This is a genomic window from Methylobacterium sp. AC690 (genome assembly GCF_979256535.1).
Genome location: NZ_CEEDOX010000004.1, coordinates 1 through 114,230 on the forward strand (window position 1 = coordinate 1; position 114,230 = coordinate 114,230).

Annotated in this window: 98 protein-coding genes, 1 tRNA gene and 1 pseudogene; 51 read left to right on the forward strand and 49 right to left on the reverse strand. The window is 67.6% G+C overall.

The features are described from left to right. Together AC0IY1_RS05500 and AC0IY1_RS05505 are read right to left on the reverse strand one after the other, a co-directional pair. The coding region (locus tag AC0IY1_RS05500) for a CsbD family protein (RefSeq protein WP_471768269.1) at positions 1-276 on the reverse strand (276 nt) is incomplete at its 3' end. 279 nt (positions 277-555) lie between these two features. Next, complete coding sequence (locus tag AC0IY1_RS05505) at positions 556-2,013, reverse strand: helix-turn-helix transcriptional regulator (protein ID WP_471768271.1); 1,458 nt, start codon at positions 2,011-2,013, stop codon at positions 556-558. A gap of 628 nt (positions 2,014-2,641) precedes the next feature. Between AC0IY1_RS05505 and exbB the strand changes: the two genes are divergently transcribed. Continuing rightward, on the forward strand, positions 2,642-3,628 hold the full coding sequence (exbB, locus tag AC0IY1_RS05510; RefSeq protein ID WP_471768273.1) for a tonB-system energizer ExbB: 987 nt from the start codon (positions 2,642-2,644) through the stop codon (positions 3,626-3,628). 327 nt (positions 3,629-3,955) lie between these two features. Here the strand turns inward: exbB and AC0IY1_RS05515 are convergent, their stop codons facing one another. From AC0IY1_RS05515 to AC0IY1_RS05525, 3 genes are all read right to left on the reverse strand, one after another. Continuing rightward, positions 3,956-4,885 (reverse strand): Hint domain-containing protein, encoded by a 930-nt coding sequence (locus AC0IY1_RS05515; RefSeq protein ID WP_471768276.1) that lies wholly within the window; start codon positions 4,883-4,885, stop codon positions 3,956-3,958. An 861-nt stretch (positions 4,886-5,746) separates the two neighbouring features. Continuing rightward, a complete protein-coding gene (locus tag AC0IY1_RS05520) occupies positions 5,747-5,980 on the reverse strand; it encodes a Flp family type IVb pilin (protein WP_471768279.1) in 234 nt (77 codons plus the stop codon). Positions 5,981-6,177: 197 nt separating this feature from the next. After that, entirely contained in the window at positions 6,178-6,468 is a 291-nt protein-coding gene (locus tag AC0IY1_RS05525; RefSeq protein ID WP_055952726.1) for a DUF3072 domain-containing protein, read from the reverse strand. A 293-nt stretch (positions 6,469-6,761) separates the two neighbouring features. On the opposite strand from AC0IY1_RS05525, the gene AC0IY1_RS05530 reads away from it, so the two are divergent. The 4 genes from AC0IY1_RS05530 to AC0IY1_RS05545 all read left to right on the forward strand — a co-directional run bounded on the left by AC0IY1_RS05530 (position 6,762) and on the right by AC0IY1_RS05545 (position 9,716). Further along, positions 6,762-7,271: a MarR family winged helix-turn-helix transcriptional regulator gene (locus AC0IY1_RS05530; protein WP_103709085.1), complete on the forward strand. Its 510-nt coding sequence runs from the start codon at positions 6,762-6,764 to the stop codon at positions 7,269-7,271. After that, positions 7,271-7,993, forward strand: coding sequence for a response regulator (locus AC0IY1_RS05535; RefSeq protein ID WP_055952719.1), 723 nt, complete (start codon positions 7,271-7,273; stop codon positions 7,991-7,993). The genes AC0IY1_RS05530 and AC0IY1_RS05535 overlap by 1 nt, the downstream gene beginning before the upstream one ends. A 4-nt stretch (positions 7,994-7,997) precedes the next feature. Beyond that, positions 7,998-9,389 carry an ATP-binding protein gene (locus AC0IY1_RS05540; RefSeq protein WP_055952716.1) on the forward strand — a complete coding sequence of 464 codons (1,392 nt, stop codon included), beginning with the start codon at positions 7,998-8,000 and terminating at the stop codon, positions 9,387-9,389. Between the two features lie 132 nt (positions 9,390-9,521). Then, complete coding sequence (locus AC0IY1_RS05545; protein ID WP_103709087.1) at positions 9,522-9,716, forward strand: hypothetical protein; 195 nt, start codon at positions 9,522-9,524, stop codon at positions 9,714-9,716. Positions 9,717-9,800: 84 nt separating this feature from the next. On the opposite strand, the gene AC0IY1_RS05550 is transcribed toward AC0IY1_RS05545, so the two are convergent. Together AC0IY1_RS05550 and AC0IY1_RS05555 are read right to left on the reverse strand one after the other, a co-directional pair. Next, positions 9,801-12,944 carry an efflux RND transporter permease subunit gene (locus AC0IY1_RS05550; RefSeq protein ID WP_471768281.1) on the reverse strand — a complete coding sequence of 1,048 codons (3,144 nt, stop codon included), beginning with the start codon at positions 12,942-12,944 and terminating at the stop codon, positions 9,801-9,803. A gap of 12 nt (positions 12,945-12,956) precedes the next feature. After that, entirely contained in the window at positions 12,957-14,204 is a 1,248-nt protein-coding gene (locus AC0IY1_RS05555; RefSeq protein ID WP_471768666.1) for an efflux RND transporter periplasmic adaptor subunit, read from the reverse strand. Positions 14,205-14,392: 188 nt separating this feature from the next. On the opposite strand from AC0IY1_RS05555, the gene AC0IY1_RS05560 reads away from it, so the two are divergent. Further along, complete coding sequence (locus tag AC0IY1_RS05560; protein ID WP_181017273.1) at positions 14,393-14,566, forward strand: hypothetical protein; 174 nt, start codon at positions 14,393-14,395, stop codon at positions 14,564-14,566. Between the two features lie 338 nt (positions 14,567-14,904). Here the strand turns inward: AC0IY1_RS05560 and AC0IY1_RS05565 are convergent, their stop codons facing one another. After that, positions 14,905-15,627 (reverse strand): Crp/Fnr family transcriptional regulator, encoded by a 723-nt coding sequence (locus AC0IY1_RS05565; protein WP_471768284.1) that lies wholly within the window; start codon positions 15,625-15,627, stop codon positions 14,905-14,907. A gap of 489 nt (positions 15,628-16,116) precedes the next feature. Here AC0IY1_RS05565 and AC0IY1_RS05570 point away from each other — a divergent pair, with 489 nt between their 5' ends. Both AC0IY1_RS05570 and AC0IY1_RS05575 read left to right on the forward strand, forming a co-directional pair. Beyond that, on the forward strand, positions 16,117-16,827 hold the full coding sequence (locus tag AC0IY1_RS05570) for a Crp/Fnr family transcriptional regulator (RefSeq protein ID WP_055952706.1): 711 nt from the start codon (positions 16,117-16,119) through the stop codon (positions 16,825-16,827). Positions 16,828-17,238: 411 nt separating this feature from the next. Further along, positions 17,239-17,985 (forward strand): sigma-70 family RNA polymerase sigma factor, encoded by a 747-nt coding sequence (locus AC0IY1_RS05575; RefSeq protein WP_055952703.1) that lies wholly within the window; start codon positions 17,239-17,241, stop codon positions 17,983-17,985. A gap of 6 nt (positions 17,986-17,991) precedes the next feature. Here AC0IY1_RS05575 and mgtE read toward each other — a convergent pair whose 3' ends face one another. Further along, positions 17,992-19,362, reverse strand: a complete 1,371-nt coding sequence (gene mgtE, locus AC0IY1_RS05580; RefSeq protein WP_055952700.1) for a magnesium transporter — start codon at positions 19,360-19,362, stop codon at positions 17,992-17,994. A 521-nt stretch (positions 19,363-19,883) separates the two neighbouring features. Between mgtE and pqqA (AC0IY1_RS05585) the strand changes: the two genes are divergently transcribed. Together pqqA (AC0IY1_RS05585) and pqqA (AC0IY1_RS05590) are read left to right on the forward strand one after the other, a co-directional pair. Further along, entirely contained in the window at positions 19,884-19,973 is a 90-nt protein-coding gene (gene pqqA, locus AC0IY1_RS05585) for a pyrroloquinoline quinone precursor peptide PqqA (protein ID WP_055952695.1), read from the forward strand. A gap of 94 nt (positions 19,974-20,067) precedes the next feature. After that, positions 20,068-20,157, forward strand: a complete 90-nt coding sequence (pqqA, locus tag AC0IY1_RS05590) for a pyrroloquinoline quinone precursor peptide PqqA (RefSeq protein ID WP_055952690.1) — start codon at positions 20,068-20,070, stop codon at positions 20,155-20,157. Here the strand turns inward: pqqA (AC0IY1_RS05590) and AC0IY1_RS05595 are convergent. Further along, the gene (locus AC0IY1_RS05595; protein WP_471768288.1) at positions 20,150-21,166 is read right to left on the reverse strand and encodes a LysR family transcriptional regulator; all 1,017 of its coding nucleotides are present in this window, start codon (positions 21,164-21,166) and stop codon (positions 20,150-20,152) included. The two genes, pqqA (AC0IY1_RS05590) and AC0IY1_RS05595, sit on opposite strands and share 8 nt — an antisense overlap. A 102-nt stretch (positions 21,167-21,268) precedes the next feature. Between AC0IY1_RS05595 and AC0IY1_RS05600 the strand changes: the two genes are divergently transcribed. Beyond that, positions 21,269-22,438: an MFS transporter gene (locus tag AC0IY1_RS05600; protein ID WP_471768291.1), complete on the forward strand. Its 1,170-nt coding sequence runs from the start codon at positions 21,269-21,271 to the stop codon at positions 22,436-22,438. 22 nt (positions 22,439-22,460) lie between these two features. Here the strand turns inward: AC0IY1_RS05600 and dinB are convergent, their stop codons facing one another. Continuing rightward, positions 22,461-23,549, reverse strand: coding sequence for a DNA polymerase IV (dinB, locus tag AC0IY1_RS05605; RefSeq protein WP_103709093.1), 1,089 nt, complete (start codon positions 23,547-23,549; stop codon positions 22,461-22,463). Between the two features lie 238 nt (positions 23,550-23,787). Here dinB and AC0IY1_RS05610 point away from each other — a divergent pair, with 238 nt between their 5' ends. From AC0IY1_RS05610 to AC0IY1_RS05625, 4 genes are all read left to right on the forward strand, one after another. Next, positions 23,788-24,942 (forward strand): dimethylmenaquinone methyltransferase, encoded by a 1,155-nt coding sequence (locus AC0IY1_RS05610; RefSeq protein WP_471768294.1) that lies wholly within the window; start codon positions 23,788-23,790, stop codon positions 24,940-24,942. 232 nt (positions 24,943-25,174) lie between these two features. Continuing rightward, positions 25,175-26,098: an alpha/beta fold hydrolase gene (locus AC0IY1_RS05615; protein WP_471768667.1), complete on the forward strand. Its 924-nt coding sequence runs from the start codon at positions 25,175-25,177 to the stop codon at positions 26,096-26,098. 107 nt (positions 26,099-26,205) lie between these two features. Then, positions 26,206-28,485, forward strand: a complete 2,280-nt coding sequence (locus AC0IY1_RS05620; protein ID WP_471768297.1) for a xanthine dehydrogenase family protein molybdopterin-binding subunit — start codon at positions 26,206-26,208, stop codon at positions 28,483-28,485. Positions 28,486-28,647: 162 nt separating this feature from the next. Then, on the forward strand, positions 28,648-29,178 hold the full coding sequence (locus tag AC0IY1_RS05625; RefSeq protein WP_055952674.1) for a phosphate-starvation-inducible PsiE family protein: 531 nt from the start codon (positions 28,648-28,650) through the stop codon (positions 29,176-29,178). An 88-nt stretch (positions 29,179-29,266) separates the two neighbouring features. On the opposite strand, the gene ldtR is transcribed toward AC0IY1_RS05625, so the two are convergent. The 3 genes from ldtR to AC0IY1_RS05640 all read right to left on the reverse strand — a co-directional run bounded on the left by ldtR (position 29,267) and on the right by AC0IY1_RS05640 (position 31,516). Continuing rightward, on the reverse strand, positions 29,267-29,779 hold the full coding sequence (ldtR, locus tag AC0IY1_RS05630) for a transcriptional regulator LdtR (protein WP_055953756.1): 513 nt from the start codon (positions 29,777-29,779) through the stop codon (positions 29,267-29,269). 164 nt (positions 29,780-29,943) lie between these two features. Then, positions 29,944-30,411, reverse strand: coding sequence for a DUF6163 family protein (locus tag AC0IY1_RS05635; RefSeq protein ID WP_055952671.1), 468 nt, complete (start codon positions 30,409-30,411; stop codon positions 29,944-29,946). Positions 30,412-30,436: 25 nt separating this feature from the next. Then, positions 30,437-31,516, reverse strand: coding sequence for an enoyl-CoA hydratase/isomerase family protein (locus AC0IY1_RS05640; RefSeq protein WP_471768299.1), 1,080 nt, complete (start codon positions 31,514-31,516; stop codon positions 30,437-30,439). A 351-nt stretch (positions 31,517-31,867) separates the two neighbouring features. Here AC0IY1_RS05640 and hemB point away from each other — a divergent pair, with 351 nt between their 5' ends. The 4 genes from hemB (at position 31,868) to AC0IY1_RS05660 (ending at position 34,927) form a co-directional block, all read left to right on the forward strand. Beyond that, positions 31,868-32,926 (forward strand): porphobilinogen synthase, encoded by a 1,059-nt coding sequence (gene hemB, locus AC0IY1_RS05645; RefSeq protein ID WP_471768302.1) that lies wholly within the window; start codon positions 31,868-31,870, stop codon positions 32,924-32,926. Next, on the forward strand, positions 32,923-33,354 hold the full coding sequence (locus AC0IY1_RS05650) for a hypothetical protein (RefSeq protein ID WP_471768305.1): 432 nt from the start codon (positions 32,923-32,925) through the stop codon (positions 33,352-33,354). Before hemB ends, AC0IY1_RS05650 begins: the two co-directional genes overlap by 4 nt. 113 nt (positions 33,355-33,467) lie before the next feature. Continuing rightward, a complete protein-coding gene (locus AC0IY1_RS05655; RefSeq protein WP_055952659.1) occupies positions 33,468-33,956 on the forward strand; it encodes an RDD family protein in 489 nt (162 codons plus the stop codon). A gap of 224 nt (positions 33,957-34,180) precedes the next feature. Next, positions 34,181-34,927: an arginyltransferase gene (locus AC0IY1_RS05660; protein ID WP_055952656.1), complete on the forward strand. Its 747-nt coding sequence runs from the start codon at positions 34,181-34,183 to the stop codon at positions 34,925-34,927. A gap of 80 nt (positions 34,928-35,007) precedes the next feature. Here AC0IY1_RS05660 and AC0IY1_RS05665 read toward each other — a convergent pair whose 3' ends face one another. Next, positions 35,008-37,149, reverse strand: a complete 2,142-nt coding sequence (locus tag AC0IY1_RS05665; RefSeq protein ID WP_471768308.1) for a TonB-dependent receptor — start codon at positions 37,147-37,149, stop codon at positions 35,008-35,010. A 321-nt stretch (positions 37,150-37,470) separates the two neighbouring features. Next, positions 37,471-39,627, reverse strand: coding sequence for a TonB-dependent receptor (locus AC0IY1_RS05670; RefSeq protein WP_471768311.1), 2,157 nt, complete (start codon positions 39,625-39,627; stop codon positions 37,471-37,473). Between the two features lie 385 nt (positions 39,628-40,012). Between AC0IY1_RS05670 and purB the strand changes: the two genes are divergently transcribed. From purB to AC0IY1_RS05695, 5 genes are all read left to right on the forward strand, one after another. Beyond that, entirely contained in the window at positions 40,013-41,320 is a 1,308-nt protein-coding gene (purB, locus tag AC0IY1_RS05675) for an adenylosuccinate lyase (RefSeq protein WP_055952650.1), read from the forward strand. A 58-nt stretch (positions 41,321-41,378) separates the two neighbouring features. After that, entirely contained in the window at positions 41,379-42,239 is an 861-nt protein-coding gene (locus tag AC0IY1_RS05680; protein WP_471768314.1) for a D-amino-acid transaminase, read from the forward strand. Positions 42,240-42,517: 278 nt separating this feature from the next. Beyond that, positions 42,518-42,868: a hypothetical protein gene (locus AC0IY1_RS05685; protein ID WP_471768317.1), complete on the forward strand. Its 351-nt coding sequence runs from the start codon at positions 42,518-42,520 to the stop codon at positions 42,866-42,868. A gap of 186 nt (positions 42,869-43,054) precedes the next feature. Beyond that, positions 43,055-44,347, forward strand: a complete 1,293-nt coding sequence (locus AC0IY1_RS05690; RefSeq protein ID WP_055952641.1) for an adenylosuccinate synthase — start codon at positions 43,055-43,057, stop codon at positions 44,345-44,347. 146 nt (positions 44,348-44,493) lie between these two features. Next, positions 44,494-46,125 carry a histidine kinase gene (locus AC0IY1_RS05695; RefSeq protein ID WP_471768320.1) on the forward strand — a complete coding sequence of 544 codons (1,632 nt, stop codon included), beginning with the start codon at positions 44,494-44,496 and terminating at the stop codon, positions 46,123-46,125. Positions 46,126-46,353: 228 nt separating this feature from the next. On the opposite strand, the gene rpoH is transcribed toward AC0IY1_RS05695, so the two are convergent. Together rpoH and AC0IY1_RS05705 are read right to left on the reverse strand one after the other, a co-directional pair. Beyond that, entirely contained in the window at positions 46,354-47,244 is an 891-nt protein-coding gene (rpoH, locus tag AC0IY1_RS05700) for an RNA polymerase sigma factor RpoH (protein ID WP_055952636.1), read from the reverse strand. 235 nt (positions 47,245-47,479) lie between these two features. Beyond that, complete coding sequence (locus AC0IY1_RS05705) at positions 47,480-48,529, reverse strand: RluA family pseudouridine synthase (RefSeq protein ID WP_471768323.1); 1,050 nt, start codon at positions 48,527-48,529, stop codon at positions 47,480-47,482. A gap of 148 nt (positions 48,530-48,677) precedes the next feature. Between AC0IY1_RS05705 and AC0IY1_RS05710 the strand changes: the two genes are divergently transcribed. From AC0IY1_RS05710 to AC0IY1_RS05730, 5 genes are all read left to right on the forward strand, one after another. Further along, positions 48,678-48,752 (forward strand) — tRNA-Glu (locus tag AC0IY1_RS05710). A 463-nt stretch (positions 48,753-49,215) separates the two neighbouring features. Continuing rightward, positions 49,216-50,790, forward strand: a complete 1,575-nt coding sequence (locus AC0IY1_RS05715; protein ID WP_471768326.1) for a type I restriction-modification system subunit M — start codon at positions 49,216-49,218, stop codon at positions 50,788-50,790. Continuing rightward, positions 50,787-51,992, forward strand: coding sequence for a restriction endonuclease subunit S (locus AC0IY1_RS05720; protein ID WP_471768329.1), 1,206 nt, complete (start codon positions 50,787-50,789; stop codon positions 51,990-51,992). Before AC0IY1_RS05715 ends, AC0IY1_RS05720 begins: the two co-directional genes overlap by 4 nt. Positions 51,993-52,101: 109 nt before the next feature. Then, the gene (locus AC0IY1_RS05725; RefSeq protein ID WP_471768332.1) at positions 52,102-52,395 is read left to right on the forward strand and encodes a hypothetical protein; all 294 of its coding nucleotides are present in this window, start codon (positions 52,102-52,104) and stop codon (positions 52,393-52,395) included. A gap of 89 nt (positions 52,396-52,484) precedes the next feature. Next, a complete protein-coding gene (locus AC0IY1_RS05730) occupies positions 52,485-55,910 on the forward strand; it encodes a DEAD/DEAH box helicase family protein (protein ID WP_471768335.1) in 3,426 nt (1,141 codons plus the stop codon). Positions 55,911-55,952: 42 nt separating this feature from the next. On the opposite strand, the gene AC0IY1_RS05735 is transcribed toward AC0IY1_RS05730, so the two are convergent. The 7 genes from AC0IY1_RS05735 to AC0IY1_RS05765 all read right to left on the reverse strand — a co-directional run bounded on the left by AC0IY1_RS05735 (position 55,953) and on the right by AC0IY1_RS05765 (position 62,592). Next, positions 55,953-56,453: a hypothetical protein gene (locus AC0IY1_RS05735; RefSeq protein ID WP_471768337.1), complete on the reverse strand. Its 501-nt coding sequence runs from the start codon at positions 56,451-56,453 to the stop codon at positions 55,953-55,955. Continuing rightward, a complete protein-coding gene (locus AC0IY1_RS05740) occupies positions 56,450-57,625 on the reverse strand; it encodes a helix-turn-helix domain-containing protein (protein ID WP_471768340.1) in 1,176 nt (391 codons plus the stop codon). The genes AC0IY1_RS05735 and AC0IY1_RS05740 overlap by 4 nt, the downstream gene beginning before the upstream one ends. Before the next feature lie 275 nt (positions 57,626-57,900). Then, positions 57,901-58,152 carry a hypothetical protein gene (locus AC0IY1_RS05745; protein ID WP_471768343.1) on the reverse strand — a complete coding sequence of 84 codons (252 nt, stop codon included), beginning with the start codon at positions 58,150-58,152 and terminating at the stop codon, positions 57,901-57,903. Beyond that, positions 58,149-59,978: a hypothetical protein gene (locus AC0IY1_RS05750; protein WP_471768345.1), complete on the reverse strand. Its 1,830-nt coding sequence runs from the start codon at positions 59,976-59,978 to the stop codon at positions 58,149-58,151. The genes AC0IY1_RS05745 and AC0IY1_RS05750 overlap by 4 nt, the downstream gene beginning before the upstream one ends. Positions 59,979-60,241: 263 nt before the next feature. Beyond that, positions 60,242-61,537 carry a hypothetical protein gene (locus AC0IY1_RS05755; RefSeq protein WP_471768348.1) on the reverse strand — a complete coding sequence of 432 codons (1,296 nt, stop codon included), beginning with the start codon at positions 61,535-61,537 and terminating at the stop codon, positions 60,242-60,244. Positions 61,538-61,549: 12 nt separating this feature from the next. Then, the gene (locus AC0IY1_RS05760; protein WP_471768351.1) at positions 61,550-62,017 is read right to left on the reverse strand and encodes a hypothetical protein; all 468 of its coding nucleotides are present in this window, start codon (positions 62,015-62,017) and stop codon (positions 61,550-61,552) included. Next, positions 62,017-62,592 carry a hypothetical protein gene (locus tag AC0IY1_RS05765; protein WP_471768353.1) on the reverse strand — a complete coding sequence of 192 codons (576 nt, stop codon included), beginning with the start codon at positions 62,590-62,592 and terminating at the stop codon, positions 62,017-62,019. Before AC0IY1_RS05765 ends, AC0IY1_RS05760 begins: the two co-directional genes overlap by 1 nt. Positions 62,593-62,955: 363 nt before the next feature. Between AC0IY1_RS05765 and AC0IY1_RS05770 the strand changes: the two genes are divergently transcribed. Continuing rightward, the gene (locus AC0IY1_RS05770; protein WP_471768356.1) at positions 62,956-63,213 is read left to right on the forward strand and encodes a hypothetical protein; all 258 of its coding nucleotides are present in this window, start codon (positions 62,956-62,958) and stop codon (positions 63,211-63,213) included. Positions 63,214-63,219: 6 nt separating this feature from the next. Here AC0IY1_RS05770 and AC0IY1_RS05775 read toward each other — a convergent pair whose 3' ends face one another. The 9 genes from AC0IY1_RS05775 to AC0IY1_RS05815 form a co-directional block, all read right to left on the reverse strand. Next, complete coding sequence (locus AC0IY1_RS05775) at positions 63,220-63,918, reverse strand: recombinase family protein (protein ID WP_471768358.1); 699 nt, start codon at positions 63,916-63,918, stop codon at positions 63,220-63,222. Positions 63,919-64,087: 169 nt separating this feature from the next. Further along, positions 64,088-64,459: a hypothetical protein gene (locus AC0IY1_RS05780; RefSeq protein WP_471768361.1), complete on the reverse strand. Its 372-nt coding sequence runs from the start codon at positions 64,457-64,459 to the stop codon at positions 64,088-64,090. Between the two features lie 202 nt (positions 64,460-64,661). Next, entirely contained in the window at positions 64,662-64,973 is a 312-nt protein-coding gene (locus AC0IY1_RS05785; protein WP_471768363.1) for a hypothetical protein, read from the reverse strand. After that, the gene (locus AC0IY1_RS05790; protein WP_471768669.1) at positions 64,970-65,491 is read right to left on the reverse strand and encodes an HGGxSTG domain-containing protein; all 522 of its coding nucleotides are present in this window, start codon (positions 65,489-65,491) and stop codon (positions 64,970-64,972) included. The genes AC0IY1_RS05785 and AC0IY1_RS05790 overlap by 4 nt, the downstream gene beginning before the upstream one ends. A 379-nt stretch (positions 65,492-65,870) precedes the next feature. Continuing rightward, positions 65,871-68,075: an AAA family ATPase gene (locus AC0IY1_RS05795; RefSeq protein ID WP_471768365.1), complete on the reverse strand. Its 2,205-nt coding sequence runs from the start codon at positions 68,073-68,075 to the stop codon at positions 65,871-65,873. Between the two features lie 157 nt (positions 68,076-68,232). Continuing rightward, on the reverse strand, positions 68,233-68,589 hold the full coding sequence (locus tag AC0IY1_RS05800) for a hypothetical protein (protein WP_471768368.1): 357 nt from the start codon (positions 68,587-68,589) through the stop codon (positions 68,233-68,235). Between the two features lie 95 nt (positions 68,590-68,684). After that, positions 68,685-69,158 (reverse strand): hypothetical protein, encoded by a 474-nt coding sequence (locus tag AC0IY1_RS05805; RefSeq protein WP_471768369.1) that lies wholly within the window; start codon positions 69,156-69,158, stop codon positions 68,685-68,687. Next, positions 69,155-70,468 carry a tyrosine-type recombinase/integrase gene (locus tag AC0IY1_RS05810; RefSeq protein ID WP_471768371.1) on the reverse strand — a complete coding sequence of 438 codons (1,314 nt, stop codon included), beginning with the start codon at positions 70,466-70,468 and terminating at the stop codon, positions 69,155-69,157. Before AC0IY1_RS05810 ends, AC0IY1_RS05805 begins: the two co-directional genes overlap by 4 nt. A 249-nt stretch (positions 70,469-70,717) precedes the next feature. Further along, the gene (locus AC0IY1_RS05815) at positions 70,718-71,551 is read right to left on the reverse strand and encodes a Crp/Fnr family transcriptional regulator (RefSeq protein ID WP_471768373.1); all 834 of its coding nucleotides are present in this window, start codon (positions 71,549-71,551) and stop codon (positions 70,718-70,720) included. 362 nt (positions 71,552-71,913) lie between these two features. On the opposite strand from AC0IY1_RS05815, the gene AC0IY1_RS05820 reads away from it, so the two are divergent. From AC0IY1_RS05820 to AC0IY1_RS05840, 5 genes are all read left to right on the forward strand, one after another. Beyond that, positions 71,914-72,192 (forward strand): hypothetical protein, encoded by a 279-nt coding sequence (locus tag AC0IY1_RS05820; protein WP_471768375.1) that lies wholly within the window; start codon positions 71,914-71,916, stop codon positions 72,190-72,192. 507 nt (positions 72,193-72,699) lie between these two features. Beyond that, complete coding sequence (locus AC0IY1_RS05825) at positions 72,700-74,001, forward strand: chromosome partitioning protein ParA (protein ID WP_471768671.1); 1,302 nt, start codon at positions 72,700-72,702, stop codon at positions 73,999-74,001. A gap of 144 nt (positions 74,002-74,145) precedes the next feature. Then, positions 74,146-74,538: a hypothetical protein gene (locus AC0IY1_RS05830; RefSeq protein WP_471768377.1), complete on the forward strand. Its 393-nt coding sequence runs from the start codon at positions 74,146-74,148 to the stop codon at positions 74,536-74,538. A 148-nt stretch (positions 74,539-74,686) separates the two neighbouring features. Next, on the forward strand, positions 74,687-75,262 hold the full coding sequence (locus AC0IY1_RS05835; protein ID WP_103709108.1) for a hypothetical protein: 576 nt from the start codon (positions 74,687-74,689) through the stop codon (positions 75,260-75,262). A gap of 340 nt (positions 75,263-75,602) precedes the next feature. Next, positions 75,603-75,755, forward strand: coding sequence for a hypothetical protein (locus AC0IY1_RS05840; protein WP_181017274.1), 153 nt, complete (start codon positions 75,603-75,605; stop codon positions 75,753-75,755). Positions 75,756-75,792: 37 nt separating this feature from the next. Here AC0IY1_RS05840 and AC0IY1_RS05845 read toward each other — a convergent pair whose 3' ends face one another. After that, positions 75,793-76,692, reverse strand: coding sequence for a metallophosphoesterase family protein (locus AC0IY1_RS05845; RefSeq protein ID WP_471768673.1), 900 nt, complete (start codon positions 76,690-76,692; stop codon positions 75,793-75,795). Positions 76,693-76,792: 100 nt separating this feature from the next. Continuing rightward, positions 76,793-77,308: pseudogene (locus tag AC0IY1_RS05850) on the reverse strand (VIT1/CCC1 transporter family protein); the annotation flags it as partial. A gap of 312 nt (positions 77,309-77,620) precedes the next feature. Between AC0IY1_RS05850 and AC0IY1_RS05855 the strand changes: the two are divergent. The 5 genes from AC0IY1_RS05855 to AC0IY1_RS05875 all read left to right on the forward strand — a co-directional run bounded on the left by AC0IY1_RS05855 (position 77,621) and on the right by AC0IY1_RS05875 (position 85,004). Then, a complete protein-coding gene (locus AC0IY1_RS05855) occupies positions 77,621-78,397 on the forward strand; it encodes a lysophospholipid acyltransferase family protein (RefSeq protein WP_055952618.1) in 777 nt (258 codons plus the stop codon). Further along, entirely contained in the window at positions 78,394-79,710 is a 1,317-nt protein-coding gene (locus AC0IY1_RS05860; RefSeq protein WP_245436017.1) for a 3-deoxy-D-manno-octulosonic acid transferase, read from the forward strand. Before AC0IY1_RS05855 ends, AC0IY1_RS05860 begins: the two co-directional genes overlap by 4 nt. A 10-nt stretch (positions 79,711-79,720) precedes the next feature. Next, positions 79,721-80,725 carry a tetraacyldisaccharide 4'-kinase gene (gene lpxK / locus AC0IY1_RS05865; RefSeq protein WP_471768381.1) on the forward strand — a complete coding sequence of 335 codons (1,005 nt, stop codon included), beginning with the start codon at positions 79,721-79,723 and terminating at the stop codon, positions 80,723-80,725. Between the two features lie 155 nt (positions 80,726-80,880). After that, complete coding sequence (locus tag AC0IY1_RS05870) at positions 80,881-84,375, forward strand: PAS domain-containing protein (protein ID WP_471768384.1); 3,495 nt, start codon at positions 80,881-80,883, stop codon at positions 84,373-84,375. A 107-nt stretch (positions 84,376-84,482) separates the two neighbouring features. Then, a complete protein-coding gene (locus AC0IY1_RS05875) occupies positions 84,483-85,004 on the forward strand; it encodes a tetraacyldisaccharide 4'-kinase (RefSeq protein WP_471768385.1) in 522 nt (173 codons plus the stop codon). A gap of 221 nt (positions 85,005-85,225) precedes the next feature. Here AC0IY1_RS05875 and AC0IY1_RS05880 read toward each other — a convergent pair whose 3' ends face one another. Both AC0IY1_RS05880 and AC0IY1_RS05885 read right to left on the reverse strand, forming a co-directional pair. Continuing rightward, entirely contained in the window at positions 85,226-87,340 is a 2,115-nt protein-coding gene (locus AC0IY1_RS05880; RefSeq protein WP_471768386.1) for a PAS domain S-box protein, read from the reverse strand. Positions 87,341-87,780: 440 nt separating this feature from the next. Continuing rightward, a complete protein-coding gene (locus AC0IY1_RS05885) occupies positions 87,781-88,002 on the reverse strand; it encodes a DUF2093 domain-containing protein (RefSeq protein WP_055952609.1) in 222 nt (73 codons plus the stop codon). Between the two features lie 149 nt (positions 88,003-88,151). Here AC0IY1_RS05885 and AC0IY1_RS05890 point away from each other — a divergent pair, with 149 nt between their 5' ends. Genes AC0IY1_RS05890 through deoA form a run of 4 tightly spaced genes read left to right on the forward strand, consistent with a single transcriptional unit; the run spans position 88,152 to position 91,483 of the window. Further along, positions 88,152-88,607, forward strand: a complete 456-nt coding sequence (locus tag AC0IY1_RS05890; protein ID WP_471768388.1) for a cytidine deaminase — start codon at positions 88,152-88,154, stop codon at positions 88,605-88,607. After that, positions 88,600-89,433, forward strand: coding sequence for a purine-nucleoside phosphorylase (locus AC0IY1_RS05895; RefSeq protein ID WP_471768389.1), 834 nt, complete (start codon positions 88,600-88,602; stop codon positions 89,431-89,433). Before AC0IY1_RS05890 ends, AC0IY1_RS05895 begins: the two co-directional genes overlap by 8 nt. Further along, positions 89,430-90,173, forward strand: a complete 744-nt coding sequence (gene deoC / locus AC0IY1_RS05900; protein ID WP_471768392.1) for a deoxyribose-phosphate aldolase — start codon at positions 89,430-89,432, stop codon at positions 90,171-90,173. The genes AC0IY1_RS05895 and deoC overlap by 4 nt, the downstream gene beginning before the upstream one ends. Continuing rightward, complete coding sequence (gene deoA / locus AC0IY1_RS05905) at positions 90,170-91,483, forward strand: thymidine phosphorylase (protein WP_471768395.1); 1,314 nt, start codon at positions 90,170-90,172, stop codon at positions 91,481-91,483. Before deoC ends, deoA begins: the two co-directional genes overlap by 4 nt. Before the next feature lie 473 nt (positions 91,484-91,956). Here deoA and AC0IY1_RS05910 read toward each other — a convergent pair whose 3' ends face one another. From AC0IY1_RS05910 to dnaK, 3 genes are all read right to left on the reverse strand, one after another. After that, positions 91,957-92,592, reverse strand: a complete 636-nt coding sequence (locus AC0IY1_RS05910; protein WP_471768396.1) for a class I SAM-dependent methyltransferase — start codon at positions 92,590-92,592, stop codon at positions 91,957-91,959. A gap of 178 nt (positions 92,593-92,770) precedes the next feature. Further along, entirely contained in the window at positions 92,771-93,937 is a 1,167-nt protein-coding gene (gene dnaJ, locus AC0IY1_RS05915) for a molecular chaperone DnaJ (RefSeq protein ID WP_055952591.1), read from the reverse strand. A gap of 155 nt (positions 93,938-94,092) precedes the next feature. Then, positions 94,093-96,006 (reverse strand): molecular chaperone DnaK, encoded by a 1,914-nt coding sequence (gene dnaK / locus AC0IY1_RS05920; protein WP_471768397.1) that lies wholly within the window; start codon positions 96,004-96,006, stop codon positions 94,093-94,095. Positions 96,007-96,444: 438 nt separating this feature from the next. Here dnaK and AC0IY1_RS05925 point away from each other — a divergent pair, with 438 nt between their 5' ends. Beyond that, the gene (locus AC0IY1_RS05925) at positions 96,445-97,416 is read left to right on the forward strand and encodes a hypothetical protein (RefSeq protein WP_471768400.1); all 972 of its coding nucleotides are present in this window, start codon (positions 96,445-96,447) and stop codon (positions 97,414-97,416) included. Positions 97,417-97,425: 9 nt separating this feature from the next. Here AC0IY1_RS05925 and AC0IY1_RS05930 read toward each other — a convergent pair whose 3' ends face one another. Continuing rightward, on the reverse strand, positions 97,426-98,034 hold the full coding sequence (locus AC0IY1_RS05930) for a YqgE/AlgH family protein (RefSeq protein ID WP_471768402.1): 609 nt from the start codon (positions 98,032-98,034) through the stop codon (positions 97,426-97,428). Between the two features lie 218 nt (positions 98,035-98,252). On the opposite strand from AC0IY1_RS05930, the gene AC0IY1_RS05935 reads away from it, so the two are divergent. Further along, positions 98,253-98,735: a peroxiredoxin gene (locus tag AC0IY1_RS05935; protein ID WP_103709121.1), complete on the forward strand. Its 483-nt coding sequence runs from the start codon at positions 98,253-98,255 to the stop codon at positions 98,733-98,735. A 102-nt stretch (positions 98,736-98,837) separates the two neighbouring features. Here AC0IY1_RS05935 and thrB read toward each other — a convergent pair whose 3' ends face one another. The 3 genes from thrB to AC0IY1_RS05950 all read right to left on the reverse strand — a co-directional run bounded on the left by thrB (position 98,838) and on the right by AC0IY1_RS05950 (position 102,472). Continuing rightward, positions 98,838-99,818 carry a homoserine kinase gene (gene thrB / locus AC0IY1_RS05940; protein ID WP_471768403.1) on the reverse strand — a complete coding sequence of 327 codons (981 nt, stop codon included), beginning with the start codon at positions 99,816-99,818 and terminating at the stop codon, positions 98,838-98,840. A 90-nt stretch (positions 99,819-99,908) separates the two neighbouring features. Then, positions 99,909-100,910 carry a 4-hydroxy-3-methylbut-2-enyl diphosphate reductase gene (gene ispH / locus AC0IY1_RS05945; RefSeq protein ID WP_055952574.1) on the reverse strand — a complete coding sequence of 334 codons (1,002 nt, stop codon included), beginning with the start codon at positions 100,908-100,910 and terminating at the stop codon, positions 99,909-99,911. A 137-nt stretch (positions 100,911-101,047) separates the two neighbouring features. Beyond that, the gene (locus tag AC0IY1_RS05950) at positions 101,048-102,472 is read right to left on the reverse strand and encodes an aminotransferase-like domain-containing protein (protein ID WP_471768406.1); all 1,425 of its coding nucleotides are present in this window, start codon (positions 102,470-102,472) and stop codon (positions 101,048-101,050) included. A 119-nt stretch (positions 102,473-102,591) separates the two neighbouring features. Between AC0IY1_RS05950 and AC0IY1_RS05955 the strand changes: the two genes are divergently transcribed. From AC0IY1_RS05955 to AC0IY1_RS05965, 3 genes are all read left to right on the forward strand, one after another. Next, positions 102,592-102,921 (forward strand): DUF1127 domain-containing protein, encoded by a 330-nt coding sequence (locus tag AC0IY1_RS05955; RefSeq protein ID WP_103709124.1) that lies wholly within the window; start codon positions 102,592-102,594, stop codon positions 102,919-102,921. A 189-nt stretch (positions 102,922-103,110) separates the two neighbouring features. After that, positions 103,111-105,024, forward strand: coding sequence for a monovalent cation:proton antiporter-2 (CPA2) family protein (locus AC0IY1_RS05960; protein WP_471768409.1), 1,914 nt, complete (start codon positions 103,111-103,113; stop codon positions 105,022-105,024). Then, positions 105,017-106,453 (forward strand): MATE family efflux transporter, encoded by a 1,437-nt coding sequence (locus AC0IY1_RS05965; protein ID WP_103709126.1) that lies wholly within the window; start codon positions 105,017-105,019, stop codon positions 106,451-106,453. Before AC0IY1_RS05960 ends, AC0IY1_RS05965 begins: the two co-directional genes overlap by 8 nt. 22 nt (positions 106,454-106,475) lie before the next feature. On the opposite strand, the gene AC0IY1_RS05970 is transcribed toward AC0IY1_RS05965, so the two are convergent. Further along, positions 106,476-107,072, reverse strand: a complete 597-nt coding sequence (locus AC0IY1_RS05970; RefSeq protein WP_103709127.1) for a DUF1003 domain-containing protein — start codon at positions 107,070-107,072, stop codon at positions 106,476-106,478. A 685-nt stretch (positions 107,073-107,757) separates the two neighbouring features. On the opposite strand from AC0IY1_RS05970, the gene AC0IY1_RS05975 reads away from it, so the two are divergent. Beyond that, on the forward strand, positions 107,758-108,477 hold the full coding sequence (locus AC0IY1_RS05975) for a spermidine synthase (RefSeq protein WP_471768412.1): 720 nt from the start codon (positions 107,758-107,760) through the stop codon (positions 108,475-108,477). Between the two features lie 29 nt (positions 108,478-108,506). On the opposite strand, the gene AC0IY1_RS05980 is transcribed toward AC0IY1_RS05975, so the two are convergent. After that, complete coding sequence (locus AC0IY1_RS05980) at positions 108,507-108,794, reverse strand: hypothetical protein (protein ID WP_471768675.1); 288 nt, start codon at positions 108,792-108,794, stop codon at positions 108,507-108,509. Between the two features lie 260 nt (positions 108,795-109,054). Here AC0IY1_RS05980 and AC0IY1_RS05985 point away from each other — a divergent pair, with 260 nt between their 5' ends. Then, entirely contained in the window at positions 109,055-110,128 is a 1,074-nt protein-coding gene (locus AC0IY1_RS05985) for a hypothetical protein (protein WP_471768415.1), read from the forward strand. Positions 110,129-110,153: 25 nt separating this feature from the next. On the opposite strand, the gene AC0IY1_RS05990 is transcribed toward AC0IY1_RS05985, so the two are convergent. After that, positions 110,154-110,984 (reverse strand): oxidoreductase, encoded by an 831-nt coding sequence (locus AC0IY1_RS05990; RefSeq protein ID WP_471768416.1) that lies wholly within the window; start codon positions 110,982-110,984, stop codon positions 110,154-110,156. 108 nt (positions 110,985-111,092) lie between these two features. Continuing rightward, on the reverse strand, positions 111,093-114,107 hold the full coding sequence (locus AC0IY1_RS05995; RefSeq protein WP_471768419.1) for an FAD-binding and (Fe-S)-binding domain-containing protein: 3,015 nt from the start codon (positions 114,105-114,107) through the stop codon (positions 111,093-111,095). Positions 114,108-114,230: the final 123 nt, after the last annotated feature.

The window sequence follows — 114,230 nt, forward strand, 5'->3', positions numbered from 1 at the left end:
CCGGCGGGCCCGGTCCTCGACATCGTCCGACCCGATCAGGTTGCCGACGGTGTCGCGGACCTTGCCGCCGATCTCGCGGGCGGTGTCGGCCACGTGCTCGGCGGCGTCGCGCACGCCGTCCTTGGCCTGGCCGTACAGGTTCTCCGCAGCGCCCTGCGCCTCGCGGGCACGGCCCTCGAGCGCGTCCCGCTTCGAGCCGGTGAGGTCGCCCACCGTGCCCTGAACCTTGCCGCCGAGCTCCTTGGCGGTCCCCGTGATGCGATCCGTGTCGACCATGATCATTGATCCTTGTTGTGCGCGCTTCGTGACGCGTGGGTGTGTGTCGGTGCGAGCGACGGGGAACGCCGCCGCCAATCTCCCTGGCCCCAGAACCGGATCGCTGGTGGCCCATCGCGAGCCCGGGCCGGGCGCCCGGTCTACCTGTCGCCGATCCGCTGCGGATTGGTGAGGGCTGAGGTCTCGGCGGTGGAGCCCTCAGCCCCCTTGCCTGATCGGGGAGATGGCCCTTCTCACCGACGTATCAATAGTCAGAAAATACCAGTAAATTGGGTTTTTCTACCCGGACGATGCAGTCGGGAATCCGTTGTTGCGCCCCCAGACGATGGCCTCGGACCGCTTGTGCACGTCGAGCTTCCGATAGAGGGCCGCCGCGTGGTTGCGCACCGTGTTCTTGGACAGGTTCAGCCGTTTGGCGATGACCTCGTCCGAGAGCCCGGCACAGATCAGGTCCAGGATCTGGCGCTCGCGCACCGTCATGTTGGGTGAGACCGCATCCTGATGGCCGGCACCGGGTTGGCGCAGATGAGCCAGCTTCTCGATCAGTCCCCGGCTGAACCAGGAGGTGTCGGCCATCACGGCCTCGATCGCCTCGAACAATTCGCGCTCGGTTCGCTTGCGCTCGGTGATGTCCTGCAGAACCAGGAGGACGAAGACCTCCGCGCCGATCTCGACCCGCTCCGCCGAGACCAGGCAATCGAGGCTGCTCCCATCCTCATGGTGCAGACAGACCTCCAGGCCGAGGACGTAGCCGGTGCGCGCCAGGGCTGTCTCGAACCGGTCCCGCTGGGGCTCCGAGACCCAGAGGTCGAGGTCGCCCGGCGTGCGGCCGGTGACCGTCTCTGGGCCGAAGCCGAAGACGCGGGTGAAGGCCTCGTTCACGCCGGTGATCGTCAGACTCTCGGCGCGGGCCAGAAGGGTCGGCACAGGGGTCAGGCGGAACGCCTTGGCGAAGCGCTCCTCGCTCTGACGCAGCGCAGTCTCGGCCTTCCGGCGCAGTTCGAGGTCGGCGAAGGTGAAGAGCATGCAGGGCTCGTCGCCGAGTTCCATCGGTTGCCCGGCCACGATGACGAAGCGGGTGCCGCCATCGGGCAGGTCGAGGCAGGCCTCCATCTGCGGAATGGTGCCGCCCTCGTTGAGCCGGGAGATCGCCAGATCTCGGTTGCGGGCGTTGGCCAGCACGTCGACCTCGTAGACGCTGCGGCCGATGACGGCGTCGCGGGTGTACCCGGTCATCTCCAGGAAGCCGAGGTTGACCTTGACGAAGCGCAGGTCGGCGAGCCGGCAGATCACGGCGGGTGCGGGATTGGCGTTGAAGGTGGCCTCGAAGCGCGCTTCGGCTTCGAACTGGTCGGAGACGTCCTTCAGGATGAGGGCGAGGCAACTCGGCTGGCCCTCGCGATCGGTCGCAACCAAGCTGCGCAACGAGTGCACGTAGTCGGCATCGGGACGGTCGGTGCGCGTGACCTCGACGATGACGTCGTGGAAGCGCTCGCCGGAGACGACCCGCTCCATCGGATACTGGTTCGGCGCATGGTTGTTGCGGTAACGCAGCGCGAAGCGCTCACGGTAGGCATCGACCGTTCCGCCGAGTTCCTCCAGGCTCTCGGCCCCGTGCATGGCCAGCGCCGCCGCGTTGGCGTAGGCGATGGTCTGGTCGGGCTCGACCAGGATCACGCCTTCGCTCAGTCCGGCAACGATCTGCTGGAGTTCATGCCTGTCGACGCCAAGTGTCACCGGAACTTCCATCCACTCCGATCAAGTCCGGCCGTAACCTGCCTGCGCGAAGGCCGGTTCCGATTGGGTAAGGCGAATGTCTGGTATATCCGGATCATTGACGTGAACGTGATCGATCATCTGCTGCGAGCGTGGCCGCGATCCAACTCGAGAAGCGGGTCGGGACGGTGCCGGTCAGGGACCGCGAACGGAACGCGAGGCTGTAGCGGACCGAGAACTGCGATGGTCTCGAGATGTGGCGCCGGAAGATCGTAATCGGCGGATGCCCCATCGCGATCGTTGAATCCGGATCACCACCATCGGCCGCGCATAGGCGGTCGTCGAGTTCCGGCCCCACCGAATCGTCGTGATCGCGAACCGCACTTTCCCCGACAGGGTGGGCTGCAGCCTCCAGGGAGCCCGCGGACCATACCCCAGGGTTCTTCCGCGATCCGGGACGCGCACCCGCCATAAAGTCACCGCGCTCTGGGACGTGCTCCACCGGGGGCCTCGGGTCGTCGGCGCTCCCGCGGAAGACCACGGGAAACCTTCAGCAATCCGAAAATTGCGGGAGGGCCGTGGCAGATCGAGCGTCTCGTCCCACAGAGCCTTCGAAGCACTACGGTGACTGCAACGAAGGTTCAGCGCGATGACGGTGACGACGGCCTTTCAGGAACCCGGTTCGGCGAACGGTCCGCGGCATGGGAACGCCCTGACCATCACAGGCCTGATCCTGATGGGGGCGCTCGCGATCGCTACGACGGCAGCGGCGCAGGACGTCGGGTCACCAGCGGCCGCTGTGTCGACCGGCGTCGCGCCCGCCGAGGGCCTGGCGGGCGCCCCCGCGGTTCCCACGGCGTCCCCGCCCGCGTCCGTTGCGGCAGAGCCCGGCGCGACGAGCGCGCAGCTGCCGACCTCGAACAAGGCGGCCGGGGTCGCCCACGACTTTTCGCCCATAGGCATGTTCCGCACTGCGGACGTCGAGGTGCAGGCGGTGATGGTCACCCTTCTCCTGGCGTCGGTGGTCACCTGGGCCATCTTCCTGGTGAAGACGCTGAGCCTGGCCCTCGCCAAGCGGCAGATCCGGTCGAGCCTCACGGCGTTGCGGTCGGTTACCAACCTGCCGGAGGCGAACGAGCAGGTTCGCCGCGGCGTCGGAGCGCTTCTACTGGTCGAGGTCGAGGGTGAGGTCGTGCTCTCCCAGGGGCTCCCGAGCGAGGGCATCAAGGAGCGGGCCGCCATCGCACTCACCCGGATCGAGGCCAGGGTCGGCAAGCGGATGGCCTCCGGAACCGGAATTCTGGCGACGGTCGGTTCGATCGGACCCTTCGTCGGCCTGTTCGGCACCGTGTGGGGCATCATGGGCAGCTTCATCGGCATCGCCAACTCGAACACCACCTCCCTCGCCGTGGTGGCGCCCGGTATCGCCGAAGCGCTACTTGCCACCGGGATCGGCCTCGTTGCGGCGATCCCCGCCGTGGTGATCTACAACGCGCTGACGCGCTCCATCACCGGCTATCGGGCCCTGGTCGGCGACGCCGTCGCGCTGGTCATGTGCCACCTGTCGCGTGACCTCGACACGCGCGAGGCGGTCACCTACGGCCGCCCGTCCAATCTGCGCCTGGCCGCGGAGTAGGCGCATGGCCGTCAAGTTGGGATCCAGTAGAGGCGGGAAAACGTCTGCGTCGCTGCCATGGTGCGGACCTTTCTGGGATTGCGGTTGGGGGATGTCGTCCACTCGATGCGCCGGTGACGTGACCGTCTCGTCCGCGTCGCGCCGGGCACTTGCCGTGGTCGCGACCGCAACGGCGATGAGGGTGGGTCGCCCCTCCTGTGCGCGGCCGACGCGCCATGTCGGCTGACGCAGAAGGACAGATCCCGACGTTTTCGTCGGGCGCAGAGGCCGGAGATTCGCTCTGCATTTGGGAAAGGGGCCGGATCGCGAACGACCCGGCGGTGCCTGTCAGACCGCCGAAGCGAAGCGGTGGGCGTCCTCGTCCCAGGCGCAGTCCTCGGTGAGGGTTTGGGCGAAGACCGCGGCGAGGCGGGCCCGCTCGGCCTCGACGAGGGGCCCATCGAGCGCCACGGGTCGGCAGCGGGCCGCCAGCCCCGGCGGCACGAAGTCGGGATTGTGCAGGCTGTGATCCGAGGCTTCCTCGAAGAAGGGGCGGCAGCCGAAATCCAGGAAGCTCTCGGCGGGCAGGCCCTCGGCGAGGAGGATGTCGTGGGCGTCGAGCTCGACATGCCAGTAGGTGACGCTCTCCAGTCTGGTGCGGGCGATGGTGGTTCCATTGACCAGGTGCATGACCGGCACGAGTGCACCGCCCTGGGCGTCGGCATCGGCGCCGACGAGAACGGGATGCCCGGGGGAGAGGAGGAGGTCGCGCTTGGGCAGGCCGTGGCCGAAGGCACCGGCCCGGACGCGGACGGGCGCCTGATCGGCGGGCAGCGGCCGCTCCGCTCCGAGGTGGCGATGGCCGGTCCAGGTAATGGTACGGTGCTGGCCGGAGGCGGTGATGGCGCGGTCGCCGACCCGCAGGTCCTCGACGGTGACTTCGCCCCGCGTCGTCAGGATGTGCGTGCCCGAACCGAAGCAGAGGACGAGGGCCGTCTGGCTCACAGACGCGTTCGGGACGACATCGTTGTACTGGTAGTTTTGGTCGGTGAAGAGGATGTAGACGTAGCTGCCGGCTTTGTCGCCCGTCGTGGGAAAGCGCACGACGCTGCCATTGGTGTCGGTCTTGCCATAGTAGGCGAGGCCTGATCCGAAGGGTGACCCGTCGGGCGACGTCACGGAGATGGGTTCATTCGGCGTATCGCCGAACACCCCGAGATTGTCGCCTGCTCCTGTGCTGGCGGTTTCCTTCAGCGTGTAGCCCGGCGGATCGGACATGACGTTGCCGACCAAAAATCCGTCCGGAGAAGGCCGCAGCTCGACGAAGCTTTTGTAGGTAATCGACGGAGTGGGACCAGAGGACATTTTCAGGCTCCATGTAGGACTTGGACTGTGGCGGCGTCTGTATATCTTGCAGCGTTTGACTTAACGTTGTGACATCACAAATTTGATATTCATTTTAATATAAGATTGTAAGCCTGAAGAAAAATATCTGTTCTGACTATCGCGAAATCTAGAAACTCGCAGAACGAGCAAGGCTGAGGCCGGAGGCGGTAACCGGCGGAAAGTTTGTTTTCTTGAAGTCCGCTGCTTTCGACGAGTCTGTGGGACAGCATGCGAAACTTCACACGCGGTCGCGGAACTTTTTTCCGTGAACGGGTTCGCGGCCACGGAGTGGTTCGGTCGCGGCTGTACCAAGGGCAGGAACGCGGCTGCGGATGGCAGAGCCAAGGCACCGGCGCTCGTCCGTGGCCAGACTCGAGACGGAGAGTTGGACAGAGAATCTGCGTGCCCGGATGTCACCCGGTGGCTGGACCGACCGGAGCCGCCGGTCGTCGCATGGCGTGTCGGCACAGTTCGATGACGGAGAGGGCGCGATGGCGGTCCCGGGAAAGTGGGCCCGGTACGGCATGCTGCTCACCCGAAGGTCGTGCAGCGCGGGCGGCGTTCGCTCTCCTGACCTGTGGAGCGCTCGCGCCCGCGATTTTTACAGCGGTGGGGTTCCGGTCCTGCGTCCGACTTTGGGGCCGCGATTGGGGTCGCTTGGCGCGCGAAGGGCTCGCCCGTCCGACTTACGACGGACTAAGTCGAATCCGCTGGATGGTTCCTCAGATGCGCGGTCTGCTCGCAGATCCGATCTCAGGATGACCGGGTCAGGGCGGCACCGATGTAATTGTACATGGCATTCGTCTGATCGGCGAAGAACCGCATCGCGGTCACGATCGCCAGGAAGACCAGGGCCATGATCAAGCCGTATTCGAGGGCCGTTGAGCCGGACGTATCCTTGCAGAAGCGGCGGATCAGGATCTGAAGATCGTGCCGCGCCGGAAATTTCTGCCGACCCCTGGCATGTTCGAGATCCAGTTCGGTCATGGCCCCAGGATATCTTTCGCGGACGTCGATCGTCGGGAACGCTACGCGAGTTTCCTTGCGGAGGACTTAAACGGATCGTCGAAGTCCAAGGCACGTCGAAACCGTCAGGCTGGGCGTAGCAGACCCCGGCCCGACGGTTCCCTTCGTTCCAATTCTTGGAAGCCGCCAGACTACCTTGGCGGCTTCCGACGCGGCGGTCAGGCCTTGCCTGATTCCTTGCGCAGGGCGTCGATCCGCTGGGATGCCTCGGCCTTATCGAGCTCGGGATCGAACGCCTCGGGATCCTTCGCCTCTTCGGACAAGGTCTTGAGGTAGGAAGCCTGCGCGCCGGTCATCGGCTCGCCGCCGGTGGTCCATTCGCTCGGATCCTTGATCTGGTTCGAGACGTCCTTCGGATCGGTCTTGGGGTTCTCGTCCGCCTTGGAGGTTTGGGACTTGGAAGTCTCCGACTTGGAGGTCTGGGACTTGCTCGCCTGGGTACCAGCCATGTTGGGATCCTTTGGTTCACGAAATGTTCTAGTGAACGCGGAGCCTGGGAGCCGGTTCCTGTGCCTGCGCCGGCAAAAGCCGGTCATCCCGTGGTCAAATGTCTCAAGGGTCGGCGCGGCCTGGAGACGAAGGCGAAGGCGATCCCGGTGATCGCCCGAGTCGGGCGGGAAACAGGGCTCGCGATGCCGTCACCCGTCAGCGAAGTCGCAGGCTTGACGGGTCGCGTCGGGGCTGGAACATGTCAACATCGCTGACGTAAATCGAGGTCTCCCGAGACGTGACTGCCCACGCGATGCGAGATGCCGACGCCGAGGCGCCGCGGCCGTCCTCCGGCTCCGGCGATGACCTCATCGAGCTCCTGTTCTTCGCCTACCGGGATTTCGTCGGGGACCCCGACCGTATCCTGGCCCAGTACGGGTTCGGCCGGGCCCACCACCGGGTGCTGCACTTCGTCGACCGCTATCCGGGTCTCACGATCGCCGAACTCCTGGATATCCTGCGCATCACCAAGCAGAGCCTCAACCGGGTGCTGAAAGATTTGATCGAGCAGGGCTACATTGCGCAGAAGACCGGCACCAGCGACCGGCGCCAGCGGCTGTTGTTCTGCACCGCGGCCGGGGCGGACCTCGCCGGCGACCTCATGCGGGTCCAGAGCCGGAGGGTGGCCCGCGCTCTCGCGGCGTCGGAGCGCGGCGGCGAGGCTCCCCTCTCCGCCGAGAGCTTTCTCTTCGGCATGATCGAGCCGGATGCGCGCGCGGCCGTGCAGCGCCTGATGTCCCGGCGCGCCCGGAAGGCCGCCTGATGGCCACGCCCGGGACGCGCCCGACCGCCGAGCTTCCCGATCACGCGCCGCACATCCTGGTGGTCGATGACGATCGGCGGGTGCGGGAGCTGTTGTCCCGCTTCCTCTACGAGCAGGGCTTTCGCGTCACCGCCGCCGGAAACGTGCCGGAGGCCCGCACCAAGGCGCAGTGCTTCGTCTTCGATGCCCTCGTGCTCGACGTGATGATGCCGGGCGAGAGCGGCTTCGATTATGCCCGCGAGGTCCGCCAGAGCTCGCGCGTGCCGATCCTGATGCTGACCGCCCGCTCGAACCCCAACGACCGGGTCATGGGCCTGGAGATCGGCGCCGACGACTACCTGCCGAAGCCCTTCGAGCCGCGCGAGCTGATCCTGCGCCTGTCGAACATCATCAAGCGCCGCGACGAGGCCGGCGGGCGCGCCCAGAGCCACGACACCGTGACCTTCGGCCCCTTCGCCTACCGGATCGACCGGGGTGAATTGCGCCGCGAGGACGAGCTGATCCGGATCACCGAGCGCGAGCGCGAGATTCTCACCATCCTGGCCCAGGCCGCCGGCGGCAACGTGGAGCGCGAGGCCCTGGCCGGGAGCGGCGGCCTCGCCGCCGAGCGCAGCATCGACGTGCAGATCAACCGCCTGCGCCGCAAGACCGAGGTCGATCCGGCCAATCCCCTGTTCCTGCAGACGGTGCGGGGCGTCGGTTACCGCCTCGCGGTCGATTGAGCCCATGGCCGCCACCGGCCTCCTCCAGCGCACGGCGACCCGCCTCGCCGCCCTGCCCCGGCCCGGGCGGATGTGGCGGATCGTCAGCCGCGCCATCGGCGACGTCCTGCCGAAGGGCCTCTATGCGCGATCGCTGATCATCATCATCGCGCCGGTGGTGCTGCTCCAGTCGGTGATCGCCTACACCTTCATGGAGCGCCACTGGCAGCTCGTGACGCGCCGCCTGTCCTCCGCCGTCACCGCCGACGTCGCCGCGCTGATCGACATCTACGAGAGCTACCCGCAGGACAAGGATTCCGAGACCCTGACCCGGATCGCCAACGACCGGCTCAACCTCGACGTCGACATCCTGAAGGGGGCCAAGCTCCCCCCGGCCGGTCCGCGGCCGTTCTTCTCGATCCTGGACGAGGCCCTGTCCGAGGAGATCCGACGCCAGATCCGCCGGCCCTATTGGATCGACACCGTCGGCCGCTCCAGCCTGATCGAGATCCGGGTCGCGATTCCCGATGGCGTCATGCGCGTCACCGCGCGGCGCAGCATGGCCTACGCCTCGAACTCGCACATCTTCCTGCTCTGGATGAGCGGCTCGTCCCTGGTGCTGCTCGGCGTCGCGATCCTGTTCCTGCGCAACCAGATCAAGCCGATCCTGCGGCTGGCCGCCGTGGCCGAGAGCTTCGGCAAGGGCCGAGAGATCGAGTTCCGGCCCCGCGGGGCTCGCGAGGTGCGCCAGGCCGGCCATGCCTTCATCGAGATGAAGCGGCGCATCGAGCGGGCGATGGAGCAGCGCACGACGATGCTCAACGGGGTCAGCCACGACCTGCGCACCATCATCACGCGATTCAAGCTCTCCCTCGCCCTGGTCGAGCAGACGCCCGAGGTCGAGGACCTGCAGCGCGACGTCGACGAGATGAGCCGGATGCTGGAGGCCTACCTCGCCTTCGCCCGCGGTGATTCGGGCGAGGTGGCGGTGCCCACCGACATGCGCGCGCTCCTGGAGGACCTGCGCACCGACGTCGAGCGCCTCGGGGCGCACGTGGAGGCGGTGGAGCTCGAGGACCGTCCGCAGCTGACCCTGCGGCCCGACGCCATGCGGCGCTGCCTCTTCAACCTCGCGGCGAATGCGGCCCGCTACGGCGAGACCGTCGCGATCACGGGCCGGCGCGAGGCCAGGGCCTTCCTGGTCTCCATCGACGACGACGGCCCGGGCATCCCGCTCGACCAGCGCGAGGAGGTGTTCAAGCCCTTCGTACGCCTCGACGATGCGCGCCAGGATGCGGGCGGGTCCGGCCTCGGGCTCTCCATCGCCCGCGACATCGCCCGCGCCCATGGTGGCGATGTCAGCCTGCACGACAGCCCGCTCGGGGGTCTGCGCGCCACGGTGCGGATCCCCGCCTGATCCGGGCTCATCGACCGCAGCAAAGCGTAGCCGATCCAGCTTGGCGCCGGGTGCGGGGCGATGCTATGAGGAGCGCAGCAAACGCCACAGGGACCGGTGAGCCGGGTCCGACAGAGGTTGAGAGACCCGCCCATGAACAGCCCGCTGACCCCCCTCCTGATCCTGCTGCTGCTGCCGATCACCGCCATCTGCGCCGTGCTCTACACGGATGCGGGCATCGAGCCGACGCTGTTCTACGCCACCGTCAAGACCTTCGCGGTGCTCTTCATCGTCGCCGGCGGGCTCTGCTTCGCCGCGAGCCGCCTGGCCGCCCGCAGCGAGGGCTGAGCTTCCCCGCGAGTGCGAGAGCGCTGACGAAAAGGCCCGGACTGAAAGGTCCGGGCCTTTTCGTTTCGCACCCCCGCCGCCGGACTACTCGGCGGCGATGCGCGGGGGCAGGATCGGCTTCGCGTCGTTGGCCGAATGGGTCGGCGGCAGCGCGAACGCCCCCTCCGTCGGCTCGTCCACGCGTCCGACGAAGCGACCGAAGACCCGCACGAAGAGGCGCGACAGGTCGTCGACCAGGACGAAGATCGCCGGCACGAAGACCAGCGACAGGCCGGTGGAGACGATCAGGCCGCCGATCACCGCGATGGCCATGGGCGCGCGGAACTCGCCGCCGATGCCGAGCGCCATGGCGGAGGGCACCATGCCGGCCGCCATGGCGATGGTGGTCATCACGATGGGGCGGGCGCGCTTGCGGCCCGCATCCACGATGGCGGTGACCCGGTCGACGCCGCGGGCCATCTCCTCCACCGCGAAATCCACCAGCATGATGGCGTTCTTGGTCACCACGCCCATCAGCATCAGGATGCCGATCACCACCGGCATCGAGATCGGCTTGTTGAAGATCAGGAGGCCGAGGATCGCGCCGCCGATGGAGAGCGGCAGCGAGAACAGGATGGTCAGCGGCTGCAGGAAATTCCCGAACAGCAGCACCAGCACGCCGAACACCATCATCAGGCCGGCACCCATGGCGAGGGCGAAGCCCTCGAAGACCTCCCCCATCACCTCGGCGTCGCCCGTCTGGCGGATGGTGACCCCGGGCGGAAGGTCCTTGGCGGTGGGCAGGGCGAGGACGGCGCTGATCAGGGCACCCAGCGCGTCCGAGCCCTCCATGTCGGCCTCCAGGGCGACGCGGATGGCCCGGTCGTAGCGGTCGATGGCGGTCGGGCCGCGGCCGAGGGTGAGATCGGCCACCGTGGAGAGCGGCACCGCCGCGCCGCCCTTGACCGGAACCTTGAGGGTCTCGATCTGCGAGAGGTCGCCGCGCAGGCGCTCGGGCAGCTGCACCCGGATCGGCACCTGTCGATCGATGGTGTTGAACTTGGCCAGATTCGCCCCGATGTCGCCGATCGTACCGACCCGGACGGTCTCGGCGATGAGGTCGGTCGTGACACCGAGATCGGCCGCGACCCCGGCCTTCGGGCGGATGCGGATCTCGGTGCGGTCCAGGGGGGCCGTCGAGAGCACGTTGACGAGGTGCGGCACGCCCGCGGCTTCGCGCTGGAGCTTGGCCGCGGTCTCCGCCACCACGGTCTTGTCGGGGCCGGACACGATCAGCGTCACGTCGCGCTGGCCGCCTTCGCGCAGGGCCCAGAAGCGGATGTCGGGCACGTCGTGCAGGAGGGCCCGGATGGCGATGTCCACCTGCTTCTGGCTGCGATGGCGGGTGTTCTTCGGCGTCAGATTGATGGTGAAGGTCGCGAGCCGGACCTCCTTCTTCGCGGGCAGCTGGCGGCCGCCGTCGACGAAGACGCTGCGCACCTCCGGGAGGGCGCGGATGCGCTCCACCAGAGCGTCCGTCACCTGCGTCGTGTCGGCGAGGCGGGCCCCCGGCGGCAATTCGACCACGAAGATCGTGCGGGCGGCGTCCTCCGCGGGGAGAAAGCCCGCCGGCAGCAGGCCCGTGGACAGGATCGACCCGGCGAAGCAGACGAGCCCGAGCACCAGGGTGATGAACTTGTGGCGCACCGACCAGGCGACCACGCGGGTGTAGCCCCGCATCACAGGGCCCTCGCGGGTGTGATCGGGCCCGTGATCGCGCAGGAAATAGGCCGCGAGCAGGGGCGTGATCAGGCGCGCCACCAGGAGCGACATGAACACCGCCGCCGCGATGGTGAGACCGAACTGCTTGAAGTACTGCCCGGCGATGCCGCTCATGAAGGAGACGGGGGCGAAGATCGCCATGATCGTCGCCGTGATGGCGATGACGGCGAGGCCGATCTCGTCGGCGGCCTCCAGGGCGGCGCGGTAGGGGGATTTCCCCATGCGCATGTGCCGGACGATGTTCTCGATCTCCACGATGGCATCGTCGACGAGGATGCCGGTGACCAGCGTGATCGCCAGCAGGCTGACGGCGTTCAGGGAGAAGCCGAGGCTGCTCATCACCCAGAAGGTCGGCAGCACCGAGAGCGGCAGGGCGATCGAGGCGATCAGCGTCGCACGCCAGTCGCGCAGGAACAGGAAGACCACGATTACCGCCAGGGTCGCGCCCTCGACCAGGCTCAGCATCGCCGAGTGGTAGTTGCCCACCGTGTTGGTGACCGAGGTGTCGATGAGGTCGAAGCGGACGCCGGGATGGCGGGCGCCGAGTTCCGCGATGCGCTTGGCGACGCCGACGGCGACCTCCGCGTCGCTGGCACCCGTGGAGCGCGAGATCGCGAAGGCCACCACGGGTTCGCCGTTGAAGCGCGCGAAGGTGCGCGGCTCCTCCGAGCCGTCCACCAGCGTGGCGAGCTCGTCGAGGCGGACCTTTCTCCCGCCCGGCACGACGATCGAGGTCTCTGCCAGGGTGTCGAGGCTCGCCGCCCCGGCCAGGGTCCGGATGGATTGCTCCTGCCCGCCGAGCTCGCCGCGTCCGCCCGCCATGTCGGCGGCGGTCAGGCGCAGCTGCCGGTTCACGTCGGCGGCCGTGATCCCGAGTGCCAGCAGGCGGTCGGGCTTCAGGGTCACGCGAACCTCGCGGGCGACGCCGCCGAGGCGCTCGACCCCCCCGACGCCCTTCACGCTCTGCACCTGCCGGGCAATGACGTCGTCGATGAGCCAGGACAGGTCCTCCGGCGTCATCGCGGGCGCCGAGGCGCCGTAGATCATGATCGGCAGGCCCGCGATCTCGACGCGGTTGATGATCGGTTCCTCGATGGTGCGGGGCAGGTTCACCCGGACCTTCGAGATGGCATCCTTGACGTCGTTGACCGCCCGGTCGCTGTTCACCTCCAGGCGGAACTCGATCGTGGTGCTGGAGACGCCTTCGGAGATCGTCGAGATGACGTGCTTGACGCCCTTCACCCCCGCCACCGCATCCTCGACGACCTTGGTCACCTGGGTCTGCAACTCCGAGGGCGCGGCCCCGGATTGCAGGACCTGGACGGAGACGATGGGGATGTCGATGTTCGGAAAACGCGTGATCGGCAGCGCGCGGAAGCTGACCAGTCCGAGGACCACCAGCACCAGGAAGAGGACGAGGGAGGGGATCGGCTTCCGGATCGCCCAGGCCGAGATGTTCAGGCGCATGGGATCGTCCGATCAGCGGGGGGCGGCATCGGCCGCTGAAGGCGTCGCGGCATCGGCCGCCTTGATGGGCGGAACCACGGGTCGGACGCGATCGCCGTCGCGCAGGAAGCTGCTGGCACGGGCCACCACCACCTCGTCCGCCTTGACGCCGGCACGCACCTCCAGGACGCCGTCGGCGGCGAGGCCGGGTACGATCCGGCGAGCCTCGACGCGGTCGCCGGCGACGATGAAGACGCTCGCGCCGCCATCGGCGCCGTAGAGCACCGCGGACAGGGGCACGGCGACGCCGGTGCGGCGTGCGACTTCGACCTTGCCGCGGGCGAAGGCGCCGATGCGCAGGCCCGGATCGGGGTCGAGGCCGATGCGGATGCGCCCGAGGCGCGTCGTGCGGTCGATCTCCGGATCGATGCGCCGCACCCGTCCCTTCAGGGTCCGTCCTTCGTCCCACTCCAGGCGGGCCGGATCGCCGACGTGCAGTCGCGGCATCCAGACTTCCGGCACCTCACCCTCGAGTTCGATCTCGCCGCGGGCGATCATGCGGAACATCGGCTCGCCGATTGCGGTCGCGGTGGCGCCCACGCGGGCGGTCCGCCGGCTGACGATCCCGGCTTCGGGAGCACGGATCTCGGTTCGGGCGCGCCGCAACGCGATTTCCGCGCCCTGAGCCCGCGCGGTGGCGAGATCGGCCTCGGCGAGCTGCAATCCGCCGCGCGCGGCCGCGAGCCGGCCCTCGTTGCCCTGAGCGGCGGAGACGCGCTGCTCCAGGATCACGGCCGTGGCGTTGCCCGTGCGGATCAGGCTGCGGGTGCGCTCGAGGGCAAGGTTCGCCTCGACCTGGGCCGCCTCGGCCTGCACGATCTGGCTTCGGGCCTGGATGATGGCCGCCTGCGCCTTGGCGATGGTGGCGGCGTTGGCCGCTTCCTGGGTCAGGATCATCTCGAGGGAGAGCCGCGCCAGGGGCTGGCCGCGCGTAACCTGGGCCCCCTCCTCCACGAGAAGCTCGGTGATGCGCAGGCCCTCGATCTCGGGCGCGACCAGGATCTCGTCGCGGGGGACGAGTGTGCCGGTCACCACGGCGAATTCCACGACTTCGCGAGCGACTGCCGAGGCCACCGTCACGGCCGGTGCCAGGGCGGCCGGATCCGGAACCGCCGCCGGCTCCGCCGCGCGCGCGACCGGGCCGAGCGCGGCGGCGCCGGCCAGCACCGCGAGGGCGAAACGGAACCGTTGTCCGGACGGCGCAGGCCGAGGGGGTCGCATGACAGGGCGCTCGACGAGGACGGAAAGCATGCCCATGCGGAGCGAGACCGGCGATTTCATGGCGCACCTCCGCGGCGACGTGGCAGTCGCGGTCAAATCGCCCCCAGTGGGTCCGAGACGTTGCAACTTTTTGCCGGTCGTCACGTTGGAGCAACTATAGACCTTTCCCGGTTGAGGGTTAACGAACCATGAGCATTTTCGAGGTCCGTCAGCAGTCGAACGGCGCCGTCCTTTGGACTGGCAGCGCGCTCGATGAAGTCTCCGCCCTCGATGCAATGGCGCGCGAGGCCGGCTACATCGACTTCCAGGCTCTTCCCGAGGAGATCCGCGCGGCCCACCCGGTGGCCCGTCCGATCGTCTAGAGCTTGCCTATGCCCCTCCGCGGAGGGGTCGGAAAAAGCAAAGAACCCACCCGTCCGACCGGACAGGTGGGTTTTTTGTTGGCGCGTTCTCCGGACTGCGCGGTGAAGCGTCGTCACCCATGGGAGGTCGGCTAACTTCGGATGCCGACCGGCTGCACCGGTCGCGGCTTCCGGCGCGCGGCGATCGGCACGGCACGGGCTCGGCTTGGCAATCCTGGGGGCCGCAGGCCCCGGGTGAACCGTTCGGAGGGCGCGTCGCTCGGCGGCAGGGTCGAGACGACACCCCCTGGTGCTCCAGCTGGGAGGATTGTGGCTGCGATCCGTGGCCGGACCGGACCCTAGCGGAGCGTCGTGGAACTCAGCGACAGGTAGCGGGGATCGAAGCCGGCGAGGCTCGTCAGACGCTGGACGTTCCGGATCATCAGAATCCGCGAGCGCAGCTCGATCAGGCCCTGCCGCTTCAGTTCCTGAAGCGTGCGGTTGACGTGTACGGTCGAGAGGCCGGTCGTATCGGCCAGGTCGAGCTGGGACACCGGAAGGTCGTAGCCGTCGCCCCGGGCCAGTCCGACGGCGCGCAGGCGCATCAGCAGTTCCAGGAACAGGTGGGCGATCCGCTCGATCGCGGAGCGGGAGCCGAGGTTTACGAGCCACTCGCGCAGAGTCGCGTCGTCCACCAGGTTCGCCCGCCGCAGGGTCGTGACCAGACGGGGCTGCTGGCTGACGAGGTCCCCGAGGGGCGCAGGATCGATGCGCGCGATGCGGCAGGCCGAGAGGCTGGCGATCGCGTGGTCCCGGCGGTCGAGCAGGCCGATATCGAGGTCGCAGAAATCGCCCGGAACAAGATAGGCGAGGATCTGTCGGGTTCCGTCGGCGCGCAGCTTGTAGCGGCAGGCCATGCCTTCGACGAGGACGAAGACGCCGTCGGGACGCTCACCCTCGCGCGCGATCTCCGTGCGCGGTCCGACGGGATCGACGGGGACGCAGAGGCGCGTCAGGATCGCCCGATCCTCGGCCGACACGGCCCCGAAGCGCTCCAGCTTCCGGATCAGAGGGGCCGTCACAGCGTCGTCATCGCGCGAGGCTAAGCGGCGGGGCAGCCCCGGACCCGCGCCCGACGCACTCATTGCCGATGTTCCGGCGCTCGTCGACGCGCCCGATCCCGAGGCTCAGCGTTCACCCAACCCGTCACGGCGTCCTGCCCCTCCTCCAACCGATTCCGGGCTGCTCCGCCTGCGCGTGGTCCTGCCGAGATGCGACCGCAGGGGCATCGATGGCGAGCCGTCGACCCGCGTACCGCCACCGCAAGACACGCGGCCGGTCGTGATATTCCCCGATCCGCAGCGTTAATAAATCCTAAAAAGCCAGCTCGGACAGGGCTCTGCGCTCTTGGTGTGGTGGCCGACATTCGAGGAATGTCGACTACCCGACAGATCTCCTGCCGGGCTTGCCTTTGTCTCGCATCGTACAGATAGTCGAGAAATCGCTTGTATATATTCCTGAGTATGGGTCCGTGAGAGACTATTTGTGCTCTTGCCCCAAGGGACAGGGCCGTGTCGCTGCTAGAGCAATCTGCCGTTCGTAACCGCTTGCTCAGGCGGCTCTCGCCAAGCGATTACCTTTTGCTTCAACCGCATCTGCGCTCGATGCCGACGGAGTTGCGTCAGGGTCTGATCTATCCACATCGCCCGATCCAGGATCTTTACTTCCCGGAGGCCGGCTACGCGTCGATCACGACGTCCGGAACGAGCAAGGTCGAGGTCGGTATCATCGGGCCCGAAGGGGTCGTGGGGGCCGCACCGGTGCTCCTGGGGAGTGACCGCACGCCCTACGACCACTTCGTCCAGAACGCGGGCGAGATGCTGGCCATCGACGCCGCTGCGCTGCTGGCTGCCACCGAGGAGAGCCTCGCGCTGCGCAACCTGCTGCTGCGGTTCGTCCAGACCCTACTGGTTCAGACGGCGCAGACCGCCTTCGCCAATGCGAGCTACAACATCGAGGTCCGGCTCGCACGCTGGCTGCTCATGTGCCACGACCGGGTCATCGGCGACGAACTGACGGTCACGCATGACTTCCTGTCATTTATGCTGGGCGTTCAGCGCACGACCGTGACCCTCGCCCTGCAGCTCCTGGAGGGCAACCGCCTGATCAAGGCGCGTCGCGGGCGGATCGGGGTTCTCGACCGCACCGGACTTCTGGGCGTCGCGGGGGACAGCTACGGTGTGCCCGAAGCCGAGTACCTCCGCCTGATCGAAGGCGCCTGACCCCAGAGGTCAATCCCAGCCGACCCTCGCTGCGACGGCATCGCCCGGACGGCGGTGCCGCGTCAGGCCACGGTCGATGGCGCTGTGACGTCGCCATCTCGCGCTCACGCGCCAGTGAACACTCTCTCTCCTGCCGGGTTGAAGGTGTACGCATCATGCGTTCCTCCCTGGACTCGGCCCGCCCGGCAATAGCCGTGGCGGGCTCTTTGCGTATTCCTATAATGTATCTCGACAGAAAAACTTTGCGGTTTTGCGGCTGAATCTAAGCTTGAGCGTACGATTTCGTGCAGAAACCTTTGAATGTCTTCCCATTAACCTGTGTTGATGCGAGTGAGTTCCTCGTTTTGCACACTCTCTCGGACCCACGGGGATGGGGCCCATGCCCCTCCCGGCCGAATGAGAAGATACTGGATGACATCGCAATCTGGATCCGATGCACCGACCCGCCTCGTTCCCGAGAACGCCCCGCCCCTGACGGCGTCGATCCGTCGGACCCTCGGGCAGCACCTGCGCGAGACCTACGCCTCCCTCGATGATGACCAGCCCGACCGCTTCGCCGTCCTGCTCGCACGCCTCGAGGCGGTGCTGGCCGCTCGCGGCGAGACCCTCACGGCGGAGGTCCGGCAAGGGCTCCAGGACCATGCGGCGGGCCTGCGCAAGTACGCGCTCTCCCTGACCCGCGACGCCGCCCGGGCCGACGATCTGGTTCAGGACACGATGCTGCGGGCCTGGATGTACCGCGAGAGCTTCACGCCCGGCACCAACGTGTGCGGCTGGCTGACCATCATCATGCGCAACACATTCTATTCCGGCCAGCGCAAGCGCGTGCACGAGGTCGAGGACAGCGACGGCAGCTATGCGGCCCAGCTGGTGACCCTGCCGGCCCAGGGCGCCGTCCTCGACCTGGAGGACGTCAACGCCGCCATCGGGCGGCTCTCCACGACCCTGCGCCAGGCCCTGACGCTGGTGGCCATCGACAACATGACCTACGACGAGGCCGCCACGGTGATGGGCTGCAAGATCGGCACGGTGAAGAGCCGGGTCTGGCGGGCCCGCGAAAGTCTCGCCGCCCTCGTCGGCTACTCCGCCAACGAGATCGGGCCGGACCGCCTCGCCACCTCCGTGCTGAGCGACCTCAGCCTCCGGCCCCGGGCCTGAGGCCGCCTACAGCAGCGTCCCGCGCAGGATCAGCATCGCCACCGAGAAGTAGATCACGAGGCCCGTGACGTCGACGAGGGTGGCGACGAACGGGGCCGAGGCCGTGGCGGGGTCGAAGCCGAGGCGCTGCAGCAGGAAGGGCAGCATCGATCCCGTGAGCGAGCCGAAGGTGACGATACCGACGAGGGCCGCTCCCACGGTGGCCGCCACCAGCATCCAGTGCTCGCCGTAATCGTACAGGCCGGTCTTCTGCCAGACCACGATGCGGACGATGCCGATCACCCCGAGGATCATGCCGAGGACGAGCCCTGTGGGCAACTCGCGCAGGGCTACCCGCCACCAGTCGCGCAGGCGCACCTCGTGCAGGGCCAGGGCGCGGATGAGCAGTGAGGTGGCCTGGCTGCCGGAATTGCCGCCCGAGCTCATGATCAGCGGGATGAACAGGGTCAGCACGATGGCCTTCTCGAGCTCGCCCTCGAAGCCCTGCATGGCGGTGGCCGTCATCATCTCGCCGAGGAACAGGGCGCAGAGCCAGCCGGCCCGCTTCCGGATCATGGTGCCGAAGCCGATGTCCATGTAGGGCTCGGGCAGGGCCTCCATGCCGCCGAAGCGCTGCACGTCCTGGGTCTGCTTCTCCACCATCGCGTCGATCATGTCGTCGACTGTGACGATGCCGATCACGTGGCCGACCGCGTCGATGACGGGGAGTGCCAGGAGGTCGTAGCGCGAGATCAGGCGGGCGGCTTCCTCGCGGCTGGCCGTGGGCGAGACCGCCAGCGGCCGGCGGTTCGGCGCCACCGAGAGCACGTTGTCGCCCGGATTGCCCGAGATCAGCCGGCGCAGGGGCACCGCCTTGGTCAGGGCCCGGGTGCGCGGGTCGAGGACGAAGATCGCATAGATGGTCTCGCGGGTCTTCTCGACCTGGCGGACGTGATCGAGGGTCTGCTGCACCGTCCAGTTACCCGGCACGGCCACGAACTCCGTCGTCATCAGCGAGCCGACGGTCTCCTCGCCGTAGGTGCTGAGCCGGTCGACGGCGCCCCGGGTCTCCGCGTCGAGACGGGCGCGCAGATCCGAGCGGCCCGGCTCCTCGATCTCCCGGAAGAGGTCGGTGATACGATCGGCGGACATGCCGGAAAGGTAGGAGGCGACCCGATCGCGCGGCAGCATCTCGATGATGTCGGCGGCGCAGTCGAGTTCGGGCTGGTCGAGCACCTCGATCGCCCGCTCCACGGGCAGGCCGAGCAGGATGGCGGCCGCGACCTCCGGGGCCTCGTCGTTGAGCGCCTCGACGATGTCGGGCGCGCGTTCGTCCGACAGGCGGGCGGCGAGCACCGCCGGATCGATGCCGGTCGGGAAGGAAGCGATCTCGTTCATGGGCTCACCTCGCAGGGCGCGCGATCCGGCCGTGACGGGCCGTCCCGCGCCGAGCCGCCCGAGCCCGGTCAGCGGGGCGTCAGGCGAGGGAAGCGGAGGCGGCCGCGCACGGCGCGGGCGATCGGTCTGGATTGTCGCTGGGCATCGGTATCGTCGAGAGGGAGCCGAAGCGCGCACCACGTGGTGAGTCGGGACTCCCGCGCAGGCCCGTTCGGCGGCGCGTCAGTGCGCCTCCCCTCCCCGGGGCGTCAAGCCGAAACCGGCATCGGCCGGATCTTTCCCCCGTGGCCGTGGCGCTGCTGCCGCCCCGCCCGGTCGCGAGCCCTCGCGGTCCGCCGCGCATGCGAGAGGCTACGGCATCATATCTCTGCTTTCCGCGGCCCGGCCCGGCATACCCAGGGCCCTCCGGCGCGGGACCGGAAATTTCTCCCAGATCCTATGAGAAATATAAGTGTAGCGCCCGCTTGTATTGTGCCCAACACAACGGCATATCCAGGGTGTCGAACACGAAGGAGTTTCCCATGAAGTGGTCCGCCCCCGTCGTCCAGGAAATCTGCGTCGGCATGGAAGTCACCAGCTACGAGTCCGCCGAGATCGATCCCTTCAACTAAGCCGCTGCCCATCGAGGCACGCGTTTAGTCGGAAGGCGGATCGAACCCATTCGGGTTCGGCTTTCACAATCCCAAACCAACCAGGAGAGACGTCATGAAATGGTCTGCCCCCATCGTCCAGGAAATCTGCGTCGGCATGGAAGTGACGAGCTACGAGTCCGCCGAGATCGATCCCTTCAACTAAGGGAGATCGCGGGTCCCGCCCGCGGGACCGGCTGATCCGAGGGGGCGCTATCCGAAAGGGTGGCGCCCCTTTCGTTTGGGCTGAGAGTGTCGGGCGGCGGTGATTCCCTCGGCGAGCGCAGCGCTTCCGCCAGGAAGTCGATCAGCACCCGGACGCGCGTCGGCATCGACGGGCCGCCGATGAAGACCGCATGGATGGCCTCGCGGTCCTGCGGATTGTAGCGCTCCAGCAGCGGCACGAGGCGCCCGCTGGCCAGTTCGTCGGCGATGTGGAAGCGCCCGACACGGGTGATGCCCATGCCGGCCAGGGCGAGTTGGACCAGCGTCTCGCCGTTGTTGGCGGACATGGAGCCAGAGACCGCCAGGAGGTAATCGCGTCCCTCCTCCCGGAACGGCCACCCGGGCTCGGCGCGGCGGAAGTTGAAGTCGAGGCAGTTGTGTCGGGCGAGGTCCGCGGGGATGTCCGGTGTTCCGACCCGCGCCAGATAGGCGGGCGAGGCCACGACCGTCCGGCCCGTGTCGCCGAGGCGGCGCGCGGTGAGCGGGCTGTCCGGTAAAGTCCCGAAGCGGATCGCCACATCGGCGCGTCCGCCGAGGATGTCGGCGACTTGGTCGCTGAGGTCGATGTCGACGCTGATGCCGGGATGGCGCGTCACGAATTCCGCCAGCAACGGTACGATCACCAGTCGTCCATGGGCGGAGGCGGTGCTGATCCGGACCCGACCGCGGGGGGAGGCCTGATCGGCGATTGCGCTCTCGCTCTCGGTGATATCGGCGAGGATGCGGCGCGCGGCACGGGCATAGCTCTCGCCCTCGGCGGTAAGGCGCAGCGTCCGGGTGGTTCGCACGATCAGCTGCACGCCAAGGCGTGCCTCCAGGCGAGCAACGATGCGGCTGACGGCGGAGGCGGTCAGCCCGAGCCCGCGGGCCGCCGCGGACAGGCTGCCGTCTCGCGCAATGGCGAGGAAGGCCGCCATCTCCCCCGTCCGGTCGATTCGGTCCCGCGGCATTCGTGCTCCTGACGCACAGATGTCGGTCCGGAGATGGGGCTACCGCCCGGTGTCGCGCTGCATCATGTGCCTGTCGGGAACAATGACCGAGAGGCAACCCCCATGACAATCCATCCTGCGCTGCTGGCGCTGAGCATCGGCGCCTTCGGGATCGGCGTCACCGAATTCTCGCCGATGGGCATGCTGCCGCTGATCGCGAACGATCTCGGCGTCTCGATCCCGGCCGCCGGCCTGCTGGTCAGCGCCTATGCGCTCGGCGTCCTGATCGGCGCCCCGCTGATGACCCTCGCCTTCGCGCGGGTGCCGCGCCGGGCGCTTCTCGTGGGCCTGATGGGCATCTTCACGGTGGGCAGCGTGATTTCGGCCCTCGCCGACGGTTACGCGATGCTGCTCGCGGCACGGATCGTCACGGCCTTCAACCACGGCGCCTTCTTCGGGATTGGATCGGTGGTGGCCGCCAGCCTCGTACGGCCTGAGCGGCGTGCAGCCGCCGTGGCCGCGATGTTCTCCGGCCTGACCATCGCGACGATCGGCGGCGTGCCCCTCGCCGCCTGGGTCGGGGAGGCGCTGGGCTGGCGCGCGGCCTTCTGGGGCATCGCCGGCATCGGCGCCGTCGCGATGCTCTCGCTGCGGCTGGCCTTGCCGCCCCTGCCCGTGGAGCGCGCCCCCGATATCCGCGCGGAGCTGCGCGTCGTGGCGCGGCCGGCCGTTCTCGGCGCCCTCGCGCTCACGGTCCTCGGGTCGAGCGCCATGTTCACAGTCTTCACCTACATCGTCCCGATCCTGCGTATCGAGACGGGGGCGGACGCCTCCTTCGTCACGGCGATGCTGGTGGTCTACGGCGTCGGCCTGACCCTCGGGAACTGGGCCGGCGGACGCCTCGCCGACCGCACGGTGGACGGAACCATCATTGCCTCCCTGGGAGCCCTGGTCCTGCTGCTCGGGGTGTTCGCCGTCGGGATGGACTCGCGCTGGGTCGCCGCCCCGCTCATCCTGCTCTGGGGCGTCGCGAGCTTCGCCCTGGTGCCGCCCCTACAGATGCGGGTAATGGCGGAGGCCAGCGAGGCGCCCAACTTGGCCTCGGCCCTCAATATCGGTGCGTTCAACCTCGGCAACGCCATCGGTGCGGCCCTCGGCGGCCTCGTGATCGACCTCGGCGGAGGCTATCCGGCGGTCTCGGTGGCGGGGTCAGCGATGGCGGCGGTCGGCCTCGCTTTCCTCCTCGTTCTGCGGCGCGGCCGGCGCGTCGCCGGCGCGGTGGCGTGTCCCTGACTTCGGGGAACCGGGCGCGCCTCTACAATCCGAGGCCGAGCTGGCGCGGTTCCGGGGCGGGGCCGTGTTCCAGGGCGGAGAGGGAGACCCCGAGGAGGCGCACGCTGCGCCGGAGCGGGAACAGGTCGCGCAGGAGGAGCAGAACGGTCTCTTCCAGGGCGGCGCGATCCGGGACGAAGCCGGGCACCGAGCGGGCCCGGGTGATCTGCTCGAAATCCGCGAACTTGACCTTCAGCGTCACCGTGCGGGCCCGGACTTCCTTGGCGGTGGCGGCACCCCAGACCTTGTCGAGGATCGGCGCCAGCCGTTCCGCGAGCACCGCGAACTCGGACGAATCGTCCGAGAAGGTGTTCTCGGCGCCGATGGATTTCCGGATCCGGTTGACCCGGACCGGACGCGGGTCGATGCCCCGCGACACCCCGTAATAGTAGGGCGCCGAGGCGCCGAACCGCTTCGTCAGGGCCTCGAGGCTGAGGGCGCGCAGGTCGCGCCCGGTCAGGATGCCGAGGGCCTTCATCCGCCCCTCGGTGACCGGGCCGATGCCGTGGAAACGCCCGATCGGCAATGCCTCGACGAAGGCCGGCCCCATGGCGGGGGTGATCACGAAGAGGGCGTCGGGCTTGCGGAAGTCGGAGGCGACCTTGGCCAGGAACTTGTTGTACGAGACGCCGGCCGAGGCCACGAGACCGGTCTGCGCGCGGATCGTGGCCCGGATCGCGCGGGCCACCGCCGTGGCGGTCGGCAGTCCCTGACGGTTCTCCGTCACGTCGAGATAGGCCTCGTCGAGGGCCACGGGCTCGATCAGGTCGGTGTGCTCGGCGAAGACCGCCCGGATCTGCTCGGAGATCGAGCGGTAGACCTCGAAGCGCGGCTTGACGAAGACGAGGTCCGGGCAGAGCCGGCGCGCGGTGACGGAGGGCATGGCCGAGCGTACGCCGAAGGCCCGCGCCTCGTAGCTCGCCGCCGCCACCACGCCGCGCTCGCGCGATCCGCCCACCGCCACCGGCCGGCCCCGCAACGCCGGGTCGTCGCGCTGCTCCACCGAGGCGTAGAACGCGTCCATGTCGATATGGATGATCTTGCGGATCGCGCCCGCGCCGTCCGGGTCCATCGCGGACGCTCCTCCGATCGTTCTATCGCTGGTGTTCGTGGTCTGTTCGCAGCATCCCGGTCCCGGCCCGGGAATCAACCCCTGCCGGCTCCCGATCCCCCGCGAAACCGACGCAGCCGAGCAGGGACGAACCAGGGGGCTCACCGCGCGGGGGGCTCGCCGCGAACCGGGGCGTGCCGCATAAGGGCGCCCAGGTCACACGAAGCCCGTGCTTCGCGATTCGCCCGAGGACAGGTTCTTGAACATCACCCAGATCACCCACCACGACCTCGACGGCTACGGCGCCTCCACGGTGGTCGGCCAGTTCGCCGAGGTCGCCCGCATCGTGCACGTGCCGCGCTATTCCGATGTCGGGCCGGTGGTCGAGACCGAGCTGAAGCGCCTCGGCAAGGCGTCCGCCCCGGAAATGATCTTGATGACCGATCTCGGCCTGGAGGCGGTGGCCGTCACCTTCCTGCGCAACTTCGCCGCCCTGAACCGCCGCCGCGAGCCCGAGGCACGCCACCGGCTCGTCGTCCTCGACCACCACGCCTCCTCGGTCGACCAGCTGCGCGAGCAGGGCCTCGCACCGCTGGCCGATCCCGCAACGCCGAGCCTGCAGCGCTTCGACCTGGAAGATCCGAACCTCGTCGTGCTCATCGACGAGGCCTGCTGCGCCACCCGGATGGCCTACGAGCACCGGGCCCTCTACGCGACCCGCGAGAGCGGCGAGGATCCGATCCTCGGCGCCCTGGTGACGGCGGTCGATGCCGTGGATCTGTGGCGCAAGGACCGGCCGGCCTTCCGCAGCGGCCTGAGCCTCGACGAGATGTTCTGGGACAACGTCTCGAACCTCGTGCCGATCGGCCATCCCTGGCACGACCGGTTCGTCGGCGACCTCCTCCTCGGCGCGGCCCGCCTCCTCGGCGACGGCGCCTCCCCGGCCGTGATCGAGGGCCAGGTGCCGGCCCTGCGCAAGGCGATCCTCGACGGCTACCTCGCCGAGGATGCCGAGGACGACCGCACCCTCACCACCCGCATGCGCATCGCCCGGGTGCTCGCCCGCTCGGACCTGTTCCATCCCCTCTCGGACGGCACGCTGATGTCCTTCGGGCTCGATTCCGGCACCTTCCAGCGGGTCTCGGACCTCATCATGGAGAGCGGCCGGGCCAAGCGCGTCCTCAACGTGCAGCGGGCCGGCACGATGTCCTTCCGCTCCAACAACGAGACCGCCCTCGACGGCGCGCGGCGCTTCCGCGGCGGCGGCCACAAGGATGCCGCGGGCGGCAAGCTGACCAGCGGCTCGGCCTTCTCCCTGGCGGACGCCATCGCGCAGGTCGAGCCCGTGCTGAACCCGCCGGCGGCCGATCCGGCGCTGAGCCCGTTCGGGGCCCTGAAGAACTGGAAGGGCTGAGGCGCGCGATCGCGCCGACCCGGCCGCGCCCGATTGCCGAGCGGGCCCAATTGCCGGCCGGGCCAGAGCGCGGCAGACTCGTCGGCGCACGCAGCCCGCGGCATCCGCGCCTCGGGACGTCCCGCTGCCTGGCACCGCGGCGTCGCGCGCGGTGCCGGACACCCGCCGGCGCTTCGGAACCGGTTCCATGCCGGGGCGGGCCCACCTTCTCAGCGACGTTTCCGGGGACACCATGCCGCCGATCGACCTCCTCAGCCGTGGGCCATGTCCGTTCCTGCCGGGCTTCGACCTCGCGGACGCGACGCTGCCCGACCTGCGCCTTCGGGTCGCCCTGTCGCCGGGCGGGCACCGTCTCCCGGTCCTGCTGCTCCATGGTCATCCCCAGACCCACGCCACCTGGCACGCGGTCGCGCCCCGGCTGCGTGACTTGGGCCATCCCGTCGTGGCCCCCGACCTGCGGGGCTACGGCGATTCCGAGCGCCCGGACTCGGCGGCCGATCATGCCCCCTACGCCAAGCGGGCCATGGCGGCCGATGCGATCGCGCTGATGCGGGCCTGCGGCTACGCGCGCTTCGCGGTCGTCGGACATGACCGCGGCGGCCGGGTCGCGCATCGCCTGGCCCTCGACCACCCCGCCGCGGTGGACCGCCTCGCCGTCCTCGACATCGCACCGACGCAGACGATGTACGCCCGGACCGACCGCGCCTTCGCGACCCGCTATTTCTGGTGGTTCTTCCTGATCCAGCCCGCTCCCCTGCCGGAGCGCATGATCGGCGCCGATCCGGAGGCCTATCTGCGTCACCACCTCGCCGGCCAGAGCCGGACGCCCGGGATTCCGAGCGAGGCGATGATCCGGGAATACCTGCGCTGCTACCAGGCGCCCGGCAGCATCCATGCGATCTGCGAGGATTACCGCGCCGCGGCAGGCATCGACCTCGACCACGATGCCGCGGACGACGCGGCCGGACGCCGGGTCACGGCGCCGCTCCTCGCCCTCTGGGGCGCGCGGGGCACGGTCGGCGAACTCTACGACGTCGCCGCCACCTGGCGCGAGAAGGCCGACCGGGTGGAGGGGCACGCCCTCCCCTGCGGGCATCTGCTGCAGGAGGAAGCCCCCGAGCTGGTGCTGAACCACCTGCGTCCCTTTCTGGCCTGAGGGCCGGCCGTCGCACCGCACCGCGGGCGCTTGAGCGACTCGCGGTCGCGCCCGGATCGCCCGGCCCGGCCCTGCGGTTACTCCTGCCGTGAGGCGAGGAGAGCCCGATGGCGAGACCGACCGACCTGCCCGATCGCCCGATCTGGCTGGGGCATCCGCATCCGCGTGTCGAGGGTGGCGCCAAGGTCACGGGCACGGCCGTCTACGCTTCGGACACCCGCCTGCCGGGCCTCGCTCACGCCGCTCTGGTCACCAGCCCCATTCCGCGCGGACGGATCACCGGCTTCGACCTCGCGGCGGCGCAGGCGGTCCCGGGCTGCCTGCGCATCTTCACCCATCGGGATTTCGCCGGCGCGATCCGGCCGGTGAAGCACCTCATGGCCGGGGGCTACGCCAATAGCGGTCACCTGCCCCTGGGCTCGGACGCGGTGGCGTATGCCGGTCAGATCGTCGCTCTGGTGGTGGCGGAGACTGTCGAGGCGGCGAGCGCCGCGGCGGCCTGCACCCGGGTTCACTACGCGGCCGAGGCCTTCGCCGACGGATTCGATGCGCCGCGGGCGGAGGTCGTGCGCCTGGCCGACCTGAAGCCGGAGCACCACGACCCTCGGATCGGCGACGCCGACGCGGCCCTGGCGCGGGCGGACGTCACCGTGGCCGCGCGCTACGCCACGCCGATCCAGCACCACAACCCGATCGAACTGTTCACGACCACCTGCGCCTGGGACGGCCCGCGCCTCACCGTCCACGAGCCGTCGCGCTACATCGGCGCGGTCCGGCACGGCCTCGCCGCGCAGCTCGGCCTCGACCCGGCCGACATCCGGGTGGTCTCGGGCCTGATCGGCGGCCATTTCGGCGCCAAGCTCGCCCTGGCGCAGTACACGGCGCCGGTCGCCCTGGCGGCCCGCGCCCTCGGTCGGCCGGTCTCCCTGGTCGCGAGCCGGCGGGACGGTTTCACCATCGCCAATTATCGGCCCGAGACCCGGCACGACATCCGCCTCGGCGCGCGCGCGGACGGGCGCTTCACCGCCCTCGTGCACGAGGCCGCGGTCATCGCCTCGCGCTTCGATCCCTTCGCCATGGAGGGCACCGACGTCACCGCGAGCCTCTATGCCTGCCCGGCCGTCCGGACCGATGAGCGTGCCGTGCGGGTCGACCGCAACACCCCGGGGCCGATGCGGGCGCCGCCCGAGGTGCCCTACCTCTTCGCCCTGGAGAGCGCCGTCGACGAGATGGCGGTCGCCCTCGGGATCGACCCCATCGCCCTGCGCCGGCGCAACGACACGGCCACCGATCCGATCTCCGACAAGCCGTTCTCCTCGCGTCCGCTGATGGCCTGCTTCGACGCCGGGGCGGAAGCCTTCGGCTGGGCGACCCGCGATCCGGAACCGGGGCGGATGCGCGACGGCCCGTGGCGGATCGGATTCGGCTGCGCCGCCTCGGCCCGGCCGGTGAAGATCTCCCCCGCCACCCTGCGGATCCACCTCACGGCCGATGGCCGCGTCACCGTCGCCACCGCCCACCACGAGATCGGTAACGGGATCACGACGCTGCTCGCCCTCGGGGCCGCCGAGTGGCTCGGCACCGCGCCCGAGGCCGTCACGGTCCGCCTGGGCGATACGGCGCTGCCAGCGGCGGGGCTCTCGGGCGGCTCCTCCACCACGACCAGCCTGCTCCACACCCTGGCCCAGGGCTGCGAGACCCTTCGAGCGCGCCTGGCCTCCGCCGCCATCGCATCCGGTGCCCTGGCCGAGGCGGATCCCGCGACGGTGCGACTGCAGGCGGGCAGTCTCGTCGCGCCGGACGGGCGGACCTGTCCGCTGCGGGCGCTCGTCGCGAGCCTCGATCCGAACGGGATCGAGACCGTGGCGGCCTTCACCCCCGAGGGGTCGGGGCCGGAAGCCCTGGAGGCGATCGAGGCGGGCAAGATGGCCCTCGGCACGGGGGCCGGCAGCAAGGCCCTGTCCTGGGCCTTCGGGGCGCAATTCGCACGGGTGCGGGTTCACGACGAAACCGGCGAGATCCGGGTGCCGCGGCTCCTCGGCGCCTTCGCGGCCGGCCGGGTCCTCAATCCGCTGACCGCCCGGAGCCAGCTCACCGGCGGGATGATCTGGGGCCTCGGCTCGGCGCTTCTCGAGGAGACGATCCTCGACCGCGGCCACTACCGGAACGCGGACCTGGCCGAGTACCTCGTCGCCACCGCGGCCGATGCGCCGGAGGTCGAGGCGCTTCTCGTGCCGGACCCGGACGACGCCGTGAATCCCCTCGGCCTGAAGGGTCTCGGCGAGCTCGGAATCATCGGCGTCAACGCCGCCATCGCCAATGCGGTGTTCCACGCCACGGGCCGCCGGATCCGGTCGCTGCCGATCCGGGTCGAGGACATGCTGTGAGCCGGCCTGCGCCGCTGCGACCGTCGATGCTGCGGCGCTGACGCGGTCGTGAACGCCCCGGCCGTCGCGGGCGCTCCGCCCGGGCCGGTCCCGGAGCGTGGCCGCGCTGGACGCCCGCCCGTCGATCCTGTCTGATCGACCCGACAGAGGGGGGAGCGCGTCATGTCCGACGACCGGGACGATCAGGGCCGGCTCACGCGTGCGGCGAGCTTCGTCTTCCTGCACACCGAGCACGCGATCTACGCGGCCCTCGGCGTGCTCCTCGCCCTCACGGCCCTCGTCGCCCTGGTCGACGCCACCGCGCTGACCTGGGAAGCCCTGCGCCACCTGGGCGGGGCCGACCAGATCCTCGAGGTGGTGGACCGGCTGCTGTTCCTGCTGATGCTGATCGAGATCCTGCACACGGTGCGGGTGTCGATGCGCTCGGGCAAGCTCACCTGCGAGCCGTTCCTCATCGTCGGCCTGATCGCCTCGATCCGACGGGTTCTGGTCATCACCCTGCAATCGTCGGAGATCACCCACGCCAAGGACTGGTCGCCGGAGAAGCAGGCGTTGTTCCAGGCCTCGATGATCGAGCTCGGCGTCCTCGCCGGCCTGATCCTCACGATGGTGTTCGCGATCTTCATGCTCCACCGTGCCCGGGACGACGGCAAGCCGGCGGGCGAGGAATCGGCCGAGCACGCGGGCTCCTGACGGAGCGGGACGCCCTCACGGGGACCCCGGAACGCGAACAAGCCCGGCGAGCCGGGCTTGTGCGATGCTGCGATCGCGCGATCCGGTCCTAGAGGCGGTAGCGGATCTGGTCGGTCCAGAAGCGCTCCAGGCGGCTGAGCGCGGTGTTGAGGCGACCGAAATCGTCGTCCGAGATCCCGCCGATCGGCTGGATGGTGCGGGCGTGCTTGTCGTACAGGCTCTGGATGATGTCGTGGACCTGACGGCCCTTGTCGGTGAGGCTGATGCGGACCGAGCGGCGGTCGGTCTTCGACCGGGCGTGGTGGAGGTAGCCTGCCTCGACGAGCTTCTTGACGTTGTAGGAGACGTTCGAGCCGAGATAGTAGCCCTTGGTGCGCAGCTCGCTCGCGGTGAGCTCCTTGTCGCCGATGTTGTAGAGCAGCAGGGCCTGGACGCTGTTGACGTCCTCGCGGTCGCGGCGCTCGAATTCGTCCTTGATCACGTCGAGGAGGCGGCGGTGCAGGCGCTCGACGAGGTGCAGGGCCTCAAGATACGAGCCATGTGCCGGAGCGGCCTCGGGAGCGGTTTCGGTCTTGCTAACCTTTGCAGCCTGGGACTTCATCATGGGCCTCTTCAGGTTTCTGTGTTTCAGGGCCGGTGTTCTTCGCCACCGCTTATGAAGCCAACCTAGAAGTCCCAGATGAAAGACGGTTTAAGCGATAGGATGAATTTGCGATTTACCTCTCTCGGTAAATGCAAGATGAAGCGAACGTCGTAACCCGGCGTTTACCGGATTTCCCGCGCGGCCAGGAAAGACAAGATAAAATACAACGCAATAATTCCAGCCTGTATTGCCAGGTATACGGGGGCTATTGGCAGCAGCTGCGGGGTCAGGACCGCGAGGGTGAGCGCGCTGGTGGCGGCCAGCAGCCAGACCACGCCGCCCCAGGCGCTGGTAAGCCAGAGACCGACCGCCGCCATCGGGTCGATCACCGCGAAGTAGACGATCACGCTCTGGCGCCCGAGCGTCTCCGACTCGAAGGGGCGCCCGCCGGGCAGGATGTCGAGGATGCCGGCCCAGGTGGCGACGGCCTTCGCCAGCCAGAACAGGGCGGTGAGGCGCATGAACCAGACCAGCACCACGTCCCAGCCGGTCTGTGGCACCTGGGGCGCACGCTCGATCCGGTCGGCACCGGCGTCCTGATTGCGTCCGCGGATCTCGCGGGAGCCAGGGACCTTCGTCAATCCGCGCACGCCGGACCTCTTCTCATGACTGGGATCACGACATGGATCCTGACTTGGGCGATCCGCCGAAGGTCGGCTCCGGCCCGCCCGTGGGCGCGAAGGCCGCGGTGATCGACGACGGGTCGACGGCGTCCAGGCTGGCGGGCTTCCAGGCCGGCGCGCCGTCCTTGTCGATCACGGCCGCGCGCACGCCCTCGAAGAAGTCGTGGCCGCGCATCAGGGCGCTGACCATCCGGTATTCCGTCAGCATCGCCTCGGGGAAGCTCGAAGCGGCGCCGCGGCGCATCTGCTCGCGCACCAGAACCAGGCTGGTGGGCGAGCGCGTGCGCATCAGGGCGGCCGTCTCGGTGGCGAAGGCAGAGCCGTCCGCCTCGAGGCGCGCCAGGATCTCCGCGACCGTAGCGGCCGAGAAGCAGGCATCGATCACGGCCCGGGCCGCGACCAGAGTCTCCGGATCCGGCACCGGTCGGCCTCGGTCGGCGAGCAGCGCCTCGATCGGCCCGCCGGAGGCGAGGCCGTCGACGATTGCGTCGAAATCCGCCGCCGCGGCGTGGTGGGTGGCCAGACCCACCGCGTGGGCATCGCCCGGTCCGATGCGGGCGCCGGTCAGGGCGAGGTAGGTTCCCGTGCATCCGGGCAGGCGCGGCAGCACGTAGGTCATGCCGACATCGGGAAACAGGCCGATCCCGACCTCCGGCATGGCGAAGCTGTAGTGCTCCGACGAGACCCGGTGGCTGCCATGGACCGAGATGCCGTTGCCGCCACCCATGACCAGGCCCTCGATCAGGCTGATTACGGGCTTCGGGTACCGCTGCACCGTGGCGTCGAGGCCGTACTCGGCGCGCCAGAAGGCATCGACGGCAGCATGCGCGCCGGCCCTGGCGAGGGCGTAGATCTGGCGGATGTCGCCGCCGGCGCAGAAGGCTCGTCCGCCCCGGCCGCGCAGCACCACCCGCGTCACCGCGGCGTCACCGGCCCAGGCGTCGAGCTGGGCCTGCATCGCCCCGAGCATCGCCAGGGACAGGGCGTTCAGGGCGCGCGGCCGGTTCAACGTCACGAGGCCCACCGCCCCGCGCCGCTCGAACAGGATCTCCGCTTCGCCCGAATCTGCCATGGGTTCTCCCGCCTCCGGCCGGGGTCTCCAGCCTGGATCGGCTGCTTAGACGAGGTTTTGGCGCTGGGCGTCAATCGGAGGGGCGTCGCCGGAGGCGGTTCGTCTGTGCGCACGGCGCGGGTCTACGGTGCAGGTCTAAGGGGAAGGTCTACGGTGCAGGCTGACGGTGCAGGCTGACGGTGCAGGTCGACCCGCCATCCCTGCGTCGGCATCACGGGTTTCGGAGGCTTTTCCGGATGTGTTAGGCCCGTGCTCGCACGCCCCGGCCAGGGCCCCTCCCGGCCAGGGGCTCTCCCCGCTAGGGTCTCTCCCGGCCACGGCCCGGGCCGAAAACGATCGAGTGCGCCCACGATGACCAACGAACCCGCGACCCCGCGTCCCCTGGCGGTCGAGACGGCCCAGGAAGCCGCTCGCCCCGTGGCCCTCGGCATCACGCAGCGCCCGCGCCGCAACCGCAAGGCCGAGTGGTCGCGCCGCCTGGTGCGCGAGAATACCCTCACGGTCGACGACCTGATCTGGCCGCTCTTCGTGATCGAGGGGTCGGGCCGGCGCGAGCCCATCGCCTCGATGCCCGGTGTCGAGCGCCTCAGCGTCGACGAGATCGTCCGGGACGCCGAGAAGGCTGCCCGCGTGGGCATCCCGGCGATCTCGTTCTTCCCCTACACCGAGCCGAGCCTGCGCGATCCCACCGGCTCGGAATCGCTCAACCCGGACAACCTCGTCTGCCGGGCGGTCCGGGCGGTGAAGACGGCGGTGCCCGAGCTCGGCATCATGACCGACGTCGCCCTCGATCCCTATACCAGCCACGGCCATGACGGCCTGCTGGAGGACGGCGCGATCCTCAACGACGAGACCGTGGCCCTCCTGGTCGAGCAGAGCCTGATCCAGGCGGAGGCCGGCACCGACATCATCGCGCCCTCCGACATGATGGACGGGCGCGTCGGCGCGATCCGGGCCGGCCTCGACCGGGCGGGCTTCCGCGACGTGCAGATCATGGCCTACGCGGCCAAGTACGCGAGTGCCTTCTACGGCCCGTTCCGGGATGCCATCGGGACCCAGGCGGCCCTGGTCGGCGACAAGCGCACCTACCAGATGGACCCGGGCAATTCCGACGAGGCCATCCGGGAGGTCGCCCTCGACCTCGCGGAGGGCGCGGATTCAGTCATGGTGAAGCCCGGCCTGCCCTACCTCGACATCATCCGCCGGGTGAAGGACGAGTTCGCCGTGCCGACCTTCGCCTACCAGGTCTCGGGCGAGTACGCGATGATCGAGGCCGCTGCCCGCAACGGCTGGCTCGACGGCGAGCGGGCCATGGTCGAGAGCCTGCTGGCCTTCAAGCGCGCGGGCGCCGACGGCGTGCTCACCTACTACGCGCTGCGGGTCGCCGAGCGGCTGCGCGCCGGCGCGTGAGCCTCAGGTCCACCGCGCGCGGCCTCCGCGCGGCGCTCGCCGGCGGGGTCGCCCTCCTTGGCCTCTTCGCCCTCGGCGGCTGCGAGAGCTCGGTCGATCGACAGCGCGCCCTGATCTGCCGACGGGTCGTGCCCGCGCTCGCACCGCCCGAGACCGCGGTGAAGCTCCTGCGCATCGGCGCGGGCGCGACGCCGGACGAACTCCGCGTCGACTACGCGGTGGCGGGGCGGCCCGGCCAGGCCGCGCGCCAGCGCTGGGTCACCTGCAGCTTCGGTCCCGGCGCGGAACTCCTCGGCCTCGCCACCGAGGGCGGGCCGGTCAACGGGGCGCGCCTGTTCCTGCTGCGCCACTACTACCTCGAGACCCCGGAGGCCGCCGCCGCGGACCCGGGCGTCCAGCCGGTGCCGGCCGACCGCCTGACGCACTGAGCCGGGCGGAAGCGTCGATCTCGCGGTGCCGGCTTGAGTCTCGTCGGGCGCACGCCCATCTCTCCGCTCAGAACGTCGCCGCTCCGTCCGCGAGCGCGATCCAGGAGCGCCCCATGCGCGAGACGCAAAGCCCCTACGCCGATCGCTTCCAGACCGGCTACGCCCCCCAGTTCCCGGTACCCCATGTCCGGGGCAGCCTGGGCGCGCGCTTCATGGCCTACCTCCTCGACATCCTGTTCATCTTCGGGTTCACCGCCCTGCTCACCCTGGTGATCACGGTGATCGGCGCCCTCACCTTCGGGCTGGGCTGGACCCTGTTCGCGATCCTGCCGGCCAGCGGCATCCTCTACAGCGCGATCACGGTCGGCGGCCGGGGCCAGAGCACCTGGGGCATGCGGATGATGGGCCTGCGCGTGGTCGCGCCGGAGAGCGGCGCCCGCGTCGACTACCTCACCGCCGCGATCCACGCGCTGCTGTTCTACGTGGCCGTGGCCTCGGCCTTCCTGCTCTGGATGCTCGATGTCGGCATCGGCCTGGTGCGGGCCGACCGCCGCCTCGGCCACGACCTGCTCCTCGGCCTCGCGGTGGTGCGGGCCGGCTGACGCGATCGCCTTCGCCAGAAGTCACCGTCGACGCGGCCGTTCGCGGCTGAACAAGACGAGGGAAGTTTCCGGCGCCACGTTCGAGGCGCCAAAATTCAGACGCACGGTTTCGCACGAAATTGTCGCGGAACCCCGGGAGGGTGTTGAGCCCGCCCGCGTTGCGGATACACTCAAGTCTCGGGGTGCGCTGTGCGCACCCGGCGCGCGGCGAGCGACAGACAAGCGTGACGAGCCATTCCCGGGACACCCCGCAATTCTACCTCACGGCGCCCTCCCCGTGCCCCTACCTTCCGGGGCAGGAGGAGCGGAAGGTCTTCACACACCTGGTCGGGCGCCGCGCCCGCGACCTCAACGAGATCCTGACGCAGGGCGGCTTCCGCCGCTCGCAGACCATCGCCTACCGGCCGGCCTGCGAATCCTGCCGGGCCTGCATCTCGGTGCGGGTGGTGGTGTCCGATTTCCGGCCCTCGGCCAGCCAGCGCCGCATCCTCCAGCGCAACGCCGACCTCGTGGGCGCTCCGGAGCCCAACCGCCCGGCCTCCGAGCAGTACGCCCTGTTCCGGCGCTACCTCGACGCCCGCCACGGCGACGGCGGCATGGTCGACATGACCGTGCTCGACTACGCCATGATGATCGAGGACAGCCACGTCGACACCCACCTGGTGAGCTATCGCCGGCGCGGACCCGACACCGCGATCAACGGGCGCGGCACCGGGCCGACCGTTGCCCTCTGCCTGACCGACGTCCTCGCGGACGGCCTGTCGATGGTCTACTCGTTCTACGATCCGGCCGAGGCGCACCGCTCGCTCGGCACCTACATGATCCTCGACCACATCCGCCGTGCCGCCGATCTCGGCCTGCCCTACCTCTATCTCGGCTACTGGGTCGAGGGCTCGCGGAAGATGGATTACAAGGCCCGCTTCACCCCGCAGGAACGCCTGATGGGCCCCGGCTGGCAGCGGGTGGAGTAACCCACCCGCCCGCACCGCCGCGGCCCGCTTCTCCGATCTGAGCCGCGTCGGACTTGGCCGGGATCAGAACGTGGTGCGGATCAGAACTTCGCGATGATCTGCGCCCGGATCGTGCGCGGCGCGCCCGGCGTGATGTTCTGGTTGTTGTCGGCGGTGTAGATGTAGCGCCGGTCGAACAGGTTCTCGATGTTCACCTGCGCCCGGACCGACTCGCTGACCTGATAGAACAGCCCCAGGTCGAAGCGCGTGTAGCTGGGCAGCCGCACGGTGTCGTCGGAGGTGGCGAAGGTGTGGGTCTGGTGGATCACCCCGATGCCGAGGCCGAATTCGGGCGTGATGTCGAACTTGTTCCAGAGCGAGACGCTGTTGAACGGCACCAGCCCGACGGTGTTGCCCTTCACGATGGTCGTCGACACGGCGCTGTCGATCCGCGCATCGGTGAAGGCGTAGCCGCCGGCGATCTGCCACCAGTCGGTGAGGTAGCCGTTGGCACCGATCTCGGCGCCCTGCGTGTTGGTCCGGCCCGACAGGATGAAGAAGCCCGCATTGTTCGGGTCGGCCAGGCGCTGGTTGGTGCGGTCGAGATTGTACAGGGCGCCGGTGACCTGGAAGGTCGGGGTGACGTCGACCTTCACGCCCACTTCGAGGTTCTGGAAGCCCTCCGGCTTGGCGATGGCGAGGCCCGGCGTGAAGCTGCCGATCTGGTCGCCCGAGGACGGCAGGTAGGAGACGCTGTAGCTGCCGTAGAAGGCGAGGTTCGCCAGCGGCTTGATCACGATGCCGGCGCGCGGCGAGACGAGGTTGTCGACCCGTTCGTTGGTCAGGCCGGTGACGCGGCCCTGCGAGGAGAAGTCGAAGTAGTCGTAGCGCAGGCCGCCGACGATCTGCACGTACTCGTTCAGGTCGATCTGGTCCTGGGCATAGGCCGCGGCCAGGCCGAGGTCGTAGCGGAAGTTGGCGTCCGTCGTGCCGTTGTTGCGGAAGGTCACCGGCGCGCGGGTGATCGGCGCCATCGGATTCACCACCACGCTGGTGACGAGGCTGCTGCCGGTGTTGAAGAACGCTGTCTGGCGGAAGGCGAGGCCCTCTTGGTAGCCGAGCTCGAAGCCGGCCAGCAGGGTGTGCTTCACGTCGCCGGTTAGGAACTTGTAGGTGAAGTCGTTCTGGCTGAAGTAGTTGGTCCGGTCGGTCTCGTTGCGGTAGCCGGTGATCGGCACCTGGGTCCCGGCGGCGTTGACCGGCGCGCCCGGCAGGGTGTTGGCGTAGAAGCGATTGTAGTCGGCGAAGCGCAGCTGGTTGCGCATCTGGACGCCGGACTCGAACGTGTGGTCGAGGGTCGCCGTGGCGATGTTGGCATCGACCCGGGTGGTGTTCACGTCCGGGTTGCCGAAGAAGGTGCGGATGTTGTTGCGGTAGTTGTACGGCCGGCCGTTCTGCGAGGGGATGCCGCGATCGGGGAAGCGGTCGTCGTGGAAGAACTCGTAGGAGAGCTTCAGCGTGGTCGCCGGGCCGAGCAGGAAGGTCATCGTCGGGTTGATGCCGTAGCGCTGCAATTCGCCGAACTGGCGGTAGGTCTGGCTGTCCTCGAACACGCCGTTGAGGCGGAAGAACACGCTGTCGCTGATCCGGTCGCCCACATCGAGGGCCACGCGCTTCTGGTTGAACTGGCCGACGCCCGCCACGACCTGGCGCACGCGCAGGCCGTCGGCCTCCTTAAGCACGCGGTTGATCACGCCGCCGCCGCCGCCGCGGCCGAAGATCAGCGAATCCGGGCCCTTGAGCACTTCGATCCGCTCGATGTTGTACAGGTCGCGGAAGTACTGGACGTCGTCGCGCACGCCGTTGACGAAGAAGTCCGCATTGGTCTTCTGCCCGCGGATGACGACCTCGTCGCGGTTGCTCTCGCCCTGGGCCGGGATCACGCCGGGCACGTAGCGCAACTGGTCGGTGAGGTTCTGGAAGTTCTGGTCTCGGATCTGCTCCCGGCTGACGATGGTCACCGATTGCGGGGTGTCGAGGAGCGGGGTGTCGGTCTTCGTCGCGCTGCGCGTGGCGCGGGTCAGGTACCCCACCGTGTTCCCGCGCACGCCCTCGACGCTGAGCTGGTCGAGGGTGACGGCCGTGCCCTCGGGCAGGAGCGCCGGCTGCGCCCGGGCCGTCGTCGCCAGCGCCGTCCCGCACAGGAGGGTGGCGAGGAAACGCGATGCTGCTCCAATGTTCATGATCGTACCGTCCGCTCGACTGACCGTGTCTTGTTGATTTTGCGTCCCCGAATTCAGTCACGGGGCGTGGTGCCCCCCTTGAAGGTCGGCTAAGACAGGATCAAGCGAGCGCGGCGGCGTTTCCTGACCTTTGTTTTAAAGGGCTTCTAAGAAGCGCTCGAAACAGTGAGCCAACATCCTCGCAACATTCGGCAAAACTGTATCGGCTTTTAATCCTGGAAATATTCCAGGGTGGGATGATCCGGCAAGGCATGTTGCGGCGATGCCACACGTCGCAGGCCGTCCCGGAAGCTGCGACCGCGCGCCGGGGCGGCGACCGCCTCAGAAGCGGGCCACCACCTGCGCGCGGATCATGCGCGGGGCGCCGGGGCTGATGTTGTTGTTGCCGTCGGCGGTGGCGATGTAGCCGCGGTCGAACAGGTTCTCGACGTTGAGCTGGGCCCGGACGCCATCGGTGACCTGGCAGAACAAGCCGAGGTCGACGCGGCTGTAGCCCGGCAGCCGCACGGTGTTGTCGGAGGCCGCGAAGCTGTGCGTCTGGTGGACGAAGCCGATGCCGAGCGCGAACGCCTCGGTCACGTCGAACTTGTTCCACAGGGTCACGGCGTTGAAGGGGACGAGGCCGACCTGGTTGCCGGGTCGGACGGAGGTACCGCCGATGTTGAAGCCCTTGACGATGCGGGCATCGGTGAAGGCGTAGCCGCCGGCGATCTGCCACCCGTCGGTGACGTAGCCGTTGGCACCGATCTCGGCGCCCCGCGTGTTGGTCTGTCCGCTGGTGATGAAGAAGCCGGCATTGTTCGGGTCGGCGAGGCGCTGGTTGCTGCGGTCGAGGTTGTACAGGGCGCCGGTGAGCTGCAGCGTCGGGGCGACGTCGACCTTCACGCCGATCTCGGTGTTCTCGAACCGCTCCGGCTTGGCGATGGCGAGGCCCGGGGTCAGGGCATTGAACTGGTCGCCGGAGGACGGCAGGTAGGACACGCTGTAGCTGGCGTAGACGGCCAGCGCCTCGACCGGCTTCAGCACTAGGCCGAGGCGGGGCGAGAGCAGGTCGTCGACGCGGGCCTGAGTGACGGTGCTGCGCCGGTCCGTGGCGGCGAAATCGAAGCGGTCGTAGCGCAGGCCGCCGATGAGCTGAAGGTGCGGCCCGATCTCGACCTGGTCCTGCGCGTAGAGGGCCGCGAGGCCGAGGTCGTAGCGGGTGTTGGCGCCGCTCGCGACGTTGCGGAAGCTGACGGGGACGCGGCTCACCGGCGAGAGTGGGTTGACCACCAGGGCCTGGGTGCCGGTGGTGGCGAAGACGCCGTCCTGGCGGAGGGTCAGGCCCTCCTGGTATCCGAGCTCGAACCCGCCGAGCAGCGTGTGCTTCAGGAGGCCGGTCTCGAACCGGTCGGTGACATCGTTCTGGCTGAAGATGTTCGTCCGCGGCGACTCGGTGTTGTAGGCCGCCAGGGTAAGGGCGGTGCCGGCGGCGTTCACCGAGCCGGCCGCGCCGATGTTCGGATAGACGTTCTGATAGAATTTCGCGTAGTCGGCGAAGCGCAGCTGGCTGCGCAGCGCGATCCCGGATTCGAAGGCATGGTCCAGGGTCGCCGTGGCGATCTGGGCATCGATCCGGGCGTAGCTGAGGTCCGGATTGCCGAAGAAGGTCGCGATGTTCTGCCGGTAGCGATAGGGTCGCCCGAACTGCGAGGGAATGCCCCGGTCCGCCGTGCGGTCGTCGTGGAAAGACTCGTAGGAGAGCTTCAGCGTCGTGACCGGGCCGAGCAGGAAGGTCAGGGTCGGATTGACGCCGTAGCGGCGCAGATCGACGAAGTTCCGGAAGCTGCCGCTGTCCTCGAACATCCCGTTGAGGCGGAAGAACGCGCTGTCGCCGATCCGGTCGCCGACATCGACGGCCACGCGCTTCACGCCATAGGCGCCGCCGAGCCCCACCACCTCGCGGACCGGCACGCCGTCCGCCTCCTTCAGCACCCGGTTGATCACGCCGCCACCGCCGCTCCGCCCGAAGATCATCGCGTTGGGACCTTTCAGCACCTCGATGCGCTGGACGTTGTAGAGGTCGCGAAAGTACTGAACGTCGTCGCGGATGCCGTTGACGAAGAAGTCGGCGTTCGAGCGCTGGCCCCGGATCACCACGTCGTCCCGGTTGCCCTCGCCCTGGTGGGCCACCACGCCCGGCACGTAGCGGATCGCGTCCGCGATGCTCTGGATGCCCTGGTCGCGGATCTGCTGCTGGGTGACGACCGTCACCGATTGCGGCGTGTCGATCAGGGCTGTGTCGGTCCTGGTGGCGCCGCGCGTCCGGGTGGTCAGGTAGCCGACGCTTTCGCCCGGGCTTCCGACGACGTGGAGCTGGTCGAGGGTGATGGCGGCGTCCTCGGCCGAGGCCGTATCCGCGAGGCCGAGGCTCCCCGTCCCCAGGAAGGTCGCGCCCAGGAGGAGGGCGCGGTGGAATCCGGCGGGGGCAGGCAGCATGGACGGTCTCGTCGGCAGGAGAATGCGTAACTCAGATGCAGCACATCCCCGTGGGAGATCGGGACTGTTCTGATACGCTCTGCGCCGTTATTGGAGGAGTTCCGTATAGTCCAGTGGATCGAGGCTGGTTTTCTCTGGACCTATTCCAGCTTAGTCAAGGAGCATGTGGCCAACCAGCTGCAACACAACAGAAATCGCCCTAGGAACGCTTTCCTGGAATGTTTCCAGTCGTGGCTCAATGGCCGGCACTGAGGCGAAAATGCCGCGCTGCAGCGTCCGGGCGCCCGGCTGCGCTGCGCCGTCCGCGTTGAGCGCCAACGCCACCCATGCTAGGCGCGCCTGATCCCGTTGCCCCCTTTCCCGACGCGTTGACCGAGGCGCCCGCATGATCCCCCGCTACAGCCGCCCCGAGATGACCGCGATCTGGTCCCCCGAATCGCGTTTCCGGATCTGGTTCGAGATCGAGGCCCACGCCACCACGGCCCTGGCCGAGATCGGCGTCGTCCCGAAGCAGGCGGCCGACGCGATCTGGGAGAAGGGCCGCGACGCGGTCTTCGACGTGGCCCGCATCGACGCCATCGAGGCGGTGACCAAGCACGACGTCATCGCGTTCCTGACGCATCTGGCCGAGATCGTCGGGCCCGAGGCCCGCTTCGTCCACCAGGGCATGACGTCGTCGGACGTGCTCGACACCTGCCTCAACGTCCAGCTCGTCCGCGCCGCCGACCTGCTGATCAAGGACGTCGATGCCCTGCTCGCCGCCCTCAAGCGCCGCGCCTTCGAGCACAAGATGACGCCGACCATCGGCCGCTCGCACGGCATCCATGCCGAACCGGTCACCTTCGGCCTCAAGCTCGCCGGGGCCTATGCGGAATTCGAGCGGGCGCGCGCCCGCCTCGTGGCGGCCCGCGCGGAGATCGCCACCTGCGCGATCTCGGGGGCCGTCGGCACCTTCGCCAACATCGACCCGCGGGTGGAAGAGTACGTCGCCGAGGCCATGGGCCTGACGCCCGAGCCGGTCTCGACCCAGGTCATCCCGCGCGACCGCCATGCCATGTTCTTCGCGGTGCTGGGCGTGGTCGCCTCCTCGGTGGAGCGCCTCTCCATCGAGGTCCGCCACCTCCAGCGCACGGAAGTGCTGGAAGCGGAAGAATTCTTCTCCGAGGGCCAGAAAGGCTCCTCGGCCATGCCGCACAAGCGCAACCCGGTGCTCACCGAGAACCTGACGGGCCTCGCCCGCATGGTGCGCGCCTACGCGCTACCCGCCATGGAGAACGTCGCCCTCTGGCACGAGCGCGACATCTCGCACTCCTCGGTGGAGCGCATGATCGGGCCGGACGCCACCGTCACCCTCGACTTCGCCCTGGGCCGCCTCACCGGCGTCATCGACAAGCTGCTGATCTATCCGGAGAACATGCAGCGCAACCTCGACAAGCTCGGCGGCCTCGTCCACTCGCAGCGGGTGCTGCTGGCCCTGACCCAGGCCGGCGTGTCCCGCGAGGACGCCTACCGTCTGGTCCAGCGCAACGCGATGCCGGTCTGGCGCGGCGAGGGCGACTTCCTGGCCCTGCTGAAGGCCGATGCCGACGTCACCGCGGCGCTGACCCCGGAGCAGATCGAGGAGTGCTTCGATCTCGGCTACCACTTCAAGCACGTGGACACGATCTTCGCCCGGGTGTTCGGCGCAAGCTGAACATCGCACGAATCCTGCCTGTCTCGAACAGCCCCACCCGGACCGAAGAGGTAACCCCGTGTCCCAGGCCCGCATCGTCTACCTGAACGGCGATTTCCTGCCCTTCGCCGAGGCGCGCGTGCCGATCATGGATCGGGGCTTCCTCTTCGCCGACGGGATCTACGAGGTCTCAGCGGTGCTCGACGGGCGCCTCGTGGACAACGAGGCCCACCTCGCCCGCCTCGACCGCTCGCTGGGCGAGATCGACATCGCCAACCCGCACAGCCTGGCCGAGTGGATCGGCCTGCAGGCCGACCTCATCGCCCGCAACGGGCTGACCGAGGGGCTGGTCTACATGCAGGTGACGCGCGGCGTGTACGAGCGCGACTTCGCCTATCCGCCTGCCGGCACCACGCCCACGGTGATGATGTTCACCCAGGCCAAGACCGTGGCGGCCAACCCGCTCGCGGAGACCGGTGCCAAGATCATCACCGTGCCGGACCTGCGCTGGAAGCGCCGGGACATCAAGTCGGTGGCCCTCCTCGCCCAGGTGCTGGCCAAGCAGCAGGCCGCCGCCGCCGGCGTCGCCGAGGCCTGGATGGTCGAGGACGACGCGGTCACCGAGGGCTCGTCCTCGACGGCCTTCATCGTCACGACGGACGGCGCCCTGGTGACGCGGCCCCTGTCCACGGCGCTCCTGCCGGGCATCACCCGCAAGGCGGTGCTGCGCCTCGCCGAGGAAGCGGGCCTCGCCCTGGAGGAGCGCCTGTTCAGCGTCGCCGAGGCCCTGGCGGCGGCCGAGGCCTTCTACACCAGCGCCTCGGCCTTCGTGATGCCGGTGGTCTCCATCGACGGCCACGCCGTCGGCGAGGGCCGCCCCGGCCCCCACACCCGGCGCCTGCGCGAGCTCTATCTCGCCATGGCGCGCGAGAGCGCGTGAACCTTCGGACGATGGCGCGCGAGAGCGCGTGAACCTTCGGACGACGGCGCGCGGGAGCGCGTGAACCTTCGCACGATGGCGCGCGGGAGCAGGTAGGTCGAGGACGGCCCTGCGCGCGGCTTCTGCTCTCCCGCGGGAGGGGGATAAAACCGCGGGACCCGTTCCTCTGCAGAGCCCCTCCCCAGGACCATCGTCCCATCACAGGACCGATGGGACAGGAACGCTTCGGTCCCCGGCCTGTTCTCCCTGAAACCTCGCAACCGAGACAGGGAGACCCTATGCGCTCGATCCTCACCCTCGCGGTCGGCCTTGGCCTGATCGCCGGCCCGGCCTTCGCGCAGTCCCCCGACGCGCCTCTGAAGGGCCGGGACACCGATCCGGCCCTGCCGCCGCCGAACCAGACCATCCCCGACAAGATCCGTCCCTCCGACGGGACCGCCGACAAGGGCACCTCCGCCGACAAGGGCACGCTCAGCGACAAGCTCGAGAAGAGCGACGGCGTCATCAAGCCGCCCGGCAACGCGGCCCCCGGCATGGTGGTGACCCCGCCCGACCCGAATCCCGGCGCGATGCCGGTGATCAAGCCCGGCGACCTGCCCGGCCGCCAGCCCGGAACCGAGGCCCGCTAGGCGCCAGGGCCGGTGACGGGACCGCAGTATCGTCCCGACCCCTCGGCATACCCGCCCATCCGGGCGCGGACGGGCCCCTTGCTTGATTTCCGCGCACGGATCGCGGAAAGACCCGAGGACAGCGAAAGCGGTCCGCCCGTCAGGTCGGGCGGCTTTCGCGCGGGTTACGGCACAGGTCTTGAGTGAATGGCAAACGTCGTCGTCGTAGGCGCCCAGTGGGGTGACGAAGGCAAGGGCAAGATCGTCGACTGGCTCTCCGAGCAGGCCGACGTCGTCGTCCGCTTCCAGGGCGGCCACAATGCCGGCCACACGCTCGTGGTCGACGGGGTGACGTACAAGCTCGCGCTGCTGCCGTCGGGCGTGGTGCGGGGCGGCAAGCTGTCGGTGATCGGCAACGGCGTCGTGGTCGATCCGTGGCACCTCGTCGACGAGATCGCCCGGCTCCAGGCCCAGGGCGTCGAGATCTCGCCCCAGACCCTGCGCATCGCCGACAACGCCACCCTGATCCTGCCGCTGCACCGCGAGCTCGACCATTTCCGCGAGACCTCGAACGCCGGGCTCAAGATCGGCACCACGAAGCGCGGCATCGGCCCGGCCTACGAGGACAAGGTCGGCCGCCGGGCCATCCGGGTCGTCGACCTCGCCGACGCGTCGACCCTCGAATCGAAGATCGAGCGGGTGCTCACCCACCACAACGCCCTGCGCCGGGGCCTCGGCATCGCCGAGGTGGATGCGGGCGCCCTGCTGGCCGAGCTGAAGGCGATCGCGCCGACGATCCTGCCCTACGCCGACACGGTCTGGAAGCTCCTCGACGACGAGCGCCGGGCCGGCAAGCGCATCCTGTTCGAGGGCGCGCAGGGCGCCCTGCTCGACGTCGACCACGGCACCTATCCGTTCGTGACCTCCTCGAACATCGTGGCCGCGCAGGCCGCCACCGGCTCCGGCATGGGCCCCTCGGCCATCGGCTACGTGCTCGGCATCGCCAAGGCCTACACCACCCGGGTCGGCGAGGGGCCGTTCCCCACCGAGCTGTTCGACGAGATCGGCGAGACCATCGGGGCGCGCGGCCGCGAGTTCGGCGTCAACACCGGGCGCAAGCGTCGCTGCGGCTGGTTCGACGCGGTGCTGGTGCGCCAGACCGTCCGGACCTCGGGCATCGACGGCATCGCCCTGACCAAGCTCGACATCCTCGACGGTTTCGAGTCGATCAAGGTCTGCACCGGCTACCGCCTCGACGGACAGGTGGTGGACCACCTCCCCGCCAACCAGGCGGCGCAGGCCAAGGTCGAGCCGATCTACGAGACCATCGAGGGCTGGTCGGGCACGACGGCCGGCGCCCGCTCCTGGGCCGACCTGCCGGCCCAGGCGATCAAGTACGTGCGCCGGATCGAGGAGCTGATCGGCGCGCCGGTGGCGCTGCTCTCGACTTCCCCGGAGCGCAACGACACCATCCTCATGCACAACCCCTTTGAGGACTAGGGCGGTTTCCGCTTGATGGGCGCGCGGCCGCGTGGGGAAGATACGCCCATGACGGCCCCGCGGCGGTCGGCCGGCTCCGCCCGTCCGCGGGACTGCGGGACGAGGCGGCCGGCCAGTCGCCGGTGAGAAGGCGGATCTGAGGCACGATGGCCGACTATTATCCCCTGCTGGCACGGGCGCTCGACGCGATGCCCGACCGCTCCCCGGCCCTGCGCCAGGCCGTCTACGAGCGCGCGCGCGGCGCGCTGATCGGTCAGCTCCGCTCCCTCGATCCGCCCCTGTCCGAGGACGACATCGACCTCGAGCGCAACGCCCTCGAGGCGGCGATCCTGCGCCTGGAGCGCGACCACGGCGGTGCCGCGGCGGCGGCGCCCGAGCCGGCCCCGGTGCCGGTGCCGCCCGCGCCCGAGCCGGAACCCCTGCGGCCGCCACCCCCGGCCAACGATCCCATCGACCTGCCCGAGCCGGCACCGCCCGAGGCGCTCTCGACCGAGTCGCTTCCCCCAGAGCCGTCCCCGCCGGAGCCGACGCCGCCGGGGGCGACCCTGCCGCCCGCGCCGCCGCTGAATCTCGGTGTGCCCGCCGCACGGCCGCCCGAAGTCGCGCGGCCCCCAGAAGTCGCACGGCCCGAAAGCGTCTCGCCCGAGCCCGCCCGTGACGAGGCGGTTCCGCCGGCACCTGAGCCGGCGCCCGCGATCACCGTCGCGCCGCCGGGGCCACGCGACAGCGCCGGCCCGTCGTCCGAGAACGGCGCCGACACCATCCCGCCGCCGGTCCGCATCCAGGCCCGCAAGGCGAAGAACCCGCCCTTCATGGCCGCCGACGGGGCGGACGAAGCGGCCGTGCCGACCCCGTCGGTCGCGGATGACGGCAGCGAAGTGCCGCCCCCGGATGGCGGCCAGCGCCAGCGACCGCGCATCGAGGTGGTCGGGCCGCGGGACGGACGCTCGCGCCTCCTGCGCAACGTGCTCGTGGGCAGCATCCTGATCGCGGTGATCGGCCTGATCGCCGTGGCCGCCTTCCTCCTGCGCGACAAGCCGGCCGATCTTCAGCCGATCGCCACCGAGCAGCAGGACGCGGCTCCGGACGGCGCCGATTCGAAGTTCGCCGATCGGGTCGGCGGCGACGCCGCACCGGCCGAGCGCGCGGCGCCGGCCCGGCGTCCCGCCCCGGCGCCGGCGGCGTCCCCGACGCCGGCCGCGCCGACCCAGGCGCAGCCGGACCTCGCGGTCACCCAGCGCGCGATGCTCTACGAGGAGAACATGGGCGGCGGCGCGAACGCCACGCCCACCACCACCCAGGGCCGGGTGGTCTGGCGCCTCGACACCGTTCCGGGTGAGCAGGGCCAGCAGCTGGAGACCGTCGTGCGGGCCACGGCCGAGTTCCCGGATGCCGGGCTGTCTCTCGTGATGACCGTGCGCCGCAACCTCGACGCGACCCTGCCGGCCTCGCACACCATCGAGCTCGCCTTCACGCCGAGCGGTCCCACGGCCGCCCGCCACAACGTTCAGGATATCGGCCTGCTCCAGGGCAAGGACGAGGAGGGTGCCCGCGGCTCCCCCGTGTCCGGCCTGCCGGTGCGGGTGCGCGAGAACCTGTTCCTCATCGGGCTGTCCTCGCTGCCGAACGACATCGAGCGCAACACCGACATCCTGCTGCATAAGAACTGGTTCGACATCACGCTGAAGTTCGCCGCCGGGCCCCGTGGGATCATCGCCTTCGAGAAGGGTACCGCCGGGACCCAGGTCCTGCAGAGCGCCTTCGACCAGTGGCGCTGAGGCGTCGCGCGCCGCGGCCTCGGTCAAGGAGCGGTGAGGCCGCGCCCTGAATTGCGGGCGCGGGTGCGCGCACGTTCGGCGAGCGAGGTTCGACCGGACACGCGGCCCCAAACGACAACAGCCCCCCGGCACGATGGCCGGGGGGCTGTTGTCGTTTCGCTGATGATCGCTTTGACCGAAGACCGCTTCGACCGAAGACCCGCTTTGACTGAAGACCCGCTCGGACGATCAGGCGTGGGCCTCGGCGCGCGGGGCTTCGCGGGTGGCCAGGTTGCGCTTGACCGCCTCCTGGATCTTCTCGAAGGCGCGGACCTCGATCTGGCGGACGCGCTCGCGGGAGACGCCGAATTCGCCCGAGAGGTCCTCCAGGGTGATCGGGTCGTCGGCGAGGCGACGGGCCTCGAAGATGCGCCGCTCGCGCGGGTTGAGCACGGAGAGCGCGTCACGCAGGGCCGAGAGGCGGTTCTGCCCCTCCTCCTCGCGGGCGAGCACGGTCTCCTGGCTCGGGCTGTTGTCCACGAGCCAATCCTGCCACTCGCCCTCGCCTTCCTCGCGCAGGGGCGCGTTGAGGGAGGTGTCGCCCGAGAGGCGGCGGTTCATGTCGATCACCTCCTGCTCGGGCACGCCGAGCTTGGTGGCGATCTGCGCGACCTGATCCGGCTTCAGGTCGCCCTCGTCGAGGGCCGAGATCCGCCCCTTGGCCTTGCGCAGGTTGAAGAACAACTTCTTCTGGTTGGCGGTGGTGCCCATCTTCACGAGGGACCACGAGCGCAGGATGTACTCCTGGATCGCCGCCTTGATCCACCACATGGCATAGGTGGCCAGCCGGAAGCCCTTGTCCGGCTCGAAGCGCTTGACCGCCTGCATCAGGCCGACATTGCCCTCGGACACGACCTCGCCGATCGGCAGGCCGTAGCCGCGATAGCCCATGGCGATCTTGGCGACGAGGCGCAGGTGGGACGTGACGAGCCGATGTGCGGCGTTGCGATCGCCCTTCTCGCGCCAGTCCTTCGCGAGCGTGAACTCCTCGTTCGGCTCCAGCATCGGGAACTTGCGGATCTCGTCGAGGTAGCGTGAGAGGCCACCTTCGGTGGCGAGCACTGGCAATGCGCCGGCCATGATCTTACCTCCTTGAAAGGACCCCCTGAGGGCGGTCCGGAGCGAACCGCCGCTCCCTTGAGCCGACCGTTCGATTCTCGCACTCTAGCGGGAAACCGGCGGGGACGGAAAGGCGACGCGTGGGCCGCGTCTGGCATCAACGCGCGGGATCTCGCTTGGGTCGGTCATGTCACGAATGGCCGCAGCCCGCCGTGTCCTGGCGCACGCCCACGCGGTCTTGACTGTGTCAGCGGCGCTACGCCCCGGCCCGGAGCGCGCCGACCAGGGCCTGAAGGTCCGGCGGCAGCGGACTCTCGAAATGCAGGGTGTCGCCCGTGCGCGGATGGGCGAAGCCCAGCACGCTGGCGTGAAGGGCCTGTCGCCCCAGGGTGTCGAGGGCGGCGCGCGCCTCCGGGCCGAGGCGGCCCGCCTTGGTCTTGAAGGCGCCGCCATAGACCGTGTCCCCCAGCAGCGGATGGCCCCGATGGCTGAGATGCACGCGGATCTGATGCGTGCGTCCCGTCTCCAGCGTGCAGCGCACCAGCGCCACCGGCGCCTCGGTCCCGAGCACCGCCTCGACGCGGTAATGGGTGATCGCGTGGCGGCCGCCCTCCCCGCGTACCACCGCGATCTTCTCCCGGTTGCGCACGCTGCGGGCGAGGTTCGCCTCGATGGTGCCGGCGCGGGGCTCGGGGACGCCCCAGGCCAGGGCGAGATAGGCCCGCTCCAGGGGCCCGGTGCGGCCATGGTCGGCGAACTGCGCCGTGAGCCCCGCATGGGCCAGATCGTTCTTGGCCACCACCAGCAGGCCGCTGGTGTCCTTGTCGATGCGGTGGACGATCCCCGGCCGGCGCACGCCGCCGATCCCCGACAGGCTCTCGCCGCAATGGGCGATGAGGCCGTTCACCAGGGTGCCCGATTCGTGGCCAGGCGCCGGGTGGACGACGAGGCCGGCGGGCTTGTCGATGACGATGAGGTCGTCGTCCTCGTACACGATGGCGAGGTCGAGGGCCTGGGCCACGGGTTCCGCCGCCACCGCCTCCGGCATCACCACGGCGAGTTCGGCCCCGGGGCCGACCTTCGCGGAGGGGTCGAGGCTGACGGTGCCGTCCCGGCACACCTGTCCGGCCCGGATGAGATCCTGCAGCCGCGAGCGCGAGACGTCGGGAAAGGCCCGGGCCAGGGCCCGGTCCAGGCGCTCCGTCACGGCGTCCTCGGGGAGCGTCGCGCGGCGGTCCGTGGACCCCTGCCCATGGTCGCGTCCCGGCAGATGTTCGAGTCCCGGCAGATCTTGGAGTCCCGGCAAGGGGCGATCCTTCGCTCTAAAAATGTCGCGTCTGCGCCGACCGGGCCATTTCAGCCCTTGTCGTGCCGCGCGACCCTCGCTATACGATCGCCCATCGGCCGGGAAGCACGGATCGCCAGAGCGATTACCAACGGCTTCCCGCCGGTCCGCGCCCATCGTCTAGCGGTTAGGACAGGTCCCTCTCACGGATCAGACCGGGGTTCGATTCCCCGTGGGCGCGCCAACAAAATCAGTGACTTAGATTTAAGCTGCCTTCTGTCTCACACCGCAGGCTCACATAGCGGTTCGAGACCGATGCATCGTGTGTGAAACGCGCCCCCTCCCCCGTGACCTGCAAGAGCGTGTCACAGAGCGTGGAGGACCGATTATCAGCTGTCCTTTGAGCTACGGCCCTCCTACAGAGGCAGGCAGCCGCCCGGGTGAAAAGTTCCCTTTCGGTAAGGCAAGCTGTCCGGCTGACGGCCGTAGCGGTGCCATGCGATCAGCGGGCATGCTCCGGGTCATCGAACACATCATTGTCGAGTCGATGCCAGACCAGCTCGAAGGCTCCGCTGCATCGTATTTTGTCGCCGTGAACTCCGGTGTCGCCAGCGTGCAACCGCCCAGTGAAATCGCGGGATAGGTTGGAAGTTGCGTTGCCGCTCAAGCTCTGTGCGTGACACAACGGCGCTCTAGGGAGGGCCGGAATGCTCACGGGCGAACTCAAGAACAAAGTCGATACGGTCTGGAACGCCTTCTGGACGGGCGGCATCGCCAACCCGCTCGAGGTAATCGAGCAGATCACCTATCTACTGTTCATCCGCGGCCTCGACGACGCCCACACTCGCGAGGAGAACAGGGCCAATCGGCTGAGAAAGCCGATGGAGCGGCGGATCTTCCCGGAAGGTAAAGACGGCCTCGGTAAGGACGGTGGCCTACCATACGAGGCAATGCGCTGGTCGCGCTTCCGCAACACGGCGCCGGCCGAGATGTTCGGCATCGTCTCCGAGCACATCTTCCCCTTCCTTCGCTCGATGGCAGAGGCCGACACGGCGCATGCTGTGCACATGAAGGGCGCGCGCTTCACGATTCCAACGCCTGCGCTCCTCGCTAAGGTGGTTGATCTCCTCGCCGAGATCCCGATGGAGGATCGCGACACCAAGGGCGATCTCTACGAATACATGCTCGGCAAGATCGCGAGCGCGGGTCAGAACGGCCAGTTCCGCACACCACGTCACATCATCGGACTGATGGTCGAGATGATGGCGCCTGGGCCAAAGGATGTAATCTGCGATCCGGCAGCTGGCACGTGCGGCTTCCTCGTCGCCGCCGGCGAATATCTTCGCGAGAACCGCCCCGAGATCTTTCGCGACGAGGAAGCGCGAAAGCATTTCCAGATGGGAATGTTCCACGGCTTCGATTTCGACGGCACAATGTTGCGGATCGGCTCGATGAACATGATCCTGCACGGTATTGAGAACCCCGACGTCCGCTACAAGGATTCACTCGCCGAGGAGCATGGCGGCGACGCAGACCGCTACTCCCTCATCCTCGCCAACCCGCCCTTCGCGGGCTCGCTCGATTACGAGACCACGGCCAAGGACCTGCAGAGGATCGTCAAGACCAAGAAGACAGAGCTGCTGTTCCTTGCCCTGTTCCTGCGCCTAATGAAGCCCGGCGGGCGCGCTGCCGTCATCGTGCCAGACGGAGTGCTGTTCGGGTCCTCCGCCGCCCACAAGGCCGTCCGAAAAATGCTGGTGGAGGACCACAAGCTTGACGGCATCGTGAAGCTGCCCTCGGGCGTTTTCCGCCCTTATGCAGGCGTCTCAACCGCGATCCTGCTGTTCACCAAGACGAATTCCGGCGGCACGGACAAAGTGTGGTTCTACGATCTAAAGGCCGATGGTTTTTCCCTGGATGACAAGCGCAACGCCCTGCTGCCGGCTGAGAAGCTTGGGGTGAACCCGGGCCATCGCGAAGGCTCGACCTTCGTCAGCCTCAACCTGACTGTGAATGAGGCCGTGAAGAACGACTTGCCGGACGCGGCGGCGCGTTGGGTGGAGCGGGCTGGGACAGAGCGCGGGCGTGCCCGCACTGAGCAGAGCTTCTGCGTGCCAAAGGGTGAGATCGCGGCCGCCGATTACGATCTCTCGCTGAATCGCTACAAGGAGGCGGTGCACGCGGCCGCGGAACACCGAGCGCCTAAGGACATCATCGCCGAGCTGCGAGCATTGGAGCAGGAGATTTCTGAAGGGCTGGATACGTTGGAAGCGACGCTATGATGATTAAATCAGTGTCTCTGGGCGAGCTTGCTGAGTCGTTCGTCGACGGCCCCTTCGGTTCTGACCTTCAAGCGAATGAGTATGTTCCTGCGGGGGTCCCAATCGTCCGGATCCAGAACGTCCGACGCAATCTATTCAACAGCGAGAATTTAAGGTTCATCACGGAGGCGAAAGCCAAGCAGCTACAGCGACATGATTACCAAGTGGGGGACTTGCTGATTACAAAGCTGGGCGAACCATGTGGTTTGGCATGCATAGTTCCAGATGGAGCTGCTGGTGGTGTAGTAGTTGCTGACGTCACGAGATTTCGTGGTGACAAGAAGCGGTTGCACTTGAACTATCTGTCTCATTTTCTGAATTCTATTGCGGGTCAGAGAGAGGTTTCTAAGCGTGCCAAAGGATCGACTAGGCAGCGCATAAATTTGACCTCGTTGAGGGAAATCCAGGTTCCCCTCCCTCCGCTTAACGAACAGCGGCGGATCGCGGCGATCATGGACAAGGCGGACGCGCTGCGCCGGAAGCGTAAGCGCGCGCTTGAGTTGCTCGATAAGCTGGAGCAGTCAATCTTTTCAGACTGTTTTGGAGACGCCAAGACAAATTCGCTAGGTTTCCCAACTTCCACTCTGGGAGAGGTCGCCGATTTCTGTTCAGGAAACACATTGCCGGATGGAGAAAAGTTTAAGAACCAGTCGGATGGATTTCTGCTCCTAAAGGTTTCCGACCTCAGCCATGCCGACAACGATACGGTTATAAGGTCCGCTGCGAGTTGGCGGACGGAGCCCGGCGCGAGAGCAGGAACCTGCTTTTCGAATGCAGTTGTTTTTCCCAAACGAGGCGGTGCGATAGCGACAAATAGGAAGAGAAAGCTCCTGCGGCCCGCGATACTCGATCCAAATCTTATGGCAGTTGCGCCCCGCGCGAATATCATTAACCTGAGTTATCTGTTTGGGTGGTTCCAGCAATTCAAGTTGGAAGAAATTTCCTCAGGAAGCTCCATCCCACAGTTGAACAAGCAAGATCTTTACCCCCTGTCTATTGTGGTACCTCCCGTTGAACGTCAGAAAAAATATAGTGAACTCTGCGCCATAATTCACAAGCACAGAGATCGTCTCTTAAAGGCGCAGACGGAAGGATCAATCCTCTTCTCATCTCTTGAGCATCGCGTTTTCTGTGGCCAGTTTGAGCCATGCCTAACGACCTAGTGGTCAAAATTTAACGCTTGAGTCCGCTCAATGCGTGCTAAGTGATTGAATTTGCTAGCCGTAGAGCGGATTCAAGCGTTGGTTCGTACCACTAGCCGGCAACGATCAGATGGACCGCGAGGTCAAACTGATCGTTGCCGACTGCTTCGGCATGCTCGCCGTGGAGTTGCACGGCGAGCCCGTCGTTAAAGATCGGCGCAACGCCGCGCTTCAGGAACTCAGGCCGCGAGAAGCTGATCGAGGTCAAGATACGGAAGGGGTGAGCAAGGCGCCGTTCTTTTTTTCCGAAAACGAGCGAGCTTTCGCGAAGGAGCGGCTCGACGCCTTCCGTCTCACACGCCTCTACGACTTCGCGCCGGCCGCAGGCCTTCGCGCTCGCGGCTGGCGCTGGACAAATGCGTGATTTAAGGCCGGCGACCTGGCGCGCTGAGTTCTAACACAACGCAATCTGCACCTTGCGATTTCGCGCTGCCCCGGTCAGCTTAGCGCTGCATGTCCAACTTCGCCTTCCTCCTCCCCGAATTCCCACAGATCCACGAAGCGGCGGCGGAGGCGGAACGACAGGCGAGTGCGTCCCCCACCGCTGCGGCGTTCTTCGCCGGCAAGGCGGTGGAGGTCGCAGTAAAGTGGGCGTTCGAGAACGATCCAGGCCTGAGTCTGACATATCAGGACAATATCGCTTCTCTGCTGCACGAGCCGAGCTTCAAGCGGCTTGCGGGCGAGGCGGTGTTCGTCAAGGCCAAGCTCATCAACCGCCTGCGCAACAGGGCGGTGCACGAGGAGAAGGCTGTTTCCGCCGCAGAAGCCGGCGGCACGGTGAAGGAACTGTTCCACGTCTGCTTCTGGTTCGCGCGCACTTATGCGCGCCACGGCCGGCCGCCGGACGGGCTCGCCTTCGACGCGAGCCATCTCACTCGGCGCGACGACGCAGTCAGGAATGCCTTCGTTCACATCAAGCGTCAGCAAGCGGCATTGGAGGCTAGGGACGGAGAGCTGACCAAGCTCCTTGCGAGCAAGTCGGAGCTCGACGAGGAGCTGAAGCGCCTGCGCGCTGAAGTGGCTGCCGCCCGCAAAGCCAACGAAGCGGTGCCCGACCGACACGATTACGGAGAGGCCGAGACCCGAGACCGCTTCATCGACTTGCTGCTGCGAGAAGCCGGCTGGGCGCTGGACCGTCCGGAGGATGTCGAGTTCGAGGTCTCTGGAATGCCGAGCACCAGCGGCATTGGCTTCGTCGATTATGTGCTGTGGGGGCTGGATGGTAAGCCGCTCGGCCTCGTCGAGGCCAAAGCGACAAAGTACGGCGCCCAGAAGGGCCGACAACAAGCCAAGCTCTACGCCGATGCGCTTGAGGCGCGGTTCGGCCAGCGCCCTGTTATCTTCCTCTCAAATGGTTACGAGCACTGGATTTGGGACGATTCTGCAGCGCCGCCTCGCGCTCTTGGTGGGTTCTACAAGCGTGCGGAGTTGGAACTCCTAATACAGCGCCGGACGAGTCGCAAAAAGTTGTCAGACACAAAGCTGGACCTGAAGATTCCTGGCGCAGGTCGGCAGCTCTATCCGTTCCAGCAGCGGGCGATCCGCGCCATTGCGAAGAACTTCGAAGAGCACCAGGAGCGCAAGGCGCTGCTGGTGATGGCGACCGGGTCGGGAAAAACCATCACCACTATCGCGCTGGTGGATCTACTCATGCGAGCGGGCTGGGTGAAGCGCGTGCTGTTCCTCGCCGATCGTAGGGCGCTGGTGAAGCAGGCCAGTGACGCGTTCAAGAGGCACCTCCCGGATTCCGCGCCCGTGAACCTTGTTACCGAGCGCACCGTAGATGGCCGGGTGTTTCTCTCCACCTACCCGACGATGATGAATCTCATCGACGGGAAACAGCAGGGCCAACGCGCCTTCAGTCCCGGCCACTTCGATCTTGTCGTCATCGACGAGGCGCATCGCTCGGTCTACCAGCGCTACCGGGCCATCTTTGATTATTTCGACAGCTTCCTCGTCGGCCTCACGGCGACGCCTAAGGAAGATGTCGATCACAACACCTACGCGCTGTTCGACCTCGAGGACGGTGTGCCCACCGATGCCTACACCCTCGACGAGGCGGTGGCCGACGAGCACCTCGTGCCGCCCCAGGCGATCTCAGTGCCCTTGAAGATCGTTCGCGAGGGCCTGCGCTACGCCGAACTCAGCGAGGCAGACAAGGAGCAATGGGACCTTATCGAATGGGGCGAAGACGAGGTTCCCGACAGCATCGAGGCGGCCGCGATAAACCAGCGTCTTTTCAACAAAGACACGGTCGACCGGGTTATCGCCCACTTCATGGAGCGTGGTGTGAAGGTCGAGGGCGGCGATCGGCTGGGCAAGACCATTGTCTTTGCAAAAAATCAGGCCCATGCCGACTTCATCCAGGAGCGGTTCGATGAGGCATATCCAGATTTAAAGGGCCATTTTGCACGCATCATCACTCACGAGACTGATTACGCACAGACTTTGATCGAAGAATTTTCAAAAAAGGACAAGCCGCCGCACGTCGCGATCTCGGTGGACATGCTCGACACCGGCATCGATGTGCCGGAGGTGGTCAACCTTGTCTTCTTCAAGCTCGTGCGCTCCAAGACCAAGTTTTGGCAGATGATGGGCCGCGGAACGCGGCTGTGCCCGGACCTGTTCGGGCCCGGGCAGGACAAGGAGTTCTTCCGCGTCTTTGACTATTGCCAGAACCTCGAGTTCTTCGGCGCCAACCCCGAACTGAATGACCCCGGGCATGTCAGATCGCTGTCTGAGCGTCTGTTCGCAGCGCGGCTCGATCTCGTGCGCGCCCTTGATGCAAAGCGGGAGATCGCAGGTGGGTTCGCCGAAGAGCCGGTGGCTTATAACGCCCGCGAGGGGGACCCTCCAACGGAGACGGTCATACGCTCCGATGCGGTGAAGCAGCTGCGCGAGACGGTCGCTGGCATGCATCTCGACAACTTCGTCGTGCGTCAGCAGCGCAAAGCGGTAGAGAAATACCTGCGCCCCGAGGCCTGGACGGTCCTCGACGACGCTGCGCGCGAGGAGCTCGTCGAACAGGTGGCGCCTCTGCCGACTGCCAAGCGCCACGGCACCGAGGAGGCCAAGCGCTTCGACCTCCTGATGTTCTCCCTCGAACTCGCGCTGCTGAAGGGGTCAAAGCGTTTCACCGGACTGCGCAAGCAGCTGCTCGAGATCGTCTCGACCCTTGAAGAGCAGACCGCCATACCGGGCATCGCTGCACAAGCTGAGCTCATCGAAGCAGTCCAGGCAGACGGCTGGTGGGAAGGGGTGACGGTCCCGCTCCTTGAGCTCGTTCGCCTGCGCCTACGCGATCTCGTGCACCACATCGAGAAGCGCTCCCGAGCGGTCATCTATTCCGACTTCGCCGACGAGATCGGCGAGGAGACAGAGCACCCACTTCCCCAAGCGGGAGAGATCGATTTCGTGCGCTTCAAGCAGAAGGCCCGCGCCTTCCTGCGCAGCCACGAGAACCACATCGCTCTCCATAGACTGCGGCAGGGCAAGCCGCTGACCGCGACGGATCTCCGTCAGCTCGAGGCGATGCTGCTCGACGCCGGCATTGGCGACGCCGAGACCATAGAACGGGCACGCGAGACCAGCGCCGGCTTCGGTCGGTTCGTGCGGGCGCTGGTGGGTCTTGATCGGCAGGCCGTCAGTACGGCCTTTGGCGAGTTTATCGGCGACGGGACTGCCACCCGCGAGCAGATCGAATTCATTGGCCTCGTTGTCGATCACCTCACGCACCAGGGCGTCATGGAGCCGGGCTTGCTCTACGAGTCTCCCTTCACCGACGTCGCGCCGCAGGGACCGGACCAGGTCTTCGACGAGCCGCGCACGATCCGGCTGTTCGAGGTCATTGAGGAAATCAACCAAAGCGCGGTAGCATAAGAGGCATTGCGAGGAGCTGAGAGCAGAACGTGACGCAAATTCTCATACAATCCCGAGAATGAAATTGCTCCGGACCTTCTCAAGCCAGCGCTGCTTGAAGTGGTCGGGGATGTAAGGCGCTGAAGGATGTCGAAGTTGGTCCAAGAGACCCCCGAGTGAAATCAGCTGCTGCCCTTTATTGAGTTGGCAGCCGAACTTCATGCTGCCTCGGTCCGGACCACACAGGACCCATGCATCAGTACGTTCTAACGCGTGGCCCCAGAGGTCCCTCTCGCCGTCGTGAAGCCCTCCACCATCGTTCAGCGCGATAGTGATCCGCTGAATTTCGGTTGGTGCGTGAACCTGCTTAAACGCCCCACGCAATGTTAGTTCGTCGACATATTCTTCGGTTGTTTGGCAGAATCCGCCGGTCTGGAACTCAGTGATGCACGTTTCCACCGTCTCTAGTGAAAAAGCACGCGAAATCGCATGCCAGCATCCGTATTCGTGACAAGCTGAGATTGCGTTTGTATCCAGCAGTATCGGCGTGTCGCGTGTAATCACGCCGGCTGCGGCTCTGGAGGCATCGGACCGCCAAGCTCAACGGGCCGGGTGATCCCGTAAGCGTCACACAGTTCGCTGAGGCCGCCCTTGTCCAGATCCAGCAAGGCGGCGGCGCGCCGTGCGGTCAGATTACCTTGCTCGATTGCACTGATGATCGTGTTCACAAAGGGCGCACTAAACAAGCTGGGCAGCGTTGCGTTGCGCGCGGTCTCGTTTCGACCGCGACCAGCTGCCACCAGATCCGCCTCAGAGACAGAGCCGAGTTCAGGGCATCGACCCAAATTGACTAAGCGCCACTTCAAGGCACGACTGGAGACTCCAAGCACGGCTGCCGCTTCAGTGAGCCACTGCGCATGATCACCGCGAGGAGCGCCAATTTTGGCAAGTGCGCGTTCTGGCATCAGCAGCGCCGACGCGAAATTGTCAGCCAGATGCTCGATACGCTGATTGCGATCGCGCTTCTGCGACCGTGTTTGCAGGGCCGGTGCATCCCAGACATCGACAGAGGATTCGATGCGGACCGGCTGCATCTCGTTCCACGTCAGGATGTGAAAGAACTCGTGCGCGAGGTCGGAATTCCGCCGCGCGAAGCTTTCGGACCGATTGATCAGCACCGCGTTTAGCTGCGGCAGGTGACAGGCCGCTCCAGAGATCCCAGGCGTGGCATCCACCATCAACACGAGGATATCGAGCTTCGCCTCCATGACGTCAGCGAGCCTGAACGCCGGGGTCTCACCGAGCCCGAGATGTTCGGCCACAGCTTCGCCCGCGAGCGCAGCCTCCTCGAACGAACTCATATAGGTAAGGCGAAGATTGGGCAGCAGCTTGTGCAGGCGGCTCTGTCCGACCGTGCTGAGTTCGCGGTATGCACCAATCCACTCGCCTGCGCGCTCCTCGAACGCATCAAGAATGTCGGCAGGCACATCCTTCTGACGCCAGGAGAACGCGCTCTTCCCCATCAACAGGAACGGGTTTGTGATACGCTCGAGGGTCTCACCGAAATGCTTGAGAATCGTCATGAGTTCGGCAGCCGTGAGACGACGCGTCCCGGCTTCGATCTGTGAAACGATTTGTCGGCTGTTGAGGTCAAGGAGGGTAGCAAGTTCAGCTTGCTGCATGCCCTTGCCCTCACGCAACGCTTTGATGCGCTGGCCGATATGGGTGTGATTCATGGTGGGCATCCCGGCAGTGTGTATCCTTGCGGAGATAAGAGCGCAAGGAAACGTTGCGTTCCTGTTTGCGCGGAGAAGGGTGAACAGGCAATGACCCTGCGTAGCGATTGCTCGGGATTGTCACCGGTGTGACCTCGGATCATACGCTCCTGCCCTTAGGGTTAAGGCGCTGGGCGTTGGCCGCGAAAATCGTCGCCTGCTCCTCCCGCTGCAAGTTCTAGCGGTCGCCTCCCGGATCTACGTTCCAACTGACCCGCCGTCGGCCGGGAGAGGGTTTAGGCTGCCTCGCCGAACAGGATCTGCGCGTCACCGAGCCACGCCGCGGCCGCCTCCAGCGTCGGGAATCGATGCTCGACGCAATCGAAGGGGCGGGGCCGGGTCGCCGCCGGCAGGTCTTCCAGCAGCTCGGCGCACCATCCGGTCGGAGCGCCTCCGGCCGTGGTCTCGCGAACAACGCCGCCGACGATGACCCCGTCCAGGGCCAAGTCGTAGCTGCCGGGCGCCAAGTGGTGCAGCGTGTATGTCATCGGTTGATCAGAGCTCCAGGCGCCTGGATCGCCGCCCGGAGCGCCGCATCACTGTACGGCGTCTCGGCCCGGCGCATGATGATTTGTTTCAGCCTTTCCACGCTATCCGGAGCCGCAAACGTCTCGGCCAGCCGCTCATTGTTGCGCCCGAGATAGGCCCGTCGGCCCGCGTCGCGCGCATTCGCCAGAAGCGAGAGGCCACCGGTCTTCAACGCCGTGAGACCCTGCTGCGGTAGGGTCTCGCCACCGATCTCGGCTCGGTACTGAGCGTTGAAGTCGGTCGGGCTGCCCTGCGGCTTGCGCTGACCGGTGGCGCGCAGGGTCTGCAGAAGATCCTCCATCGCCGCGCGGGCGCCCGGGCTGTTCGGCAGGGCGCCGAGCACCGCTTCCAGGTTGGTCTCCTGCTGATCCGTGCCGGCGAAGTCCTTCGCGTAGCGGGCACCACCCCCTTGGGCCTCGCCGCCGACCAGCCGTGTCATGCTGGTATCGGCCTGGTTCGCGAGACGCTGGCGGATCAGCTGCGCCGTCAGCTCCGGATCGCGCGCGGCGAGGCGCGTTACGGCGTCCGTGAGCTCGCCCTGGCCGCCGACGTTCAGGTGCGGACTGCCCGCGCCGGGGAGCACCGCCTGCCCGGCCGCGTCGGTGCTGGTCGCCTCGGCCACGCGCCCAAGCGGGCCTTGCTCCAGCGGGGCCAGGTTCTGCTGCCGCGCCTGCGCCTGCGCCGTCAGCGCATCGTCGTAGGCCTGGACGCCACCCCGGGCCGGATCGCGGGCGATGGCGCGGGCCTCGGTTGCGCCGGTGCCGTACAGGCCTGCCGTCTGCGAGCTGAAGCCCGGGTTGTTGCTGTTCCCGAGCGCCACGCCGCGGTCGCGCATGTCCTTCGTCACGGCGTCGATGACCGAGACGGCGTTGTCGGGCTGATCCCGGTATGTCGGCCCGAGCACTTCGTCGCCCCGCAGCCGACGGAGTGAGGCCTGGAACGCGGGATCGCGGGCGATGGGGTCGAAGTCGGCCGGGTCGAGCACGTGCCGCCCGGCGGCGTCGTAGGCCGGGCGCGTCGCGGTGTTGATGCCCTGGCGGACGTCATCGATTGCCGCAGTCGCCGTCTCGGCCGCGCGTGGCCCGAGCGTTGAGGGAAGCGCGCTCTGCGGCCCGACGGCGTCGAGGGAGTTACCCACGGCTGCCCGCATCTGATCGGGACGGGCCGCCATCATCCCGGTCAAGGGGGCGCTCTGTGGCGAGCCCTCCACAAAGCGCTGAACGTCGGCCAGCTTGGTGGCCCCATTGGTGCCCTGCTGAACGGCCTCCGGGCCTGTCAGATCGACGCCGATGCGGCGGCCTGTGTCAGCCACCCCCTGGGAGGCCTGCCACTGCGCTTCCGTCATGTCGCGAGGGATCGCGGAGCGGATGGTGCGGTCGTGCGCGTCGGCCCGGGCGCGCACCGCCGCGGTGCCGGCGCCCCCCATGATGGCCCCTATCAACCGGGCCACAGGTTCGGCGGCCGTGCCCTTCGTGGCCTGGCCGGCCGTCTCGGATGCGACGGCGGGCACCGCCGTTTCCATGATCTTGCGCACGAGACCGCCGGGGCCGATGGCGGCGCTCGGCGCAAACTCGCCGATGGTCTGCGCGTAGGCGCCGGCGGTCGTCTGCGGCTTGTAGAACGGCCCGGTCGCGGTCTCGACGCCGCGCTGGATCGCGCCCGAGGTCGGCAGGCCGCCGCCCGAGCCGATTCCGGTGTACATGCGGTCAAAGTCCGCGCGCTCGGGCGTGCCGGCCTGGGGGCCGTAGCCGGTCCAGTCCATGACTTTGTGCCCGACGCCGAGCATGATCCGGTCTACCAAGCTGCCGCCCATCTCCTGAACGTCACCGGGCAGTCCAGCGAGGCCGATGGTCCCCTTCGCCACCCCGACCGGGGCGGCCTTAGCGACGTCGAGGGCGACGGACGGAGCCGCCGGCGGGGGCGAGGCCAACGGACCCTCTCCCGCTGTTGGGGAGGGTGGCGAGGCCACCCGGAAAGCCGCCCATGGATCTGCGGTGCTGCCGGATTGTGGCGTCGGCTGGCGGAAATCCGCCCACGGATCTTCGGCCATTACGGGACTACTCCGGTGCTGCCATCAGGCAGGAGGATTGGGGTGCCCTTCGGCAGGGCACGGGCCTCCTCGGGCGTCGCAACACGCACAGGGGCAGGCGGTGTGCCGGGCGCCGCAGCAGGCCGAACGCCCGCCGGACCGGCCAAGCGTTTGACGGCCTCGGCATAGGTCGCGAACTGGCGCCGCTTGGCCGCCGTGACGCCTGGCGCCTCACCGGGGACCGGCACCAGCTCGGCCATCTTGCGTTCGTATTCGCGCTCGGTGACGCCCTGGCCCGATTGCGTCAGAAGCTGCATCGGCAGGGCCGTGCGCACGTTCTGGAAGAACACCTGGCCGTCCGGGCTCATGTTCGTCGTCAGCTCGGGCGACAGGATGCTCGGAAGGGTCTCGGCCGCGCTGCGCAGCGCCGTGTCGGTGCGGGTCGGCAGCTTGCCGGTGTCGAAGGCCGTCAGAATGTCCCGCGTCGCGCCTTCGACCATGTCGGCCGCGTAGCCGGCCCGACCCTGCGCCTCGGTCGCCTTGCTGAACTCGCCGGGCGTACCGGTGGCCTGCCCGCTGTAGACCGTCGACTGCGCCGGCAGCTCGGCCCCGGTCTGCGTATCGAACAGCTTCCCGCCCACGCCCGGCACCGCCGTGCCCTTGGCCCCGTTCGGCCCGGTGTAGTTCGTAACCTTGCCGGTGACATCGGGCAGCACGGGAGCCTCGCCGACCGCATCAGCCCGGAAGGCTATGCGCGGTCCGGCGGACGTCTGGACCTGCTCCACCGGCACGTCGTGGAGCGCCGAGGCTCGCTGTTCGTTCTCCGGCAGGCGGCCGAGGATCGCCGCCTTGAGCTGGTCGCTGCTCAGGACCGGGGCGTTGCCCTGCGCCGCGGCCATCGAGGGCAGGCCGATGGTGCTCGCCACCTCATCCGGTACCATTGGCCGAACCTGTCCCGGGCTCAACGATCCATAGAGCGACGCTATCGTGGTGCCGCGGGTCGTGTTCGCGTTGGTGGCGATGGCCCTGACATTGTCGGCGGCGTTCGTGGTCCGCGCGGTGGCATTGTTCATGCCGACAGCTTCAAGGCTTTGTGACCCCGTCTGGAGCCCGGCCGCCGTGGCGCGCCGGTCGAAGCTCGGGTCGTTCGGATTGTCGAAGAGCTGCGCGATCCGCCCGGCCTTCTCCTTGATCTCAAGGGCTTTCTGGCCGGCGAGCTGGTCGTCGGCGCTCGGCGGCGCCAACGCGCCGGCGATGTTCTGGAAGCCCCGGCCAATGCCCTCGTCGTTGTAGAAGCGGCTCAATCGAACAGCCATCGCGGATCCTCGTCAGTGAAGGGTATGCGGCGCGGCCGCGGGGGCGTCGAAATCATGGCCAAGCCCGGCCGCAAGGCGCCGGTAGCGCGTCACCGCATCGGCCTCGGCCACCAGGATCGAGGCCCAATCGGTCCAGATCGGCAGTAGGTCCCGGTGCGTCTGCGGGAGGTCGGCCAGGTCCATGCCGAAGGTGTGGAGGATGTTGCTGGCGCAGCTCAGGCCCATGTTGACGGTCTCGGGCTGCGGCCACGTGCCGAAGTGCTCCGTCGCAACCGGGGTCACGACGGCGAGGGCGATGGCCGCCTGACGGATGGCCTCCGGAGAGGCGCGCGTCATGTCGAAATCCTTCGCCGCGGTGATGATCGTCCGCAGCGCCAGGTCGAGGTTGCCGGGAATGTCGTTCCCCTCGGCGGCCAAGCCGAGCCGGACCGTCACGACGGCCAGCACGATTTCAGCGGGTACGGTGGCCTCGTCTTCCATCACGCCACCTTGGCGCCGACGGCTTCGAGGATCTCGGTTTCCAGGATCTCACGGAAGACCGGGTGGAACCCTGCAATCGAGTCGTCCCGACGCTGTTCGGCCCGCTCCTTTACCGCCCGGCGCAGGAGAATGTTGCGCAGGTCATTCCGGAAGATCGCGGCCAAGTCGGCCAAGTCGGCAATGATGTGTGGCGTACGGGCGGCACGCTGTTCGGGTGTCTCGCTCCAATGGAATTCGAGACCAAGCAAGGCGTCCAGGCCGAGCTGCATCCTGTCGTACGGATACTCCGCTTCCAGCGCCTCGCGGATCGGATTGCGAGCCTTGTTGCCCGCAGCCATCAGCCGGTCGGTCTGGTCGTGCGTAGGCCTCGGCCCGTCGAACTTCGATCCGGTGACGAGAAGGCAATCCAGCATCCGAATCAGCGCCGCGGGGGCCTCGTCGCCTCGGGCCTCGTCGTAACACCGGCACACCAGGGCGACCTGCGCCTCTGTTTCGAGCTCCTCCGGAGACGGCGCTGCGGCCCCTGCGATGAGGCTGAGGGCGTTCTTAGAAGCGTGCGGCTCTGAGGTAGCCATTCGATGCGCGGCCCCGTGTCGGAAGATCTAGCGCATTGTACACCTCACAGCTCAGCGTAACAAAGAGAAAAATCCACCTTCCATAAATAAATACGCCGCATAATCTGGCTGATTAGTGACATACAACTGATATACAGCCCGGTCGAAGCTGTTTTTACTTACCAGGTTTCCGACCTGGGATTTCTGGAGAGGCGCATTTTTCTCGGCGACTGTGGTGCCGGTTTCGCGAAGGTGGGGGGAGTGCCCGGCAGGGGGCGGCCCGGCCCCGGGGCAGGGTGCCTGACCGTCGAGCGGCGGAGATGACCCTTGGCGCGTCGAGGTCGTCAGGCGCACAATGCCCGCCCGCCACAGGAGATCGACCCCATGTGCCTTCCGGCCGACATGCGCGCCCGCGTCCTGCGCTCCACCCTCGACACGGTCGCGGATGAGATCCGCCAAGCCGGTCTCACGCCCGCGCTGGCCGTGCGCCTCGCTGCCATGATGGCCGATGCCCGCCGGCACGCCTTGGACCTGGAGGAGACGCTACGGCCTGTCCCGGCCACGATCCCGCCGAGGCCGTCACGGCGCTTCGTGGGTCACAGCGAACCCGGATCGAACGTCATCGCCCTCCGGGCCGGCTAGGCCCGCTCAGGCCGCCCGGTCGAGGATGCGAGACACCTGAACGGCGGTCCACGTGCCGCCGCGCGCCGTCTTCACGTTCCGGTCGTTCAGCTCGGTCGCCACGGTCCGCATCGAGGCGCCCTTGGCCTGCATCTCCCGGATGACCGGGAGGACGTTCGCGGCGAAGTCGTCGGCCTTGGCGGCCAGGATCTCGCGGCCCTTGGCCGATGCCTCGGCAAGGTTCGTCCGGTTGCCGAGCACGCCGCGGCCAACCATCGGCGCCAGCGCGGCCCGGGTGCGGGCCGAGATCAGCGCGCGCTCCTTCTCGGCCAGGGCGGCATAGATGTGGAGCATGAAGGGGTCGGCGTCGGCGCCGAGCTCGGCCACGATGAAGGGGACCCGCTGCGCCATCAGGCCGGCGATGAAGGCCACATCGCGGGACAGGCGGTCGAGCTTGGCGACCACGACGGGGCACTTCAGCTTCTTTGCCCGGGCGAGCGCCTTGGCGAGCTGCGGCCGGCGCTCCAGGGCGTCCTCGCCCTTGCCCGAGGCGACGTCCGTGAACTCTTCCACGATCTCGAACCCGTGAGCCGTGGCGAAGGCTGCCAGGGCCGCCCGCTGCGCATCGAGGCCAAGGCCCGACTTGCCTTGCCGATCCGTCGAAACGCGGACGTAGGCGACGACCGGCTTGGTCAGGGGCAGTCCGGGATGGTTCGTGCCGGTCATGGGGGTCTCGATCTCGTCTATAACAACCTTATGCGACCGTTTTAGAATGTTACGCAATCGATTTCTGGACGTTCGGCGCCGATTTCTGGCCCCTCGCGCTAGGCCGACCCGGAACGCAAAAGGGCGCCGGTCAGGGCGCCCCTCTGGTCTCGATGCGGGATGGCCTCGGCTACGCCCAAGGGCGACGCTCACACCCAAGACGCTGCGCCACGAGCGCCAGTTCGAGGATCATCCCGCGGGGGCCGACGATGTCAGCGGCACGCCAAGTGCTGCCCCCGAAGTCGGATGCAGGCTCGCACCTCGGACCGGAGAGACCCGCAGCCCCTACGGCGGCCTCCACTTCGACCGCGAAGGCCGCCATCGTGTCATGATCGGCCAGAAGTTCGAGGCAGGCGTTTGGGCACGGTTCCTCGGCGCCCGGGTCATAGTGGCCGGTCATCCGGTAGCGCAGGTGCAAGCCGTCCGCTGCGAGGGGATGCGTGAAAAGGTCGAGCGTCTCCGGCTGCGTCGCCAGAGGCGACACGGTGCTGCATTCCGACATGATTGGGGGTCCTAGCCGTAGTTCAACGGCGGGTGTTCGTCCGGAGGCCCCGGACGCGATCAAGAAGCCGCCTCGCGACAGATACGTCAAGCCTCATTTTCAAACGATACCCTGACATTCTGTCATTCATAAAGCGATTGCAAGTATTGTATGTCGCTGTCGATAGACAAAATGGACAATGACAGGCAACACATTCAATAACTTAGTCGAAGATGTCTGCCGCGGTGTCCTGCGCCCGAGCGACATGCCCCCGCTTCAGATCCGCGATCATCGCCTCAACCTCGTCTCGGGTGATCTCGGAAAGGGGCTTGTCGCGGTCAGGTGCCGGCTTCCCATCGTGGCCGGCGACATAGAACAGCGCCTTGAGCGCCGATGCTTTGGCCGTCGCCGATGCCTTCGGGTCGCGGCAGATCCCAACGGCGGTCTCGTACGCGAGCACCGCGCCTTCCGTTTCCATACGTTCCTGAAGGTATCGGCGCGCCTCGGCGGGGGTCATGTCGTGATGGTCGCTCATTCGAAGATATCTCCGGTGTGAAGGGTTGCCGGGTGTTCCGACGCGACGGCGTGCTGGTGCTTTAGCTCGGCGAGGATTGCATCGAGCTCGGCCAGCTCGGCGTCATGAGCGCCCGGCGCGTCTGGCCGTGCGATGATCTCGCGGATGGCTCTGGCCTGGTCGGCCATGTACCGGGCTGCGGATCGCGCGCCGGGCGGACCAGGCCGATGCGTGCTTTGCCATCGGTCGTAGCGCTCCCGCTGCTCCGGGGTCATCGAGGCGAGGCGCTTGGCCAGCTTCCGCGCGCGCTGGTTCACGTCGGCCAGCTTCCGCTCGAACCGTTCGGTGTCGACCGCGGGGACCTGAGCGACGTGCCAGCGCTTCCCTGCCGGAGTAGCGCCACCGTGGAGCCGGCACCGGCCCGACCCGTTCGCCATCGGCGGGTTCTGGCAGGGCTGGCCGTCCGACCGCTTCGTGGCCTCGCACTTTGGCCCGTCCCTGCGAAGGGCGTTGAACCGTAGGCACGCGGCCCGGCCCATCGCCCGGAAGCGGGCCGAGCGGCGCCACGCGACCTGCCGCGCCGACGCGGGCGCGTTCGTCCCGAACCCCCGCTTCACGTTGCGGCCCCGTGAACTATCCGCCGAGACGGCCGCACCGTTGGCCTGTCCCTGTCCCGACCATCGATTTCATATTCATAGAGAGGCAGGCGGCCACAGGGCCAGCGAAGCGGCCTGCCCTCTATATATAAGGGGCGACTTCCGGACTTCCGCCGGATAACTTCCGTGTGAAAAATCAATGACTTAGGGTATACACTTCCGGATCTCCGGCACAACGTCCGCAAATAACCTCCGCTCAACGATTTCAAGGACTTAGCGGGCAACGTCCGCAAATCACCCAGAGACTTCCGCAAACCTCCGGTCATGAGAAAATCCCGTCACCGGGCGTTGCCTCGTCCGTTTCGGCCGGCGTGTATGTCACACGGTAGCCTCTCGCCTTGGTGCTCTTGTTGAACACGCACAGCTCGATCCGACCGGTATCCGTCCAGGCTCTGAGCGCCGCCGCTGCCGCATCACGCGAAAATCCGAAGTCATCGATCATGCGCTTGATCGCCTGCCGCTCGCCGCCCTGCGCCCCTAAGCACCACGGCGCTTTGGCGTCCCATGCCGCCCGCATCGCCACCAACACCCGGGTTTCCATGTCGGGCGCGGGGTTGGCCTCCGAACCTATCGACACGATGCAGCGGCTGGGCACGAGGCTGGAGCCGCCCTCAACCTCAACCACGTCGAAGCGGTAGGACTCCTCCCATCCGTCCGGACCGTCCTTCATCTTCTCGCACCAGAGCTTGCCGCTGGCGTGTGCCTTCTCCTTCGACAGCTTGTGAACGAAGTCGCCTGCGCCGGTCAGCACTCCCGACCCGCGCAATCTGCCCTTCTGGTTGGCGTGGTGCACGCCGAGGACGACGCACCCGAATTCGTCCTTGACGGCGTCGCACTGCTGCACGAACAGGGACATCGGAGCTTGTAGGTTCTCGTCTGCGCCCGGCATGGCGCGCGAAACGGTGTCGACCACCACGAGGCAAGCGCGGCCGACGCCGAGATGGATCGTGCGGGCGAGCTTCCTGACCTGCGCCGGCTCCATCATGTTGATGCTGACCGGAATGAGCCGAAACCGGCTTGCGGCCAGGTCGGCCTCTGATAGGCCGTTCCGCCTCGCCCATGCCAGTATCCGAGGCCGCATACCGTGCGCGCCCTCGCCCGCGATATAGACGACGCAGGCCATAGGATCGGCATCGACGGCGTAGCCGTGGCAGTCCGCCTTACCGGTGGCGAGGGTCATCGCCCAATCAAGGGCCATGAAGCTCTTTCGCGATCCAGGGTCGCCGTACAGGAAGCCAAGGCTTCGCTCTGGAAGGTATCGCTCGATAAGGTACCGCAGCGGCGGCCGGCTGATAATCTGGCCGGGGGTCAGCATCTCGAACACGTCTGGAGCGATCGTCGCGGCTACTGCCACCTCTGACGCGGCAGCAAGACGCGCAAGCTCTTCATCGAACCATTGCTCGCCCGGCGCGAACGATCCGTTCCCGTTCGCGGCGGCCAGCCGGTAGAGGTAGGCCGCTCCGATTGAGTGCGGAGCCCTGAACGTCTCCCAACACGCTTCGGACACGCCGAGTTTGTAGTCGCCGCCTTCCCACCGCGACGCCCATTCGTGCCAGATCTCCCGGCCCGCTTCGTCGTCATCGATGCAGGCCCCGTGGATGGCTTCGCCTACCTCCACCATGGAATCGTAGGACGGGAACAGGGCTGCGGTGTTCGGGATCGCAGCGACTGCCTTGCGGACGAGATCGATGCGGCCTTTCAGCTTCGTCTGGTCGACGGCCTCGCGGTCCGTCAGCGTCGCGCCTTTCTCCGTCGTGGCGGCCGGGAGCCTGTTCGCCAGTCGAGCGAAGAAGCAGTCGACCTGCTGCCGCATCACCAGCGTGAGCTGATCCCGAGCCACGGGGGGCCGCCGCCATTCGTAGGGTTTGCCGGTCCCGCTATGGGTGCCTGCGACGACGGCCTGCTTCGGTTTGGCCAGCACTTCGACACGGTCAGGCTTGGCGCCAGGCCCCTTGAAGGTGACGAGCATGAAAGGAAGCGTCTGTTCGATCCGATACAGCAGCAGCCGCTTCGGCCATGCCCCGACACGGCATGGGGCCGGTCCTAGGATCTCAAGCGCCTCGGCCTCGATGCTGTCGGCTGTCGCTTCGTCCTGCGCATCGATGTCGAGAATGACGAGGCCCCCGTCATCGGCGAGCCCCACACCGGTACCCATAGCGGCCCACCGATCAAGGTCGGCCTCCGTGGTCTCGTGGACCTGCCAACCGTAGAGGCCGGTCCACAGACCGTCTGGACGCTGTACGCCGGGCGCTTTCCCTCGGTCGTCGCGACCGCCCGCCAGCTTCTGCGCCAACTGGCATGTCGGGGAGAGCTCGACGCCTGGCGGCACGATGGGCACGAGGCTGCGGTAGCCGAGATCCCACCAGAACCGGAAATCATTCGGCGGGCCCTGTACGTGTTCAGTGTCGAGCTGGCCTTCGGATGCATTGTCCAACGGCGCGGGGGCCGCTACATTTGGCTCGTACATCTCAAGTCCTTGAATGCTTAAGCCAGACGGCCAGACGCCCTGCCACGGGGGTCCTGGCCGTTTCGGTTTTGAGGGTGCACGTGCTGCAGCGCTGGTCCGGAGCTTTGCTCGAACGCGTCCGTGCGATCCTGTCGGAAGGTTCGCTGTGTTCGAGAGCTCACGGCCGCAGCGCGGATCGCGCTACCTCGAGGCGGCGAGCACGAGCGGCAGCGCCCCGATCGGATGGCGTCCACGGCTGCGCGCGATTGAGGAACGCGATCAGACTGCCGGTCTCGACAAGGGTCCGGCCGGCGAGCCGGACGAAGGTCAGCTCCCCCTCTTTTTCGGCCTTGTACAGAGCGGCTTCCGAAATCTGGGCGATCTCGCTAGCGGCCCCGAGCTGCTGATACGGCCGCTCCTGCCAAGGCATCCGCAGAGAAGCCTTCGGGGGCTTCCTGGTGGTAGGTGGTACAGTTGCAGCGACGTGCTTTCGCGACGCGCCGTGCTGGTCCCCGCTGATTTTTTTGCTCTGCATGTTCGCCACCCGTGTCGATGATGACGGGAGAGAACCATGAGACCGAGACGGCCGGGAGATACGAAGAATGACCCCGACCTAAGATATTGCTGTATTTAGGTTTCTGACGGAATGTCCGAGATCCCGCGAGGTACAGTCCGCGGGCTATCAAGGCGTTCTTTCGTGGCTTTGATCGCGGCGCGCGTTGTCAGGAGCTTGCGCTTGACGGCTTCGACATTCGCGACAGGCCGGCCCGCGTCCTCGGCAAGTTGCTCGGCCAGTTTTGCGGCATGGCCGCGGCGCCCACGGCCCTCAATGGCCCGCACGATCCAGAGCGTGTCATCGCTGGACGTCTGCCCCCACCGCCCTGCCCCGTTTTCGCGTTCTTCGTATATCGGGCGCGGCGGGCCGTACGCCGGCACGAGGGTGCCGTCCCTGAATACCGCGCGAATCGCCGCGAGACCGACGAGACGGTGCGTTATGACGGGCCGTTCAACCCTCGTCGTCCCGGCCACCGCATCCCCTGACGGCCGGCCCATGATCCGCCCGCCCTTAGTGAGCTTCGATCGGGCTCGCGGCGGCTTCTTCACGCTGCCACCTCGGCAACGGAACGCAGCGGCGTCGCCTCGATCGGTGCCAACGGCGTTACCGCCCGGCGCGCGAGCTCCTCCGTCGCGTCCACGATGTACGCTGAGTAGTGCTGTTCGATCATTCCCACGCTGGTGTCGTGCAGCGCCGCGACCAGCCGCACCGGGACGTTGACGCTCAGCGCCCGGACAATCGAGCTATGCCGGAGGCACAACATCACGGTGTCGGTCGGCAGCCCCGCCAAAGCGCGAGCCTTGGCCCATTGCCGGGCCGGCACGAACGATGAGCCCCAAGGCCGACGCTCGACGCGCTCCCATTCGACGGGGCCGACCTGCTTGCTGATCCAGTGCAGCAGCAGAGGCTCATCCCCGCGGCGGTTCGAGATCACATGTTGAAGCCGGCCGATGACGTCGGCGCCGACCGGCACCGCGATCGGCGTCGGCTTCTTGGCGGCGCGACCCTTCCGGGACGGGGGAACCATGATGCGGCATCGAGCGGATTGAACGTCGGAGACTGTTAGGCGCTCGATCTGGGAGAACCGAGCCCCCGTCGCGGCCATGACCAGAACCAGCCGTCCGAAATCGCCGGTCGAATCGATCTCGAAGGCGGCGTCGATGAGCTTGCGAATCGCTGCGTCCGGCAGAACCTGCTTCCGGGCGTTGGCATCGGCAGGAAGTGCTTTCGTCCCGGATTTGACCTCGGCCGCGACCGTGGCCGGGATCGCCTGACGGTTCGCATCGATCGCGGCGTTCAGGGCAGCCCGCAGATCGTTGAGCAGCCGGTTCACGCTCGTCTGCGCATAGTCCGTCGTGAGCCGCTCCCGCCAACCTTGGATCGCGCGGGCCGTCAGCTTAGAAATCTCGAGGGCCGCGAATCGCTCATCGGCGAGCACGTGCTTTCGCAGACGACCGGCCGTGCCGATGTCGCCTTTCGAATGGCGCTTCGATCGGGCCGCGATGTACGCCTCGACGGCCGACCGAACGGTGGGCGCTGAGACGTCCTCCGCTTCCGGATCTCCGTTCGCGATCTGCGCGGCCTGTATCCTGGCCCAGGCCAGGGCCGCCGTGACGGCAGAGGGGAAGCTGAGTGATTCGGCGCTCGCTCCGGCATCGTCGGCGAGGCCCAGGCGCGCCTCTGCACGCCTGCCGTGCACAACAACTTTCGCGACCCAGGAGCCCGGACCGCGTGCAGATCGACGATAACCGAGATAAACGCCCCCGCGCCCGCCGGACACACCCTGCCAGTACGGGTTCTTGCTGGGCGCCAGCTTCGCTCGCTTGGCGGGGCTGTCGATTATCGAAGGCTGCGCCATGCCGCGTCTCACAGATCGTCTCACACTGAGGTCGAAACGAACTATAAGACAGGTGACGAAATAACGCTAGCATTGCAGCGGTATAGCAACCTCATATTTCTCAGAAAGACCCTGCCGTATCCCTCTCACGGATCAGACCGGGGTTCGATTCCCCGTGGGCGCGCCAAGCACTTCCCTCTTCCCGCACGACAGATCCGCTGGTGCCCGAGCGTTCGGGCGCGGCCGAGATCCTGCGCGGTCCGTTGTCCGTCAATTCGGGCGTAGGACCTGGGCGCCGAGGCAATGGGCGGCCATGGCGTTCAGCCGATGGGCCGGAATCCGCTGGATCGGGCGCTGGTCCGTGTCCGACTCTACGCGAAGGTAGCCCGGGTCAAATTCGGCGAAGGCGGACAGGGCCGCCAGATCGGGAATGGTGAGGCGCCGGTCCCGGAGCTCGATGAGCCCATCGCCGCGCAGCTCCTGCAGAACCCGGTTGACGTGGACGTTCGAGAGGCCGGTGGCGTCGGCGAGATCGCCTTGGGTCAGCGGCAGCGCGCAGCTGTTGCCGGTCGTCCGCCCCACCCGCTCCTGACGAACGAAGAGTTCGCAGAACAGGTGAGCGATCCGCTTCACGCCGGGCTGGCATCCGAGATTCACCACCCACTCGCGCAGGGTCGCCTCGTCGACCAGCGTGCTGAGCCGCAGGGCACAGGCCACCGCGGGGGCGGTGTCCAGGAGGTCGGCGATGGTTTCGGATGCGAGGTGAACCGCCTTGCAGGGCGACAGGGTGACAATGCTGTGGTCCATCCGCTCCAGGAGGGAGGCATCCAGGTCGCAGAGGTCGCCGGGCAGCAGGAACGCCAGGATCTGACGCCGGCCGCTGACCCGCGCCTTCTGGCGGCACGCCACCCCGTCCACGATCAGCCAGAGACCGTCCGGCTTGTCGCCCTCGCGCACCAGCGGGGTGTGCGGGTCGAGGCTGCGCCGCTCCGCGCTGATCCGTTCCAGCCTCGCCCGGTCCGCCTCCGACAACTCGACGAAGCTCTCGAGCTTTCGCGTGACGGGATTCGGTAAGCGTGCAGGCGCGTTGTCCGTCCGGTTCATGCAGTCTTCACTCGTGAAACCCGGTGGATGACCGAACTTAAGTAGTTCTTATGTCTATGAATGTTAGCGATCGAATGTGGCGTATTCAATCATCGATACACGAATTGTCGACAATCGGACAAATTATGCTGCGTTGAGAATGCGAGTCCGTGCAGCGAAGACGCCTTAGAACAGCAAGGTCCCGAGGCGGTGCCGCGACGTCGCGATCGGACGTCGTTCCGGGCGCGGCGCGCATGCCGGCGGGACCCTGCGCCCGGTCGGCGTGCCATCCCGGCGCCGGCAGGCGTTCCAGGAGGGGGGCTGGCCGCGATAGGACAAGCTGTCCGGCTGACGGCCGCGCCCTCGCCATGCGATGAGCGGGCATGATCCGGGTCATCAAGCACATTCTCGTCGAGCCCACGGCGGACCAGCTCCCGCGCCTGCGCCGGATTCAGGCGGCGGTCCTCGCCCGATTTCCGGACGCCACCACGGAGATCGTCCCCGGCCTGCTGGACGACGACCTCGTGGTCGAGGTGCGGCTCCCGCTCCTCCACCTCCTGGCCTGGCGTGGGGCGCGGGAGGCCTGGGGCGACTTCCGCCCCGCCGCCGACGGGACGCCGCTCGAGCATCCCGAGGGGCTGCGCGACGCCGGACCGGCGTGAATCGGCGCGGGCGGCAGGCGCCATCCCCAGCGGAGTGTTCACGCTTACGCGAGGACTTGCGGACACGCTTGTGCGCCGTATTCCAGCAATCGTCCGTCCGGCCCCCAAGTGGACCCTCACGATTGTTAGACCGAGCCCAGCAACGCGCCGGATCTCGCGGCCCTGCGCCACAAAAGCCATACGTTAACATTTTGCTAACAGGACCCGTTTGGCGTGATTGACAGGGGAGGGAAATTGCAACTTTGATAAATCCGTGTCGTGGGTTGTCCGCCACGAGGATGGATCGCAGAAATGAGCTGGCTTTCGCTCCGCAAATTGACCGCAAGTGAAAGCAAGGCACCGTCTTCCCAACAGACCGATGCGTTGTTGCGCGCTCCAATACAGGACGTGCCTTTTATCCGAATTGCTGATGAGGCCGAGACGACGGAGCCTTCACTGGACAGTGAAGACCTTTCGCTGGATTCTCTTGGGCAGCACAACGAGAGCCTGCGGTTCCGCGTGGCCGAAATGTCCGAGCGGCTCGACGACCTGAAGTCGCTCCAGGCGGATTTCTCCGCCCTGCTCGTGCCGATCGTGGCGATCACCGAGGAGCTTCCGCGGGCCAAGGTCCGGACGGCGGAGCTCGAGACCCTGCTGGCGATGGAGCAGAGCACCGGCGCCACCCTCCGGCGCGATCTCGCCGACGCCACCGGGCGCCTCGCCGCGGCGACCAACGACGTCGCCGCCGCCAAGATCCAGCTGCACCACCTCGAGACCAGCCTCCAGGCCCGCGACGCGGCGGCTGAGGAGGTGCGGATCGCCCTGCGCGACAAGACCCTGCAGGCCGAGAACCTGGAGCGGCGCCTGTTCGCCGAGACCGAGCAGAGCCGTGCCCTGCAGGGCGAGAGCAAGGCGCTGCGGGTCGAGGCCAAGGCCCTGGACCAGGCCCTGGCCCGCTCCGACAGCGAGCTGCAGGACCTGCGCGAGAGCCGGCACGCCCTGGACCGGGACAACCTCCGGCTCCAGAACCTGAGCGAGGCCCAGGCGGCCCAGCTCGCCGAGCTGACCGCCCGGGCCGAGGAGTTCGAGGGTCAGGCCGAGTCCAACCGCGTCGCCCTGCACAACGTCGAGCAGCAGCTGGCCGCCGAGGTCGCCGCCGCCCAGAAGGCGGAGGCCCAGTACGAGGCCGAGGTCGCCAACCATCGCACCGAGCGCGCGAGCCTCGCCATGCGGGTCGAGGCCGCCACGAGCCGCCTCGCCAACACCGAGCAGATGCTGTCCCAGCTGCGCACCCAGCTGCGCGAACGCGACGAGGCCGGCCGCTCGGCCGAGCGCGGTCTCAAGGAAGCCTCCATCGAGCGCGTCACCCTGGAGCGTCGGCTGGAGAGCGCCCAGGTCGATCTCGCCCGCCAGAACGAGCGCTTCCTCGAGATGCAGCGGGCGCGCTCGGAATTCGAGCACCGCTGCGAGATGCTGACCAAGGCGATGGCGGCCAAGGATGCGGCCCTGGAGCAGGCCCTCGGCCGGGTCTCCAGCCTGTCCGACCGCATCGACCACCTCGTCCACCGCCAGGAAGTGGAGCGCGCGGATTTCGAGACCGTGAACCACCGCCTGATCGAGGAGCTCCAGCACGAGCGCTCCGAGCGCAAGCTGGCCCAGGGCGCCCTCGACATCGCCCGCGAGAGCCGCGTCGCCCTGCAGAAGCAGCACGAGGCCCTGCGCCGCTCGGCCCGCAGCTTCGCCGGGGACGAGGTGGCGCGGAACGAGCCGGCCGCGCCCGCGCCGGAGCCCAGCAACGTCCGTCCCTTCACGCCCCCGCCCGAGAAGTAGCGCCCGACCCGACCGATCCAGCCTCGCCGACCCGACCCCTCCACCCCTTTAAGAGACGGCGCGGCGGAGACCCCGCGCAGGGATGCCCAGATGTCCGAGACCGCGCTTCGCGACCGAGAAACCTCTTCTGCCGGAGCCTGGCTGATGCGCAGCTTGCCCAGCCCCCATCGCGGGTCGGCCGCGCCAGAGCAGGGCCCGTCGGACGAGGCGCTGCCGGCCCCGGCCAATGCCGGTCCGAAGCGGGACTGGTCCGCCTCCCTCGACCTCATCCACGAGGCGACGGCCGCGATCCGCATCAGCGAGGAGCGGGCCGCCGAGCTGGAGCAGGAGCTGGAGCGCACGGTGGCACGGGCCCTGGAGCGGGCCACCGCCCTCGAGGCGCAGGTCGCCGCCGCCCAGTCCCGCGCCGACCTCGCGGAGCGCCGGGCGGACGAGGCCGAGGAGTGGCTGGCCCGCCTGCACGACGCCGTGGTCGAGGGCTTCACCCGCCGCGCGCCGGCGGACGAGGCGAATCCGGCCAAGGTCGCGACGCCGTGAGGGGCCGGGGCGTCGGCGGCGGACCCACCCTGCGGGGTCCCGCCGTCCGCCCGGGACCCTGCGCCACGACCGCCACCGAGACCGTCACCAAGACCCTCGCCAAGACCGTTTTCCCGTCCGGGTCCCCGCCCCCAGGTCTGCTGCACAGATGTCCGCTGCCGCCTCCTCCATCCTGTCGCCCGTGATCGATCTCGCGCTCGCCCGGCTGCCCGTCCGTCACGGGGTCGAGGTCTCCGACCTGCGCGAGACGGAGAGCCCCGAGCGGAGCGGCAGCCAGGCGCTCGCCCTGGTGCCCGTGCCGTCGACCACGCCCACCTCGGAGCTCGGCGCCACGACCCTGCGCCTGGTCGAGCACAGCATGGAGACGATCCAGGCCCTGCACGAGCGGGTGGATACGATCTCGGCCCAGGCCCGGGACCTGATCCGCCTCACCCACCGGGAGCGGGTCGAGCAGCAGGCCGAGCTGGATCGCGCCCGGGCGGAGGCATCCGCTTGGCGGCGTCAGGCCATGGAGCTGGAGATCCGGATGCGCGAGGCCCAGCTGCGCGTCCGCGAGGCCGAGATGGCACGGCGCGAAGCGGATCAGGCCGCCCTCGATGCGCGGCAGCGGGCGCGCTCCGCCGAGGGCGAGGTCCAGGACCTGGAAGCCTACCTGCGCAAGATCAGCGACTACCTGCAGGCCAATCTCGGCGGCGCTCCGGGCCGGCCGGCGCGCGACGCCTGACGGACGGGCGCCCCCGGGGCGCGGATCCGGAGAATCAGCCCCGGCGGCGAGGTGGCCCCCGCGGGGTCCGGGCGGGGGCGACGGACCGGCCCGCCGACCGAACAGGCTTTGCCGGTCCCGCCCTCCCCCGGCGATCATGCTGCAGCGCAAGCGTAGCCATTCGTTGAGAAGGTTCAGGGTTTTCGCGGGCCGGACGGAAATACCAAGATGTTCGCTGCGTTGCGGGATCGATTTATCAGTTCCCGGGCAGGCGAGGACTTGCGTAGTCTGAACCGACCGTTAATGTTTCCTCTCCGCCAAAATAATATCGCGTCTAACCTTTTTTGACGGGGTGACAGCCATGTCCAACGTGATTCGCGTGAAGCCGACGCATGACGGCACCTATACGGTGTACCGCGGCGAGTCCGTGCTCGTCAGCGGCCTGACCCGCCTGCAGGCGGAGCGCTACCAGGCCAGCATCGCCGCCCAGGCGAAGGTGCTCGAGGACGCCTGACCCCGACACCCCGGGGCGGCGTCCGTGCGACGTCGCCTCAGGACCGGGCCAGGGCCAGGGCGCCGAGATCCGCGATGATTCCGGTCTCCGTCAGGCCCCGCTCGATGCCCGCGACGGCATAGCCCGTCGCCTGGCGCGTGATCGTATAGAGGTGGTAGCTGGCGCGGTGATGCCGGGCATCGCCCCGGGCCGATGCCGAGGCGGCCCCCACCACCGGGATCGATCTCCCCCCGGGCCCGGGCACGAACGCGACGCTGCGGACGTGATTGTGTCCGTGCAGGATCAACTCCGCCCCCGCATGGGCCACCATGGCGGTGAACGCCCCCGCATCCTTCAGTTCACGCCCGGACGACGTGCCGCCGGGATGCGACGGGTGGTGGATCATCACCACGCGGAAGGGCGGCTCGGGTTCGGCCCCCAGCGTCCGCAGCAGGGCCTCCGTGGCGGCGATCTGCTGCGGCCCGAGGCGGCCGCTGGCCATCAGCGGCTTCGTGGGCACCGCCGAGGACAGGCCGATCAGGGCCACAGGCCCGCGCCGGCGCAGGTATGGGAAATGCCCGTGCGTGCCGTCGTCCCCCGCGGTCCAGGCGCCGCAGGCCAGGAGCAGGCCCTCGAGGGAGCCGCGCACGTAGGCGTCGTGGTTGCCCGGCACGAAGCTGACGGCCTCGGGTGTTCCGAGGGCTTCCAGGAACACCTTCGCGGTCGACCACTCGCTCGGCAGGCCGATGTTGCAGAGGTCGCCGGTGCAGGCGATGTGGTCGTGCCCCTGCGCCTGAAGGTCGGCCACCAGGGCGGCCAGCACCTCCATGTCGTGGGCGTCCTTGCGGCCGCGCTGCCAGTTCACGTAGCCGGTGGCGCGTTTGCTCAGGAGCTGGCGCAGGCGCGGGCGTGTCAGCGGCCCCACATGGGGGTCGGTCAGGTGGGCGAGGCGGAACATCATCCCCCAATGCGCGGTCGATGATCGGGATTTCGCGCCCCGCATCGCCCCAACCGGGGCCGGGGGTCAAGCCTCGGGCCGCGAATCCGCCCGTCGCCCCTCACGCGCTGCCGATGGCGATTCCGGCGAGCAGCACCAGGGCGCCACCGAGCACGACCTGCATCGCCGCGCGCCAGAACGGCGTCGCCATGTAGTGGGTGCGGATCGCCGCGATCGCCAGCAATTCCACCACCACGACCAGGATCGCCAGAGCGGTCGCGACGCCGAAGGCGTTCGGCCAGGTGGCGGGGATCGCGTAGGGCAGCGTATGGCCGAGGCCGCCCACCGTGGTCATGACCCCGCAGACGAGGCCGCGCATCCAGGGCGTCCCGCGCCCGGTGATCTGCCCGTCATCCGAGAGCGCCTCGGTGAAACCCATGCTGATCCCGGCGCCGATGGAGGCGGCGAGCCCCACCAGGAAGGTGGCGCCGTTGCTGTGGGTGGCGAATGCAGCGGCGAAGATCGGCGCCAGGGTGGAGACCGAGCCGTCGATCAGCCCGGCGAGGCCCGGCTGGACGTAGCGCAGGACGAAGGCACGGTGAGCCTCGGCCGCGTCGCGTGCGGCCGTCACGTCCGGGGCGTCCTGGGCGGGGGAAATCATCATCGTGCGCGTCCTATCCTGACCGGCTCGTCTCGGGCTACTTCCTTGTTTGGATCGATTCCAATCTATAACTTGGAATAGATCCAAACAAGGCGATTGCGCGCGTTTCCGGGCCCGAAATGGGGGATTCGGCCGCCAATGCGCCGTTGCGCCGGCCGCGCGATCGGAGCTAGACAGCCGGCTGCCCGTCCGGCGCGCTTCCCGGCGCGGCGTGCGGGACGGCTCCGTGGACATCCCCTCCTCGAAGGCATCGCCGGCCCATCGGCGCCGCGACGCGAAAGCGAAGTGATGAGCCTCGTCAAACGCATCGGCCGCGCGCCCGCGGTCCAGCAGGCCCTCGGCATCCTCGCGGGCGGCTACCTCCGCCTCGTGCGGCGCACCAACCGTTTCACGGTGGAGCCGGCCGCGCCGGATGCCTGGCTCGACGGGCTCAGCCCCTTCATCGCCGGCATGTGGCACGGCCAGCACACGATGATCTCGTTCATGCGCCGGCCGCACGACCGGATCGCTACGATCATCTCGCGCTCGCCCGACGGCAACATCAACACCATCGCGCTGACCCGCATGGGCGTGCGGGTGATCCGGGCCTCCGGCGCCCGGGGTCGCGCCCTGCGGGACGCCAAGGCGAAGGGCGGGGCCGAGGGCCTGCGCGCCATGCTGCGGGCCCTGAAGGATGGCGAGTCCGTGGCCTTCAGCGCCGACGTGCCGAAGGTCTCGCGCCGGGCCGATGCCGGCATCCTCACCCTGGCGCGCTTCTCCGGCCGGCCGATCATCCCCGTGGCGGTGGTGACGAGCCGGCACTGGCGCTTCAACAGCTGGGACCGGGCCTGCCTCGGCATGCCCTTCGGCCGGGGCGCGATGGTGTTCGGCGAGCCCATCTTCGTGCCGCGGGACATCGAGCCGGACGCCCTCGAGGCCCTGCGCCGCCAGCTCGAGGCCGAGATGAACCGCGTGCACGACCGCGCCTACACCCTGGTGGGACGGCCCGACCGGGTCGGACCCCACGACCGCGTCCGCCATCCCGACCGCGTCGGGGCGAGCGGCCGGGTCGGGGAACCGGCATGAAGGCGATGGCGAAGGCCCCGCCCCTCACGGCGATCCTGCGGGCCTATCGCACCGGGCTCTATCTCGGCGAGCCGGCCCTGGCCGGCCTGCTGGCCTGGCGCTCCCGCCGGGGCAAGGAGGATCCCGGACGCCTGGCCGAGCGGCGCGGGCTGCCGGGCCGAGCCCGGCCGACGGGCCGCCTGGTCTGGATGCACGGGGCCAGCGTCGGCGAAGCGCTGTCCCTCGTCGGCCTCGTCGACGGCATGATCGCCCGGGGCTTCTCGGTGCTGGTGACGACGGGCACCCGCAGCGCCGCCGACCTGATCGGGCGGCGGCTGCCGGCCGGTGCCGTGCACCAGTACATGCCCCTCGACGCCCCGCGCTGGGTCGACCGCTTCCTCGCCCATTGGCGCCCCGACCTCGCCCTGGTCGCCGAATCCGAGATCTGGCCGAACACGGTCGTCGGCCTGCACCGGCACGGCATCCCCCTCCTTGTCGTCAACGGACGGATGTCCGAGCGCTCGTTCCGGGGCTGGGCCCGCACCCCCCGCTCCGCCGAGGCGCTCCTCGCCCGCATCGCGATCTGCCTCGCCCAGACCGACGAGGATGCCGACCGCTTCCGCCGCCTCGGCGCCCCCCGGGTCAGCGTTTCCGGGAACCTGAAATACGATTCCGAGGTGCCGCCCGCGGATGGCCAGCAGCTCGCCCATCTGCGCGACCTCGTCGGCGACCGGCCGGTCTGGGTCGCGGCCAGCACCCATCCGGGCGAGGATGCCATGGCGGCCCGGGCCCATGCCCGCCTCAAGGCGCGCTGGCCGCGCCTGCTCACCATCATCGTGCCGCGGCATCCCCATCGCGGCGGCGACGTCGCCGCCTGCGCCGGGGCCGAGGGCCTGACCAGCGCCCGGCGCTCGCAGGGTGGCCGGCCCCATGGCGGCGTCGACCTCTACGTCGCCGACACCCTCGGCGAGCTCGGCCTGTTCTACCGCCTCGGCCGCATCGTCTATCTCGGCGGTTCCCTGGTGCCCCATGGCGGCCAGAACCCGATCGAGCCGACGCGCCTGCGGTCCGCCGTGCTGCACGGGCCGCACGTCCACAACTTCACCCAGGTCTATCGCGCCCTGGACGCCGCCGGCGGAGCCTTGCCGGTGACCGATGCCGACGCCCTGGCGGCGGCCCTGGACGCCCTCCTGGCCGACCGCCCCCGCATCGACGCGATGAGCCGGGCCGGTGCCGCCGCCCTCCAGCCCTTCGAGGGCGCCGTCGCCCGCACCCTGTCGGTGCTCGATCCCTTCATCGCCCAGATGACCCTCAAGGCGATGGCGGCCTCGTGAGGGACGGCTGATGCGCCCCCCGGCCTTCTGGGACGCGGATCCCGGCCATCCCGCCGCCCGGCTGCTCGGCCCCGTCGGCACCCTCTACGGCCGGCACACCGCCGCGCGCATGGACCGGCCCGGCGCCCCGGCCCCCTGCCCCGTGCTCTGCGTCGGCAACTTCACCCTGGGGGGGGCCGGCAAGACCCCCACCGCCCTGGCCCTCGCCGCCCGCCTGCGCACCCTCGGGGCTAACCCGGCCTTCCTCACCCGGGGCTATGGCGGACGCCTCACCGGACCGGAGCGGGTCGATCCGTCCCGCCAGTCGGCCGCCGAGACCGGCGACGAGCCCCGTCTGCTGGCGCGGGTCGCGCCGACGATCCTCGCCCGCGACCGCCCGGCCGGCGCCGCTTTCTGCGTCCGCGAGGGCGCCGACGTCATCATCATGGATGACGGCCTGCAGAATCCGAGCCTCGCCAAGACGTTGTCGCTGGCCGTGGTCGATGCCGGCGCCGGCCTCGGCAACGGGCTGCCCTTCCCGGCCGGTCCCCTGCGGGTGCCCCTCGCCCGGCAATGGCCGCACGTCCACGGCCTCGTGCTGATCGGAGCCGGGCCCCGGGGCGAGGCCGTGGCCGAAGCGGCGCGGGCGCGCAGCCTCCCGGTCCACCGCGCCCGCCTGGTGCCGGGCGCCGACCTGACGGGCCGCCGCGTCCTCGCCTTCGCGGGCATCGGGCGCCCCCAAAAATTCTTCGCGAGCCTCGAAGAGGCCGGGGCCACGATCGTCGCGCGCCGCGCCTTTCCGGACCACCACCCCTACGGCGCCGCGGACGAGGCCACCCTGGCGGCCGAGGCAGCCCGCCTCGGCGCCGAGCTCGTCACCACCGAGAAGGACCACGTCCGCCTCTCACCCCCCTTCGCCGCCCGCGTCGCGGTCCTGCCCGTCACCCTGGCATTCGCCGATGAAGCTCCGCTGCTGGCGCAGCTGCGGAGGTTGGTCGGCGCCACCGCGTTCCGGGGCGCGGACCGTCCGTCCTGATGCGGCGACCATTGCGCCCAGGTCATGTCCCCCGACGAAACCATCGATCACGCTGGCCGCAAGAGGTTCGCTCGTGACGTGACGGTCCGCCTTCGGTAATTGTCGAAGGCATTCTTCGCCATCTGCTCGGGAGTCGCCCGCGGAAAGGACCGTTCGTGGCCTTTGTACCGGTCGACAAGACCCAGCCTGCTTTCCTCGCCGACGGCGGCGAGACCGGTCTGCTGATCGGCGCGCGGGATTGGTCCGGGACCGCGCTCGGTCCGATCGCGGGGTGGCCGACGCCCCTGAAGACCGCGATCGGCATCATGCTCACCGCGCCGAGCCCGGTGTCGATCCTCTGGGGGCGCGACCGCATACAACTCTACAACGACGCGTATATTCCGATCGCGGCGGGTCGGCACCCGGCCGCGCTGGGCCGACCGGCGGCGCGGAACTGGAGCGAGGCCTACGACGGTTTCCTGGGTCCTCTCCTCGACCGGGTCTTCGCCGGCGAGACGGTGCAAATCGACGAGCACGCGGTGCTGCTGCGGACGCCCTCGGGCCTCACCGAGCAGCGTTACTTCACCGGCAGCTTCCAGCCCCTGCGCGACGAGGCCGGTGCGGTGGCGGGCGTGTTCCATCCGCTCTCCGAGGTGACGGGCAACAAGGCGGCGGCGGCGGACCAGCGCCGGGCCGAGCAGGCGCTGCGGGACAGCGAGATCCGCTACCGGCAGATCGTCGAGGGCGCCGAGGACTACGCGATCGTGCGCCTCGACGATCGCGGGATCATCACGACGTGGAACACCGGCGCGGAGCGTCTCACGGGGTTCACCGAGCGCGATGCGGTCGGGCAGCCGGGCGACATCCTGTTCACGCCCGAGGACCGGGCCGCGGGCCGGGCCGCCGACGAGTTGAGCCGGGCCGAGCGCGACGGGCGCGCGCTCAACGAACGCTGGCACATGCGCCGGGACGGCAGCCGGTTCTGGGCCTCGGGGCTCATGATGCGCCTCGACGCCGACGGCGGCAGCTATCTCAAGATGTTTCGCGACCGGACGTCGGAGCACGAGGCCGAGGCGGCCCTGGCCGCGGAGGTGGCGGCGCTCGGGCGGTTGCAGGAGGTCAGCACGCGGCTGGTCAGCGACGAGGCGCCCCAGGCGGTCTACGACGCGATCCTGACCGCCGCCGCCGACCTGATGGGCTCCGAATGCGCGAGCATCCAGATGCTGGACGCCGCGGGCGACCTCAAGCTCCTGGCGCATCACGGATACGATCCGCGCTCGGCCGCGTACTGGCAGACGGTCGACGCCGCGTCCGAGAGCACCTGCGGCATCGCCATGACCACGGGCGAACGCGTGATCGTGCCCGACGTGGAGCTCAGCGGCCTGGCGCACGAGAGCGGCGACCTCCAGTCGTACCGCTGGTCGGGGATGCGGGCGATCCAGACGACGCCCCTGCTGTCCCGCACGGGCAAGCCCATCGGCATGATCTCGACGCACTGGAAGCGGCCGCACGTGCCGCCGGAGCGCGACCTGAAGCTGTTCGACGTGCTCGCCCGCCAGGCGGCCGACGCGATCGAGCGGACGACGGCGCAGGCCAAGCTGCGCGAGAGCGAGGCCCGGCAGGCCTTCCTGCTCTCGCTCTCGGACGCGATCCGCCTGCTCCGCACACCGGCGGAGATCGCCTCCACGGCGGCCGAGCGTCTCGGCGAACGCTTCGGCCTGAGCCGGGTGTTCTACGCCGAGTTCTTCGGCAGCCTGATGCGGGTCGAGCGCGACTACACGCGGGGGGTCGCGTCCCTGGTGGGCGAGCACGACCTGGGGGCGTTCGGCCCCGACCTGCTGCGCGCCTACCACGATCGCCCCATCGTCAAGGTCGACGACGTCCGCACGGACCTGCGCTTCAGTGACGGCGCCCGCGCGGGGCTGCTGGCCCGGCAGGTCGGCGCCTACCTCGACGTCGTGCTGTACGAGAACGAGCGCTGGGTCAGCCTGCTGGCCCTGCAGAGCGCCCGGCCCCGGCGCTGGAGCGCGTCCGAGGAAGGCCTGTTCCGGGAGGTCGGCGAGCGCGTGAAGGCCGCCATCGAGCGGGCCCGGGCCGAGGACCGGCTGCGCGAGCTGAACGACACCCTCGAGCGGCGGGTCGACGAGGCGCTGGCCGAGCGCAACATGCTCGCCAAGCTCGTCGAGATGACCGACATCATGATCATGGCGGTGGATCTCGACTACACCATCCTGGCCGTGAACGCCGCCAATGCCGACGAGTTCGCGCGCCTCTACGGGGTGCGTCCGAAGGCCGGCGACAACATGCTCCGGCTGCTCGACGGCCAGCCCGAGCACCAGGAGCAGGTGCGTACCGGGTGGGCGCTGGGCATGCGCGGCGAGCCCGTGACCTTCGTCGAGGGCTACGGCGAGCCGAGCCGGGCGCGGCCCTGTTACGAGGTGAACTTCCGCCCGCTCCGCGACGAGAGCGGTCGGCAGGTCGGCGTCTACCAGTTCGTCACCGACGTGACGGACCGCCTGCGTCGCGAGGCGCAGCTCGCCGAGGCCCAGGACGCCCTGCGCCAGTCGCAGAAGATGGAGGCGATGGGCCAGCTGACCGGCGGCGTCGCGCACGACTTCAACAATCTGCTGACGCCGATCGTCGGTTCGCTCGACCTGCTGCAGCGCAGGCAACTCGGCGGCCCGCGCGAGCAGCGCCTCATCGCCGGGGCGATGCAATCGGCCGAGCGGGCGAAGACCCTCGTCCAGCGCCTGCTGGCCTTCGCGCGGCGCCAGCCGTTGCAGCCGGTGCCCGTCGATCTCGCGAAGCTGGTCGCCGGCATGGGCGAGCTGGTCGCGAGCACCACGGGGCCGCAGATCAAGGTCGTGGTCGAGTCCCCGGAGGGTCTGCCGCTGGCGAAGGCCGACCCGAACCAGCTTGAGATGGCGCTGCTGAACCTCGCGGTGAATGCGCGGGACGCGATGGAGGACGGGGGCGGCACGCTGCGCATCTCGACCCGGCGGGAAGACGTCGCGGCGGGGCATCGGACCCAGCTGCGACCCGGCCGCTATCTCTGCCTGTCGGTGGCCGACACGGGCTCCGGCATGGACGAGGCGACGATCGCCCGCGCCGTCGAGCCGTTCTTCTCGACCAAGGGCGTCGGCAAGGGCACGGGTCTGGGCCTGTCGATGGTGCACGGCCTCGCGTCTCAGCTGGGCGGCGCCCTCGCGATCCAGAGCCGGCCCGGGCTCGGCACCCAGGTCGAGCTTTGGCTTCCCCAAAGCACGGAGGAGCCGCAGCCCGCCCGGCCGGCGTCCGGGACGTCCGCCATGCCGGCGACGCGCGGCACGGCGCTCCTGGTCGATGACGAGGAGCTCGTGCGGATGAGCACGGGGGATATGCTGAGCGATCTCGGCTACGCGGTGGTGGAAGCCGACTCCGCCGAAGCGGCGCTGCGCCTGCTCCACGCGGGCGGCCCTTTCGATCTCCTCGTGACCGACCACATGATGCCGGGCCTCACCGGAACTGACCTCGCCCGCCAAGTCCGGACCCTGAAGCCCGGCATGCCCGTGCTGCTGGTCTCCGGCTACGCCGAGCGCGGAGGCGTGGACCCGGACCTGGCCCGCCTGACCAAGCCGTTCCGCAAGGACGAGCTGGCCGCGAGCCTCGCCCAGCTCATGACGGCGCACTGACGAGTCAGGGGTTGCGCGCGGCGTCCTTGAGAGCGCCGACCTCATCGTCAGGGATGGCGGATTGCGGAGCCCGGGTTTGGCCGAGGCGCTGTCGTGGGCCGTGGTCGATGACGGCGCCAGCCTCGGCAACGGGTTGCCCTTCCCGGCCGGTCCCCCTCGCCCAGCAATGGCAGCACGTCCACGGCCTCGTGCTGATCGGGACCGGGCCCCGGGGCGAAATCGTGGTCGCGGCGGCGCGGTCGCGCGGTCTCCCGGTCCACCGCGCCCGCCTGGTGCCGGGTGCCGACCTGACGGGCCGCCGCGTCCTCGCCTTCGCGGGCATCGGCCGTCCCCGAAAATTCTTCGCGAGCCTCGAAGAGGCCGGGGCCACGATCGTCGCGCGCCGCGCCTTTCCGAACCACCACCCCTACGGCCCCGCCCACGAGGTCACCCTCGCGGCCGAGGCCTCCCGCCGCGGCGCCAACCTCGTCACCACCGAGAAGGACCACGTCCGCGTCTCACCCCCCTTCGCCGCCCGCGTCGGGGTGCTGCCTATGACGCTCGCGTTTACGGATAAGGGAGCTTTGCTGTGGCAGTTGCGGAGGTTGGTTATGGGTGTGGTTGCGTGGCGAAAATTGAGCGGGTGCTAGGGTAGAATTGTTTGCCTGACATTCGTTTTGATCTTCGGTTCAAAGCCGACAGACCGTTTACGACCCAACACTGCCGTCAGGAGCGCAGTAAGCATTTCTCCAAGGCGGCTATTCGTCTGCCGCCCAACGACTTCGGCTCAGAGTAGGACCCGAAGTTTGACCTTTCGTGCTGAAGCGGACGTTGGAGGCGGTTGACGGAGTTCTGCTGCATCCCTCGTCGTTCATGCCGCCTCGGTGTCCAGCGTCCTCAAGGTCTGGGCCAGAACCTCGATCCGTGTCCGGCTTTCGGAGACGAGCCCGGCGATGTCGCCGGACGCGGCCGACGAGCGCCCAGCAAGGGCCTTGACCTCCTGTGCGACCACTGCAAACCCACGTCCCGCCACGCCTGCGCGCGCGGCCTCGATCGTCGCGTTCAGGGCGAGGAGGTTGGTCTGGCCCGCGATCGCCGCGATCGCCCCGGTGATTTCGTCGATCCGCCCGGAGGAGGTCAGAACGTCGGCGAGCGCTGCATGGGTTTGCTCCATCGTGCGCTTTCGCAAGCTTACGTCGACCGCGCACATCAGGATCTTCTGGGGACGGCCCTCTAGGTCGGGCAGTATCGACAGGATCGCGTCGAGCCAGACGCCAAAGCCGTCCTGCGACGTCCACCGCATCTCTCGACGTAGCTGCTGTCCCGAGAGGAGGCGTTCGCGGTCCGCCTGGGAAATGAGCGCTTCGGCGCTTGCCGTCTCGCCCTCCAGCACGACACCGAGCCCGCGCAGGTAGTCGTTGGCCGTCAGAAGCTGTCCGGATAGCGACCACTCGCAGATCGCGTTGGAGGCGCTGATCGCGTCGAGCTGGATGCCGCGCTGGACCGAGGCCTGCTTCGTCTGTGTGACGTTCGCCTGGATCGAGATGAAGCGTTCGATCTGACCGGATCGGCTATGGATCGGGTTGATCGCCAGGGAGATCCAGTACGGCTGGCCAGCCTTGGTGTAGTTCAGGATCTCGTCGTAGAACGGCTCGTGGCGGGCGAGGCGCTCGGCGATCTGGGCTCGGGTCGTCGCACTCGTGGCCGGCCCTTGAAGCAGCTTTCCTGGCTTATGCCCCATCACTTCGGCTGCGGTGTACCCGGTCATGCGCTCGAAGCCGGGATTGACGTACTCGATGTGGCCTTGGGCATCGGTGATGACCACCGAGTTGTCGGTTTCGTCGGCTACGAGGGAGAGCAACTGGAACTGGCGACGGCGGACGATCTCGTCGGTGATGTCCGTGGCGAACTTGACGACCTTCAGAGGCTTGCTCGTCATCGGATCGAGGATCGGGTTGTAGGTGGCCTGCAACCAAATCTCCCGACCGTCCTTGCCGACGCGCCTGTATTCGCCGGCTTGGTACGCGCCCTCGCCCAGGCGCTGCCAGAACGTCCGATAGGCTGCACCCTCGGCCTCGCTAGGCTCCACGAACATGCGGTGGTGCTGGCCGGCGACCTCCGGGAGCGCGTAGCCCACTGCTGAGAGAAAGTTGGCGTTGGCGGTCAGTATCGTGCCGTCGGGCGCGAACTCGATCACCGCCTGCGCCTTGTCGATCGCGGAGATCTTGCCGGCGAAGTCGATGGCGCGCAGCTTGTCGGCGGTGATGTCGCTCGCGAACTTGACGATCTTCATCGGGCGCCCGGACGGGTCGCGGATTGGGTTGTAGGTCGCCTGAAGCCAAATATCCCGACCGCCCTTGCCGACGCGCCGGTACTCGCCCTGCTGAAACGCGCCGCTGCCGAGCGACCTCCAGAAATCCCAATACGCTGGGCTGTCGCGGTCGGCGGGATCGACGAAGATGCGATGGTGCTGGCCACGGATCTCGGCGAGATCGTAGCCGACGGCGGCGAGGAAGTTCGCATTGGCGTCGAGGATCGTGCCGTCGAGGGCGAACTCGATGACGGCCTGTGAGACGCCGAGGGCGGCCACCTTGCCCTCGAAATCGGCGTTGCGCAGCTTCTGCTCCGTGACGTCCGTGGCGAACTTCACGATCCGGATGGGACGGCCCGTCGCGCCGAGGATCGGGTTGTAGGTCGCCTGCAGCCAGATATCTCGACCGCCCTTACCGACGCGCCGGTACTCGCCCTCTTGAAACGCGCCGCTCCCGAGCGAACTCCAGAACTCCCGGTACGCCGAGCTCTCGCGTTCGGCGGGATCGACAAAGATGCGGTGGTGCTGGCCGCGGATCTCGGCAAGATCGTAGCCGACGGTCGCGAGGAAGTTGGCATTGGCGTCCAGGATGGTGCCGTCGAGCTCGAATTCGATGACCGCCTGCGACCGATCTAGGGCAGCGAGCTTGGCCTTGGCGGATCGATCGAAGAGCATCGGCGTCCCACTGGTGTCCGATTGCCACCGAACTTCCAAGCATTAGCTCTCAAATTTCGTTTAAAATTCAGTTAAGCTACGCTGGCGATCATATAAGCTTGTAAATTACAAATAATTGAGCTCTGGTTTGATCAATTTTTCGCGAGTGGCTGATGCCGCCAATGGTTCTTCACTGCGTCACAACTTATTTCGGTTCCGGCGTCTCGCTCTGCTTCCCCGAACGCCCAATATCACTTCTTCCTCCGGGGCTAGTTTGCGTCGGGAACGGGCGGAGCGTTTATGTCCGCTTCCCGCGCTCGTCGCCCGGCAGCGGACCGGTCGAAATCCAGCCAAACCGGTCGTACAAAATAATTGAACTATAGGTCTATACGGACATTAGCATCTATCGAATGTATACTTCCAAAACGTCTTCGGCCGACTTACTAATCCGGTAAAATCCCCTACTCCGGTCGTCCGGTCTCGGCGAGGCGCTTCATCGCCGCCTCGGGGCTGGCATAGGCCTCCTGCCGGGTCGCGCTCCAGTAGCGCAGGGCGTCGAGGGGGATCGCCTCGCCGGTCACGGCGCAGCGCACGAAGCTGCCGGGCTTGATCACCCGCATGGTGCCGTCGCCGTACTCCACCACCGCCTCGCCGGAGGCTCCGCGCTCGAAACGTCCCAACATGGTCCCTCGCCTCCCGGCTCTGCCCCCGCTCGCCCCGTCTTAGGAGGCCGGGGGCGCGCTGTCGATGCGGTCGCCGCGCCGGCGCCGGGCCTCGACAGCCCCGCCACTTGGTGCCTAAGTCGCGCGATGTCGCGCCGTGTCCCGCCCCGATGACCCTGGCTCCCCCGACTCCGGACATCCTGACTCCGGACCTGTCCCGCCTGTTCGACGCCGCCCTGGCGGCGCAGGGGCGCGCCTACGCCCCCTACTCGCGCTTTCCCGTCGGCGCGGCCCTCCGCGACGAGGCGGGCGCCCTCCATGCCGGCTGCAACGTCGAGAACGCCGCCTACCCGGTGGGGACCTGCGCCGAGGCCGGCGCCATCGCCGCCATGGTCGCCTCCGGCGGCCGGCGCATCGCCGCGCTGCTGGTCCTCGGCCCGGGGCCCGGCCTCGTCACCCCCTGCGGTGCCTGCCGGCAGCGCATCCGCGAATTCGCCGGTCCGGCGGTCCGGGTCCACGTCGCCGACGCCACGGCCCTCCGCGCCTCCTTCAGCGTCGGGGCCCTGCTGCCCGACTCCTTCGGCCCGGACAACCTGGGCGCCGATCCCCGGGGGCCCCATGCGTGATTTGGAGCCGGGGATCCAGGCCGCCGCCGGTCTGCTGCGCGCGCAGGGGTTCGGCGGACCGTTCGCCTGCGCGATCGTCACCGGCACCGGACTCGGCGGACTGGTGCGTGACCTCGACACGACCCTCTCGGTATCCTACGGGCAAATTCCGGGGTTTCCGGCCCCCGGCGTGAGCGGCCACGGCGGCCGCCTCCATGCCGGGCGCCTCGCCGGGCGCCGGGTCCTGGTCTTCGAGGGCCGTGCCCACGCCTACGAGACCGGCGACGCCGCCGTGATGCGGCTGCCGCTCGGCGTCGCGCAAGTCCTTGGGGCGCAAGCGCTTCTCCTCACCAACGCCTCCGGCTCCCTGCGGCCGGAGGTCGGCCCCGGCAGCCTGGTGGCGCTCACCGACCACATCAACCTCTCGGGCCTCAACCCGCTCTTCGGCGAGGCCAGCGACGCCCGCTTCGTGCCCATGGTGGGGGCCTACGACGCCGAGTTGCGCGCCCATCTCCTTGATGCCGCACGGGAATCCGGCGTCGCTCTGCACCAGGGCGTCTACGCCTGGTTCTCCGGACCGAGCTTCGAGACCCCGGCGGAAGTCCGCATGGCCGGCCGCCTCGGGGCCGACCTCGTCGGCATGTCGACGGTCCCCGAGGTCATCCTCGCCCGCTTCTACGGCCTGCCCGTCGCCGCCCTGTCCGTCGTCACCAACCTCGGTGCTGGCCTCGACGGCGGCGATCCCCATCACGCGGAGACCAAGGCCGCCGCCGCCCGGGCCGGGGACGCCCTCGCCCGCCTGGTCGCCGTCTTCGTCGCCCGCCTGCCCGCGAGTGCCCCCCGATGACCGACGACGCCTCCCTCGCCCGGCGGGCCCTGCCCCTCCTCGACCTCACCGATCTCGGCGAATCCTGCTCGGAAGCCGCCATCGACACGCTCTGCCGCGACGCCCGGGCGAGCGCGGTCGCCGCCGTCTGCGTCTGGCCGCACTACGTCGGCCGCGCCGCCCGGCTGCTCGCCGGATCGCCGGTGCGCGTCGCCACCGTCGTCAACTTCCCCGCCGGTGGCGACGACATCGAGCGGGCGGTGGAGGATACGACCGAAGCCCTCGCCGACGGCGCCCACGAGATCGATCTCGTCCTGCCCTATCGCAGCGTCCTCGCCGGCGAGACCGGCACGGCCCGCGCCATGCTCGCCGCGATCCGCGATGTCTGCGACGGTGGCCGCCTGCTGAAGGTCATCCTGGAGACCGGTGTCCTGGCGACCCCGGACGCCATCACGGCCGCGAGCCGCCTCGCCATCGAGGCCAGGGCGGATTTCCTCAAGACCTCCACGGGCAAAAGCGCGATTTCGGCGACCCCGGAGGCCGCTGAGGCGATGCTCCGCGCCATCCGCGACCACGCCGCGGGGCATCAAGTCGGTCTCAAGGTCTCGGGCGGCTTGAAAACCGTCGCGGATGCCGGCACTTACCTCGCCCTCGCGGATCGGATCATGGGGCCGACCTGGGTCTCGCCGCGCACCTTCCGCCTCGGCGCCAGCAGCCTGCGCACGGCGCTGGTCGCGGCGCTCGGGGAGGCTGGGCGATGAGGCTGCCCCAGGAACTCATCCGCACCAAGCGGGACGGCGGCGCGATCCCGCCCGAGGACATCGCGGACTTCATCGCGGGCCTGACGGACGGGCGGGTGACCGAGGGGCAGGCCGCAGCCTTCGCGATGGCGGTGTTTTTTCGTGGTCTTTCGCGGTCAGAGCGCGTGGCGCTGACGCGGGCGATGACCGAGTCCGGCACCGTCCTGCGGTGGGACCTGCCCGGGCCGGTCCTGGACAAGCACTCGTCCGGCGGGGTCGGGGACGCGGTCAGCCTCGCGCTCGCGCCGATGGTCGCGGCCTGCGGGGGCTACGTACCGATGATCTCGGGGCGCGGGCTCGGGCATACCGGCGGCACCCTCGACAAGCTCGCGAGCATTCCCCGCTACGATGCGATGCCGGGGCTCGCGCGCTTCCGCACCGTAACGGCCGACGTGGGCTGCGCCATCATCGGACAGACCGACGACCTCGCGCCTGCGGATCGGCGCCTCTACGCCATCCGCGACGTGACGGGCACCGTCGAGTCCCTCGACCTGATCACCGCGTCCATCCTGTCGAAGAAACTCGCTGCCGGTCTCGACGGCTTGGTGATGGATGTGAAGGTGGGCTCGGGCGCCTTCATGGCCGAGCGCCGGGAGGCCCAGAGCCTCGCGCGGAGCATCGTCGACGTCGCGGGCGGCGCGGGCCTGCGCACGGTGGCGCTGATCACCGACATGGACTCGCCCCTCGCCTCGGCCGCGGGGAACGCCCTGGAGGTTGCTTACACCCTCGACTATCTCCGTGGGCGCTCGCGCGAGCCGGCCTTCCACGCCGTCACGCTCAGGCTCGCGGCCGAGATGCTGGTGGTCGGCGGCCTCAGTCCCGACATCGGCGACGCCTCCGCACGCCTGGAAACGGCGCTTGCCTCGGGACGCGCCCTCGAAGTCTTCGCCCGGATGGTCACTGCGCTCGGCGGCCCCGTCGATCTGGTCGAGCGGTCTGCGCACTACCTGCCAGCGGCGCCCATCACGCGCGTGGTCGTCGCGAAGACGGACGGCTACGTCACCTCGATCGCGACGCGAGACTTGGGACTTGCAGTGATCGGCCTCGGTGGTGGGCGGACCCGTCCGCAAGACGACGTCGACCCCCGTGTTGGCCTGACCGGACTGCTTCGTATCGGTGCCAAGATCGAGCAAGGCCAGCCTCTTGCGATCGTTCATGCCGCTGATGCAGCATCCGCCGACAGGGCCGAAGCTACTCTGCTAGCGGCCTACCGCATTGACACGGTGCCCCTGAGGCCAACGCCCGCGATCTTGGAACGAATTGCCGATTAGTTAGTCCCCTCTGCAGGGAGAACCGAGGGATGTAAGAAGGCGCTCAGAAGTCGTGGTGTCCGCCACCGTGATTTCGGTAGTGACTCCACTCCTAACTGCGGTGGTGCCCCCAGCCATAATGCCAGCGGTGATGGCCAAAGCCCCGGTCTTTGTAGTGCTGTCGATGATGGCTTCAGGCGCCGTGCCCGCCCCAGTACTGCAAAGGGCTGATTGCCCTGTGCTGCTCACTTTGAGCAGCCGCCACGAGAGACGACGCGTCCGCCCCGTTCACGAGGGCGAGACCGCCGGCGTAGCCTATCGCCGCGATCAGGGTTCTCAATTCCCGCAATGTGACTGTGCGTGAGGCGGTCATCGTGGAGTTCTTGGCCTGACTGCCAAGGCGGATCTCGCCCCCGGCAATCGGGATAGGGCTAGCGCACTGAACGCTCTCTGACACCGAACTTCGCTTGGTTTCGGTGAGCAGCCGATGCCGCTTAAGGTCGGCGATAGACCCAAACGCGTGCGGGCGGAAGATTGAGCCAGACCCGGTTCGACCGACTGGCCGTGTAGGTGCCGGCATCGCACCGAGCCGGAATAGGCGGAACCACCGCGTAGGTGAACTGTACGAAGGGTGCGCTCAGATGCATCATTTCATGGGCGGCGTTCAAGAGATCGAGCCGCTGCTCCAAGGGCTTCGTGAACAGCGGGAGGCTTGAAACCATCGCAGCCGCTTTTTCCGTGAGCATCGTGCCGAACGTCTCGCGAATGTTGTACGCATCTCCGCGAATGATCGTTGCACGCGGAAAGCGCTTCTGCAGCAGCTTGCAGAAATCGGGATTGTACTCGACCAAGATCAGCCGCTCTTGCTCGACGCCTCGCCGGATCAGGGCCTCCGTGACGGGTCCGGTCCCAGGTCCAAGCTCGATCACAGGTCCGCTGACGCGTGGATCGACGTAGGAAGCCATCGTGCGGGCGAGCATCTTGCCCGACGGCGTCACAGCACCCGTGACGAGGGGGCGCTCGAACCAGGAGCGTAGAAAGCGCGCCTCGTCCTCCAGCGGATCCCGCCGTGTACGGTTGGCACCGGGAGCGAGGTCGGCTTTTGCGCTGGAGCGGCGTAGCGGCGGCAAGACCCTATGTCCTCAGATCACGGGTTGGGAGGGAAAGGCTAGACGACGAAGCTCTCCAGCAGTCAAGCTTGCAACCACCGAACATGCCGAGGCGCACACAAGGATCGCGCGGGCGGTGCCCGACCGCCACATGCGATAACCGTGGCCGAACCGTTTTGATCCGCACGATATTGCAAGTCTAGGTCCTCGCCGCCCCTCCGAGCCCGTCGAAGAAATCCTTGACCTTCGAAAAGAACCCCGCGCTCTCCGGATGGTTCTCGTCGGAGGCCGACTGGTCGAATTCCTGCAGCAACTCGCGCTGACGCTTCGAGAGGTTCTGCGGCGTTTCTACGAAGACCTGGATGTAAAGGTCACCGACGTCTCTCGAACGCAGCACCGGCATCCCCTTGCCCTTGATACGAAATTGCTTCGCTGTCTGAGTGCCTGCTGGGATACGCACTTGCGTCTGGGAGCCATCGATCACCGGCACCGTGATCTCGCCCGAGAGCGCTGCAGTCACCATGGAGATTGGTACCCGGCAGAACAGGTCTGCGCCGTCGCGCTGGAAAAACTCGTGCGGCTTGATCGAGAGGAAGACGTAGAGATCTCCGGCCGGTCCGCCGCGAAGGCCCGTCTCACCCTCGCCGGCCAAACGGATCCGGAGGCCGTCATCGACGCCAGCCGGCACGTTGATGGAGAGGGTCCGCTCTCGCGTCACGCGGCCGGCACCGCTGCAGGCACCACAAGGATCGTCGATCACCTCGCCGCGGCCGTGACAATTCGGGCAGGTGCGCTCGATGGCGAAGAAACCCTGTGCCGCACGGACCCGCCCATAGCCACCACAGGTCTGGCAGGGACGCGGCTTCGAACCGGCCTTGGCACCGGAGCCGGAGCAGACCTCGCAGGTGACCGAAGTCGCCATCTTGATGGTCTCGGCCTTCCCGCTGAACGCTTCCTCCAGTGAAATATCAAGATTGTAGCGGAGGTCAGCACCCCGTTCGCGGGTCGGACCACCGCGGGCGCCACCGCGCCCGCCACCGGCGCCAGCACCGGCTCGGCCGTCACCGAAGAAGTTGTCGAAGATGTCCGACATGAAGTCGCCGAACTCGTTTCCGAACCCGGGACCACCCGCTCCACCCTGTTGGAACGCGGCATGGCCAAAGCGGTCGTAGGCAGCACGCTTCTGACCATCAGAAAGGCATTGATAAGCCTCGTTAATTTCCTTGAACTTGACTTCGGCCTCGGCATTTCCCGGATTGCGGTCCGGATGGTAGCTCATGGCGAGCTTGCGAAAGGCGACTTTCATCTCGCCGTCGGTCGCGGTCTTGGAGACGCCTAGAATCTCGTAATAGTCCCGCTTCGACATTCCCGTCCTCAAAGTCCCCGGCGCGCCGGTTCGACCGGACCACGCCGTCCAACTCGAGCGCTGATGCGCTTGAAACTCAGCTGGCTCCGCTCAACGGGACAAGCCGAACATGGTTCGGGGCCGGATCGCTCCGGCCCCGAACTCAGATGCAGGCGTTATGCCCGCTTCTTCTGGTCCTTGTCATCGACTTCCTGGAAGTCGGCGTCGATGACATCGTCCTTCTTCGCCTCGCCGGCGCCGGCTTCGGCTCCCGCCTCGCCGGATTGGTTGGCTGCGTACATCGCCTCGCCGAGCTTCATCGACGCCTGCATCACGTCAGTGGTGCGAGCCTTGATGACTTCTACATCGTCGCCTTCAAGGGCGGTACGGAGTGCGGTGATCGCCGTCTCGATGGCGCCCTTGTCGTCCGCGGAGACCTTGTCGCCGTACTCCTTCACCGACTTCTCCGTGGCGTGGATCAGGCTCTCACCCTGATTTTTCACTTCGACGAGCTCACGGCGCTTCTTATCCGCCTCGGCATTCGCCTCGGCGTCCTTAACCATGCGCTCGATGTCGGCATCCGACAGACCACCGGAGGCCTGGATCCGGATCTGGTGCTCCTTGTTCGTCGCCTTGTCCTTGGCAGTGACGTTCACGATGCCATTGGCATCGATATCGAAGGTCACCTCGATCTGCGGCATGCCGCGCGGTGCCGGCGGAATGCCCATCAGGTCGAACTGGCCGAGCAATTTATTGTCTGCCGCCATCTCGCGCTCACCCTGGAAGACCCGGATGGTCACCGCGTTCTGGTTGTCCTCTGCCGTTGAGAAGGTCTGGGACTTCTTCGTTGGGATCGTGGTGTTGCGGTCGATCAGACGGGTGAACACGCCACCCAGTGTCTCGATGCCCAGCGACAGCGGGGTGACGTCGAGGAGTAGCACGTCCTTGACGTCGCCCTGAAGCACGCCAGCCTGAACGGCCGCGCCGATGGCGACGACCTCATCCGGGTTGACGCCCTTGTGGGGCTCCTTGCCGAAGAAGGATTTCACGACTTCCTGGATCTTGGGCATGCGGATCATGCCGCCCACAAGCACGACCTCGTCGATCTCGGAGGCCGACACGCCAGCATCCTTCAGCGCTTTGCGGCAGGGCTCGATCGTGCGTTGGACGAGGTCGTCCACGAGGGACTCGAATTTCGCACGGCTGAGCTTGAGCGCAAGATGCTTCGGACCCGTAGCATCGGCTGTGATGTAGGGCAGGTTGATCTCGGTCTGCGTCGCAGACGACAGCTCGATTTTGGCCTTCTCAGCGGCCTCCTTGAGGCGCTGAAGCGCAAGCTTGTCCTTCGTAAGATCGATACCCTGCTCGCGCTTGAACTCGCTCGTCAGGTACTCGACCACGCGGTTGTCAAAGTCCTCGCCACCCAGGAAGGTGTCGCCGTTGGTGGACTTCACCTCGAACACGCCATCCCCGATCTCGAGGATCGAGACGTCAAAGGTGCCGCCGCCGAGGTCATACACCGCGATGGTGCCAGCCTTCTTCTTGTCGAGGCCGTAGGCGAGTGCCGCTGCCGTGGGCTCGTTGATGATCCGAAGAACCTCAAGGCCAGCGATCTTGCCGGCATCCTTGGTGGCTTGGCGCTGCGCGTCATTAAAGTAGGCCGGCACCGTGATGACAGCCTGCGTCACCGGCTGACCGAGATGCGCCTCAGCAGTCTCTTTCATCTTCTGCAGCGTGAAGGCGGAGATCTGCGAAGGCGAATACTTCTTGCCATCCGCCTCGACCCAGGCATCGCCGTTGTCGCCGCGAACAATCTTGTAGGGGACGAGACCCTTGTCCTTCTGTGTCATCGGATCGTCGTAGGTCCGACCCACGAGGCGCTTGATGGCGAAGAACGTACGCTCAGGATTCGTAACAGCCTGACGCTTGGCTGGCTGGCCGACGAGCCGCTCGCCCTCGTCGGTGAAAGCGACGATGGACGGTGTGGTGCGCGCACCTTCCGAATTCTCGACGACCTTAGGCTGCGTGCCTTCCATGACGGCCACACAGGAGTTCGTGGTGCCGAGGTCGATACCAATTACCTTACCCATGGTGGGATCCCTCTGTTGTCGTTTGGTCAAGCAGACCGCCAAGCCCCGAAGCAGCTCGGCCCATGGCTGTGCAAAACTGAGTGTGTGAGAACGGGTTTGGACACCGGTTCGCGCCCCGGAACGGTGCAGAGCCGGGTCTTAATCCCGCGTCTCGGCCGATATAAGAAGGGTGTCGTGAGGCCGCAAGGCAGAGCCCGCCGACGAGGCGCATCGGATTGCGCGGAGCCGCGTTATCCTCTTCATCGCCTTTGACTTGGAACATCCATCCGAGCCGCCTGCTGGGGTTTTACAACGAGGGCGTCGGCGGTTTCCCCAATGTTTCATCGTCAAGAAGCGGCATCGCTGCCGTGTCACAAGGCTCGTTGCATGGTAAGTGGGAGGTGAACGTGCTTGCCTGCGCACCACGCTGCCTCCACGGATATAGGCTCGAAAGTTTCGATGCGTCTGACCCGCGTGCTTCTTCTTCTACCGGTGCTGGCATCGGTTCCTCACCCAGCCTGCGCGCAGTCGTTTTTCGAGGAATTGTTCGGAATCGGGCGGGCGGCTAAGCCGCCAGTGCCGCCAAGGGGCGTTCCTTCCGCTCCACAAACTCCTGTGCCAGGCGCACCCGGCGAGGGCGGGGCGCCGGCTGCGTCGGACGCACCGAAAGCACCTCCGGTACCGCGTCAGCCTATTGTCCTCAAAGCGCCCTCCGAGGACAACGTGATGGGACAGGAGCTGATGCTAAACGGGCTCACCGGTAGCCTGAAGCTTGAGCGGGCCGGGGGGGGGACTACAGCTCGCGTCGTTTTGCCGGGCAATAAAATCTCGCAGCCCGTCGAAGCCTGCAAGGTGCCACTGAACGGAGGGGCGCCGGTGTCAGTCTCGTCCGAGGGCCGTGCGGAGGGTGTCGGCCGCTTCGAGGTCACCGGCGGCGAATGTCCCCTCCGGTTCGACGTACTCGATGGCGCCGTTCTGGTGCAATCGGTGTCCGGTCCCGTCTGTACCTTCGCGGCGGCCGATTGCGCCACGACGCCCACGGGTTTGTGGGGACCGGCCGCGGCCACGCTCATTTCGCGGGCGAGCGAGTTTGAGGCGGCGCGCGGTGGAGCCGACCGGGCCGTCCGGGAGAATTACAAGTTGATTAGTCAGCGCCTGCGTGGCCCTGAGCTTCGCCCCGTGGTCACCGAACAGGCGGCCTTCTCCTCCGATCGCGAGCAGATGTGCCGAACCTATGCTCGTGAAGGAGCGCACGGATTCTGCAACCTGCGCTTCACTGAAGCACGAGCTTTGGCACTCGCCACCCGCCTCGGGGTCAATACGAACACAGCGGCGCCAAGCGCTTCGGCGTCCTCGCCCCGTTCGCGCCGCAAGCCCCCGGTGGAAGGTATGAATCCGGATACGGGTGGCGCTCCGTTCTCCGACCAGTAGCGCGAACGCTCAGCTATGGCCGGCGCTGACCGATAGCATCGCGAGGTCGATGCCATTGTTGCGTAACGTGCGCTCGTACTTGGCTTCGAGAGCCGTATGGAAAATCATGTCGGGATCGGCTGGGCAGACCAGCCATCCATTGGCTAGGATTTCGCTCTCGAGCTGTCCTGGCTGCCATCCTGCATAGCCAAGGGCGAGGACGGCGTTGGCCGGACCGTCGCCGGCGGCGATCGCCTTCAAAATGTCCACCGTTGCTGTGAGGCAGATTCCATCGTCGATGATCAGCGTGGATTGATCGATATGGAAGTCGTCAGTGTGGAGCACGAAGCCGCGCTTGGCATCAACAGGTCCGCCCATCAGCACGGGCATGTGGCCGACACGCTGGCGGAGCCGGATCGCATCAGTCTCGCTCGCGATATCAAGCTGAATCAGCAGGTCGGGCATATTGAGGTCAGAGACGGCCTTGTTGAGGATGATCCCCATGGCTCCGTCAGCCGAATGCGCACAGAGATAGATGACCGACCGGGCGAAGCGCGAATCCGTCAGTCCCGGCATGGCGACAAGAAACTGACCGTCAAGGTAGGCGGGATCGCCCGTGTGGGCCTGTGAACGCTGCATTGCCGTATGCTACGCGGGTAGGCGCCTTTGTCCAGGGCACGGCACGTTCCGCCAAGGGATATCCGCCACATTGGCGACGGCGGAAACTCGACAGGCTAACCCCTGCGAGCTAGACGATTTTTCGCGAGCCGGCCCGGTGCGTGAACTGGGTACGACTCTGTGACAGTAGCTAGGGATCTGACGGTTCGGATGCCCCGGCGATCTTCAGGAGACGACGGATGACCATTCAGGTTGGCGACCACCTCCCCCAGGTCACGTTTCGCGTGAGTGGGGCGGACGGCCCGGAAGCCAAGACCACCGACGACTTCTTCAAGGGCCGCCGCGTCGTCCTCGTCGGGGTGCCCGGCGCCTTCACGCCGAGCTGTCACCGCAACCATCTGCCCGGCTTCGTGGAGAAGCAGGCCGAGATCAAGGCTCGCGGCATCGACACCATCGCGATCACGTCGGTCAACGACGTGTTTGTGCTTGATGCGTGGCAGAAGGCGAGTGGCGCCGAGGGCCTCGAGTTTCTCGCTGACGGGAACGCTGAATTCGCGAAGGCGATTGGCCTCGACATGGACGGGGCCGGCTTCGGACTTGGTACCCGTTCGAAGCGTTACGCGATGCTCGTAGAGGACGGTGTCGTGCGCGTACTTAATGTCGAGGACTCCCCGGCCAAGACTGAGTTGTCGGGCGCCGAAGCCCTTCTCAAGGTGATCTGATCGATCCACCGGCGGATGTGATGCATCCGCCGGTAACTTGGGACGCTTTCGCCTGACGCTCAAACGCTCCGCGCCATGAGCATGATTTGCCTCTGCAGGGAGCTAGGCCGACTGTCCCGGACCGGCCCAACCGTAATCCCGCGCGTCCGTCGTGGTGCGATGGAAGTTCAGCCTACGGTCGTATTCCAGAGGATCCTTCGGCCGGACCAGGGCTCCGGCCGGCACATTGAGCCAGTCGACGAGGCGGGTCAGCATGAAGCGCAGGGCGGCGCCCCGGCAAAGGATCGGCAAAGCCGTGACCTCGGCGGAGACCAGGGGACGCACCGCTTCGTACCCGGCGATCAGGGCCGCACCCATGTCGCGGTGAAATCTGCCGTCCGCCTCGAAGCACCAGGCATTGAGGCTGATGGCCAGATCGTAAGCGAAGGCGTCGGTGCAGGCGAAATAGAAGTCGATCAGCCCCGACAGTTCGTCTCCGATGAAGAAGACGTTGTCGGTGAACAGGTCGGCATGGATCACGCCACAGGGTAGGCCCGAGGGCCAGGAGCGCTGTAGCACCGCGAGGTCACCCAGAACGCGTTCGGTCAAACCGGGTGAAACGGTCTCCGCCTGAGGCTCAGCGAGGCGAAAGAGCGGTTCCCACGCATCTACGGAGAGATTGTTGACGCGCCGCATCCCAAAATCGGCTCCCGCCGCGTGCAACCCTGCGAGCGCGCGGCCGAGGGCGTGGCAGTGATCGATACCGGGTTGCTTCACCGAAACGCCATCGAGGAAAGTCACGATCACCGCGGGGCGACCGCAGAGCTCACCCAGTGCGAATCCGGTGCGATCGCGGATCGGCTGTGGGCAAGCGAGGCCTCGGGCGGCGAGGTGTTCCATCAAGTTGAGGAAGAACGGCAAATCGTCCGCCCTGACGCGCTTCTCGTATAGGGTTAGGATGAAGGAGCCGCCGGTGGTGTGGAGATAGAAATTCGTGTTCTCCACGCCTTCGGCGATGCCCTTGTATGAGAGCAGCGTTCCAATGTCGTAGGCCGCAAGAAAGGCGGTCAGCGCCGCGTCGGAGACCTCGGTGTAGACTGCCACGGCTTGTTCGCTTGAAATTTCGGGACAAAATGGACAAGGGCGCCGAATGGCGCCCCTGCTGAAGACGGATCGATCGGGAGCGCTGTCCGCCTATTCCGCGGCTTCGCTACGCAGTTCGCGCGGCAACGGGAAGGACATATCTTCGACCACCGTCGAGACCGTATCCACCGTCACGGTGTAGCGTGCTGCAAAGGCGTCGATAATTTCCTCCACCAGCACTTCCGGCGCGGAAGCTCCGGCCGTGAGACCAAGTTTGCGAATGCCCTCGAAGGCTGGCCAATCGATTTCCTCGGCGCGCAGCACCAGCCGGGTGATCGGGCAGCCGACGCGCTCAGCGACTTCGCGCAGGCGCTGCGAGTTCGACGAGTTCGACGAGCCGACCACGATGACCGCATCGACCAACGGCGCCACCTGCTTCACCGCCTCCTGACGATTGGTGGTGGCGTAGCAGATATCGTCCTTGTGCGGGCCGGTGATCGTCGGGAACTTCTTCTTCAGCGCCTCGACGATATGGTGGGTGTCGTCCACCGACAGAGTTGTCTGCGTCACCCACGCGAGGTTGTCGCGGTTCTCTGGTTCAAGAGCGGCGATCTGGTCGAGATCCTCGACCAGCGTGATCGAGCCCTTTGGCAGCTGACCCATGGTGCCGACCACCTCCGGATGACCGGAATGGCCAACGAGCAGAACGTGACGACCGCGCTTGTGGTGGATCTCCGCCTCGCGATGAACTTTCGTCACCAGCGGGCAGGTGGCGTCGATGGTGGTGAGGCCGCGGGAATCAGCGTTGTGCGGCACCGTCTTGGCGACGCCGTGCGCCGAGAAGATCACCGGAGCGGAGCCGTCGGGGACCTCGTCGAGTTCGCGGACGAACACGGCGCCCTTCCGTTTCAGACTCTCAACGACGTACTTGTTGTGGACGATCTCATGGCGGACATAGACCGGAGGTCCGTAGATGGCGAGCGCCCGCTCAACTACGTCGATCGCCCGCACGACTCCGGCGCAGAAACCGCGCGGCGCACAGAGCAGGATCTCCAGAGGCGGCTTAACCGTGTCACCGGAGGCAGAGGAAGTCGTCAGATTCGCGTCGCTCATGATAGCCGGGATGTGGCGAGGCGGGGGCGCCCCTGTCAACCTGTCATAACGGAAAAGTCCCCCGCGGGCACCTGCGGTCCAGCGAAAGCGAGTGCACGTGACTCACAGGACCCAGGGAACTCTCCGTAATACGCGCGCTAGGCCACCCGCTTGGGCCGCGCCATCGCGCCCTCGGCAAGGGAAGTCTCGAGCATAGGAATCATACGTGGGTCGGTGCACTGGGCTACGTTGAAGCGTAGGAAACTGTTGCCGAGTGACGAGGGGCTGAAAGCGCCTCCGGGAGCGAGCACGAGTCCGCGTGCAAGAGCGCACCGAGCGACGTCCGCCGAATCGACCCCATCCGGCAGCTGCATCCACAGGAAGAAGCCTCCGGACGGCTCCAGCCACGCCTTCAGTCCACATTCTTCGAGGTGCCGAAGGGCCGGCGCCGTCGCCCGTCCCAACTTCTCGCGGACCTCGGCGAGGTGTCGGCGGTATGTGCCGTCTGTCAGGAGCCGGTGCATCAGGCTCGCCGACAGATGACTGTTCCCCAGGCTCATCGCGAGCTTGAGATCGACCAGTGGCTCGACCCAGTCCTCGCGCAGCGCAATGAAACCGCAACGGATGGCGGCCGACAGCGTCTTCGAGAAGCTTCCGATCTGGATGACCCGCTCTAACCCGTCAAAACCGGCCAGGCGTGGAGACGGCTCACTCTCGAAATCTCCAAAGATGTCATCCTCGATGATAAGGGTATCGTGCGCCTCAGCGAGCTTCAGGATGCGATGGGCGACCGCGGGCGCGAGGATGGATCCGGTCGGGTTCTGGAGCGCGGAATTGATGACGTAGAAGCGCGGCCGATGCTCAGCGAGGTGCATGGCGAGGGTCGCGAGATCAGGACCGTTCGGGGTCATCGGCACACCAACAACCCGGGCGCGCTTCGCTCTGAGGAGTCCGTGATAGTTGAAGTAGCACGGATCGTCGACCAGTACCGTATCGCCGGCTTCAAGCAGGAATCGGCAGAGCAGGTCGAGAGCCTGCGTCGCCGAATCGACCAGCACCACCTGATCGGCGCCGGCCTCAACCCCTTTCTCCGCCAAGCGCCGTGCGATCTGTGCGCGTAGAGGTGGAAAGCCGAGGGGCTGATCGTGTGAGACCAGGTTGGTCTCCGGACCGCGTGCGAGCTGTCGAAGGCCGCGCCGGATCGCCTGGCTTGGCATCCAGGCTGACGGCAACCAGCCGGAGCCCGGCATTACGAGGTCCGGGCCGGCCTGCATGGATTGTCGGGTGATCCAAAGCGGATCCACCGCCCGGTCGAGCTGAGGCCCTACTGCTTTGAGACAGAGCGGTCGGGTCTTACCCGCCACGTAGAAGCCCGAGCCGCGCCGGGCCACGATCGTGCCTTCGGCCCCGAGCCGGTCATAGGCCTCGACGACGGTGGACTTCGAGACCCCCATGGCTTCGGCGAAGGCCCGGACCGAGGGCAGGCGTGCGCCGGGCATGAGCTGGCGGCTGTTGATCCGATCCGTGACCTCCGCCGCCACGGTCTCGACCAAGGTGAGCTTGGACACGGGGGACACCTTCATCTGTCCTGATCCTCGCGCCGGACGATTCAATCCAACCGTACTGGACTGTCCCTATCACGACTATCCCCCGCCACGCATGGTCGCGGCATCGGCCCGTACATCACGAGAGGACGCACCCCATGCACGGCTTTACTCAGCTCAAGGCTGGACCTGTCACTGCGGGCAGGACACTGACCGCCGTAGCGGCACTTAGGGCCTGGTTAAGCGCCGGGTTGGCTGCTGTGGCTTCAGGGATTTCCCGCACTGCCATTAACCGCAGGGTCGTCCGTCAGCTATCGGCGATGTCGGATCGCGAACTTCGGGACATCGGTCTCAGCCGCCAGGACGTGCTCGATGCAGGGATCCTGCTGGTCGAAGGTGACGCGTCGGATTTTCTGGTCGACCGCCGAAATGAGCGCCGGGCGAGCCGGAGCATTCCGCGCGGAGGTTGGCCGCCGCGGCGTCACTGACGCCGAATCCGGGAAAGTGCCGATTCGCACTGTGGGACGTTCAAGCGAGTGTTTGCGGTAAGCTTCCCCTCCCTGTGCACGTGACGGCTGGGCCCCTGCTGGTTAAGACGGAGCCGCCTGGCGAGCCCGGATCGCTCTGAATGGGGTGGTCCATCGCCGTCTGGGATTCTCATCCAACCTCGGATTTTCATGGCAAGCGCCGCGACCCACGTCAGCTTCCTGCCTCCCGTGCTGACGTTCCTGTCGGCGGCGGTGATCGGCGTGCCGATCTTTCGCCTCATCGGCCAAAGCGCCGTGCTCGGCTACCTCGTTGCCGGTGTAGTGATTGGGCCCTTTGGCTTCTCGCTGATCGCGGAGCCAGAGACGGCTGCGAGCGTCGCTGAACTCGGCGTAGTGCTGTTGCTCTTCATCGTTGGGCTCGAATTACAAATCTCACGACTCGTTTCGATGCGGCGGGACATCTTCGGCCTCGGCACTGCCCAGCTCATTGTCTGCTCGGCAGCTCTGGCAGGCGTCGGGATCCTGATGGGGACCAAGCCTTCGGCCAGCCTCGTCATCGGCATCGCTCTCGCCCTCTCGGCCACAGCCGTCGCGCTGCAATTGCTGGAAGAGCGCGGCGACATGGGGACGCCCTATGGCGGCCGAGCCTTTGCGGTGCTGCTGTTTCAAGACATCTCCGTGGTTGCCATCCTGGCGCTGATGCCTTTGGTCGCTTCATCCGGCACGGGCGGCGGCGATGGCTGGCTCCTCTCGGCTCTGCAATCCACCGGCACGGTGGGCGCGGCGATCCTCGCCGTCGTGCTGGTCGGGCGCTATGGCCTCAATCCATTCTTCGGTCTGCTCGCAGCCAGTGGGGCCCGCGAAGTCATGACGGCGGCTGCCCTCCTCGTGGTGCTTGGAACCGCGATGCTGATGGAGCATGTCGGCCTATCGATGGCGATGGGCGCGTTCTTGGCTGGAGTGCTTCTGGCCGAATCCAACTTCCGCCATCAGCTCGAGGCCGACATCGAGCCGTTCCGCGGCATGCTGCTTGGCCTCTTCTTCATGAGCGTGGGCATGTCCATTGATGGTGGCCTCCTCAAGGCCGAATGGCCGACCCTGCTGGGGGCAACAGCCGGTGCGATCCTGCTTAAGGTCGCGTTGGTGGCCGGCCTGTTCCGCTTGTTCGGCTCGCCTTGGCTCGATGCGGTGCGCGGGGGTGCCATCCTGGCACCGGCCGGAGAATTTGCATTCGTGCTTTTGCCGGCGGGCGGTGAGCTCGGCCTCGTGGATCCTGCGAGCACACGCTTTGCCGTGGCGCTCGCGGCTCTGACCATGCTGGTCGGTCCAGTGGCGGCGAAGGCTCTGGACGCTGGGCTTGCCCGACGTCCCGAAGGGCCGGAGGCGGTGCCGGAGGCCATTGAGAGCACCGAGGCCCGCGTGCTCGTCATCGGCTTCGGGCGTTTCGGCCAAATCCTGACGCAGGTGCTGCTGGCTGAAGGCGTTAGCGTCACGGTGATCGACAAGGACGTGGATCAGATCCGCAGCGCCGCACGCTTTGGGTTCCGCATCTACTATGGGGACGGGACTCGCCTCGATGTCCTGCGCGCCGCCGGCATCGGACGGGCCGAGCTCCTCTGCATCTGCGTCGATGACAGCGAGGCCGCGCTGAAAATCGTCGATATCGTGCACGAGGAATTCTCCAGCGTGCGCACTTACGTGCGGGCCTTCGACCGCACGCACGCCGTCGAGCTGATGAACCGGGACGTCGACTTTCAGCTCCGCGAAACCGTCGAATCCGCTCTCGCCTTCGGTCGCGCGACCCTTGAGGGTCTCGGTCTCAGCCCGGAGGCGGCCGCCGCTACCGCGGAGGACGTTCGTAAGCGCGACGTTGCGCGCCTCGTGCTGCAGCAGGCAGGCGCTCTGACTGATACGATGAGTTGGGCCCGTGGCCTTAACGAGATCAAGCCCGAGCCCCTGACGGAGCCGAAGCGGCCTTCCCGCGCGCTGAATGCGGAGACGCGCGACATCATTGGATCCCAGAGGCGAGAGGCCGCGACCCGCACCCTTGAGACTGATGATGACTACCAAAGTCAGCAGCAGGAGGCCCGAACGGATGCCTGAGGCGACAGCCGGATCGGCGCGGTTCGTCGAGGGCTCGATTCTCCGTCACGTGGTGACGATGAGCGCAACTGGCTCGGTCGGGCTCATGGCGATCTTCGTCGTTGACTTCCTTTCCTTGCTCTACGTCTCCAAGCTTGGAGATCCGACGCTGACGGCAGCGGTGGGCTTTGCCACCATCGTCCAGTTCTTTGCCATCGCTATCAATATCGGCCTGATGATCGCAGCCGGTGCTCTCGTTTCCCGAGCCATCGGGGCCGGTGATGAAGCGGGTGCGCGGCGCCTCGCTACCTCCGGGACCATCCAGGGAATCGTGGTCTCCGGCCTCCTTGTCGTGGCGATGCTGCCCTGCCTGCCTACGGTGCTGAGCTGGATTGGAGCCGATGCTGAGACTCTTCCGATAGCGACACGCTTTCTCTGGATCACGCTGCCCTCCAACCTGCTGATGGGGCCCGGCATGATGTTTTCCGGCCTGCTGCGAGCGGTCGGCGCGGCTCGTCAGGCCATGTACGTCACCCTGGGCGGCGCCATCGTCACCGCCGGGCTCGACCCGCTACTGATTTTTGGTGCTGGTCTCGGCGTCGATGGGGCAGCCATCACCACGTGTTTTGCCCGCGCCACATTTGCGGTGATCGGTCTGTGGGGTGTCCGCCAGCACCGGATGCTCACGCAACCGAAGCTCGCTGACATCATCGCGGATGCTCCCGTCGTGATGCGGATCGCCCTGCCGGCGGTGCTGACGAACCTCGCACCTTCCGTGGCAAGCGCCTTCATCGCCCACGCGCTCGCGAAGTTCGGCGCTGTCGCGGTTGCCGGAAACGTGGTGGTCGACCGCTTGACCCCGGTGGCGTTCGGCGGCCTCTTCGCCATGTCTGGTTCGATCGGACCGATCCTGGGCCAGAACTGGGGTGCGGCCCGTTACGATCGAATGCGCGGTGTTCTGCGTGACGGTACGCTGGTCACCGCCGTCTACGTGCTGGTGGTCTGGATGGCGCTGATCCTGGGAGCCGGCCCTCTGATACGCCTCTTTGCGCTCGAGGGTGTCGCCGCTGACCTGTTTGGATTCTTCTGTCTCGTCAGCGGGGGTGTCTGGTTCTTTACCGGGCTGCTGTTCCTGGCCAATGCCTCGTTCAACAATCTCGGCTTCCCATTCTATTCGACGGCCCTGAATTGGGGACGGGCCACCCTAGGCACCGTGCCGCCAGCCCTGATCGGCGCGCATTTGTTCGGTCCCAAGGGCGTCATCGCCGGGGTTGGCCTCGGCTCGATCCTGTTCGGTCTCGTGGGCATCGCCCTCGCCTTCCGCACCGTCGTCACTTTGGAGCGCCGGGCCGGGGTCGTGCTCTCCCCGACCAATGCCGTCAAGGCGTCGAATGCCGGCACGGATTCCACCCGCGCCGCTGCACCCGCGCAGTCCGGCGCCCTGATCTGACTCGTGCCAGTGGCGGGGATTTTCAACGAGCCGTAGTACCCCTGGATCGAGCTAAATCCGTCCCCTCGATGGTGTCGAGGACGACGTTCGGAGACACATCCTGAGTGAGTTCGTCGACCTCGGCATCTGCCTCGGTGGCGATGCCAAGGTGATTGGTGATCGCCGAGACCATCGTCACCAGCTTGGTGACCTCGTGCTCGGCCAGGAGCCCGATGTGCAGATCGAGGTCCGCGCGCTTTGCGGCGGCGACCGCCATGCGGTTCTGGCTGATGAGAACGAAGGTCGAGAGAAAGATCGCCTCCACCGAGGCAGTGGTGCCAAGGATGACGAAGCTCGCGTCCCAGCGTGGCAGCACAGGCAGTAGACCGGCGTTGACCAGGGTCCACAGGCCGAACACCAGAACGTGCAGGACGACGAAAGCCATGCTCCCGGTGAACCGGGTGATCATCTCGGCAATTCGGTCTGCTCGGCTCGCACGCTGCTCGTCCTGCGCACGTCGCTCCTGCAGTGCACGTATGTTGCGCGCCAGGGCCGGAGACAGGCCGTCCGGCTGCGGCGGCGGGTAGGTCGGCCGGGTCGGATCCGCGTCCTGCGATCGATGCAGTGTTCCAGGGGCCATCGGGACTTCACAGACGAAGTGCTGGATGAGGGTGTCGTCTGGGATTCAACCGCTTCTAAACCGTCCCTGATCCCCAATCTTTGCCAATGCTTCGCGGCGTTCGGGCCATTTCCGATCGAGATGGATGTCCCTCAGCGGGGATGAACGGACGCGGAGGCTCAGGACACGAACGCCCCAGATCATAGGGATCCGGGAGACCGTCCACTTCGTCAGGAACCTGGATGCGGTAGGCCTCTCTTATCGCAGACCGATCAGCCTACCATGCATGGCCCAGGACTTCCGGATCTGCGCCGACGAGGTCGTCGGGTGCAGCATCGTCAAATCCGTCCAGGAAATCGGTTTCCTGGCCCGAACGAGCCTCCCGATGGAGTCATTCCGCCGCCTGACGGATCGGACCGGTTCACGCAGCCTTCTCCCTCTCGACCGAGGCCCGGACAATCCAAGACGGTCGTTTGGCTGTGGCCAGGATCAAGATCGAGCGCCGAACCCGTTGGCCGTACGGCGGCGTCAGTCCGCAAGTCCAGAATTCCACGCCTCAAGCTTGCGATATCCAGGTTGTGGAAGGCCTCCTGGCCAGGCCACGCGATGAACGAGCGCTGCGCCTGTTGAGGTTGACCTCCACGCGATTTCGGATGACCCGGTGGCAGCCGCGTCCGAACGATGTCGCGGACGGAGTCCAGCGTCGATGTCCTCACCCCCCTGGGTCCTTTGTGACACCAGCGTCATACCCGGTAGTTCTGCTCCGCTGAACCTGCTGCGGCAGGGAGACGCCTACTCGATCCAGGTCGGGAATGCGGAACTCATGACGAACCTCGATCGCGGCTCGGAACAGGCCCTTGGGACCATTGCGTGTGAACGCCTTGCTGGTCGCGCGGCGCCGCGCATCCTGATCGGTGGATTGGGCATGGGTTTCACCTTGCGCGCAGCCCTGGGCGCCCTTGGACCGGATGCAAAGATCGTTGTCGCCGAATTGATCCCTGCCGTTGTTGCCTGGGCCCGGGGCCCCCTCGCCCATCTGTTCGGTGACAGTCTCGACGACCCACGCGTTGAAATCATCGAGTCGGACGTCAATCGCCTGATCCAATCAGGGCCCGAGCGCTTCGATGCGATCCTGCTGGATGTCGACAACGGTCCGTCCGGCATGACCCGACGGGAAAATGATCGCCTCTACGACGCGTGGGGTCTGAAGCGGGCACATTATGCCCTGCGGAGCGGCGGCGTTCTCGCCGTCTGGTCGGGCAAACCCGACCGGCGCTTCAAGGCGCGCCTGCGCCTGCATGGCTTTGCCGTCGACGAATTTCGAATCCGTGCCAACGGCGGGGTAAGCGGACCGCGCCACGTTCTCTGGATGGCGACGCGTCCCGCTGCTCCGCTGCGGTTCGCGTCGCTGGGAACAAGGGCCTGAGCTCGATCGCGCAGGACAGGTGCCCGGTTTCAGTAGCTGTAGTTGCGGCGCGGCGGCCCCTGGTACTGCCCATACCCCGTGCCGCGTGACTCCACGCGCGAGCCGTAATCGATGTCGCGTTGCCGCTTCGCCTGACGATTGGCCAGATAGCGTCCGCCGAGGCAGCCCGCGACTGCCCCGACGACGCCACGCTCGGCCAGGTAGTGCCCGGCGAGTCCGCCGATGATCGCGCCCTTGATGCACCCCTTTGCCTCGGCCGCTCCGACGCTCCCGAAGGTGAGGAGGGCGAGGGCCGACGCTGTCGCAATGATCCGCATGTTCAATCTCCCGGCTGATGCGTCGAGGAAACCCTCGCGCATCGCACCCGTTCCGAGCGGACCAAGCGGACACGGTAAATTGCCGATGCGATCTCTTCCGCGCCTCCCGCGCCCAGGAAGCTGTGTTCTTAATCCACCGACATCGTCATTTTCTCGATCTGTGTCTCATCCGCAGCAGGCAGGAACAGCGCGGGCGTGTCTAAGGTCATCACGAGGGTCCACCAGTCATCAAGTTGGGGGCCGAAGCAGGATTTCGCCTGATGACTGCGGGTTGTGTGCGTTCGATCCTATCTATCATTGGTGTGGTCATAGCGCTGTCGTCGACAGTCGCAGGCGCCGCGGAGAACGACGAGCCTGCAACGGTTAAACGATCGAGCAAGGCGCCGAAGGACGGCCCGACAGGCTCTGCCCGAAAGAATGTCCCGGCGCAGAGGGGCCAAGCGGACCGTCAGGAATCGAAGGCGAGCAAGGACACGCAGGGCGGCAAGGGCGGCGGCAACGACGGCAAGTCCCAGGATGTCGATACCGAGCATCTTTTCGGCTTCACCGAAGGCTCCGATGCTGGTGAGAAGGGCGAGCAGGAGGTCGTCGTGGATACGATTTCCCGCCTGGGCAAGCGGCTATCGGGTCCCGGCGGTGGCCACTACCGGGTGCTCGACACCAAGTTCGGCTACCAGTTCGACCCCATCGACCGCTTGAGCATCGAATTCGGCGCGTTCGGCACATTCCGTCAGGTGCGCAACATCATCGACCTCGACGACAAGTCCTATGGGACGTTCGATGGGGTTTCCGTGGAGGTGAAGTACCAGTTCCTCAAGGGCGACAAGGATCAGCCGCTCGGGCTTGCCCTCGAACTCCGGCCGCGCTTCGCCCGCGTCCTGCCGATCGAGGGAAATGGTGCCGACATCTTCGACATGGAGACCGTGCTCCAACTCGATCTCCAGCTTGTGCCGAACAAGCTCTGGTATGGCAGCAACATCAGCTTCGAACCGGCTGCCGGTCGCCAGCGCGGTCCCGACGCACCGGGTTACCGGTCATCGACCTTCCTCTGGTCGAACGCCCTGATCGCCCGCGTCGGGGAGAGCACCTATCTGGGGCCGGAGGTCCGCTACCTGCGGGGCTATAACGGCACGTTTCTCAATGACTTGGAAAGCGAGGCGCTGTTTGTCGGCCCTGCCCTGCACCACCGCTTCACCGAGAAGATCTGGCTCACGGTGGCGTATGCAGGGCAGGTCTGGGGCCGCGATACCGACCCGACCCTGGCTGGCCGCGCACTCGGCCTGAACCAGTTCGAGCGGCACAACGTCCGGGTCAAGTTCGGTATGGAGTTCTGAGAGACGGTCGCGCAGAGCCCTTGCCTCAGTTCGGCAGGTGCATCTGCTTGCGGAGGCTCTTGTCGAAGAGGTGGGCGGGGGCGAAGCGCCGAAGCAGGCTGATCTGGCGCGCGACCTTGCCGGCGGTGTAGCGGCGCTGCGGCACCGAGGCCTCGGCCGCGGCGAGCACGGTGTCGGCCACGGTCTCGGGCGCATCGGCGGTCGCCATGGCCTCACGCATCGTCCGGTCGGCACCGGCGCGAGCCTCGGCATACAGCTCGAGTTGAGCATCGGGGACGAGCAGGTTCTGGTCGAAGGCCGTGCGGGTATAGGCCGGCTCGACTAGGACGATGCGGATGCCCTGACTGCGCACCTCGTGGTCGAGGGATTCCGAATAGCCTTCCACTGCGTGCTTGCTGGCGGCGTAGAGCGCCATGTAGGGGGCCGGGATCAGGCCGAGGACGGAACTGATGTTGATGATGCGTCCGCTCCTCTGGGCGCGCATCGTCGGAAGCACCGCGCGGATGGCCCGGATCACGCCGAACAGGTTCACGTCGAAGAGATCCTGTGCCTGGGCGATCGAGGATTCCTCGGCGCCGCCGCTGATGCCGAAGCCGGCATTGTTGACGAGAAGATCGATCCGGCCGGTCTCGTCGAGCACGGTCTTCACCATGGCGGCGACCGACGCCTCGTCGGTGATATCGCAGGTCAGGAGGGTGCCGGCATCGCCCAGGACGGTGCTGCTGCGCCGGCTCGTCCCGAACACCCGATAGCCGGCCTTGTGGAGGGCCCGCACGCTGGCGAGACCGATGCCGGAGGAGGCTCCGGTGACGATGGCCGTCCTGCGGACGGGCTGCTTGCGAATGGCTTGGCTCATGACGCTCTCCCAGCGGGTCCGATCCGCCGGCCCTCCCCTTTTAAATGACGTACATAATCTAAAACGGCAAGCCGACGCGCGTGTCGTGGCACACGCGCGTCGTTGGTATTACAGCGGCAAAAACGGCTTTCCGTTTCGCAACGCGGGCGAAGGACGTGTCGAGGTCACAAGGGCGTCGTCCAGAACGCGCGCGACGTGACGTGCGGTCAGACCGAGGCCGTCGTGGATCTGATGGCGGCAACTCGTACCGTCGGCGACCACGAGATCGTCGGGTCCGGCCTGGCGCAGGGCCGGGAACAGCGACAGCTCGGCCATGGCCAGGGACACGTCGATGGTCTCGGCGCCGTAGCCGAAGGCGCCGGCCATGCCGCAGCAGCTCGACTCGATCGGGCGGACATCGAGACCGGGCACCGCACGCAGGACCGTCTCCACCGCACCCATGGCGGCGAAGGCTTTCTGGTGGCAATGGCCGTGGAGATGGGCGACCCGGCCGCCCTGGTCGGCGAGCGGCAGGTCGATGCGTCCGGCCTTGAGGTCGGCGGCGAGCAACTCCTCGAACAGGAAGCTCGCGCGCCCGAGCTCGGCGGCCTCGGGGCCCGGAAGCAGCGCGGTGAACTCGTCCCGGAAGGTGAGGAGGCAGGACGGCTCGAGGCCGACGACCCGGGCCCCGGCGCGTATGAACGGCAGCAGCGCGGCCAGCGTGCGCCGGGCCTCGGCGCGGGCCCGGTCGGTCTGGCCCGATGCGAGGTAGGTCCGCCCGCAGCAGAGCGGGCGGCGGCCGCGATGGGGGAAGACCCGGTGCAGGCGGTAGCCGGCCGCGAGCAGCACCCGCTCGGCCGCCTCCAGGTTCTCGCGCTCGAAGGCCCGGTTGAAGGTGTCGCCGAACAGGACGACGTCGCGGAAGTCGCCGCTCACGTCGCCGGGATGCGCCGGCTCGCCGGATTCGTGCCAGGGCCGACGCCATTGCGGCAGGGTCCGGCGGGCCGAGAGGCCGACCCAGCGCTCGGACAGCCGGGCCAGGGCCGGCAGGCGGTCGCGCAGGTTGAGGAGGGGTGCCAGCCGCGCGGCCGTGCTGGCGTAGAGCGGGAGCGCCGCCACGAGGCGTTCCTTCAGGGGCAGGCCGTGCCGGGCGTGGTAATGGTGCAGGAACTCGATCTTCATCTTGGCCATGTCGACGCCGGTGGGGCATTCGCGGCGGCAGGCCTTGCACGAGACGCAGAGATCCAGGGTCCGCTTCATCTCGGGGCTGGTGAAGGCGTCCGCCCCGAGCTGGCCCGAGATCGCCAGCCGCAGGGAATTGGCCCGGCCCCGGGTGAGGTGCTGCTCGTCCTTGGTGACCCGGTAGGAGGGGCACATGGCGCCGCCGGCGAGCTTCCGGCAGGTGCCGTTGCTGTTGCACATCTCGACCGCCGGGCCGAACCCGCCCCAGTCCGACCAGTCGAGGGCCGTGGCGGCGGGCTGGGTCACCGCGTAGCCGGGCTGGAAGCGCATCAGCGCGCGGTCGTCCATCCGCAGGGGCCGGACGATCTTGCCGGGGTTCAGGCGGTTGTCCGGGTCGAAGCCGTCCTTGACCGTCTCGAAGGCGCGGGTGAGCCGGGCTCCGAACATCGGCTCGATGTATTCGGAGCGCGAGATGCCGTCGCCGTGCTCGCCGGAATAGGAGCCCTTGAAGCGGCGGACGGCGGCGCTGGCCTCCTCGGCGATGGCCCGCATCTTGGCGACGTCGCCGCCCTGCTTCATGTCGAGGATCGGGCGCACGTGCAGGCAGCCCACCGAGGCATGGGCATACCACGTGCCGCGGGTGCCGTGGCGGGTGAAGACCTCGGTGACGGTGTCGGTGTAGTCGGCCAGGTGCTCCAGGGGCACCGCGCAATCCTCGATGAAGGAGACCGGCTTGGCGTCGCCCTTCATCGACATCATGATGTTGAGGCAGGCCTCGCGCACCTCCCAGACCGATTTCTGCCGGACCGGCTCGGGCACCTCCACCACGGCGTTCCGGAAGCCGTGGTCGCTCATGCAGGCGTCGAGGCGCCTGAGGTCGGCCAGCAGCGCGTCGCGGTCGTCGCCGGCGAATTCCACCAGCAGCAGGCAGTTCGGCGTGCCGCGGGTGATGTCGGCGAGCGTCGTGCGGAACAGCGGGATGTCGGCCCCGAGGACCAGCACGTTGTTGTCGACGAGTTCCACCGCCACCGGGCCGAGGTCGACCAGCGCCTTCGTGGTCTCCATGGCGGAGCGGAAGGACGGGAAGTGGCAGACGCCCATGACCCGGTGGGCCGGCAGGCGGGACAGCTTCAGGGTGACGCCGGTGGTGGCCGCCAGGGTGCCCTCGGAGCCGACCAGGAGGTGGGCGAGGTTCGGCCGGGCCTCGATCAGGGCATCGAGGTTGTAGCCGCCGACCCGGCGCTGCACGCGCGGATACCGGGCCAGGATCTCGTCGCGCTCCGCCTCGGCGAGGGCCCGCATCGCGGCGGCGAGGTGCTCGGCCCGGTCGGGGCCGGTCACGCCGGTGCTGTCGTTGCCCGTGAGACCGAAGCCGAAGGGCGTGCCGTCGGGGAACATGGCCTCGATGGCCAGGACGTTGTCGCTCATCTTGCCGAAGCGGAGGGAGCGCGCGCCGCAGGAATTGTTGCCGGCCATGCCGCCGATGGTGCAGCGGGTGGCGGTGGAGGGCTCCACCGGGAAGAACCAGCCATCCGCCTTCACCCGGGTGTTCAGGCGTTCCAGCACCATGCCGGGCTCGACCGTGATGGTGCCCCCCGCGGGGTCGTAGGCGGTGATGCCGTTGAAGTGGCGCGAGCAATCGACCACGAGGCCGTGCCCGATCGGCTGCCCGTTCTGAGAGGTGCCGCCGCCGCGCATGATGACGGGCACGTCATGCTCGGCCGCGATCTTCAGCGTCGCGGCGATGTCGGCGGCGGACCGGGGCAGGACCACGCCGGCCGGGATGATCTGGTAGATCGAGGCATCGGTGGCGTAGCGTCCACGGGTGAAGGAATCGAAGCGGGCCTCGCCCTGCAGGGCCTCGGCCAGCCGCCTGGCGAGTCCGGCATTCTGTCGCGTGGCCGCGCGGGGCGTGCTGGTCGCCGCCCGCGGCGGGGTCGATGGCTCAGCCGTGGCGGTCATGCTTCATCGTCCTCGCGTTGCGGGTGCGCAGCCGGATCGGAATGCCGGGCTGCGGCCGCCGGATGGGGTGGCGGTCTGAGCCGCCGGAGCTAAGATACGGTGATATTTTGAATGCAAATGGGC

Coding starts and splice junctions, on each gene's coding strand:
- exbB (WP_471768273.1), top strand. CDS start 2,642: ATGACGGTGACGACGGCCTTTCAGGAACCCGGTTCGGCGAACGGTCCG.
- AC0IY1_RS05515 (WP_471768276.1), bottom strand. CDS start 4,885: ATGTCCGATCCGCCGGGCTACACGCTGAAGGAAACCGCCAGCACAGGA.
- AC0IY1_RS05520 (WP_471768279.1), bottom strand. CDS start 5,980: ATGACCGAACTGGATCTCGAACATGCCAGGGGTCGGCAGAAATTTCCG.
- AC0IY1_RS05525 (WP_055952726.1), bottom strand. CDS start 6,468: ATGGCTGGTACCCAGGCGAGCAAGTCCCAGACCTCCAAGTCGGAGACT.
- AC0IY1_RS05530 (WP_103709085.1), top strand. CDS start 6,762: ATGCGAGATGCCGACGCCGAGGCGCCGCGGCCGTCCTCCGGCTCCGGC.
- AC0IY1_RS05535 (WP_055952719.1), top strand. CDS start 7,271: ATGGCCACGCCCGGGACGCGCCCGACCGCCGAGCTTCCCGATCACGCG.
- AC0IY1_RS05540 (WP_055952716.1), top strand. CDS start 7,998: ATGGCCGCCACCGGCCTCCTCCAGCGCACGGCGACCCGCCTCGCCGCC.
- AC0IY1_RS05545 (WP_103709087.1), top strand. CDS start 9,522: ATGAACAGCCCGCTGACCCCCCTCCTGATCCTGCTGCTGCTGCCGATC.
- AC0IY1_RS05550 (WP_471768281.1), bottom strand. CDS start 12,944: ATGCGCCTGAACATCTCGGCCTGGGCGATCCGGAAGCCGATCCCCTCC.
- AC0IY1_RS05555 (WP_471768666.1), bottom strand. CDS start 14,204: ATGCGACCCCCTCGGCCTGCGCCGTCCGGACAACGGTTCCGTTTCGCC.
- AC0IY1_RS05560 (WP_181017273.1), top strand. CDS start 14,393: ATGAGCATTTTCGAGGTCCGTCAGCAGTCGAACGGCGCCGTCCTTTGG.
- AC0IY1_RS05575 (WP_055952703.1), top strand. CDS start 17,239: ATGACATCGCAATCTGGATCCGATGCACCGACCCGCCTCGTTCCCGAG.
- mgtE (WP_055952700.1), bottom strand. CDS start 19,362: ATGAACGAGATCGCTTCCTTCCCGACCGGCATCGATCCGGCGGTGCTC.
- pqqA (WP_055952695.1), top strand. CDS start 19,884: ATGAAGTGGTCCGCCCCCGTCGTCCAGGAAATCTGCGTCGGCATGGAA.
- pqqA (WP_055952690.1), top strand. CDS start 20,068: ATGAAATGGTCTGCCCCCATCGTCCAGGAAATCTGCGTCGGCATGGAA.
- AC0IY1_RS05595 (WP_471768288.1), bottom strand. CDS start 21,166: ATGCCGCGGGACCGAATCGACCGGACGGGGGAGATGGCGGCCTTCCTC.
- AC0IY1_RS05600 (WP_471768291.1), top strand. CDS start 21,269: ATGACAATCCATCCTGCGCTGCTGGCGCTGAGCATCGGCGCCTTCGGG.
- dinB (WP_103709093.1), bottom strand. CDS start 23,549: ATGGACCCGGACGGCGCGGGCGCGATCCGCAAGATCATCCATATCGAC.
- AC0IY1_RS05615 (WP_471768667.1), top strand. CDS start 25,175: ATGCCGCCGATCGACCTCCTCAGCCGTGGGCCATGTCCGTTCCTGCCG.
- AC0IY1_RS05620 (WP_471768297.1), top strand. CDS start 26,206: ATGGCGAGACCGACCGACCTGCCCGATCGCCCGATCTGGCTGGGGCAT.
- AC0IY1_RS05625 (WP_055952674.1), top strand. CDS start 28,648: ATGTCCGACGACCGGGACGATCAGGGCCGGCTCACGCGTGCGGCGAGC.
- ldtR (WP_055953756.1), bottom strand. CDS start 29,779: ATGAAGTCCCAGGCTGCAAAGGTTAGCAAGACCGAAACCGCTCCCGAG.
- AC0IY1_RS05640 (WP_471768299.1), bottom strand. CDS start 31,516: ATGGCAGATTCGGGCGAAGCGGAGATCCTGTTCGAGCGGCGCGGGGCG.
- hemB (WP_471768302.1), top strand. CDS start 31,868: ATGACCAACGAACCCGCGACCCCGCGTCCCCTGGCGGTCGAGACGGCC.
- AC0IY1_RS05655 (WP_055952659.1), top strand. CDS start 33,468: ATGCGCGAGACGCAAAGCCCCTACGCCGATCGCTTCCAGACCGGCTAC.
- AC0IY1_RS05665 (WP_471768308.1), bottom strand. CDS start 37,149: ATGAACATTGGAGCAGCATCGCGTTTCCTCGCCACCCTCCTGTGCGGG.
- AC0IY1_RS05670 (WP_471768311.1), bottom strand. CDS start 39,627: ATGCTGCCTGCCCCCGCCGGATTCCACCGCGCCCTCCTCCTGGGCGCG.
- purB (WP_055952650.1), top strand. CDS start 40,013: ATGATCCCCCGCTACAGCCGCCCCGAGATGACCGCGATCTGGTCCCCC.
- AC0IY1_RS05685 (WP_471768317.1), top strand. CDS start 42,518: ATGCGCTCGATCCTCACCCTCGCGGTCGGCCTTGGCCTGATCGCCGGC.
- AC0IY1_RS05690 (WP_055952641.1), top strand. CDS start 43,055: ATGGCAAACGTCGTCGTCGTAGGCGCCCAGTGGGGTGACGAAGGCAAG.
- AC0IY1_RS05695 (WP_471768320.1), top strand. CDS start 44,494: ATGGCCGACTATTATCCCCTGCTGGCACGGGCGCTCGACGCGATGCCC.
- rpoH (WP_055952636.1), bottom strand. CDS start 47,244: ATGGCCGGCGCATTGCCAGTGCTCGCCACCGAAGGTGGCCTCTCACGC.
- AC0IY1_RS05715 (WP_471768326.1), top strand. CDS start 49,216: ATGCTCACGGGCGAACTCAAGAACAAAGTCGATACGGTCTGGAACGCC.
- AC0IY1_RS05720 (WP_471768329.1), top strand. CDS start 50,787: ATGATGATTAAATCAGTGTCTCTGGGCGAGCTTGCTGAGTCGTTCGTC.
- AC0IY1_RS05725 (WP_471768332.1), top strand. CDS start 52,102: ATGGACCGCGAGGTCAAACTGATCGTTGCCGACTGCTTCGGCATGCTC.
- AC0IY1_RS05730 (WP_471768335.1), top strand. CDS start 52,485: ATGTCCAACTTCGCCTTCCTCCTCCCCGAATTCCCACAGATCCACGAA.
- AC0IY1_RS05740 (WP_471768340.1), bottom strand. CDS start 57,625: ATGAATCACACCCATATCGGCCAGCGCATCAAAGCGTTGCGTGAGGGC.
- AC0IY1_RS05745 (WP_471768343.1), bottom strand. CDS start 58,152: ATGACATACACGCTGCACCACTTGGCGCCCGGCAGCTACGACTTGGCC.
- AC0IY1_RS05750 (WP_471768345.1), bottom strand. CDS start 59,978: ATGCTCGGCGTCGGGCACAAAGTCATGGACTGGACCGGCTACGGCCCC.
- AC0IY1_RS05755 (WP_471768348.1), bottom strand. CDS start 61,537: ATGGCTGTTCGATTGAGCCGCTTCTACAACGACGAGGGCATTGGCCGG.
- AC0IY1_RS05760 (WP_471768351.1), bottom strand. CDS start 62,017: ATGGAAGACGAGGCCACCGTACCCGCTGAAATCGTGCTGGCCGTCGTG.
- AC0IY1_RS05765 (WP_471768353.1), bottom strand. CDS start 62,592: ATGGCTACCTCAGAGCCGCACGCTTCTAAGAACGCCCTCAGCCTCATC.
- AC0IY1_RS05770 (WP_471768356.1), top strand. CDS start 62,956: ATGTGCCTTCCGGCCGACATGCGCGCCCGCGTCCTGCGCTCCACCCTC.
- AC0IY1_RS05775 (WP_471768358.1), bottom strand. CDS start 63,918: ATGACCGGCACGAACCATCCCGGACTGCCCCTGACCAAGCCGGTCGTC.
- AC0IY1_RS05780 (WP_471768361.1), bottom strand. CDS start 64,459: ATGTCGGAATGCAGCACCGTGTCGCCTCTGGCGACGCAGCCGGAGACG.
- AC0IY1_RS05785 (WP_471768363.1), bottom strand. CDS start 64,973: ATGAGCGACCATCACGACATGACCCCCGCCGAGGCGCGCCGATACCTT.
- AC0IY1_RS05790 (WP_471768669.1), bottom strand. CDS start 65,491: ATGGGCCGGGCCGCGTGCCTACGGTTCAACGCCCTTCGCAGGGACGGG.
- AC0IY1_RS05795 (WP_471768365.1), bottom strand. CDS start 68,075: ATGTACGAGCCAAATGTAGCGGCCCCCGCGCCGTTGGACAATGCATCC.
- AC0IY1_RS05800 (WP_471768368.1), bottom strand. CDS start 68,589: ATGCAGAGCAAAAAAATCAGCGGGGACCAGCACGGCGCGTCGCGAAAG.
- AC0IY1_RS05810 (WP_471768371.1), bottom strand. CDS start 70,468: ATGGCGCAGCCTTCGATAATCGACAGCCCCGCCAAGCGAGCGAAGCTG.
- AC0IY1_RS05815 (WP_471768373.1), bottom strand. CDS start 71,551: ATGAACCGGACGGACAACGCGCCTGCACGCTTACCGAATCCCGTCACG.
- AC0IY1_RS05820 (WP_471768375.1), top strand. CDS start 71,914: ATGATCCGGGTCATCAAGCACATTCTCGTCGAGCCCACGGCGGACCAG.
- AC0IY1_RS05825 (WP_471768671.1), top strand. CDS start 72,700: ATGTCCGAGCGGCTCGACGACCTGAAGTCGCTCCAGGCGGATTTCTCC.
- AC0IY1_RS05830 (WP_471768377.1), top strand. CDS start 74,146: ATGCGCAGCTTGCCCAGCCCCCATCGCGGGTCGGCCGCGCCAGAGCAG.
- AC0IY1_RS05835 (WP_103709108.1), top strand. CDS start 74,687: ATGTCCGCTGCCGCCTCCTCCATCCTGTCGCCCGTGATCGATCTCGCG.
- AC0IY1_RS05840 (WP_181017274.1), top strand. CDS start 75,603: ATGTCCAACGTGATTCGCGTGAAGCCGACGCATGACGGCACCTATACG.
- AC0IY1_RS05845 (WP_471768673.1), bottom strand. CDS start 76,692: ATGTTCCGCCTCGCCCACCTGACCGACCCCCATGTGGGGCCGCTGACA.
- AC0IY1_RS05855 (WP_055952618.1), top strand. CDS start 77,621: ATGAGCCTCGTCAAACGCATCGGCCGCGCGCCCGCGGTCCAGCAGGCC.
- AC0IY1_RS05860 (WP_245436017.1), top strand. CDS start 78,394: ATGAAGGCGATGGCGAAGGCCCCGCCCCTCACGGCGATCCTGCGGGCC.
- lpxK (WP_471768381.1), top strand. CDS start 79,721: ATGCGCCCCCCGGCCTTCTGGGACGCGGATCCCGGCCATCCCGCCGCC.
- AC0IY1_RS05875 (WP_471768385.1), top strand. CDS start 84,483: ATGACGGCGCCAGCCTCGGCAACGGGTTGCCCTTCCCGGCCGGTCCCC.
- AC0IY1_RS05880 (WP_471768386.1), bottom strand. CDS start 87,340: ATGCTCTTCGATCGATCCGCCAAGGCCAAGCTCGCTGCCCTAGATCGG.
- AC0IY1_RS05885 (WP_055952609.1), bottom strand. CDS start 88,002: ATGTTGGGACGTTTCGAGCGCGGAGCCTCCGGCGAGGCGGTGGTGGAG.
- AC0IY1_RS05890 (WP_471768388.1), top strand. CDS start 88,152: ATGACCCTGGCTCCCCCGACTCCGGACATCCTGACTCCGGACCTGTCC.
- AC0IY1_RS05895 (WP_471768389.1), top strand. CDS start 88,600: ATGCGTGATTTGGAGCCGGGGATCCAGGCCGCCGCCGGTCTGCTGCGC.
- deoC (WP_471768392.1), top strand. CDS start 89,430: ATGACCGACGACGCCTCCCTCGCCCGGCGGGCCCTGCCCCTCCTCGAC.
- deoA (WP_471768395.1), top strand. CDS start 90,170: ATGAGGCTGCCCCAGGAACTCATCCGCACCAAGCGGGACGGCGGCGCG.
- dnaJ (WP_055952591.1), bottom strand. CDS start 93,937: ATGTCGAAGCGGGACTATTACGAGATTCTAGGCGTCTCCAAGACCGCG.
- dnaK (WP_471768397.1), bottom strand. CDS start 96,006: ATGGGTAAGGTAATTGGTATCGACCTCGGCACCACGAACTCCTGTGTG.
- AC0IY1_RS05925 (WP_471768400.1), top strand. CDS start 96,445: ATGCGTCTGACCCGCGTGCTTCTTCTTCTACCGGTGCTGGCATCGGTT.
- AC0IY1_RS05930 (WP_471768402.1), bottom strand. CDS start 98,034: ATGCAGCGTTCACAGGCCCACACGGGCGATCCCGCCTACCTTGACGGT.
- AC0IY1_RS05935 (WP_103709121.1), top strand. CDS start 98,253: ATGACCATTCAGGTTGGCGACCACCTCCCCCAGGTCACGTTTCGCGTG.
- ispH (WP_055952574.1), bottom strand. CDS start 100,910: ATGAGCGACGCGAATCTGACGACTTCCTCTGCCTCCGGTGACACGGTT.
- AC0IY1_RS05950 (WP_471768406.1), bottom strand. CDS start 102,472: ATGAAGGTGTCCCCCGTGTCCAAGCTCACCTTGGTCGAGACCGTGGCG.
- AC0IY1_RS05955 (WP_103709124.1), top strand. CDS start 102,592: ATGCACGGCTTTACTCAGCTCAAGGCTGGACCTGTCACTGCGGGCAGG.
- AC0IY1_RS05960 (WP_471768409.1), top strand. CDS start 103,111: ATGGCAAGCGCCGCGACCCACGTCAGCTTCCTGCCTCCCGTGCTGACG.
- AC0IY1_RS05965 (WP_103709126.1), top strand. CDS start 105,017: ATGCCTGAGGCGACAGCCGGATCGGCGCGGTTCGTCGAGGGCTCGATT.
- AC0IY1_RS05970 (WP_103709127.1), bottom strand. CDS start 107,072: ATGGCCCCTGGAACACTGCATCGATCGCAGGACGCGGATCCGACCCGG.
- AC0IY1_RS05975 (WP_471768412.1), top strand. CDS start 107,758: ATGTCCTCACCCCCCTGGGTCCTTTGTGACACCAGCGTCATACCCGGT.
- AC0IY1_RS05980 (WP_471768675.1), bottom strand. CDS start 108,794: ATGCGGATCATTGCGACAGCGTCGGCCCTCGCCCTCCTCACCTTCGGG.
- AC0IY1_RS05985 (WP_471768415.1), top strand. CDS start 109,055: ATGACTGCGGGTTGTGTGCGTTCGATCCTATCTATCATTGGTGTGGTC.
- AC0IY1_RS05990 (WP_471768416.1), bottom strand. CDS start 110,984: ATGAGCCAAGCCATTCGCAAGCAGCCCGTCCGCAGGACGGCCATCGTC.
- AC0IY1_RS05995 (WP_471768419.1), bottom strand. CDS start 114,107: ATGACCGCCACGGCTGAGCCATCGACCCCGCCGCGGGCGGCGACCAGC.